80 protein-coding genes, 2 pseudogenes and 1 riboswitch are annotated in these 84,336 nt (G+C 62.3%); of the genes and pseudogenes, 52 read left to right on the top strand and 30 right to left on the bottom strand.

Features of this window, described 5'->3' with window-relative positions:
* Both GGD57_RS26550 and GGD57_RS26545 read right to left on the bottom strand, forming a co-directional pair.
* The coding region (locus GGD57_RS26550) for an adenylosuccinate synthetase (RefSeq protein WP_246713744.1) at window positions 1-953 on the bottom strand (953 nt) is incomplete at its 3' end.
* A gap of 124 nt (window positions 954-1,077) precedes the next feature.
* Complete coding sequence (locus GGD57_RS26545) at window positions 1,078-1,980, bottom strand: VWA domain-containing protein (protein ID WP_184473158.1); 903 nt, start codon at window positions 1,978-1,980, stop codon at window positions 1,078-1,080.
* Between the two features lie 184 nt (window positions 1,981-2,164).
* Here GGD57_RS26545 and GGD57_RS26540 point away from each other — a divergent pair, with 184 nt between their 5' ends.
* Together GGD57_RS26540 and GGD57_RS26535 are read left to right on the top strand one after the other, a co-directional pair.
* The gene (locus GGD57_RS26540; RefSeq protein WP_184473157.1) at window positions 2,165-2,833 is read left to right on the top strand and encodes an NUDIX hydrolase; all 669 of its coding nucleotides are present in this window, start codon (window positions 2,165-2,167) and stop codon (window positions 2,831-2,833) included.
* A 96-nt stretch (window positions 2,834-2,929) separates the two neighbouring features.
* On the top strand, window positions 2,930-3,571 hold the full coding sequence (locus GGD57_RS26535) for a LysE family translocator (RefSeq protein WP_184473156.1): 642 nt from the start codon (window positions 2,930-2,932) through the stop codon (window positions 3,569-3,571).
* Here GGD57_RS26535 and GGD57_RS26530 read toward each other — a convergent pair whose 3' ends face one another.
* Window positions 3,572-4,003, bottom strand: coding sequence for a hypothetical protein (locus GGD57_RS26530; protein ID WP_184473162.1), 432 nt, complete (start codon window positions 4,001-4,003; stop codon window positions 3,572-3,574).
* A 208-nt stretch (window positions 4,004-4,211) separates the two neighbouring features.
* Here GGD57_RS26530 and GGD57_RS26525 point away from each other — a divergent pair, with 208 nt between their 5' ends.
* The 4 genes from GGD57_RS26525 (at window position 4,212) to ppa (ending at window position 9,664) form a co-directional block, all read left to right on the top strand.
* On the top strand, window positions 4,212-6,299 hold the full coding sequence (locus tag GGD57_RS26525; RefSeq protein ID WP_184473155.1) for a M3 family metallopeptidase: 2,088 nt from the start codon (window positions 4,212-4,214) through the stop codon (window positions 6,297-6,299).
* A 157-nt stretch (window positions 6,300-6,456) separates the two neighbouring features.
* The gene (gene typA, locus GGD57_RS26520) at window positions 6,457-8,277 is read left to right on the top strand and encodes a translational GTPase TypA (protein ID WP_097610300.1); all 1,821 of its coding nucleotides are present in this window, start codon (window positions 6,457-6,459) and stop codon (window positions 8,275-8,277) included.
* A 198-nt stretch (window positions 8,278-8,475) separates the two neighbouring features.
* A complete protein-coding gene (locus GGD57_RS26515; protein WP_184473154.1) occupies window positions 8,476-8,982 on the top strand; it encodes a GNAT family N-acetyltransferase in 507 nt (168 codons plus the stop codon).
* Between the two features lie 148 nt (window positions 8,983-9,130).
* A complete protein-coding gene (gene ppa / locus GGD57_RS26510) occupies window positions 9,131-9,664 on the top strand; it encodes an inorganic diphosphatase (RefSeq protein ID WP_184473153.1) in 534 nt (177 codons plus the stop codon).
* A gap of 4 nt (window positions 9,665-9,668) precedes the next feature.
* Here ppa and GGD57_RS26505 read toward each other — a convergent pair whose 3' ends face one another.
* Window positions 9,669-9,980 carry a DUF167 domain-containing protein gene (locus GGD57_RS26505; protein ID WP_184473152.1) on the bottom strand — a complete coding sequence of 104 codons (312 nt, stop codon included), beginning with the start codon at window positions 9,978-9,980 and terminating at the stop codon, window positions 9,669-9,671.
* Window positions 9,977-10,267, bottom strand: a complete 291-nt coding sequence (locus GGD57_RS26500; RefSeq protein ID WP_028757791.1) for a YggT family protein — start codon at window positions 10,265-10,267, stop codon at window positions 9,977-9,979. The genes GGD57_RS26505 and GGD57_RS26500 overlap by 4 nt, the downstream gene beginning before the upstream one ends.
* A 139-nt stretch (window positions 10,268-10,406) precedes the next feature.
* Between GGD57_RS26500 and GGD57_RS26495 the strand changes: the two genes are divergently transcribed.
* A complete protein-coding gene (locus GGD57_RS26495; protein WP_184473151.1) occupies window positions 10,407-11,642 on the top strand; it encodes an MFS transporter in 1,236 nt (411 codons plus the stop codon).
* A gap of 21 nt (window positions 11,643-11,663) precedes the next feature.
* Here GGD57_RS26495 and GGD57_RS26490 read toward each other — a convergent pair whose 3' ends face one another.
* From GGD57_RS26490 to hemC, 6 genes are all read right to left on the bottom strand, one after another.
* Window positions 11,664-12,467: a glutamine amidotransferase gene (locus GGD57_RS26490; protein ID WP_432443403.1), complete on the bottom strand. Its 804-nt coding sequence runs from the start codon at window positions 12,465-12,467 to the stop codon at window positions 11,664-11,666.
* On the bottom strand, window positions 12,436-12,921 hold the full coding sequence (locus tag GGD57_RS26485) for a TerB family tellurite resistance protein (RefSeq protein WP_010066424.1): 486 nt from the start codon (window positions 12,919-12,921) through the stop codon (window positions 12,436-12,438). Before GGD57_RS26485 ends, GGD57_RS26490 begins: the two co-directional genes overlap by 32 nt.
* 17 nt (window positions 12,922-12,938) lie before the next feature.
* Complete coding sequence (locus tag GGD57_RS26480) at window positions 12,939-14,543, bottom strand: heme biosynthesis protein HemY (protein ID WP_184473149.1); 1,605 nt, start codon at window positions 14,541-14,543, stop codon at window positions 12,939-12,941.
* 4 nt (window positions 14,544-14,547) lie between these two features.
* Window positions 14,548-15,834 carry a COG4223 family protein gene (locus GGD57_RS26475; RefSeq protein ID WP_184473148.1) on the bottom strand — a complete coding sequence of 429 codons (1,287 nt, stop codon included), beginning with the start codon at window positions 15,832-15,834 and terminating at the stop codon, window positions 14,548-14,550.
* Between the two features lie 68 nt (window positions 15,835-15,902).
* Window positions 15,903-16,610: a uroporphyrinogen-III synthase gene (locus tag GGD57_RS26470; RefSeq protein WP_184473147.1), complete on the bottom strand. Its 708-nt coding sequence runs from the start codon at window positions 16,608-16,610 to the stop codon at window positions 15,903-15,905.
* 7 nt (window positions 16,611-16,617) lie between these two features.
* The gene (gene hemC / locus GGD57_RS26465; RefSeq protein ID WP_184473146.1) at window positions 16,618-17,547 is read right to left on the bottom strand and encodes a hydroxymethylbilane synthase; all 930 of its coding nucleotides are present in this window, start codon (window positions 17,545-17,547) and stop codon (window positions 16,618-16,620) included.
* Between the two features lie 72 nt (window positions 17,548-17,619).
* Between hemC and tsaD the strand changes: the two genes are divergently transcribed.
* The 5 genes from tsaD to GGD57_RS26440 are packed head-to-tail and all read left to right on the top strand — an operon-like array spanning window position 17,620 to window position 21,099.
* Window positions 17,620-18,732: a tRNA (adenosine(37)-N6)-threonylcarbamoyltransferase complex transferase subunit TsaD gene (gene tsaD / locus GGD57_RS26460; protein WP_184473145.1), complete on the top strand. Its 1,113-nt coding sequence runs from the start codon at window positions 17,620-17,622 to the stop codon at window positions 18,730-18,732.
* On the top strand, window positions 18,729-19,712 hold the full coding sequence (locus GGD57_RS26455) for an NAD(P)H-dependent glycerol-3-phosphate dehydrogenase (protein WP_184473144.1): 984 nt from the start codon (window positions 18,729-18,731) through the stop codon (window positions 19,710-19,712). The genes tsaD and GGD57_RS26455 overlap by 4 nt, the downstream gene beginning before the upstream one ends.
* A 9-nt stretch (window positions 19,713-19,721) precedes the next feature.
* Window positions 19,722-20,015, top strand: coding sequence for a YciI-like protein (locus tag GGD57_RS26450; protein ID WP_184473143.1), 294 nt, complete (start codon window positions 19,722-19,724; stop codon window positions 20,013-20,015).
* Window positions 20,016-20,017: 2 nt separating this feature from the next.
* Entirely contained in the window at window positions 20,018-20,449 is a 432-nt protein-coding gene (locus tag GGD57_RS26445) for an EVE domain-containing protein (protein ID WP_184473142.1), read from the top strand.
* A complete protein-coding gene (locus GGD57_RS26440; protein WP_184473141.1) occupies window positions 20,446-21,099 on the top strand; it encodes a class I SAM-dependent methyltransferase in 654 nt (217 codons plus the stop codon). Before GGD57_RS26445 ends, GGD57_RS26440 begins: the two co-directional genes overlap by 4 nt.
* A gap of 3 nt (window positions 21,100-21,102) precedes the next feature.
* Here GGD57_RS26440 and GGD57_RS26435 read toward each other — a convergent pair whose 3' ends face one another.
* The gene (locus GGD57_RS26435; RefSeq protein WP_184473140.1) at window positions 21,103-21,597 is read right to left on the bottom strand and encodes a hypothetical protein; all 495 of its coding nucleotides are present in this window, start codon (window positions 21,595-21,597) and stop codon (window positions 21,103-21,105) included.
* A 438-nt stretch (window positions 21,598-22,035) separates the two neighbouring features.
* On the opposite strand from GGD57_RS26435, the gene sdhC reads away from it, so the two are divergent.
* From sdhC to GGD57_RS26335, 20 genes and pseudogenes are all read left to right on the top strand, one after another.
* Window positions 22,036-22,431 (top strand): succinate dehydrogenase, cytochrome b556 subunit, encoded by a 396-nt coding sequence (sdhC, locus tag GGD57_RS26430; protein WP_184473139.1) that lies wholly within the window; start codon window positions 22,036-22,038, stop codon window positions 22,429-22,431.
* Between the two features lie 10 nt (window positions 22,432-22,441).
* Window positions 22,442-22,822, top strand: a complete 381-nt coding sequence (gene sdhD / locus GGD57_RS26425) for a succinate dehydrogenase, hydrophobic membrane anchor protein (protein ID WP_065281503.1) — start codon at window positions 22,442-22,444, stop codon at window positions 22,820-22,822.
* 7 nt (window positions 22,823-22,829) lie between these two features.
* A complete protein-coding gene (gene sdhA, locus GGD57_RS26420) occupies window positions 22,830-24,671 on the top strand; it encodes a succinate dehydrogenase flavoprotein subunit (protein ID WP_184473138.1) in 1,842 nt (613 codons plus the stop codon).
* A 350-nt stretch (window positions 24,672-25,021) separates the two neighbouring features.
* On the top strand, window positions 25,022-25,801 hold the full coding sequence (locus tag GGD57_RS26415; protein WP_003567268.1) for a succinate dehydrogenase iron-sulfur subunit: 780 nt from the start codon (window positions 25,022-25,024) through the stop codon (window positions 25,799-25,801).
* 5 nt (window positions 25,802-25,806) lie between these two features.
* On the top strand, window positions 25,807-26,625 hold the full coding sequence (locus GGD57_RS26410; protein WP_210304050.1) for a nucleotidyltransferase domain-containing protein: 819 nt from the start codon (window positions 25,807-25,809) through the stop codon (window positions 26,623-26,625).
* Between the two features lie 136 nt (window positions 26,626-26,761).
* Window positions 26,762-27,277, top strand: a complete 516-nt coding sequence (locus GGD57_RS26405) for a protease inhibitor Inh/omp19 family protein (protein ID WP_184473137.1) — start codon at window positions 26,762-26,764, stop codon at window positions 27,275-27,277.
* Between the two features lie 82 nt (window positions 27,278-27,359).
* A complete protein-coding gene (gene zapE / locus GGD57_RS26400) occupies window positions 27,360-28,523 on the top strand; it encodes a cell division protein ZapE (RefSeq protein WP_184473136.1) in 1,164 nt (387 codons plus the stop codon).
* A gap of 178 nt (window positions 28,524-28,701) precedes the next feature.
* On the top strand, window positions 28,702-29,664 hold the full coding sequence (gene mdh / locus GGD57_RS26395; protein WP_003543522.1) for a malate dehydrogenase: 963 nt from the start codon (window positions 28,702-28,704) through the stop codon (window positions 29,662-29,664).
* A 36-nt stretch (window positions 29,665-29,700) separates the two neighbouring features.
* The gene (sucC, locus tag GGD57_RS26390; protein WP_184473135.1) at window positions 29,701-30,894 is read left to right on the top strand and encodes an ADP-forming succinate--CoA ligase subunit beta; all 1,194 of its coding nucleotides are present in this window, start codon (window positions 29,701-29,703) and stop codon (window positions 30,892-30,894) included.
* 8 nt (window positions 30,895-30,902) lie between these two features.
* Complete coding sequence (locus GGD57_RS26385) at window positions 30,903-31,394, top strand: DUF1579 family protein (RefSeq protein ID WP_184473134.1); 492 nt, start codon at window positions 30,903-30,905, stop codon at window positions 31,392-31,394.
* Between the two features lie 13 nt (window positions 31,395-31,407).
* Entirely contained in the window at window positions 31,408-32,310 is a 903-nt protein-coding gene (gene sucD, locus GGD57_RS26380) for a succinate--CoA ligase subunit alpha (RefSeq protein WP_184473133.1), read from the top strand.
* Between the two features lie 168 nt (window positions 32,311-32,478).
* Window positions 32,479-35,463 (top strand): 2-oxoglutarate dehydrogenase E1 component, encoded by a 2,985-nt coding sequence (locus tag GGD57_RS26375; RefSeq protein WP_184473132.1) that lies wholly within the window; start codon window positions 32,479-32,481, stop codon window positions 35,461-35,463.
* A 15-nt stretch (window positions 35,464-35,478) separates the two neighbouring features.
* Window positions 35,479-35,787, top strand: coding sequence for a YciI family protein (locus GGD57_RS26370; RefSeq protein ID WP_184473131.1), 309 nt, complete (start codon window positions 35,479-35,481; stop codon window positions 35,785-35,787).
* A gap of 39 nt (window positions 35,788-35,826) precedes the next feature.
* Window positions 35,827-37,086: a 2-oxoglutarate dehydrogenase complex dihydrolipoyllysine-residue succinyltransferase gene (odhB, locus tag GGD57_RS26365; RefSeq protein ID WP_184473130.1), complete on the top strand. Its 1,260-nt coding sequence runs from the start codon at window positions 35,827-35,829 to the stop codon at window positions 37,084-37,086.
* A 12-nt stretch (window positions 37,087-37,098) separates the two neighbouring features.
* Window positions 37,099-37,836: a DUF4241 domain-containing protein gene (locus GGD57_RS26360; RefSeq protein ID WP_184473129.1), complete on the top strand. Its 738-nt coding sequence runs from the start codon at window positions 37,099-37,101 to the stop codon at window positions 37,834-37,836.
* The gene (locus tag GGD57_RS26355; RefSeq protein WP_184473128.1) at window positions 37,833-38,363 is read left to right on the top strand and encodes a hypothetical protein; all 531 of its coding nucleotides are present in this window, start codon (window positions 37,833-37,835) and stop codon (window positions 38,361-38,363) included. Before GGD57_RS26360 ends, GGD57_RS26355 begins: the two co-directional genes overlap by 4 nt.
* Window positions 38,360-39,112, top strand: a complete 753-nt coding sequence (locus tag GGD57_RS26350; protein ID WP_184473127.1) for an SDR family oxidoreductase — start codon at window positions 38,360-38,362, stop codon at window positions 39,110-39,112. Before GGD57_RS26355 ends, GGD57_RS26350 begins: the two co-directional genes overlap by 4 nt.
* Window positions 39,113-39,166: 54 nt before the next feature.
* Window positions 39,167-39,289 (top strand): annotated as a pseudogene (locus tag GGD57_RS26345) (LysE family translocator); the annotation flags it as partial.
* A gap of 25 nt (window positions 39,290-39,314) precedes the next feature.
* Window positions 39,315-40,721 carry a dihydrolipoyl dehydrogenase gene (lpdA, locus tag GGD57_RS26340; protein ID WP_184473126.1) on the top strand — a complete coding sequence of 469 codons (1,407 nt, stop codon included), beginning with the start codon at window positions 39,315-39,317 and terminating at the stop codon, window positions 40,719-40,721.
* A 102-nt stretch (window positions 40,722-40,823) separates the two neighbouring features.
* Window positions 40,824-41,324: a cytochrome b gene (locus GGD57_RS26335; protein WP_184473125.1), complete on the top strand. Its 501-nt coding sequence runs from the start codon at window positions 40,824-40,826 to the stop codon at window positions 41,322-41,324.
* 12 nt (window positions 41,325-41,336) lie between these two features.
* Here GGD57_RS26335 and GGD57_RS26330 read toward each other — a convergent pair whose 3' ends face one another.
* Together GGD57_RS26330 and GGD57_RS26325 are read right to left on the bottom strand one after the other, a co-directional pair.
* Window positions 41,337-42,413, bottom strand: coding sequence for a TraB/GumN family protein (locus tag GGD57_RS26330; protein ID WP_184473124.1), 1,077 nt, complete (start codon window positions 42,411-42,413; stop codon window positions 41,337-41,339).
* An 88-nt stretch (window positions 42,414-42,501) separates the two neighbouring features.
* On the bottom strand, window positions 42,502-43,437 hold the full coding sequence (locus tag GGD57_RS26325; protein ID WP_184473123.1) for a tyrosine-type recombinase/integrase: 936 nt from the start codon (window positions 43,435-43,437) through the stop codon (window positions 42,502-42,504).
* Between the two features lie 140 nt (window positions 43,438-43,577).
* Between GGD57_RS26325 and GGD57_RS26320 the strand changes: the two genes are divergently transcribed.
* Both GGD57_RS26320 and GGD57_RS26315 read left to right on the top strand, forming a co-directional pair.
* A complete protein-coding gene (locus GGD57_RS26320; RefSeq protein WP_184473122.1) occupies window positions 43,578-44,528 on the top strand; it encodes a GNAT family N-acetyltransferase in 951 nt (316 codons plus the stop codon).
* Window positions 44,529-44,544: 16 nt separating this feature from the next.
* The gene (locus GGD57_RS26315) at window positions 44,545-45,027 is read left to right on the top strand and encodes a GNAT family N-acetyltransferase (RefSeq protein ID WP_184473121.1); all 483 of its coding nucleotides are present in this window, start codon (window positions 44,545-44,547) and stop codon (window positions 45,025-45,027) included.
* 45 nt (window positions 45,028-45,072) lie between these two features.
* Here GGD57_RS26315 and GGD57_RS26310 read toward each other — a convergent pair whose 3' ends face one another.
* Window positions 45,073-46,005 carry a dihydrodipicolinate synthase family protein gene (locus tag GGD57_RS26310; RefSeq protein WP_184473120.1) on the bottom strand — a complete coding sequence of 311 codons (933 nt, stop codon included), beginning with the start codon at window positions 46,003-46,005 and terminating at the stop codon, window positions 45,073-45,075.
* A gap of 189 nt (window positions 46,006-46,194) precedes the next feature.
* Between GGD57_RS26310 and GGD57_RS26305 the strand changes: the two genes are divergently transcribed.
* The 8 genes from GGD57_RS26305 (at window position 46,195) to GGD57_RS26270 (ending at window position 54,251) form a co-directional block, all read left to right on the top strand.
* The gene (locus GGD57_RS26305; protein WP_184473119.1) at window positions 46,195-48,411 is read left to right on the top strand and encodes a primosomal protein N'; all 2,217 of its coding nucleotides are present in this window, start codon (window positions 46,195-46,197) and stop codon (window positions 48,409-48,411) included.
* A 77-nt stretch (window positions 48,412-48,488) separates the two neighbouring features.
* The gene (locus GGD57_RS26300; protein WP_184473118.1) at window positions 48,489-48,878 is read left to right on the top strand and encodes a DUF4345 domain-containing protein; all 390 of its coding nucleotides are present in this window, start codon (window positions 48,489-48,491) and stop codon (window positions 48,876-48,878) included.
* A 255-nt stretch (window positions 48,879-49,133) separates the two neighbouring features.
* Window positions 49,134-49,700: a F0F1 ATP synthase subunit delta gene (locus tag GGD57_RS26295; RefSeq protein ID WP_184473160.1), complete on the top strand. Its 567-nt coding sequence runs from the start codon at window positions 49,134-49,136 to the stop codon at window positions 49,698-49,700.
* A complete protein-coding gene (gene atpA / locus GGD57_RS26290) occupies window positions 49,700-51,229 on the top strand; it encodes a F0F1 ATP synthase subunit alpha (RefSeq protein WP_184473117.1) in 1,530 nt (509 codons plus the stop codon). Before GGD57_RS26295 ends, atpA begins: the two co-directional genes overlap by 1 nt.
* A 28-nt stretch (window positions 51,230-51,257) precedes the next feature.
* Window positions 51,258-52,142: a F0F1 ATP synthase subunit gamma gene (locus tag GGD57_RS26285; RefSeq protein WP_184473116.1), complete on the top strand. Its 885-nt coding sequence runs from the start codon at window positions 51,258-51,260 to the stop codon at window positions 52,140-52,142.
* Window positions 52,143-52,165: 23 nt separating this feature from the next.
* Window positions 52,166-53,605, top strand: coding sequence for a F0F1 ATP synthase subunit beta (gene atpD, locus GGD57_RS26280; protein ID WP_184473115.1), 1,440 nt, complete (start codon window positions 52,166-52,168; stop codon window positions 53,603-53,605).
* Window positions 53,605-53,844, top strand: a complete 240-nt coding sequence (locus GGD57_RS26275) for a hypothetical protein (RefSeq protein ID WP_184473114.1) — start codon at window positions 53,605-53,607, stop codon at window positions 53,842-53,844. Before atpD ends, GGD57_RS26275 begins: the two co-directional genes overlap by 1 nt.
* Window positions 53,844-54,251 (top strand): F0F1 ATP synthase subunit epsilon, encoded by a 408-nt coding sequence (locus GGD57_RS26270; RefSeq protein ID WP_097610255.1) that lies wholly within the window; start codon window positions 53,844-53,846, stop codon window positions 54,249-54,251. The genes GGD57_RS26275 and GGD57_RS26270 overlap by 1 nt, the downstream gene beginning before the upstream one ends.
* Before the next feature lie 150 nt (window positions 54,252-54,401).
* On the opposite strand, the gene GGD57_RS26265 is transcribed toward GGD57_RS26270, so the two are convergent.
* The 7 genes and pseudogenes from GGD57_RS26265 to GGD57_RS26235 all read right to left on the bottom strand — a co-directional run bounded on the left by GGD57_RS26265 (window position 54,402) and on the right by GGD57_RS26235 (window position 60,361).
* Window positions 54,402-55,139 carry a sugar transferase gene (locus tag GGD57_RS26265; RefSeq protein WP_184473113.1) on the bottom strand — a complete coding sequence of 246 codons (738 nt, stop codon included), beginning with the start codon at window positions 55,137-55,139 and terminating at the stop codon, window positions 54,402-54,404.
* Window positions 55,140-55,306: 167 nt separating this feature from the next.
* Window positions 55,307-56,527, bottom strand: a complete 1,221-nt coding sequence (locus tag GGD57_RS26260) for an acyltransferase family protein (protein ID WP_184473112.1) — start codon at window positions 56,525-56,527, stop codon at window positions 55,307-55,309.
* A 162-nt stretch (window positions 56,528-56,689) separates the two neighbouring features.
* On the bottom strand, window positions 56,690-57,700 hold the full coding sequence (locus GGD57_RS26255) for an ABC transporter substrate-binding protein (protein WP_184473111.1): 1,011 nt from the start codon (window positions 57,698-57,700) through the stop codon (window positions 56,690-56,692).
* A 67-nt stretch (window positions 57,701-57,767) separates the two neighbouring features.
* Window positions 57,768-58,580 carry an ABC transporter ATP-binding protein gene (locus tag GGD57_RS26250; protein WP_184473110.1) on the bottom strand — a complete coding sequence of 271 codons (813 nt, stop codon included), beginning with the start codon at window positions 58,578-58,580 and terminating at the stop codon, window positions 57,768-57,770.
* Window positions 58,577-59,383, bottom strand: coding sequence for an ABC transporter permease (locus tag GGD57_RS26245; protein ID WP_184473109.1), 807 nt, complete (start codon window positions 59,381-59,383; stop codon window positions 58,577-58,579). The genes GGD57_RS26250 and GGD57_RS26245 overlap by 4 nt, the downstream gene beginning before the upstream one ends.
* A gap of 17 nt (window positions 59,384-59,400) precedes the next feature.
* Window positions 59,401-59,517 (bottom strand): annotated as a pseudogene (locus tag GGD57_RS26240) (YkoF family thiamine/hydroxymethylpyrimidine-binding protein); the annotation flags it as partial.
* Window positions 59,508-59,621: riboswitch (TPP riboswitch) on the bottom strand. (Overlaps the previous pseudogene by 10 nt.)
* 164 nt (window positions 59,622-59,785) lie before the next feature.
* Window positions 59,786-60,361: an NADPH-dependent FMN reductase gene (locus GGD57_RS26235; RefSeq protein WP_184473108.1), complete on the bottom strand. Its 576-nt coding sequence runs from the start codon at window positions 60,359-60,361 to the stop codon at window positions 59,786-59,788.
* An 82-nt stretch (window positions 60,362-60,443) separates the two neighbouring features.
* Here GGD57_RS26235 and soxR point away from each other — a divergent pair, with 82 nt between their 5' ends.
* The 9 genes from soxR to GGD57_RS26190 all read left to right on the top strand — a co-directional run bounded on the left by soxR (window position 60,444) and on the right by GGD57_RS26190 (window position 69,507).
* Window positions 60,444-60,908, top strand: a complete 465-nt coding sequence (soxR, locus tag GGD57_RS26230) for a redox-sensitive transcriptional activator SoxR (RefSeq protein WP_184473107.1) — start codon at window positions 60,444-60,446, stop codon at window positions 60,906-60,908.
* Window positions 60,909-61,110: 202 nt separating this feature from the next.
* On the top strand, window positions 61,111-61,881 hold the full coding sequence (locus GGD57_RS26225; protein WP_184473106.1) for an SDR family oxidoreductase: 771 nt from the start codon (window positions 61,111-61,113) through the stop codon (window positions 61,879-61,881).
* A 103-nt stretch (window positions 61,882-61,984) separates the two neighbouring features.
* Window positions 61,985-62,326, top strand: a complete 342-nt coding sequence (locus tag GGD57_RS26220; RefSeq protein ID WP_085739070.1) for an ArsR/SmtB family transcription factor — start codon at window positions 61,985-61,987, stop codon at window positions 62,324-62,326.
* Between the two features lie 77 nt (window positions 62,327-62,403).
* Window positions 62,404-63,297, top strand: a complete 894-nt coding sequence (locus GGD57_RS26215) for a LysR family transcriptional regulator (protein WP_085738598.1) — start codon at window positions 62,404-62,406, stop codon at window positions 63,295-63,297.
* 134 nt (window positions 63,298-63,431) lie between these two features.
* Entirely contained in the window at window positions 63,432-63,911 is a 480-nt protein-coding gene (locus tag GGD57_RS26210) for a formate dehydrogenase subunit gamma (protein WP_184473105.1), read from the top strand.
* On the top strand, window positions 63,908-65,464 hold the full coding sequence (locus tag GGD57_RS26205; protein WP_184473104.1) for a formate dehydrogenase beta subunit: 1,557 nt from the start codon (window positions 63,908-63,910) through the stop codon (window positions 65,462-65,464). The genes GGD57_RS26210 and GGD57_RS26205 overlap by 4 nt, the downstream gene beginning before the upstream one ends.
* 60 nt (window positions 65,465-65,524) lie before the next feature.
* A complete protein-coding gene (gene fdhF / locus GGD57_RS26200) occupies window positions 65,525-68,404 on the top strand; it encodes a formate dehydrogenase subunit alpha (RefSeq protein ID WP_184473103.1) in 2,880 nt (959 codons plus the stop codon).
* A gap of 43 nt (window positions 68,405-68,447) precedes the next feature.
* Window positions 68,448-69,272, top strand: coding sequence for a formate dehydrogenase accessory sulfurtransferase FdhD (gene fdhD, locus GGD57_RS26195; protein ID WP_184473102.1), 825 nt, complete (start codon window positions 68,448-68,450; stop codon window positions 69,270-69,272).
* Window positions 69,262-69,507 carry a formate dehydrogenase subunit delta gene (locus GGD57_RS26190; protein ID WP_184473101.1) on the top strand — a complete coding sequence of 82 codons (246 nt, stop codon included), beginning with the start codon at window positions 69,262-69,264 and terminating at the stop codon, window positions 69,505-69,507. Before fdhD ends, GGD57_RS26190 begins: the two co-directional genes overlap by 11 nt.
* A gap of 197 nt (window positions 69,508-69,704) precedes the next feature.
* Here the strand turns inward: GGD57_RS26190 and GGD57_RS26185 are convergent, their stop codons facing one another.
* From GGD57_RS26185 to rocF, 4 genes are all read right to left on the bottom strand, one after another.
* Window positions 69,705-71,465, bottom strand: coding sequence for a methyl-accepting chemotaxis protein (locus GGD57_RS26185; protein ID WP_184473100.1), 1,761 nt, complete (start codon window positions 71,463-71,465; stop codon window positions 69,705-69,707).
* 293 nt (window positions 71,466-71,758) lie between these two features.
* Window positions 71,759-72,235: a chemotaxis protein CheW gene (locus GGD57_RS26180; protein WP_029868938.1), complete on the bottom strand. Its 477-nt coding sequence runs from the start codon at window positions 72,233-72,235 to the stop codon at window positions 71,759-71,761.
* Window positions 72,236-72,431: 196 nt separating this feature from the next.
* A complete protein-coding gene (gene rocD, locus GGD57_RS26175) occupies window positions 72,432-73,631 on the bottom strand; it encodes an ornithine--oxo-acid transaminase (protein ID WP_184473099.1) in 1,200 nt (399 codons plus the stop codon).
* A gap of 38 nt (window positions 73,632-73,669) precedes the next feature.
* Window positions 73,670-74,605, bottom strand: coding sequence for an arginase (gene rocF, locus GGD57_RS26170; protein WP_184473098.1), 936 nt, complete (start codon window positions 74,603-74,605; stop codon window positions 73,670-73,672).
* 123 nt (window positions 74,606-74,728) lie between these two features.
* Here rocF and GGD57_RS26165 point away from each other — a divergent pair, with 123 nt between their 5' ends.
* Window positions 74,729-75,166 (top strand): Lrp/AsnC family transcriptional regulator, encoded by a 438-nt coding sequence (locus GGD57_RS26165; protein WP_184473097.1) that lies wholly within the window; start codon window positions 74,729-74,731, stop codon window positions 75,164-75,166.
* A gap of 217 nt (window positions 75,167-75,383) precedes the next feature.
* Here the strand turns inward: GGD57_RS26165 and GGD57_RS26160 are convergent, their stop codons facing one another.
* From GGD57_RS26160 to GGD57_RS26145, 4 genes are all read right to left on the bottom strand, one after another.
* On the bottom strand, window positions 75,384-81,485 hold the full coding sequence (locus tag GGD57_RS26160; RefSeq protein ID WP_184473159.1) for a translocation/assembly module TamB domain-containing protein: 6,102 nt from the start codon (window positions 81,483-81,485) through the stop codon (window positions 75,384-75,386).
* A 63-nt stretch (window positions 81,486-81,548) separates the two neighbouring features.
* Entirely contained in the window at window positions 81,549-83,477 is a 1,929-nt protein-coding gene (locus tag GGD57_RS26155) for an autotransporter assembly complex protein TamA (RefSeq protein ID WP_184473096.1), read from the bottom strand.
* Between the two features lie 165 nt (window positions 83,478-83,642).
* Window positions 83,643-83,900, bottom strand: a complete 258-nt coding sequence (locus GGD57_RS26150; RefSeq protein WP_003567150.1) for a YMGG-like glycine zipper-containing protein — start codon at window positions 83,898-83,900, stop codon at window positions 83,643-83,645.
* Window positions 83,901-84,121: 221 nt separating this feature from the next.
* Window positions 84,122-84,336 (bottom strand): hypothetical protein (locus GGD57_RS26145; RefSeq protein WP_184473163.1); only part of this gene is annotated, 215 nt, incomplete at its 5' end.

The raw sequence follows: 84,336 nt of genomic DNA, 5'->3' as shown, positions 1-84,336 counted from the left end.
TCGATCCATCGCAACCTCCAAATCAACGGAGAGTCCTTGAATCTATTTGACGCAATAAAACAACTGCTTACTCGCCATATGCGATTCCCCTGCCCCTTGAGGGGGCCTGCGCCATGCCGGGTGGTGTAGCAGCGCGTCGCATATGTCGCGTCCAGCTCTGCGATGCCGGCCTCGGCCGAGATTGCGAGCATGTTGGCGAGCCCGGTATTCGAACGGGTGACGTGGGGAAACGCGCCGCGGTCTTGATCAAGCTCCAGGCCCTGCGCTGCTTCGAAGATGACAGGGCCGCGTTCGCACAGACGCCGGTCTGGCCAGAGCGCGACGCGGTCGAGATAGGCGGCGCAATCGGCCTCGAAGCGGGCGATGGTGATGTCGTCAGCCAGTGCGGCGGCCAATTCTGCGGGCAAGGCAGTGATCCCGAGCGCGGCCAGCCGGACAGGCACCCAGGCATCGCGGATGGAAACAAGCCGGGCATGCAGATCGGGACGAAACAGGTCCTTCATCGAGAGGGCGAATTCCGGGCGCAGATTGCGCTCGATGGTCTCGCCGAAGCCGAGGCCGCAACTGCCGTGACGGGCAGTGCCGCGCGCCAGCTCCAAGGCCTGGTTGATGATGACGTCGAAGGGCGTGGTGACCGGGGCACGCGGATCGCTGCTGATCTCGGGCTTCACACCCAGCTGGCCGAGGGCGGCCAATTCATCGAGCAGCAGCATCGGATGGGCGACGAAGAAACGGCTGAAATGGGTGGCAGCTCCGGCAAAGCTGCCGGCGCCGACATGGTGAAAGACATGGCGGGTGCCGGCCTCGCCAAGCACGGTATGGCCGGCCTGAGCACCACCATTGCTGCGAACCACTACGGCCCCCGGCGTGGCTGCGGCGAGGCGATCGACCATCAGTCCCTTGCCTTCGTCGCCATAAAGCGCGCCGATCACGGCCTGTGCCTGGGTGCTCATGTTCTGTTCCTCAAAATGGCGCCCGGAGCGCGCCGGGCTTTGTTCTGGAAGGTATGGGCCGGAGCGGTTCAGAACCGCTCCAACCCCTTGTCTTAAATCGGAAAGCGCCTGGCGCTTTCCCGGATTAGAAGAACGGCAGCAGGTGCCGCTTCGGGCGGTCGCCGATGGCTTTGGCGACGACCGCAGCTGCCGCACCTGGCCAACTGGCGGCCACGTCGGCGGGGTCGCGACCCTCGGTGATTTCGATGATCGAGACCACCAGCTCGGCAATGCGCCTGTAATCATCGAGCACGAAGGTGCGGCCGGGCAGTAGCGGCTGCCAGCTTTCGAGCACCCGGCCGAGCCTGCTGGCTGCATAGCCCTCGCGAATGACGATGTGGAAGACCTCGTAAGATCTCTCAGCCATCGCCAGGCATTCCCGGGCGCTCAGACCGCGCGGCGGTTGGATGCCGAAGATGCGGGCAATCTGAGGGGCGGTCAGGCCATTGTGAATCGGCTCGTCGCCGATGGTGAAGAGATAGCCCTTGCGGCCGCGTCTTTCGAAGGCATCGGTCGAGGTCTTGAGGGCTGCCAAAAGATGGGCGGCGCTGTAGCTCTCGCCGTCATTGCCGCCACCATTGCCTTCCAGCCACAAGGCGCGGATCTGGCTGGCAAGCGAGATGTCGGCCTCGAACTGGGTGGCCTGCAGCGGTGCCACATCGGTATCCGCATCTCCCACCGCCGCCACCATGATATGCGGGTCAGACACCGGACGGCGGTCGTAGATCTCCGATGTCAGGGTAATGAGCCCGCCGCGCATCAGTTCGTGGGCGATCATGCCCATCGAACCGGTCACATCCGAGGCCAGAATGATCGGGGTCGATTGCGGATTATAGGCGCTATCGCGGCTCTCGCGGGTGGCAAAGCGCGATGGATCGAACCGCGGGTCGATGCCGGTGGCGCCGAATACTTCCGACCGGCTGCGGCCATCTACATGACGTGCGTTGTAGGCTGCCCAGTCGGCCGTGCTGAAACGTCCCATACCCATGGCATCACTCCTTTGCTGTTGCCCTGGCGATCGGCTCGGGCATCTACCCGCCGCCGCTTCGATGCCAATGATATAAACTTGCAAAATGCAATTTGCAAGTAGCTATTTGCAAATTGTCATTTTCACGGTTGGCGGCTATGAGAGCGAGGAGAATGCCGGTCGAATAATTGGCGGGGAGATGCTGATGGCAGAGGCTCAATTCGCGCGACCAATCGTGACGGTCGATATCGTCTTGCTGACGTTGCACGAAGGACGGCTGTGCGTGGCGCTGCTGCCGCGGTCCGCCGAACCGTTTGCCGGCGTGCCGGCGCTGATCGGCGGTTATCTGCACATCGACGAGGACGCCGATGCGGAGGCGGCGGTGCGGCGTATCCTCAAGGCCAAGGCGGGGCTTGAGGGCTTATTCTTCGAACAGCTCGGGACCTTCGCTTCGGCTAGCCGCGACCCCCGCGACTGGTCGGTGTCGATCGCCTATTTTGCATTGGTGCCGCAGGGAGCGCTTGCAGGCGGCACAAGCCCTCTGGAATTGCGGCCGGCCGAGGCTGCCGGCAAGCTGCCTTTCGACCACAATGAGATCGTCGCCGCGGCGCTGGAGCGGTTGCGCGGCAAGGGCGCCTATTCGACCATTCCGGCGAGACTGCTTCCGGAGATTTTCACCATGTCGGAACTGCAGGCAATCTATGAGACGGTGATGAGCGAACGGCTCGATCAAAGCGCCTTTCGCCGCAAGATCAACGATCTCGATCTGCTCGAAGTGGTCGAGGGCGAAAAACGACAGACCGAGCGGGCCCGGCGACCGACGACACTCTATCGGTTGAAGGCGCCGCTTGCCGTGTTCGACCGAAGGATTTGAACGGATCGGCTGCCCCATCTCATCGGATGGTGGAAGCCACCCTTGACGGATGTCCGCGATCGCTTAGTCTGCCAAATCATCCTCCGGAGTATTTCCATGACCCAGTCCCTGGTCTTCGGCGCCTTTCTGGCGGCACTCTTCTACGTGCTCATTCCCGGACCCGCCTTCCTGCAGCTGCTCGGCATCGGCGCCGGGCAGGGCCGCAGGGCGGGCGCCTTGTTCATGATGGGGCATCTGGTCGGGGACATCATCTGGTCGTCGCTGGCGCTGATCGCGATCGTCGGGGCCAAGACGATCGGAACCTTCGTCTTCGATCTGCTCGGCCTTGCCTGCGGTTTCTATCTCGCCTGGATCGGCTGGAGCGCCGTCAACGCCAAGCCGAAAGCCGAAGGGCAGGCTCTGGTCATGGTCGAGCGGCCGTTTCGTCGTGGGCTGATCTTCGGCGTCACCAATCCGAAGGGTTATCCGGTGGCGCTCGCCACCTTCACCGCACTGGTTGCAGGCTCGGCCGGGGCGCTCGATTTCGAGGCGCTGCCGCTGCTCGTCGGCGTCTCCTTCGTCGGTTTCGTGACGGCCGACATCATCCTGATCGGCGTCATCGGCGCGGGCGCGGTGCGCCGCTTCTATCGCGCCCATGAACGCTTGATCGTGCGTTGCTCCGGCGTGCTCTTCATGGGTTTTGCCGCCCAGGCGCTATGGCACGCCACACCCGGCCTGCTCGGCTGGCGCAAGGCCTGATCAGCCATCCAGAAAGTTGACGATCGATTTCAGCGTCTGAACCTCATCGGGATCACCGATCGACGTGGCGATCTGGAGCTGGCTCTTGTAATAATCGAGGAAATTGAAGCTGGTGCCGTCGGTGACGCTGGAGAGGTCGATGACGTTGCCGAGCGGATCGATCGCATGCATCGGCAAGGGTTCTGAGATCGCAGCGTAGGTATTCTGATCGATCAGGCCGCTGTCGAAGCTCTGGCGTGCGTAATTGCGCAGCTCTCCAGGGCTGACCGCGGTGAAATCCGGACCTTCGTCGGGATTGTCTTCGATCTGGAATGAGGCCGGGGCCGGAGCTTTGGTCTCGATTTCAATATCAGAGGTCTTCGAAGTTTTTGCGTTATTAGGATTGTTTTTAAATAGCAAACTCTGAGAAGACCGCACAGAAAAAATTTCCATGGCGCATGTCCCCTTACAGGAAGAATATCGGGAAACTAGCGCCTGCGCGTGATTCGCGTCAATCGTTAACAAATGGTTAATTTGCACGCGCCAATTTTTGTCCACCAGATTTGGCAGGCGAGACGAAAGGCGCTTGCTGCAACATACCAATTCCGCGGCGGCTCTCCTATATGACGATCCACCTGCATGCCAAAAAGGAATTTCTCCGATGTCTTCTCCCCGTGCTTTCAATCCGGCGCTGGTCAACTGGGACGGTCTTCACGGCCTGCCGCGTTTCGATGCCGTCGACGATGGCGATTTTGCCGCCGCCTTCGACGCGGCGCTTGCCGCCCATGAAGCGGAGATCGATGAAATCGCCGCCAATGGCGATGCCCCGACATTCGACAATACGGTCGTGGCGCTGGAGATTGCCGGCGATGCGTTGTCGCGTGTTTCCGCACTTTTCTGGAACAAGGCGGGCGCCCATACCAATGACGTGATCCAGGCGCTGGAGCGGGAGATCTCGCCGAAGATGTCGCGTCACTATTCGAAGATCGGGATGAATGCGGCACTTTTTTCCCGCATCGACATGCTCTGGGAAAAACGTGAGAGCCTTGGCCTGACGCTCGAACAGGCGCGTGTGCTGGAGCGCCACTGGAAAGGCTTCGTCAAATCGGGCGCCAAGCTCGAGAAGGCCGAGCAGGAGAAACTGGCGGCGATCAACGAAAAGCTTGCCGGTCTCGGGACGCAATTCGGGCAGAACGTGCTGGCCGACGAGACGGCCTGGGCACTGGTGCTTTCCGATGGAGCCGAGCTCGACGGGCTGCCGGAATTCCTTCGCGACGCAATGGCCGCGGCAGCGCGCGAACGCGGCGAAGAAGGCAAATATGCGGTGACGCTGTCACGCTCGATCATCGAGCCGTTCCTGACCTTCTCGGAGCGCCGCGATCTGCGCGAGCAGGCTTTCAAGGCATGGGTGGCGCGCGGCGAAAATGATGGCGCGACGGACAATCGCGCCGTCATCAGGCAGACCCTGGCCCTGCGTCATCAGGTGGCGACGCTGCTCGGTTACGGCAATTTCGCCGAGCTGAAGCTCGACAACACCATGGCGAAGACGGCGGGTGCGGTTAACGAGCTGCTGAAAGCCGTCTGGGCGCGGGCGGTGAAACGCGCCGGCGAGGAGGAGGCCGATATATCGGCGCTGATTACCGAGGAGGGACGTAATCACGAGGTGATGCCGTGGGACTGGCGCCACTATGCCGAAAAGATCCGGGCGCGGAAGTTCGATTTCTCCGAGGCCGAGCTTAAGCCCTATCTGCAGCTCGAGAAGATCATCGAGGCCTGCTTCGATGTGGCCGGCCGGCTGTTCGGTATCCGCGCCGTCGAGAAGAAGGATGTGGCCGCCTATCACCCGGATGTCCGGGTCTTTGAGATCAGGGATCGCGAAGACCGGCTGGTCGCGCTGTTCCTCGGCGATTATTTCGCCCGCGGCTCGAAACGATCGGGCGCCTGGATGAGCTCGCTGCAATCGCAGCACAGGCTGGAACTGAAGAACGGCCGCCACGGCGAGCTGCCGATCATCTATAATGTCTGCAACTTCGCCAAGCCGGCGCAAGGCAAGCCGGCGCTGCTGTCGCTCGACGATGCGCGCACGCTGTTCCACGAATTCGGCCATGCGCTGCACGGCATGCTTTCCAACGTCACCTACCCCTCCGTCTCCGGCACCGGCGTTTCACGCGATTTCGTCGAGCTGCCGTCGCAGCTCTATGAGCACTGGCTGACGGTGCCCGATATTCTGAAGCGTTATGCCGTGCATGTCGAAACCGGCGAACCGATGCCGCAGGTGCTGCTCGACAAGGTGCTGGCCGCCCGCACCTTCAATGCCGGCTTCAACACCGTCGAGTTCACCTCGTCGGCGCTCGTCGACATGGCGTTTCACACGAGAACGGCCGTCGAGGATCCGATGGCGGTGCAGGCGGAGGTTCTGGCCGAGATCGGCATGCCGAAATCGATCGTCATGCGCCATGCGACGCCGCACTTCCAGCACATTTTCTCCGGCGGTTATTCGGCCGGTTATTACTCCTACATGTGGTCTGAGGTGCTCGACGCCGACGCCTTCGCCGCCTTCGAGGAGACGGGAGACGCCTTCAACGGCGAGATGGCGCGCAAGCTCAAGGAAAACATCTATTCCGTCGGCGGCTCGGTCGATCCGGAGGATGCCTACAAGGCCTTCCGCGGCAAGCTGCCGAGCCCGAATGCGATGCTTCTGAAAAAAGGACTTTCGACCTTCGAGGAATTGACAGGCAGCGACGCCTAAGACAATTTGATGACACGCTTCGATGCGGCATGGCGGTAGCCATGCCGCAGCTTTCGCGCGTTGCCCCCTTTCGCAAACGCAAAAAAAACTGTATGGACGCCCCAAACTAATAGGCGCGTCCTTACGAGCGTGCGCCCCAGCCTCAGAGATTTGACATATGGCACTTCGCAATATCGCGATCATCGCGCACGTTGACCATGGCAAGACGACCCTGGTGGACGAGCTTCTGAAACAGTCCGGCTCGTTCCGCGAAAATCAGCGTGTCGCCGAACGCGTGATGGACTCGAACGATCTCGAAAAAGAACGCGGCATCACCATTCTCGCCAAGGCAACCTCGGTCGAGTGGAAGGGTGTCCGCATCAACATCGTCGACACCCCCGGCCACGCCGACTTCGGCGGTGAGGTCGAGCGCATTCTCTCGATGGTGGACGGCGCGATCGTCCTCGTCGATGCGTCGGAAGGCCCGATGCCGCAGACCAAGTTCGTCGTCGGCAAGGCGCTGAAGGTCGGTCTTCGCCCGATCGTCGCGATCAACAAGATCGACCGTCCGGACGGCCGCCACGAAGAAGTCATCAACGAAGTCTTCGATCTTTTCGCCAATCTCGACGCGACCGACGAGCAGCTCGACTTCCCGATCCTCTACGGTTCCGGTCGCGACGGCTGGATGAACGTCAATCCGGAAGGCCCGAAGGATGAGGGTCTTGCACCGCTCCTCGACCTGGTGCTGAAGCACGTTCCGGAGCCGACGGTCGAAGAAGGCCCGTTCCGCATGATCGGCACGATCCTCGAAGCCAACCCCTTTCTCGGCCGTATCATCACCGGCCGCATCGCATCGGGCTCGATCAAGCCGAACCAGGCCGTCAAGGTTCTCGGCCAGGATGGCAAGCTGATCGAAACCGGTCGTATCTCCAAGATCCTCGCTTTCCGCGGCATCGAACGCACGGCGATCGAAGAAGCACACGCAGGTGACATCGTCGCGATCGCCGGCCTCTCCAAGGGCACCGTCGCCGACACCTTCTGCGATCCGGCCGTCTCGGAAGCCATGAAGGCGCAGCCGATCGACCCGCCGACCGTGACCATGTCCTTCATCGTCAACGACAGCCCGCTGGCCGGCACCGAAGGCGACAAGGTGACCTCGCGTGTCATTCGCGACCGTCTCTTCAAGGAAGCCGAAGGCAACGTCGCGCTGAAGATCGAAGAAGCCGAAGGCAAGGATTCGTTCTACGTGTCCGGCCGCGGCGAACTTCAGCTCGCCGTTCTCATCGAGACCATGCGTCGCGAAGGCTTCGAACTTGCCGTGTCGCGTCCGCGCGTCGTCATGCACAAGGATGAAAGCGGCCAGCTTCTGGAGCCGATCGAAGAAGTCGTCGTCGACGTCGACGAAGAACATTCCGGTGTCGTCGTGCAGAAAATGTCCGAGCGCAAGGCCGAAATGGTCGAGCTGCGTCCGTCGGGCGGCAACCGTCTTCGCCTGCGTTTCTACGCACCGACCCGTGGCCTGATCGGCTACCAGTCGGAACTGCTGACGGACACGCGCGGCACGGCGATCATGAACCGCCTGTTCCACGACTACCAGCCCTACAAGGGCGTGATTGGTGGCCGCGTCAACGGCGTGCTTCTCGCCAACGCTTCCGGCGAAGCCGTCGCCTATGCGATGTTCAACCTGGAAGATCGCGGCCCGATGATCATCGAGCCGGGCGAAAAGGTCTATGCCGGCATGATCATCGGCATCCATTCGCGCGACAACGACCTTGAAGTCAACGTGCTGAAGGGCAAGCAGCTCACCAACATCCGCGCCGCCGGCAAGGACGAAGCGGTGAAGCTGACGCCGCCGATCCGCATGACGCTCGATCGCGCGCTCTCCTGGATCCAGGATGACGAGCTGATGGAAGTGACGCCGAAGAACATTCGCCTGCGCAAGATGTATCTCGACGCCAACGATCGCAAGCGTTTCGAAAAGTCCAAAGCCGCTCTCTGAGTCCTTGGAAACAGCATTTGAAACCCCGGCCTTGGTGCCGGGGTTTTTTATTGTGCGCTGCGCTGATTCCGACTTGTGACAATCGTTAAAAAAGCGTTAAATTTTCTCTGTCGTCCACATATCAAGTCTGTGGGCAATCGATCACGATGCGCTGGCCGCATATGGTTAATTGCCTTTGGCAGGACCAGAGTAAACGTTATGAAGACGTTGTCGATCGATGTCCGGCGGGCCGAACCGCACGATGCCCGGGCCATATCGGAAACACACAGGCTCGCCTGGCAGCACACCTATGCGGGCATCATTCCGCATCGGGCGCTGACGCAGATGATCGAGCGGCGCGGGGAAAACTGGTGGCGCAAGGCGACACGCGGACCGGCAACGCTGCTGGTTCTCGATGTTGCCGGAACGGTTGCCGGTTACGCCACGCTTGGCCTCAATCGCGCCCGCGCCCTGCCGCAGGAAGGCGAGATTTACGAGCTTTACCTCCGCCCCGAATATCAGGGCATCGGCCTCGGCAGAATGCTGTTCGGCGAGGCGCGACGGCTGTTGAAGTCGCTCGGCTGCAAGGGGCTGGTCGTCTGGTGCCTCGAGGATAACGAGACCGCCAGCCGCTTCTACCGCAATCACGGCGGTGTCGATTTCTGCGAAGGCATGGAAAATTTCGACCACAAGCAGTTGAAGAAGATCGGCTTCATCTGGAACTGACCGGATTGGTCAGCCTTGGCCACTCGCCCATTCCAAAGTTTTGACCTCTTTGCACGGGTGCCATCACGCATTGGTGATCTCCAATGTTGCGTTGCCACATGAAACTGATTATCTGGCTGCGAGCAATTCAACTTCGCAGGAGTTTCCTATGCGCATCGATGCCATTTCAATCGGTAAGAATCCACCTGAGGACGTCAACGTTATCGTCGAGGTCCCAGTTGGCGGCCATCCCATCAAGTATGAGATGGACAAGGAAGCCGGTACGCTGGTGGTCGATCGTTTCCTCTATACGCCGATGACCTATCCGGGCAATTATGGTTTCGTGCCGCACACGCTGTCGGAAGACGGCGACCCGATCGACGTGCTGATCGCCAGCACCCGCCCGCTGGTTCCCGGCTGCGTCATCAATGTGCGCCCGATCGGCGTCCTGAAGATGGAAGACAATTCCGGCAAGGACGAGAAGATCATCGCCGTGCCGTCGCCGAAGCTGACGCTGCGCTACGAGAAGGTGAAGGATTACACCGATCTTCCGGAAATCACGCTGAAGCAGATCGAGCACTTCTTCGAGCACTACAAGGATCTGGAGCCCGGCAAGTGGGTGAAGATCTACGGCTGGGGCGATTCCAAGGAAGCCGGCCAGCTCATCCTCGAAGCCGTCGAGCGCGCCAAGACGAAGGGCTGATTGTTCAGCCGAAAAGCGTTTCGAGCTTTTTTGCCAAATCCTCCGGATCGCCGTCGATCCGGAGGATTTTTTTGCGTGCGGTCTCACCGGAGACGAGGCTGATGCTGGATTTGGGGATGCGCAGCGATTGGGCGACGAGAAGGATCAGGGCCTTGTTGGCCTTGCCCTTTTCCGGGACGGATGTGACGCGCGCCTTCAGGTGGGTTTCGCCTTCGCCATCCGCCTCGATGCCATCGATTGCGTCACGCCCGCCATTCGGCGTCAGCCGGACGGCGAGGCGCAGATGATCACTGAAAAGGCTCCAGGGATGGTTCAAGCGACCAGCGGGTACAGCGTGGTCCAAAGCAAGGTGCGCAGGAAGAAGATGATCAAGAGCAGGATGATCGGCGAAATGTCGATGCCGCCGAGGTTCGGCAAAAAGCGGCGGATCGGCTTCAGCGCCGGTTCGGTAACATTATAGAGGAAGGTGCCGACCGAATTGACGAACTGATTGCTGGAGTTGATGACGTTAAAGGCATAGAGCCAAGAAAAAATGGCACTGCCAATCAGGATCCAGGTGTAAATATTCAAAGCCAAATCAATGGTTTGAAACAGCGCAAACATCGTCATCTCCAAATTCGTTGTTGACAGACATGTAGACATTGGCGACTAAACGAGCAAGTGCCGTGTGCAGACGCATGGCAAATCATGTTTAACGGGCGGCCCGCAGCCATTCCGGCCTCCGCTTCCTCGGACAACGCCCATGTCGTTCTCGCCCACCGGAGACCGTTTTGCCGCGTTCCGGCATTCCTCCTACACGCGATTCTTCTTCGCGCGCTTCCTGCTGTCCTTTTCGCAGCAGATCGTCAGCGTCGCCGTCGGCTGGCAGATGTACGACCAGACGGGCAAGGCGATCTATCTCGGCCTGATCGGGCTGGTGCAGTTCCTGCCGTCGCTGCTGCTCATCCTCGTCACCGGTTCGGTGGCCGACCGGCACAATCGCCGGGCGATCGCCGCGCTCTGCTCGCTGGTGAGCGCGCTCTGCACGCTGGCGCTGCTTGTCATGACTCTTATGGGGACCTTCACGCCCCTGCCTGTTTTCGCCGTGCTTCTGATCTTCGGCATCGAACGCGCCTTCATGTCGCCGGCGGTGCAGTCGCTGGCGCCCAACCTCGTGCCGGAGCACGCTCTTTCCAATGCGATCGCCTGGAACTCGTCGTCCTGGCAGCTCGCGGCGATCACCGGGCCGGTGATCGGCGGTCTGCTCTACGGCTTCAGCGCCGCGACGGCCTATACGGTGGCAGTGATCTTTTCCGTGCTCGGTGCGGCTCTTCTCTACATGATCCCGAAGCCGGAGCAGAAGACGGTGGGTGAGACCAAGAGCTGGGCGATGATCCTCGGCGGCTTCAGCTTCATCCGCGCCGAAAGGGTGGTGCTCGGGGCGATCTCCCTCGATCTCTTCGCCGTGCTGCTCGGCGGCGCCACCGCACTGATGCCGATCTTCGCTCGCGATATCCTGACGCTTGGTCCCTGGGGGCTGGGGCTGCTGCGCGCGGCCCCGGGGCTCGGCGCCATCGTTATGGCGATCTTCCTTGCCGCCTATCCGCTGAAACACCGCGCCGGCCTCTATATGTTCATCGGCGTCGCCCTGTTCGGCGTCGGAACCATCATCTTCGGCGTTTCGACCAATACCGAAGTCTCGATCGCGGCGCTGGCGCTGATGGGGGCGGCCGACATGGTGTCGGTCTATGTGCGGGAGAGCCTAATCGCGCTCTGGACGCCCGATCAGCTGCGCGGCCGCGTCAATGCGGTCAACATGGTCTTCGTCGGCGCTTCGAACGAACTCGGGGAATTCAGGGCGGGCACGATGGCATCGATCTTCGGTGCGGTGCCGGCGGTTGTTATCGGCGGGATCGGAACGCTTGCCGTGGCGGCGATCTGGGCTTCGAGTTTCCCGAAATTGCGGCAGATCGATACGCTCGACGCGCCCGGCACATAGAGGCTCCTGCCGAACGGCGCTTTATGCGGGAAGCGTGATCGGGGATGCGGCTTTCGCCGTCTTGCCTTCGAAGACGATATCGAGGAATTCGCTCAGCCAGGCTTTCAGCGGCGCGTCGAACAGCATGCGGCCTTCGAGATGTTCGCGGCCCTGCTGGGCGTTCGGCAGAATGAAGCGATGCGCGCCATGCACGACCCAGCGGTGCATCATCACCCGGGTGAGTTCGGCATGGAACTGCAGGCCCCAGGCGTTGCCGTCATAGCGGAAAGCCTGGTTGGGATAGGCATCGCCTTCGGCCAGAAGATCGGCGCCGTGCGGCAGCTCGAAGCCCTCGCGATGGAAATGATAGACCATCCTTGGCCAGTGCATCAGCAGCCGGCCCTTCTCGGTCGGGTGCAGCGGATACCAGCCGATCTCCGTCGAGCCGTCGGCATTCGACTGCACCTTGCCGCCGAGTTGACGCACCAGCATCTGCGCGCCGAGGCAGATGCCGAGATAGGGGCGTTTTTCCCGCAAGGGAATGTCGATCCAGTCGATCTCCTTCTTGACGAAGTCCTCGGGATCATTGGCGCTCATCGGCCCGCCGAAGACGACGGCGCCGGCATGATCTTTCAGCGTCACCGGCAGCGGCTCGCCGAGAACCGGGCGGCGAATATCGAGGCGGTAGCCCTTTTCGACGAGCAATTGGCCGACACGGCCGGGGCTCGACCGCTCCTGATGCAGGACGATGAGGATCGGGCGCCCGTCGCGGATCGGATTGTCGCGGATCGGGTTGTCGCGGTTGGGGTCTTGCTCAGTCGCTGTCATCTTGCGCAACCTGGACATCTGTCACCCTGGCGGCGGCCTCCTGCCGCTTCTGGATGCGCTCACGTGAGGAGACGCCGAGCAGGTCGGCGATACGCCAGATCACATGGTCTTCCATCTCGCTGCGTTCGCCATCGGCATAGACGATGTCCCAGAGAATGCCGATCAACTCCAGCCGCTGTTCGGTGTTGAGATGGCGTTTCAGGTCGGCGGTGAAGCGATAATAGTCGACGGCGGAGCTTTCGGCCTCGAGGCCGGCGGCGATCAGGGCGTCCAGCTGCTTGCCGTCGAGCGCATACTGCTCCTTCAACAGCTTGCGCAGCCGCTTCTTCTCGCTGGCCTTGATCTGACCATCGGCCTCCATCACCTGCATGCAGAGGGCTGCTACCGCGATGCGCGGATCGTCAGGGGCAAAACCCTTTTTCGGGTGGTCGGCGGTAAGCTTCTGGAAGAATGCCTGAAAGCGTTCGAACATGCGGTTTTCGTTCCATTTCAGAAAAGGCGGAGCCGTGTCCTGGGTTCCTGTTCCGCCTTGGGATCGCGAACGCCGGGATCATCCGGCAGCCCGCCAAAGAAAGGTTTTGCGTCGTTCGGTGCGCGTGCCTTATCGCCGACGGCCGGTTCGGCAGGCTTCTGCTTTGCCGGCGCCGGGCGCACAGCCTCGGCAATCGTCGCGGCGCGCTCCAGCTCGATGATGCGATGATCGTTGACCGGGCTTTCCGGCCTGACGTCGCGCAGCGGCGGCAGGGTCTTCAGGGCGGTTTCGATTGCGGCGGGCGCCGCACCGTCTTCGAGCGGACCCTCGATCTGGCCGAAGGGCGCCTTCCATTCGAAGGCGTCGAGGCGGCCGGTCACCGGCGACACCGGCAGCCATTTGTCGGAGACGAAACCATCAGCCACCCAGGCCGGATCGCGCGGGGCTTTCAGCGCCTGGGCGAGCCAATGGCGCACGCGGCCCTGGTCTCCGGTTTCGGCTTCCTCGATGTCGGCCAAGAGCAGGAAGGCGGCTTCACGCGGCTGCATGCGCGCTGCCGCTTCCGCCTTGGCGCGGGCCTTGGCAAATTCCTGTGCGTCGAGTGCAGCCTGGGCGACGACCAGAAGGGATTCGACATTGTTCGGACGCAGCCCCTCCAGCCGCTCGGCCCGCTTCAGCCGGTCGAGGGTGGAATCGCCGCTGCGCGCCCTGACATAGGCCTGGCCGATCTCGGGATGGGGTGCCGACTTCCAGGCCTGCTCGAGGATCGAGGCAGCCTTTCGCAGGCCGCCTTCGCGGAACAGCGCCTTTGCGGCAATGAGGGCTGCCGGAATGAAATCGGCGGCGAGTTTCAACGCCTGCAGGGCATCGTCGCGGGCGCCGGCCGGATTGCCTTCCAGCTTCTCGCCGGCGCGCGCCGTCAGAAGGACGGCGTGCAGGCGGTTGGCTTCGGCCTTTTCCACGACACGGGCGGCTTTCTGCTGCTCGAGCAGGCGGATCGCATCGTCCCAGCGGCCGGCCTGGCTGCGATATTCGAGTGTCGCCTGTGCGGCCCAGGGCAGATAGGGCGCATTGTCGGCAGCCTTCTCGGCATATTGGCGGGCGGCCTCATTGGCGCCGAGCCGGCGGGCCTCGAGATAAAGGCCGCGCAGGCCGAGTTCGCGGGTCTCGGGATCGTTGGCCATGGCCTCGAATTTGGCGCGGGCCTCGTCATTGCGGCCTTCGATCAGGGCGGCCTGGGCCTCGAGCAGGTTGATCAGCGGCTCCTGATCGGCGCGGATGAGGCCGCGCGAGCGGGCGGCCATCTTGCGGGCGAGGAGCGCATTACCGGCGCCGGCGGCGATCAAGCCGGTCGACAGCGCCTGATAACCGCGATCACGCTTGCGGGCGCGGAAATAACGCGTCACCGAATGCGGCGAGGTCCAGATCAGGCGGATGAACCACCAGACGAGCATGACGGCGGCGATCAGAGCGATGATCGCGCTGGCGGCGACGATCAGTTTGGTCTGATAGATCTGGCCCTCCCAGATCAGCGACAGGTCACCGGGGCGATCGGCAAGCCAGGAGAAGCCATAGGCGAGAGCCAGCACGAAAAGGGCGAAGGCGACAAGACGGATCAGCATGGTCTTATCCTTCCTTGCCGGTGCCGGAAACCGCTTTCGACAGCGCCCCGCCGACGAGTTCCTCGACGCGGATACGTGCTTCGAGCGACTGTTTGAACGCGGCGGATGCCTGCTTGCCCACGGCCGGCAGAGCGTTCCATTCGGCAGAAGCGCCTGGCAGATCGCCGTTCTTCACCTTGTCCTCCATGCGGGCGGCGATTGCTTCGACGCTTTCGCCCTCGATATTGCCGACGGGACGGACCGTGACCAGCGACTTGGCGCTCGACATCAGCCTGTCCGACCAGCTCTGGTTCGGATCCGGCTGGTTGACGGCTTCGACGATCGCAGTTGCAACGTCGGGAGCCTGCCGCACGAGTTCGGCGCGCGAGGGAATGCCGGTCTCGGCAAAGCTGCGCAGGTCGGCAACTGCGGGATCGTCGGGCGCGACGCCGGCGAAAGTATCGAGCTCGGCCAGGAACGGGCCGCCGCGATCGATCGCCGCCTTGAGGGCAGCGGCCGCAATCGCCTTGGCGACGGCGACATCCTGGCGCGGCTCGTTCAGCTTCTTTTCGGCCTCGTCCAGCCGCTTGGTGATATCGGCGCCGCTGGTCGTCTGCTGTTCGGAGGATTGGGCGAGCGTGGCGCGCAACTGGTCGAGCTGACCACTCAGCTCGGCAATCTTCTGGTTGAGTGCCTCGACATTTGCCGAATCGGCGGGCGCGCCGGCCGAGCGTGCCCCGGCAGCGGTTTCCAGCGCCGCGATACGCTTTTCAAGCGCGCCGTCCTTTGCGCTCGGCGGGTTGGCGGCGAGATTGGCGACGGTCTGTTTCAGGCCGTCGATCTCGCCGGAAAGATCGGCGGTGTCAGGCGAGCTCGTCTGCGGCGTGGAGGAACCCGGGAGATAACCGGCATATTGAATAGCGCCTGCGCCCAGCAGCGCCACGAGGCCGCCGAAAATGCCGGCGGCGATGAGGCCGGAAGTGCCGGCGCCGCGCGGCGCCGGCTGTTCGGGAGGGGGCGTGAAGGACGGTTCCGGGGCTGCCGACTCCTCCGCCTGCCCATCCATTCCAGACTGGTCCTGGTGTTCGGCCGGTTCGAGCTCGGCACGTTCATGTTCGCTCAGCGGTGCGGCTTCGGGCGGCATGCCGGCTTCGGTGCGGTCGACGTCGCCGACATCATTCTCCACCGGCTTTTCGGTATCGGCTGCAGCGGCGAAATCCTGTGCTTCGAGGTCGATCGTGACCGGCTTGTCGGCGCTCTTGGAATGGCGTGGCGGGTTTCCCGATACCATGAGGTCCTCTTTATCCTGCATTGCAACGAAACTAGACAGTGATGCCAATTAAGGGAAGAGGTTAGATCAAATTTGGGCGGCTGGAGCACTCAAAGCAGCGACAAAAGACTTATCTCATCCGGCATCGGTGCAATCGTCACGGTTTTTTTCAGGGTTGGCGGAACGGCTTGCGCCACCGCTTCGCTGAGGCAGAGGAGGCGGATTGCCGCCCCTTCCGGCAAGGCCGAGCGGAGTTGCTCCAGACCAAAGAAATCCTCGGCCGTCTGCCGGGAATAGAAGAGAACCGCGTCCGGCCAACCGCCCGCAAAAATCGCTTCGATCTCGGCCGGGCCGGGGGCAACCGGCTGCATGCGGTAACATTCAGCGACGGAAAAGCCGATGCCAAGTTCGCGCAACCTTCCTTCGAAAGTTTCCGCACGTGGGATGCCGGTGAGATAGAGCAGTCCGTGCGCCCCTCGCGCGGCGACGAGATCGGCGAGATCGCCGCCATTGCCCGACGACGAGAAAACCGATCGGAAGCCGAGGCGCCTGGCTGCTTGCGCTGTCGCCTCTCCGACCGCGAAAAGCGGGCGGGCGAGATGCGGGTCAAGGGTCTCACCGAGCGCCGAAACGACCCTGATGGCTTCGGCGCTGGTCACCGCGATCGCCCCGCTGGTGGCTGCAAGCGCGGCTGCTGCTGCAGCACTGTCATGCACGGGCCGACGCAGCGGCAGCAGCAAGGGTTCATGACCCATATTGCGCAACCGTTGTGCGGTTCTCGCCGCCGAATGCGCCGGGCGGGTGACGAGCACGCGCATGGTGGCCTCAGTGCCAGTCGTCGAAGAAAGCGCTGCCGGCCCTTGCGCGCACCTCCTGGCCGGCGCGGGTGCCGAGTGCGGCGGCATCGCGGCGGTGTCCATCGGTTGTCACTGCATGCTGGCTGCGGCCGTCGGGAGTGATGATCAGACCGGAGAAGCGGATCAGGTCGCCTTCGCAGACGGCATAACCGCCGATCGGCGTGCGGCAGGAGCCGTCGAGGGCGGCGAGAAAGGCGCGCTCGCAGGAGACGGTGTCGAAGGTCGCGGCATCGTTGATCGGCGCCAGCAGATCGTCGATCCTGTTATCGCCGATGCGGCTTTCGATGCAGATCGCGCCCTGCGCCGGCGCCGGCGGGAAGGTGTCGGGGTCGAGGATATCGGTAATCACCTCGACCTTGCCGAGGCGTTTCAGGCCGGCCAGCGCCAAAAGGGTCGCGTCGACCTGGCCCTCTTCGAGCTTGCGCAGGCGCGTTTCGACAAGGCCGCGGAAGGTGATGACGTTGATATCGGGCCGCATGCGGCGGATCAGCGCCTGGCGGCGCAGCGACGAGGAGCCGACGGTGGCGCCATGCGGCAGGTCGATCAGCTTGGGCGCGGTGCGGCCGATGACGGCGTCGCGGATATCCTCGCGCGGCAGATAGGCGGAAAGATGAAGGCCGTCCGGCAGATTCGTCGGCATGTCCTTGGCGGAGTGCACGGCGAAATCCAGTTCGCCGGCGACAAGCTTCTGTTCGAGTTCCTCGGTGAACAGGCCCTTGCCGCCGATTTCGGAGAGCGACCGGTCGGTGATGCGGTCGCCCTTGGTCGTCAGCACGACGATCTCGAACATTTCCTCGGGCAGGTGATGGGCCGCCATCAGCCTGTCGCGGGCCTCGTGCGCCTGGGCGAGCGCCAGCGGGCTGCCGCGCGTGCCGATCCGGAAAGGTTTTGTTTGCATCCGCTCTATTCCGTTGTTACCGGAGTTCTCGTAAACGGGTTTCCATCCCATCGCAATCAACGAACAGGCCTCATGGTTCCCTTTCTGCGCATCCTTGGCATCGAAACGAGCTGCGACGAGACCGCCGCCGCCGTCGTCGAGCGCGATGCGGACGGGCATTCCAGGGTGCTGTCGGATGTAGTGCTCTCCCAGCTCGACGAGCACAGCGGCTATGGCGGCGTGGTGCCGGAGATTGCCGCGCGCGCCCATGTCGAGGCGCTGGACGAGCTGATCGAGGAGGCGCTGACGCGCGCCAATGTGTCGCTCGCCGAGGTCGATGCCATTGCCGCCACCTCGGGGCCGGGGTTGATCGGCGGGCTGCTGGTGGGGTTGATGACCGGCAAGGCGATCGCCAGGGCTGCCGGCAAGCCGCTCTATGCGGTCAACCATCTCGAAGGCCACGCGCTGACGGCGCGGCTGACGGACGGGCTTTCGTTTCCCTATCTGATGCTGCTCGTCTCCGGCGGCCATACCCAGCTTATCCTGGTGCGTGGCGTCGGAGATTACCAGCGCTGGGGCACGACGATCGACGATGCGCTCGGCGAGGCCTTCGACAAGACGGCAAAGCTGCTCGGCCTGCCCTATCCCGGCGGCCCGGCGGTGGAGCGGATGGCGCGGGAGGGCAATCCCGATCGTTTCGCGTTTCCACGGCCGCTGGTCGGCGAGGCAAGGCTCGACTTCTCCTTCTCCGGCCTGAAGACCGCGGTGCGGCAGGCGGCACAGGATATTGCGCCGCTCAGCGATCAGGACGTGGCGGATATCTGCGCCTCGTTCCAGATGGCGATTTCGCGCACGCTGAAGGACCGCATCGGCCGCGGCCTGCAACGGTTCAAGATGGAATTTCCAGCGGCGACCGGCCCATCGACCGATGAGAAGCCGGCGCTGGTCGTTGCCGGCGGTGTCGCCGCCAATCTCGAATTGCGCGCCACATTGCAGGCGCTTTGCGACAAGAACGGCTTCCGCTTCATCGCGCCGCCGCTCAGCCTCTGCACCGACAACGCGGTGATGATCGCCTGGGCGGGGCTGGAGCGGATGGCGACAGGTGCGGCGCCTGATCCGCTCGACGTCCAGCCGCGTTCGCGCTGGCCGCTCGATTCCAATGCGGAAACGCTGATCGGATTCGGAAAACGAGGGGCCAAGGCATGAGCGAAAACATCGCCGTCGTCGGATCTGGGGCTTTCGGCACGGCGCTTGCCGCCGTCATCGCCCTTGCCGGCCGCAGCGCGGTGACGCTTGTCGGTCGCGATCCGTCGCTAATTGCAGATCTGAAGGCCGAACGCCTGCATGACGCGGTGCTGCCGGGCATTCTCCTGCCCGATACGCTCAAATTTTCCGCCGAGGCGGATGCGATTGCCGACGCCTCCATCGTGCTCTTTGCGATGCCGTCGCAGGCGCAGGCCGATGCGGCGCGGCAATACGGCCCCTATCTTGCCAAAGACGCTGTGGTCGTCACCTGCGCCAAGGGCATCGAGCGGGCGACCGGCAATCTTCTGACCGATATGCTGGAACGGGAACTGCCGGACCATTCCATCGCGGTGCTGTCCGGCCCGGGTTTTGCCGCCGATATCGCCAAGGGCCTGCCGACGGCGATGGCGATCGCGGCTGAAGACATGGAGACGGCGGAGCGGCTTGCGCAGGCGATATCCGGCCGGACTTTTCGGCTCTACGCCTCTAATGACCGGATCGGCGTTCAGCTCGGCGGCGCGCTGAAGAACGTACTGGCGATCGCCTGCGGCATTGTCGAAGGCCGCGGCATCGGCGATTCCGCCCGCGCAGCACTGATTGCCCGCGGCCTTGCGGAAATGTCGCGTTTCGTCGTCGCCAAGGGCGGCCAGGCCGATACGGTGCGCGGGCTTTCCGGCCTCGGCGATCTGGTGCTGACGGCGACCAGCCATCAATCGCGAAACTTGCGCTTCGGCATCGCGCTCGGGCGCGGCGAAAAGGTCGATCCGCTGCAGGGCGCGCTGGTCGAAGGCGCGCTTGCCGCCTCCGTCGCCGCGCGGCTTGCGGCAGAGCTTGCGATCAGCATGCCGATCACCGATGCCGTGTCCGCCATCATCGACGGCAGGCTCGATATATCAGAGGCGATAGAACAGCTGATGACGCGCCCGATCACCACCGAATAGGAGACAGACATGCTTTTCGCCCTTCTCTGCAAGGACAAGCCCGGACATCTGAATGTGCGCATGGAGACGCGCCCGACGCATCTCGAGTATCTGAACGGGCTGAATGCCGAGGGCATATTGAAGATCGCCGGCCCGTTTCTGGATGACGAGGGCAAAGCCTGCGGCAGCCTGATCATCGTCGAAGCTGCGACAAAGGAGGCGGCGCGTGCGCTTGCCGATGCCGATCCTTACACCAAGGCCGGTCTGTTCGAAAGCGTCGACGTCAAGGCCTACAACTGGGTCTTCAACAAACCGGAAGCATAAGCATGGCGCACTGGCTCTATAAATCCGAACCCGCTGCCTGGTCCTGGGAGCAGCAGAAGGCTGCCGGCGCCAAGGGCACGGAATGGACCGGCGTGCGCAACTATCTGGCGCGCAACAACATGCGGGCGATGCAGATCGGCGACAAGGGGTTCTTCTATCACTCCAATGACGGGTTGGAGATCGTCGGCATTGTCGAAGTCTGCACGCTGTCGCATCCCGATTCCACCGCCAAGGACGATCCGAAGTGGGATTGCGTCGATATCCGCGCGGTCATGGATATGCCGAAGCCGGTGACGCTGAAGGATGTGAAGGCGAGCGAGAAGCTGGCCAAGATGGCGCTCGTCACCTCGATGCGGCTTTCGGTGCAGCCGGTGACCGAGGAGGAATATCTCGAAGTCTGCCGCATGGGCGGGCTGGACAATCCGCCGCGTTGAAAACCGATCCCGAAGCCTTCATCCGCGCCAATACCAGCGTGATGGCGCCGCCGCATGTGCCGGAGATTTCGCTGCATCTGGCAAGCGAAGCGCATGAGCTGTGGCTGAAGACGGAGGAGGAACTGGAAGCGATCGGCCTGCCGCCGCCTTTCTGGGCTTTTGCCTGGGCGGGCGGACAGGGGCTGGCGCGCTACATCCTCGATAACACGGAGATGGTGCAGGGCAAGACCGTGCTGGATTTCGCCAGCGGGTCCGGTCTCGTCGGCATTGCGGCCGTCATCGCCGGCGCCCTTGAGGTCACGGCCTGCGATATCGATCCCTGGGCGGAGGCCGCAGTCCGGCTGAATGCGCAGGCCAACCACGTTTCGCTCGGATTTACCGGCGCCGACCTGATCGGCAAGGCCGTCGATGCGGATATCGTGCTTGCCGGCGACGTCTTCTACGACAGCGCTTTTGCCGCGGCACTCGTTCCCTGGCTCGCGAGCCTGGCGGCCGACGGCAAACTGGTGCTGGTCGGCGACCCCGGCCGCAGCTACCTGCCGAGAGATCGGCTGGAATTCTGCGCGGTCTATGAAGTGCCGGTAACGCGGGCGCTGGAGGATAGCGAAATCAAGAAGACGACGGTGTGGCGCTTCGGCGCCGGTTCCTGAAGATCAAGGCCGGATGACGCAGACATTGGCTTCGTAGGCGCAAGGGTCGTCCTGGACGGCGACGTCGATGACCTTCGCCTTCGGGGCCTGCGGCTCGAGCCGCACCGCGGGACCATATCCATAGCCGTTGCCGCCGACATAAGTTCCGCCGTCGACCTGAAAGGCATAGGAGGAGCCGGAATAGGTGCCGCCGCTGTCGCCGCCCGGCGCCTGGGGTGCGATGATGACCAGAGGGCCGCGGGCGATGCGATTTGTCGCCGGGGATGAAAACCGCTTCAGGAACGGCATCCGGTCCCTGACGTATCGGGGGCCGAAAGCATGATCGAAACGGAGGCCGCGATTGCGCCAGCCCGCACGTTCGCCAAGAAACAATCCGTTGTGGAAATTGTGGCGATGGCCGAAAAAGCGCTCCCCGTGGCGGCGCTCGCCGGCCGTAGCCGGAAGCGCGACGAGCGCGGACAGGGCAAGCAGGGTGACGACGGACAGACTGCGAAACATGGACGCCGGCCTCCGAAAATCCAATCGTTAACAAATCGTTAACGCCAGATTGCGCCAAAAGCCGTGGCTTGTCCATGTGCAGGGGAAGAACGCGATAAATATTGAGCGCAAAAGGCCAGTTTTGTGAGAAGGCCTCAGTTTCCCGTCGAGGCGCAGACCCCCTCCAATCATTGGTTTTTGCTCTCTCGCCGGCAAAATCGCGTCGCGTCTTGCCCGGGAAAGCCGCTTCGGATTTTCCTGGAGTTGCTCACGCCGGCAAACTTCCCGGTAACCCGAATCGATTAAATTAAAAGCAGACAGCGATTGTGCTTGTCGTCGGCGTTTTCGGTGATTAAACGTCGCAATTGATGCAACGCACACAGAGAATTTTGTCATTCGTGTGGTTGACTGAGCATGCTCCGAAATCCGGGAGCGCAGAGAAGCCGCCGCGAGGTTCTGATGGCGAACGTGACAAATAATCGGCCCCTGTCGCCGCATTTGCAAATCTACAAACCTATTCCCACCATGGTCATGTCGATCGTCCACCGCATTACCGGTGGCGCGCTCTACGTCGGCACGCTGCTGGTCGCCTGGTGGCTGATCGCAGCGGCAAGCGGCCAGGGCTCCTATGACTGGGCCAACTGGGTGCTCGGCAGCCTCCTCGGCAAGTTCGTGCTGCTCGGTTATACCTGGGCGCTGCTGCATCACATGCTCGGCGGTTTCCGCCACTTCATGTGGGATCTCGGTTATGGCTTCGAGAAGGAGTTCTCGACCAAGCTCGCCATCGCCAACGTCATCGGGTCGCTCAGTCTGACCGTGCTGGTCTGGGTGATCGGCTTCCTCATTCGCTTCTGAAGGTCCTATCATGGATATGCGCACCCCCCTCGGCAAGGTTCGCGGGCTCGGCTCCGCCAAGGACGGCACGGACCATTTCTGGCGCCAGCGGCTGACAGCCGTCGCCAATGTTCCGCTCATCCTGTTCTTCGTCATCTTCATGCTCGCCTATGCCGGCGCGCCTTATGCGGATGTGGTTCGCGCGCTGTCGAACCCCTTCGTCGCGGTCGTCATGGGGCTGATGGTGATATCGGGCGTCATCCACATGAAGCTCGGCATGCAGGTCATCATCGAGGATTACGTGCATGGCGAGTTCGGCAAGATCGCGCTGCTGATGCTGAACACCTTCTTTGCGATCCTGATCGCCGGCCTCTGTCTTTTCGCCATTCTGAAAATCGCATTCGTAGGATAAGCTCGATATGGCACCGACTTCACCCGCCCAGAACGGCAAGGCCTACAAATATATCGATCACTCCTATGACGTGATCGTCGTCGGCGCCGGCGGCGCGGGCCTGCGCGCCACGCTCGGCATGGCCGAGCAGGGGTTCCGCACGGCCTGCATCACCAAGGTATTCCCGACCCGCTCGCACACGGTCGCGGCCCAGGGCGGGATCGCCGCCTCGCTGCGCAACATGACGCCGGACAGCTGGCAGTGGCACCTCTACGACACCGTCAAGGGTTCCGACTGGCTCGGCGACGTCGACGCCATGCAGTATCTGACCATGGAAGCGCCGAAGGCGGTCTATGAGCTCGAGCATTACGGCGTGCCGTTCTCGCGCAACGAGGAAGGCAAGATCTATCAGCGTCCGTTCGGCGGCCACATGCAGAATTACGGCGAAGGCCCGCCGGTGCAGCGCACCTGCGCCGTCGCCGACCGCACCGGCCACGCCATCCTGCACACGCTCTATGGCCAGTCGTTGCGCAACAACGCCGAATTCTTCATCGAGTATTTCGCGCTCGACCTGATCATGTCGGAAGACGGCAGCCGCTGCACCGGCGTTGTCGCCTGGTGCCTCGATGACGGCACGATCCATCGCTTCGCCGCCAAGATGGTGGTGCTGGCGACCGGCGGCTACGGCCGCGCCTATTTCTCGGCAACGTCTGCCCATACCTGCACCGGCGACGGCGGCGGCATGGTGGCGCGTGCCGGCCTGCCGCTGCAGGACATGGAATTCGTGCAGTTCCACCCGACCGGCATCTATGGTTCGGGCTGTCTGATCACCGAAGGCGCACGCGGCGAAGGCGGTTACCTCGTCAATTCCGAGGGCGAACGCTTCATGGAGCGTTATGCGCCTTCGGCCAAGGACCTAGCCTCGCGCGACGTCGTTTCGCGCTGCATGACGCTGGAGATCCGCGAAGGCCGCGGCGTCGGCAAGAACAAGGATCACATCTTCCTGCATCTCGACCATCTCGATCCGGCCGTTCTGCATGAGCGTCTGCCGGGGATTTCCGAGAGCGCCAAGATCTTTGCCGGCGTCGACGTCACCCGCGAGCCGATCCCGGTTCTGCCGACCGTTCACTACAATATGGGCGGCATTCCCACCAATTATTGGGGCGAAGTGCTGAACGCCGACAGCGCCAATCCGGAGCGGATCATCCCCGGCCTGATGGCTGTCGGCGAGGCCGGCTGCGCCTCGGTGCACGGTGCCAACCGCCTCGGCTCCAACTCGCTGATCGACCTCGTGGTCTTCGGCCGCGCCGCTGCGATCCGCGCCGGCGAAGTCATCGACCGCGCAGCGCCCACCCCGCATCTCAACGTCGCTGCCTGCGACAGGATCATGGACCGCTTCGACGGTCTGCGTCACGCCAGCGGCGGCACGCCGACGGCTGTGCTGCGCGAGAAGATGCAGCGCGCCATGCAGGAAGACGCTGCCGTGTTCCGCACGCAGGACTCGCTGGAATCCGGCTGCCGGCGCATTTCGGCGATCTGGGGCGAGATGCAGGATATCAAGGTCACCGACCGTTCGATGGTCTGGAACTCCGACCTGGTGGAAACGCTCGAACTGCAGAACCTGATGGCCAATGCCATCACGACGATCTACGGCGCCGAGGCCCGCAAGGAGAGCCGCGGTTCGCATGCCCGCGAGGATTATACCGAAGGTGCATTCGCCGGCCGCGACGACCTCAACTGGCGCAAGCACACGCTTGCCTGGGTGAACGAGGCGGGCAATGTGAAGCTCGATTATCGGCCGGTTCACACCGAGCTCATCGCCGAAGGCATCGATCCGCACAAGATCGAGCCGAAGGCGCGAGTGTACTGATCATGAAACGACATTTGGGATACGTTGTCCTTGCCGCAGCCATGCTCGCCGCCTCGCCGACAGTTGCGGGGGAGCGGTACAAGCTCCGCGCGCCAGGGGGATTAAGTGCTCAGCTGGGCAATGACGTTGGCGTTTGGAAGACAGCCGATGCTGCTCGCAAGGCGCGCGCGTCGATTGGGGCTGAGAATGTCACGTCGCCGAATTTAGAATGCATCGTTCCGCCGGGAATCAAGGCCGAAGTCATTAGGCGTGAGAAATCGGTTGCGTATGTGCGGGCAAGCAATGCTGCCTTCGGTGGTTGCAGGGGGTACGTGAAAACGGACTTCCTGTCGGCAAACTAGGATCTTACCATGGTTGAACTCGCTCTCCCCAAGAATTCTCAGATGCGCGAAGGCAAGGTCTGGCCGAAGCCGGCGGGTGCCAAGAACACCCGTGAGTTCCGCGTCTACCGCTGGAGCCCGGATGATGGACAGAACCCATCGATCGACACTTTCTACATCGATGTCGACGATTGCGGCCCGATGGTGCTCGACGGCCTGCTCTACATCAAGAACAAGATCGACCCGACGCTGACCTTGCGCCGCTCCTGTCGCGAGGGCATCTGCGGCTCCTGCGCGATGAACATCGACGGCACCAATACGCTGGCCTGCACCAAGGGCCTCGACGATATCAAAGGCGCGGTGAAGATCTATCCGCTGCCGCATCTGCCCGTCGTCAAGGATCTGGTGCCCGACCTCACCAACTTCTACGCCCAGCATCGTTCGATCGAGCCGTGGCTGAAGACGGTGTCGCCGGCGCCCGCCAAGGAATGGAAGCAGAGCCATGAGGACCGTCAGAAGCTCGACGGCCTCTATGAATGCATCCTCTGCGCCTGCTGCTCGACCTCCTGTCCGAGCTACTGGTGGAACGGCGACCGCTATCTCGGCCCGGCGGTCCTGCTGCAGGCCTATCGCTGGCTGATCGATTCCAGGGATGAGGCGACCGGCGAACGTCTCGACAATCTCGAAGATCCGTTCCGCCTCTATCGCTGCCACACGATCATGAACTGCGCGCAGACCTGCCCGAAGGGCCTCAATCCGGCCAAGGCGATCGCCGAAATCAAGAAAATGATGGTCGAACGCCGGGTCTGATCAGCATGCATGCCGATGGCGGAATAGACGGCTTCGATCCCGAAGCCGTCAAGGAGATCAGGTCGCGGCTTGCCTCGGTGCGCGAACAGGGCATTCACATCGGTTTTGCGATCGAAAGCGGCAGCCGCGCCTGGGGATTTCCATCTCCCGACAGTGATTATGACTGCCGCTTCGTCTATATCCGTCCCGTCACGCATCATCTCGCGCTTGCTGCGGCGCGCGATGTCATCGAATTTCCGATCATTGGTGATATCGATACCGGTGGCTGGGATTTGCGAAAGGCGCTACTGCTTGCCCTCAAGGGCAACGCGGTGGTGGTCGAATGGCTGAAATCGCCGATCGTCTATGAAGAGGAAGCCGGTTTTCGCTCACGCCTGGGCGAGCTGCTCGATCTGATCATGGTTCCGGAAAAGGTCGCTGCCCACTATGTGGGGCTTATGCGGCAGCATTTTCAGAGCCAGGGCGAGGGGGCGATCAAGCTGAAGAAGCTCCTTTATACCGTCCGCCCGGCCATCGCGCTCGAATGGATGCGGCAGCGTTCGTTTCATGTGCTGCCGCCGATGAATATGCTGGAATGCCTCGAAGCGATCTCGATCGCGCCCGATCTTCGAACGGCGATCCTCGACCTCGTGCATGTCAAGAAACAGACGCGCGAAATGGGGGAAGGTCTGCCGCCGACGCTGGTGCAATCCTTTCTGCAGAACTCGTTCGAGCGTTATTCCCAGATATTGCGGGAGTTCGACAGGGATCCGGACAGAGATCAACGCGCGCAACACCTTGCTGACAAATTCTATGTGCAGGAAGTTTTGCAGCGGGACAGTTGAACTGTATCGTTTTTCGGTTAGTTGTTGTCACGGGCAATTTATGCAGCCTGACTTGATTAACCAAAGCGAATTACGATAATCGGACTTGTCTCACGCCCGTTTCTCTACGGTGATGGCCGAATTCAGGAGTATGATGATGCAGTTGCGATATGCGATGACAGGTCTGGTGGTGGCTCTCGCGCTAGCCGGTTGTCAGCGTACGGCATATGATTACAGCTCCAGCCCGAATGCCGGACCGGCGCCGCTGACGGCACAGCCGGTTCCCTCGGTGCAGGGCGGGCAGCTTCCGCCGGTCAATAACTCGCAGTTTCCGGCGGCACCGACGGCGACGACGGCATCGATGCCGGGGGCTCAGCCCGGCGCAATGGCCGCGAATGCGCTAGATGTCACCAAGGAATCGATGGTCGGAAGCTGGCGTGTCAACGGCAGCTGCGACATGTTCCTGACGCTGACCAATCTCGGCAGCGGTTCGCGTGGCGGAACACGCGGCTGTGTCGGCGAGCTGACGGCAATGGGCTCCTGGGAGGTTTCCGGCAAGCAGGTGCTGCTCAAGGATCGCTCGGGCAACCAGCTCGGCAGCGTCTACAAGACGGCCGATAACCGCTTCGACGGACAGACGAGCACAGGCCAGCAGATCAGCCTGAGCCGGTAAGCAAACCGGCGCGGCAAACGAACCCGGCGTGGTAAACGATCCGGCGGACCTGCGCCGTTGACTGACAGGCGGACATGCCCTCATGCAACCAATGCCGGATTATGCGCTCAGCGTCTGCGAACAGCTTAAAGCGCTGACCGCATCGGGCGCGCTTCAGGTCGATTCCGCCCAGATGGACGTGGCAAAGAGCCTTGACCGGGTACTTGCCGGGCTGAAACAGCGGCGGCCGGCGGCAAAATCGAGTGCGCTCGGCTGGCTGTTTGCCGCCAAGAAGAAATCCGCCGACGGCGCCAAGGGGCTTTACATCCATGGCAGCGTCGGCCGCGGCAAGACCATGCTGATGGACATGTTCTTCTCGATGGCGCCGTGCAAGAAAAAACGCCGGGCGCACTTCCACGAATTCATGGCGGATGTGCACAACCGCATCGCGGCGCACCGGCTGAAGCTCAAGAACGGCGAGACGAAGCAGGCCGATCCGATGCCTCCGGTTGCCGCAGCGCTTTACGAGGAAGCGGAACTGCTCTGCTTCGACGAGTTCACGGTCACCGACATCGCCGATGCGATGATCCTGTCGCGGCTGTTCTCCGAACTTTTCGCGCGTGGATGCGTGCTGGTCGCGACCTCGAACGTCGAACCCGACAATCTCTACAGGGATGGCCTTAATCGCGGCCTCTTCCTGCCCTTCGTCGCCCTGCTCAAACAGCATGTCGATATCGTCACCCTGGATTCGCCGACCGATTACCGGATGGAGAAGCTGAACAGTCAGCCGGTCTATCTGGTGCCGATCAACGAGCACAACGACATGGCGATGGATGCGTCGTGGACGCAGGCGCTGCACGGGCGCAAGGCGCAGCCGCTGGATATTCCGATGAAGGGGCGCCACATCCACGTGCCGCTCGCCGTCGACCGCATGGCGCGGTTCTCCTTTACCGATCTTTGTGACAAGCCGCTCGGGGCGACCGATTTTCTCGCGATCGCCGAACGTTTCGACATGGTCTTCGTCGATCACATCCCCTTGCTCGGACCGGAAAAACGGAACCAGATCAAGCGGTTCATCATTCTGGTCGATACGTTCTACGATCATGCCGTGCGGCTCTACATTTCCGCAGCCGCCATGCCGGAGGAGCTGCTGGTGCAGCGCCGGGGCACTGAGGGGTTCGAATTCGACCGCACGGCCTCGCGCCTTTTCGAGATGCGCAGTGCCGAATATCTTGCGCTGCACCATGAGAAGCGGGCCGCCGAGTAACAATCCAGTGACAAGCTATCTTACGTTTACGTAAGAATTTTTGTATCTAAACGATTGAAAACGCTGCATCAAAATTAATGGATTGCCATTTTTTGGCTTTGGGTCTATGCGATTGCGGCATTGGGTGGTGCCTTGCTGCGTGCTGCTCGACGAATTTGATCGCAAAGGAAACAGCGAAATGGCGCGTAACAAGATCGCACTCATTGGTTCTGGCATGATTGGTGGCACGCTGGCGCACCTCGCCGGCCTGAAGGAACTGGGCGACATCGTCCTCTTCGATATTGCGGACGGCATTCCCCAGGGCAAGGGTCTCGACATCTCCCAGTCCTCGCCGGTTGAAGGCTTCGACGTCAATCTGACGGGCGCCAGCGACTATTCTGCGATCGAAGGCGCCGACGTCTGCATCGTCACCGCCGGCGTCGCCCGCAAGCCGGGCATGAGCCGCGACGATCTTCTCGGCATCAACCTCAAGGTCATGGAACAGGTCGGCGCCGGCATCAAGAAATATGCCCCGAACGCCTTCGTGATCTGCATCACCAACCCGCTCGACGCCATGGTCTGGGCGCTGCAGAAGTTCTCCGGCCTTCCGGCCAACAAGGTCGTCGGCATGGCCGGCGTTCTCGACTCTTCGCGCTTCCGGCTTTTCCTCGCCAAGGAATTCAACGTCTCCGTCCAGGACGTGACGGCCTTCGTGCTCGGCGGCCACGGCGATACGATGGTGCCGCTCGCCCGTTACTCCACCGTCGGCGGCATTCCGCTCACCGACCTCGTCACCATGGGCTGGGTCACCAAGGAACGTCTCGAAGAGATCATTCAGCGCACCCGTGACGGCGGCGCCGAAATCGTCGGCCTGTTGAAGACCGGCTCGGCCTATTACGCGCCGGCCGCCTCGGCGATCGAAATGGCCGAATCCTACCTCAAGGACAAGAAGCGCGTGCTGCCCTGCGCGGCCCATCTGAGCGGTCAGTACGGCGTCAAGGACATGTATGTCGGCGTTCCCACCGTCATCGGTGCCGGCGGCGTCGAGCGCATCATCGAGATCGACCTCAACAAGACCGAGAAGGAAGCCTTCGACAAGTCCGTCGGCGCCGTCGCCGGTCTCTGCGAAGCCTGCATCAACATCGCGCCTGCCCTCAAGTAGGCGATGGGCTGAACCAATCGAAATAGGGATAGACCCATGAACATTCATGAATATCAAGCCAAGGCTCTGCTGAAGGGCTATGGCGCGCCGGTTGCCGAGGGTGTGGCTATTCTCAAGGTCGAGGAAGCCGAGGCTGCCGCCAAGTCGCTTCCCGGCCCGCTTTACGTGGTCAAGAGCCAGATCCATGCCGGCGGCCGCGGCAAGGGCAAGTTCAAGGAACTGTCGCCGGAAGCCAAGGGCGGCGTGCGTCTCGCCAAGTCGATCGACGAAGTGGTCGCCCATGCCAAGGAAATGCTTGGTCATACGCTGGTGACGGCCCAGACCGGCGAAGCCGGCAAGCAGGTCAATCGCCTTTACATCGAAGACGGCGCCGACATTGCCCGCGAGCTCTATTGCTCGCTGCTGGTCGACCGCTCGGTCGGCCGTGTGGCTTTCGTGGTTTCCACCGAAGGCGGCATGGATATCGAAGCTGTCGCCCACGACACGCCCGAGAAGATCCAGACGATCGCCATCGATCCGGAAGCCGGCGTGACGGCTGCCGACGTTGCAGCGATCTCCAAGGCTCTGCAGCTCGACGGCGCTGCCGCCGAAGATGCCAAGTCGCTCTTCCCGGCGCTCTACAAGGCCTTCAACGAGAAGGACATGGCGCTGCTCGAGGTCAATCCGCTGATCGTCATGAAGGATGGCCACCTGCGCGTTCTCGACGCCAAGATGTCCTTCGACGGCAATGCGCTCTTCCGTCACGACGACGTCAAGCTGCTGCGCGACGAGACCGAAGAAGACGCCAAGGAAATCGAGGCCTCGAAGTGGGACCTCGCCTATGTCGCCCTCGACGGCAATATCGGCTGCATGGTCAATGGCGCCGGCCTTGCCATGGCGACGATGGATATCATCAAGCTCTACGGTAAAGAGCCGGCTAACTTCTGCGATGTCGGCGGCGGCGCCGGCAAGGAGAAGGTTGCTGCGGCTTTCAAGATCATCACCGCGGACCCCAAGGTCGAAGGCATCCTCGTCAACATCTTCGGCGGCATCATGAAGTGCGATGTCATTGCCGAGGGCGTGATTGCCGCGGTCAAGGAAGTCGGCCTCAAGGTTCCGCTCGTCGTGCGCCTTGAAGGCACCAATGTCGAGCTCGGCAAGAAGATCCTGAACGAGTCGGGTCTCGCCATCACGGCGGCTGACGACTTGGACGATGCGGCCAAGAAGATCGTCGCGGCGATCAACGGCTGAGAACGATCATGGCCTTCCATTCCACGCCCTCCGCAGCGCATTTTCGCCTCAACGCCTTCGCCGGCGTATGGGACGGGGAAGAGCGTATTGCGGCGTCGGCGTGGACGAGTGAAGGCAAGGCCAGTGCCGCGCTCTCCGGCGAGACGCTGTTCGGCGGGTTCTTCCTCGAACAGCGCTATCGTCAGACGCGTGACGGTGCCGTTTCCTTCGAGGCCCGAAATGTTTTCGGCTTCGATGCTTCGGACCAGTCCTACAAGCTCTACCAGTTCGACAGCGCGGGTTTTGCGCCTCCCTCCCCGGCTTCCGGGGAGTGGAACGGCAATGAGCTGGTGCTGATGAAGACTTCGCCGCGCGGCAGACAGCGCGCCGCATTCGCATTTGACAATGAAGACTGCTACCGGATGGGCGTCAGCTTTTCGCCTGCAGGCAGCGATACTTGGCAGGAGGTCGTCAGCGGCATCTATCGTCGTGCGCCCTCCACGTCTTCCAACCTCTCCTAAATAAAGGCCTCGCATGTCCATTCTCGTCAACAAAGACACCAAGGTTCTCGTGCAGGGCCTGACCGGCAAGACCGGCACGTTCCACACCGAACAGGCGCTCGCCTATTACGGCACGCAGATGGTCGGCGGCATCCACCCGAAGAAGGGCGGCGAAAACTGGACCGGCTCGAAGGGCGAAAGCCTGCCGATCTTCGCAACCGTTGCCGAAGGCAAGGAAAAGACCGGCGCCAACGCATCGGTCATCTATGTTCCGCCGGCCGGTGCTGCCGATGCGATCATCGAGGCGATCGACGCCGAGATCCCGTTCATCACCTGCATCACCGAAGGCATCCCGGTCATGGACATGGTGCGCGTCAAGGCTCGCCTCGACCGTTCCAAGTCGCGACTGCTTGGGCCCAACTGCCCGGGCATCATGACCCCGGAAGAGTGCAAGATCGGCATCATGCCGGGCTCGATCTTCCGCAAAGGCTCGGTCGGCATCGTGTCCCGTTCGGGCACGCTGACCTATGAAGCCGTGTTCCAGACCTCCAACGAAGGCCTCGGCCAGACGACGGCCGTCGGCATCGGCGGCGACCCGGTCAAGGGCACCGAGTTCATCGACGTGCTGGAAATGTTCCTGGCCGACGAAGCCACGACCTCGATCATCATGATCGGCGAAATCGGCGGCTCGGCTGAAGAAGACGCGGCCCAGTTCCTCATCGATGAGGCCAAGAAGGGCCGCAAGAAGCCGATGGCCGGCTTCATCGCCGGCCGTACGGCGCCGAAGGGCCGCACCATGGGCCATGCCGGCGCCGTGGTATCCGGCGGCAAGGGCGATGCGGAATCGAAGATCGCGGCGATGGAAGCGGCAGGCATCAAGGTGTCGCCGTCTCCGGCCCGCCTCGGCAAGACGCTGGTTGAAGTCCTCAAGGGCTAATCCAACTTATACCCGGGCGGAGGAGCGGCATCTCAGCCTTCCGCCCGGCCTTGACGGCACGAGACATGCAGATGCGCCGCGGACAGGCGGCAATCGGAATGCGGCAGCCGGCGATAGCCGGCAAATTCATCAAAGTCGGGAGGCGGACGGAAGCGTCCGCATAACACCATGGCACGGCAAGAAGCCAACGAGCAGTTTCAGATCACCTCGTTTTTGGATGGCGCCAACGCGGCCTATATCGAGCAGCTCTATGCGCGATACGAAGAGGATCCGGCGTCGGTCGACGATCAGTGGCGCACCTTCTTCAAGGCGCTGGAAGACGATCCCAGCGATGTGAAGAGAGCGGCCAAGGGGGCTTCCTGGCGCAAGAAGAACTGGCCGCTGGCGGCCGGCGGCGATCTGGTGTCGGCGCTCGACGGCGACTGGGGCATCGTCGAGAAGGTCATCGAGACCAAGGTCAAGGCCAAGGCCGAAGCGCAGGGCAAGCCTGTCGACAGCACCGACGTTCTGCAGGCGACGCGCGATTCCGTGCGCGCCATCATGATGATCCGCGCCTACCGCATGCGCGGCCACCTGCATGCCAAGCTCGACCCGCTCGGCATCGCCGCATCGGTCGACGATTATCGCGAGCTGTCGCCGGAGAATTACGGCTTCACATCAGCCGATTACGACCGCAGGATCTTCATCGATAACGTGCTCGGCCTGGAATACGCGACCATCCGCGAGATGATCGATATTCTCGAGCGCACCTATTGCTCGACGCTCGGCGTCGAATTCATGCACATCTCCAATCCGGAAGAGAAGGCCTGGATCCAGGAGCGTATCGAAGGACCGGACAAGGGCGTGGCTTTCACGGCCGAAGGCAAGAAGGCGATCCTTGCCAAGCTCATCGAAGCCGAAGGCTACGAACAGTTCCTCGACGTCAAGTTCAAGGGCACCAAGCGCTTCGGCCTCGACGGCGGCGAATCGCTGATCCCGGCGCTAGAGCAGATCTTGAAGCGCGGCGGTCATCTCGGCCTCAAGGAAGCCGTCTTCGGCATGGCCCATCGCGGCCGCCTGAACGTGCTGTCCCAGGTCATGGGCAAACCGCACCGGGCGATCTTCCACGAGTTCAAGGGCGGCTCCTACGCACCCGACGAAGTCGAAGGTTCGGGCGACGTCAAGTACCATCTCGGCGCCTCCTCCGACCGTGAATTCGACGGCAACAAGGTGCATGTCTCGCTGACGGCAAACCCCTCGCATCTTGAAATCGTCGACCCGGTGGTCATGGGCAAGGCCCGCGCCAAGCAGGACATGAATGCGGCCGTCTGGGACGGCGACATCATTCCGCTTTCCGAACGCGCCAAGGTTCTGCCGCTGCTGATTCATGGCGACGCGGCCTTCGCCGGCCAGGGCGTCATCGCCGAAATCCTCGGCCTTTCCGGTCTGCGCGGCCATCGCGTCGCCGGCACCATGCACGTCATCATCAACAACCAGATCGGCTTCACCACGAACCCGGCCTTCTCGCGTTCGTCGCCCTATCCGTCCGACGTCGCCAAGATGATCGAGGCGCCGATCTTCCACGTCAACGGCGACGATCCGGAAGCGGTCGTTTATGGCGCCAAGATCGCCACCGAATTCCGCATGAAGTTCCACAAGCCTGTGGTGCTCGACATGTTCTGCTATCGCCGCTACGGCCACAATGAAGGCGATGAACCGTCCTTCACGCAGCCGAAGATGTACAAGGTCATCCGCGGCCACAAGACCGTGCTGCAGATCTATGCGGCGCGTCTCGTCGCCGAAGGCCTGCTCACCGAAGGTGAAGTCGAGAAACTGAAGGCCGACTGGCGCGCCCATCTCGAACAGGAGTTCGAGGCCGGCCAGCACTATAAGCCGAATAAGGCCGACTGGCTTGATGGCGAGTGGTCGGGCCTGCGCGCGGCCGACAATGCCGACGAGCAGCGCCGCGGCAAAACGGCCGTGCCGATGAAGACGCTGAAGGAGATCGGCCGCAAGCTGTCGGAGATCCCGGCAGGCTTCAATGCCCATCGCACGATCCAGCGCTTCATGGAAAACCGCGCCAACATGATCGCCACCGGCGAGGGCATCGACTGGGCGATGGCCGAAGCGCTCTCCTTCGGCGCGCTTTGCGTCGAAGGCAGCAAGATCCGTCTGTCCGGCCAGGATTGCGAACGCGGCACCTTCTCGCAGCGCCATTCGGTTCTCTACGATCAGGAAACCGAGGAACGCTACATCCCGCTCGCCAACCTCTCGCCGACGCAGGGTCGCTACGAAGTCATCAATTCGATGCTTTCGGAAGAGGCGGTGCTCGGTTTCGAATACGGCTACTCGCTTGCCCGCCCGAATGCGCTGACGCTCTGGGAAGCCCAGTTCGGCGATTTCGCCAACGGCGCGCAGGTGGTTTTCGACCAGTTCATCTCGTCGGGCGAACGCAAATGGCTGCGCATGTCGGGCCTCGTCTGCCTGCTGCCGCATGGTTATGAAGGTCAGGGCCCGGAACATTCCTCGGCCCGCCTCGAGCGTTTCCTGCAGCTTTGCGCAGAAGACAATATGCAGGTCGCCAACGTCACGACGCCGGCGAACTACTTCCATATCCTGCGCCGGCAGCTGAAGCGCGACTTCCGCAAGCCGCTGATCCTGATGACGCCGAAATCGCTGCTGCGCCACAAGCGGGCGGTCTCGACGCTTGCCGAAATGGCCGGCGAATCCGCCTTCCATCGCCTGCTCTGGGACGATGCCGAAGTGATCAAGGACGGCCCGATCAAGCTGCAGAAGGACAACAAGATCCGTCGTGTCGTCATGTGCTCCGGCAAGGTCTATTACGATCTTCTCGAAGAACGCGAAAAGCGCGGCATCGACGACATCTATCTCCTGCGTGTCGAACAGCTCTATCCGTTCCCGGCAAAGGCGCTGATCAACGAGCTGTCGCGCTTCCGCAATGCCGAGATGGTCTGGTGCCAGGAAGAGCCGAAGAACATGGGCGCATGGTCGTTCATCGACCCCTTCCTCGAATGGGTGCTCGCCCATATCGATGCAAAGTACCAGCGCGTCCGTTATACCGGCCGTCCGGCCGCCGCCTCACCGGCGACGGGCCTGATGTCCAAGCATCTGTCGCAGCTCGCCGCATTCCTCGAGGATGCATTGGGCGGCTAAAACAAGGAGGGCGCAATGGCTTATTTCTTTCTGAGACTGCAGCCGCCGCGCCCGACTTTCCCGCATGACGGAACGGGCGAGGAAATGGCGGCGATGAAACGCCATGTCGAATACTGGCACCGCCATGCTCTTGCGGGATCGGCGATCGTCGTCGGTCCCGTCTTCGAGGGTGAAGGCGCCTTCGGCATGGCAGTCGTCGAAGTCGAGGATCGGGCGGCGGCACAAGCTCTTGCCGACGGCGATCCGATCATCGCTTCCGGCTTCGGTTTCCGTTTCGATATTCTGCCGATGCCTTCGATCATTTTGCGGCCGCCCGCCGTCTGAAACGCATAAACGAAAACACACGAAATCAGGATTTGAACAATGGCCACAGAAATCCGCGTTCCAACTCTCGGTGAATCCGTCAGCGAGGCAACCGTCGGCACCTGGTTCAAGAAGGTCGGCGACGCCATCAAGGCCGATGAGCCGATTCTCGAGCTTGAAACCGACAAGGTGACCATCGAAGTTCCAGCACCCGCCTCCGGTACGCTTTCGGAAATCGTCGCTGCCGCCGGCGAGACCGTCGGCCTCGGCGCGCTGCTCGGCCAGATCTCCGCAGGTGCCGGCGCCGCTGCCGCACCGGCTGCGGCTGCACCGGCCGCCGCCCCCGCTCAGCCAGCCCCGGCCGCTGCTGCCCAGCCGGCGCCGGTCGCCGCTGCTGCATCGTCGTCGAGCGCCTCGGTCTCCACCATGCCGCCGGCACCGGCGGCTTCGAAGATGCTTGCCGAAAACAACCTTTCCGCCGATCAGATCGACGGTAGCGGCAAGCGCGGCCAGGTGCTGAAGGGCGATGTCATCGCCGCCGTCGCCAAGGGCATTTCCGCTCCGGCAGCAGCGCCCGCCGCTCCGGTCGCCGCGCGCGGCCCGTCGACGGTCGAGGATGCCTCGCGCGAAGAGCGCGTGAAGATGACGCGCCTGCGCCAGACGATTGCCAAGCGCCTCAAGGACGCGCAGAACACCGCCGCCATGCTGACCACCTACAATGAGGTGGACATGAAGGCGGTCATGGATCTGCGCAACAAGTACAAGGACATTTTCGAGAAGAAGCACGGCGTCAAGCTCGGCTTCATGGGCTTCTTCACCAAGGCGGTGACGCATGCGCTGAAGGAACTGCCGGCCGTCAACGCCGAGATCGACGGCACCGACGTCATCTACAAGAACTACTGCCATGTCGGCATGGCCGTCGGCACCGATAAGGGCCTCGTCGTTCCCGTTATCCGCGACGCCGACCAGATGTCGATCGCCGAAATCGAGAAGGAACTCGGCCGTCTTGCCAAGGCAGCCCGTGACGGCTCGCTCTCCATGGCCGACATGCAGGGCGGCACCTTCACCATCACCAATGGCGGCGTCTACGGTTCGCTGATGTCCTCGCCGATCCTCAACGCGCCGCAGTCCGGCATTCTCGGCATGCACAAGATCCAGGAACGGCCGGTTGCGATCGGCGGCCAGGTGGTCATCCGTCCGATGATGTATCTGGCGCTGTCCTACGATCACCGCATCGTCGACGGCAAGGAAGCGGTCACCTTCCTCGTGCGCGTGAAGGAGAGCCTCGAAGATCCGGAGCGTCTGGTTCTCGATCTCTAAGGAGCATTTTCGATGCGGAACCGGATCATGCGAGCGGCGCGCCTTCTTCTTTGCGCTGCCGCCGCGCATCTTCCGGTCTCCGCGTCGGCCGCCGGCTGGACGAGCAGCAATTTCGAGCTGGTGGTGCTCAGCGACGCCGAACTTTCCGGGCGGTCGATCAACGTGATCCACATGGGCAATGTCGAGCTGACCTCGGGACGCATCGTCGCGGCCGACCCGCTCGCCCAGCCCGATCGTCCGGCGCTTGCAAGAACGGTTGCGCCGGGTGCCTATCCGGTGACGCTCTACCAGGCCTTCGGGCGCATTGCCGTCGCCGGCATGCGGTTTGCCGAGGGCAAGCCGGATCATTGGGAGCTTGCGGTTCTGCCCGGGCAGGACCCGGCGACGCTGAAGGATGACGAGATTTTCGGCTATCCGGTCGATGCCGGCGTCGGCTGCTATATGGACGCAGAGACGCTCGCTCTGATCGACGAGCGTGAAGCGCAGGTGCAGGCCCAGAAGCCTGACGCCGACATCAATTATTACGACGACGTGCTGGCCGCCGATCTCGATGCCAACAAGGGCACCTATGCGCTGCACCGGCCGGTCGCCGGCAAGAAGGGCAATGTCGCGGTGTTCTGGAGCGGCTGGGGCGACGGTTTCTATCCGGTTTTCTGGGGTCTCGACAAAGACGGCCGCGCGCTGGTGCTGCTGACGGATTTCGGCGTGATCGAGAATGCCGACGGGAAAAGGGAGCCGAAGCTGCAATGAGCGCTGGGACCGGCATCACGGCGGGGCGGAAGGGGGTGGCTGCAATCGCAGCCGCTGCCTTCTTCGGTGTTCCGGTGACCGCCTTCGGCGCCGACTGCAAGCAGGAACAGGCGGTCTATGTCGATCGCGACGCGGCGTATGAATTGCGATTTACGCCGCTGAATTCTCCATCCGCTGCCGCCAGCAATCAGTTCAAGGTCAGCGCGCTCAGGACATCAGTCGTGATGGAAGGTTATGTCATGCCATCGGAAGATCCGGTGCGTACCATCGGCATCCTGATGTTCAATTGTCCCGAAGGCGACGCCACCGGCGCCGATCTCGATGCCTGCACGGTCTGGCAGGGCGCTGTCTACGGCATGAATGCCGAGGGCGAACTCGACAATCTGCAGCCGGAAGGTGCTGCGGCGGCCGAAAAGCTCGTGCTTCCGGGTCTCGGTCCTGCCATTCGCGAATCCAGCGCCTGGGGCGAGGGCAAGGCGTCCGTGGCGCCCTGGGACGTGCTTGTTTTCAAGGAGTGTGCGACATGAGCGATGCCCCTGTTGTTCTCGTGACCGGCGGAAGCCGGGGCATCGGCGCTGCGGTCTGCCGCCTTGCTGCGCACCAGGGCTGGCGTGTCGCGGTGAATTACGCCTCCAACCGCAAGGCGGCGGACGCCGTCGTCGCGGCGATCGTCGAAGGTGGCGGCGAGGCCGTGGCGATTGAAGGCGATGTCGGCAAGGCTCAGGATATCGTCTCGATGTTTGCGGCCGTCGACCGGCATTTCGGCCGGCTCGACGGGCTCGTCAACAATGCCGGCATCGTCGACTATCCGCAGCGGGTCGACGAGATGTCGGCCGAGCGGATCGAGCGCATGCTGCGTGTCAATGTGGCCGGTTCCATGCTCTGCGCCGCGCAGGCTATACGGCGTATGTCGAGCCGGCACGGCGGGCAGGGTGGGGCGATCGTCAACGTCTCGTCGATGGCGGCGATCCTCGGTTCGGCGACGCAATATGTCGATTATGCCGCCTCGAAGGCGGCGGTCGACACGTTCACCATCGGGCTGGCGCGCGAGGTTGCCGCCGAGGGCATCCGGGTGAATGCGATAAGACCCGGCATCATCGAAACCGAGCTCCATGCTTCGGGCGGGCTGCCGGACCGGGCGCGCGAAATGGCGCCGTCGGTCCCGATGCAGCGCGCGGGTTCGCCCGAGGAGGTGGCGGATGCGATCCTCTATCTCCTTTCTCCTTCGGCTTCCTATGTAACCGGCGCGATCCTCAATGTAAGCGGCGGCCGCTAGAGCGACAGGGCGAAAAACAGCATGCAGTCTATTCTCGAATTCCTCGGCCTGATGGCCGTCTTCACGGTCAAAGCAATCCGTGACCGCTTCATCGCCGGCGGCAAATGGTTCAACCGCATCACCGAAGCGGCACTCGTCGGCTTCGGTTTCCGCCTCGCGCTGTCGCGCGCGGACTAAACGATAATCCAAAAGGAAAAAACAAATGTCTTATGATGTGATCATTATCGGAACCGGCCCTGGCGGCTATGTCTGCGCCGTCAAGGCAGCCCAGCTCGGCCTCAAGGTCGCCGTCGTCGAAAAGCGCGCGACTTACGGCGGCACCTGCCTGAATGTCGGCTGCATCCCGTCGAAGGCGCTGCTGCATGCCTCCGAAATGTTCCATCAGGCCGGCCACGGCATGAGCGCGCTCGGCATCGACATTCCGGCACCGACGCTCAACCTCGGCAATATGATGGCCCACAAGGATGCGACGGTGAAGGCGAATGTCGACGGTGTCGCCTTCCTTTTCAAGAAGAACAAGATCGATACCTTCCAGGGCACCGGCAAGATCGTTTCGGCCGGCAAGGTTTCCGTCACCGCCGCCGATGGCGCGGTGCAGGAGATCGAGGGCAAGAACATCGTCATCGCCACGGGTTCCGAGGTTGCCGGCATTCCCGGGGTACAGGTCGAGATCGATGAAAAGACCATCATCTCGTCCACCGGCGGCATCGCGCTCGAAAAGGTGCCGGAAACGCTGATCGTCGTCGGCGGCGGCGTCATCGGCCTCGAACTCGGTTCGGTCTGGTCGCGCCTCGGCGCCAAGGTCACCGTCGTCGAATATCTCGACACCATCCTCGGCGGCATGGACGGCGAAGTCTCCAAGCAGTTCCAGCGCATGCTCGCCAAGCAGGGCATCGATTTCAATCTTAGCGCCAAGGTCACCGGCGTCGAAAAGGGCGACAAGGGCGCCAAGGTCACGTTCGAGCCGGTCAAGGGCGGCGACAAGGTGACGCTCGACGCCGAAGTCGTGCTGATCGCTACCGGCCGCAAGCCTTACACATCGGGTCTCGGCCTGGAAGAGGCAGGTGTGGTGCTCGACAATCGTGGCCGTGTCGAGATCGACGGTCACTTCAAGACCAATGTCGCCGGCATCTATGCGATCGGCGATGTGGTCAAGGGTCCGATGCTGGCGCACAAGGCCGAAGACGAGGGTGTGGCGCTTGCCGAAATCCTCGCCGGCCAGCACGGCCACGTCAATTACGAGGTCATTCCGAGCGTCGTCTACACCCAGCCGGAAATCGCTTCGGTCGGCAAGACCGAGGAAGAGCTGAAGGCGGCAGGCGTTACCTATAAGGTCGGCAAGTTTCCGTTCACCGCAAACGGCCGTGCCCGCGCGATGCTGGCCACCGACGGCTTCGTCAAGATCCTTGCCGACAAGGAAACCGATCGGGTGCTCGGCGGCCATATCGTCGGCTTCGGCGCCGGCGAGATGATCCACGAAATCGCCGTGCTGATGGAATTCGGCGGGTCGTCGGAAGATCTCGGCCGCACCTGCCACGCGCATCCGACAATGTCGGAAGCGGTCAAGGAGGCTGCGCTCGCGACCTTCTTCAAGCCGATCCATATGTAAGCTTACATCTTCGTAACAAAGCCTGGAGCCGCTTGCCGCAAGGCAGGCGGCTGCTTTATTTGTGACGTATCGCAGAGTCCGGCATTTGATGAAGGTGAAGAAATGCAGCAGCCATCCGCCAAGGGTTACAGCCTAAGCCAGCGTCTTCTTCACTGGGCGGTGGCTCTGCTGATCTTCTTCAACCTGCTGTTTCCCGACGGCATGAACATCTGGCATCGGCTGATGCGCAGAGGCGAGGTGTCGACGCCGGAGCAGATTGCGTCGGCGAATATCCATGCCTATGTCGGCATTGCCATCCTGCTGCTCGCGGCCGCCAGGCTCGGGCTGCGTTTTATCAAGGGGGCGCCCGCCGAGGTCGCGGAGGAACCAGCGCTCTTTCGCCTTGCGGCGAAGCTTGCCCATGCCGGGCTCTACATCCTGATCTTCGCCATGCCGCTTTCGGGCATCGCGGCCTATTATTTCGGCATCAATGCCGCCGGGTCGTTCCACGCGGATATCCTGAAAATCATTCTTTGGGCGCTGATCGCGGCGCATGTCGCCGGCGCGCTCGTCCATCAGTTCTATTGGAAAACCAATGTCCTTCGCCGGATGACGCTCGGCTGAGCGCCGGCGGGTTCAGTTCACCGCCGTCACCGTAAAGCCCTGCTGGCGCAGCAGTTCGATGACGCCGTCCTTGCCGGGCAGGTGCAGGGCGCCGACCGCCATGAAGACATTGCCGCTCTCGAGAATGGGGGCGGCGCGCTCGGCCATGACCTTGTTGCGGTCGAGGATGACGCGCTGTTCGAAGGCGGCGTAGTCGTTGCTTTCATCCTTGTCCTCCGGCGTCACGGTCTTCAGCATCGGCATCGTCATGCCGATATCGCCGGAGAGATAAAGGTCGGTCATCGTCTCCACCACATCGCTCATCTTGTCGCCGAGCTCCAGCGTCTCGATCAGCGACTTCAGATGGAATTCGATCGGCAGGTCGGCCATGGCCTGGATCTGTTCGGCCAGCGTTTCCAGCCCCTTGACCTGTTTGCCCTCGGCAACGGCGTCGGTGGCGATCTTCTGGTCTAGGAATTGTACGCCTTTCGCCTTGCGGGCGATTTCGCAGGCCGGCAGGGCTACGGCGCTGGAGATCATCCATGGCCGCATGCGGGAGACGGCGCTGAGCGGGATACCACGCTGCTTGAGGCCTGCTTCGAGGCGCTTGTAGTCCTCGGGAGAAAGCAGCTTGTCGATCGTCGTGCCGTCGGTGAACATGGTCAGCTCCGGCCTTGCGAGCAGGGCGGCGGTCGCTTTGCGCTCATCGAGAATCTCGTCGGATTCGATAATGATCGTATTCGCTGCGTCGTGGGCGGCCTGGGCGCGCGGCGGCAGGGCCAGCACACGCGGATCGGTGACATGCATGCTGCCGAGCAGCCACGAGGGTGCAAGTCCGGGCTTTTCGATTTTCCAGAAGATGCCCTTGCCGTTCGGCGTTGCCTCGGCTTCCTTCACCGCTTCGGCATAGCGGGCCGGATCGTTCTGCTGCAGTTCGACCATCAGGTTGCGACCGGTGCAGGCTGCGTCTTCGGCCGCTGCCGGCCTTGCCACGAGGAAGGCGACAAACAAGGCCGCGAGCAGCAGCATATGAAAGGCTGCGATCAACCAGAGAAGCAGATTGGCCGACACTGCAAGGTAAGACGTCCGGCGGCCGATTGATATCGTCATGATGGTGTTTCCGATCACATGCCTTGTGCCTGCCATGCTCTACGCCCGGCTTGCGCATATTCCCTTAAGAGAATGCGTTAACGAAAGCTTAGGCGCGCGGATGGGCGCGATCATACACTTCCAGGAGCCGCGAGGCATCCACCCCGGTATAGACCTGCGTTGTCGAAAGGCTGGCATGGCCGAGCAGTTCCTGAATGGTGCGCAGATCGCCGCCGCCGGCAAGCAGGTGGGTGGCGAAGGAGTGACGGAGCGCATGGGGCGTGGCCGTCTCCGGCAGGCCGAAGGCGCTGCGCAGTTTCTGCATGGCGCGCTGGATGATTGCCGGCTGCAGCTTGCCGCCGCGCGCACCGCGAAACAGCGGCTCTGCTGCCTCCAGATCGTATGGGCAGAGTGTGCGATATTTCTCGACCGCGTCGAAAACCACGGAGAGCAGCGGTACCAGCCGCGTCTTGTTGCCCTTGCCGGTGATGCGCAGTGTCGTGGCACCCTTTTGCAGATCGGTGGGAACAAGATCCAGCGCCTCGGAGATACGCAGGCCGCAGCCGTAGAGCAGGGTCATGACGGCCGCGTCGCGCGCGGCGATCCAGGGTTCGTCGTGAAGTTGGGCTTCGTTGCTGACGACGGTGATCGCCTGGGTATCGGACAGCGGCTTGGGCAGCGATTTCGGCTGCTTCGGCGAGCGGATCGCGCTGGCGCCGGCGGCATTGACCAGGCCCTTCTTTTCGAGATGGCGCAGCAGCGAGCGAAGGCCGGCGAGATTGCGGCCGAGCGAGCGGGCGCCGGAGCCCTGCTTGCGCCGGGCCGCCAGGAAGGCGCGGAAATCGGCGGGGCGCAATTCCCTGATATCGCCAAGCGTCGTCGGGCCGGCGAGATGGCCGGTCAGGAAGGTCAGGAACTGGCGGGTGTCGCGCTCATAGGCATCGAGCGTATGCTCGGAAAGACGGCGTTCGCGGGCGAGATTTTCGAGCCATGCGGCCCGTTCCGCCATCAGGCCGGGATCGGCGATGATCAAGAGTTCGTTCACGTCACTGGCCTTGAATTTGCCTTCAAGTCCGCCAATTTGAAGCAGGAACGGTTATGGAATTGCTAATGCCGGCCAAACCTTTGTCATCCCCAGATCATATTCTACTGCGATAGCTTTATACCCCATAGACAGGATCTTTCATGGCACGGCGCGATTCCATGACGGCTTTCGGACAGCTCGCGGAAGCGATCGCTCTCGTTTCACAGGGAAAGCCCGGTCATATCGTCGACACGCTGATTGCCGAACGCGGCCAGAGGATCGTGAAACATCCGCTCTGGCCGGTCATGCGGCCGTTCCTCTACACGCTGCTGCGCTACAACAAGGCGATCGAATTCGCCAATGCGGTTGCCAAAATGCCGGGTTTCCAGTCGTTCGAATATCTGAGCGGCGTGCTGAAACTCGACATCGGCATCACCAATGGCGAACGCATTCCGAGTAGCGGCGGCTTTATCCTCGTCAGCAATCATCCCACGGGCATTGCCGACGGCGTTGCCGTGTTCGATCTCCTGAAGGCACGCCGCCCGGATATGATGTTCTTCGCCAATCGCGATGCGATCCGCGTCAATCCTCGCTTTGCCGAGATGATCATCCCGGTCGAATGGCGGGAGGAGCACAAGAGCAAGCTGAAGGCGCGCGAGACGCTGCAATTGACCAACCACGCGGTGCGGGAAGGCAAGGCGACGGTGCTCTTTCCCTCCGGCCGCATCGCCTACTGGGCGAACGGCCGGCTGAACGAACGCCCATGGAAGACTTCGGCCGTCGGGCTGGCGCGCAAATACAACCTGCCGATCCTTCCCGTCCACATGACGGCGCGCAATTCCGGCCTGTTCTATTGGCTGGCGAAGTGGTCGACGGAACTTCGCGACATGACGGTGTTTCACGAATTGCTGAACAAACGCGGCGACCGCTTCGATTTCGTGATCGGCAATCTCATTCCGGCCGAACATCTGGATGGCGATCTCAACGAGGTGACGAAGGCGCTGGAGAAACATACGGTGCACGATATGGCAGCCGATGGTGACGCGACCTTCGCGCCGGTCGGCCCGCCGGCCGCGGCGATCCCTCGCGAGCTTCCGGTTCCCGCCATTTAAATCGATCGGCGCTGCCATGACGATCGATATCCGCATGATCCGCGATCGATTGCCCGATGACATCGCCGATCTCGAAAGCGAGGCTCGGCGGGAAGGATATTCCCATATCGCCCGGCTGATCGATGACTGGTCGGCCGGCGCCGTCAGGTTCGAGCGTGACGGCGAAAGGTTGCTGGGCGCCTATGTCGATGAGGCGATCGTCGGCGTCGGAGGCGTGACCATTGAAGCCGCCATGCCGGGCGCGTTGCGGATGCGGCGGTTCTACATCAGCCCGACAATGCGCGGACGCGGTATTGGCCGGATGCTGGCCTTGGCGCTGCTCGACCATGCGCGATCCTGCTGCAGCATCGTCACCGTTCATGCGGGAAATGCCGATGCGGCGAAATTCTGGGAGTCGCTCGGATTTCAGGCCACCGGGCCGGACGGGCACACACATCGCCTCGATCTGCCTAGGCCGGGTGAGCGCGACGATCCAGCGGTCAAGGATTCGCGCCGCTGATGGAGGGCAACGTACTGCGGTGCGATCCGCAGGCGGGGTCGAGATTTACGCTCCGATCTCGCGGAGGCGGATGGCCTGGCGCGCCAGCAACCGCTCGACATCGGCAATATCGAGTGCCGAGAGGCTCGCGCCCGGTTTGCGCAGGGTGGCGGATTTGATCACGCCGCGTTTGGCAAGCACATATTTGCGGCAGGCAAGGCCGATGCCCTGCTGCTGTTCATAGCGGGCGAGCGGCAGATAGGCGTCGAAGATCGCATGGGCGCGATCGGGATGTCCGGCCGCATAGGCCTCGACGACGCCGACCATCATCTCGGGATAACAAAAGCCGGTCATGGCGCCATCGGCGCCGCGGCTCATCTCTTCCGGCAGGAAAAGCCCGCCATTGCCGCAAAGGATGGAGATGCGCCGCATGCCGCCCTTGTCGCTGGCGGCGCGAAGTGCCGATATCTTCGCAAGGCCCGGCCAGTCCTCGTGTTTGAGCATGACGCAGTTCGGCACCTCGTTGACGATGCGCTCGATCACCTTGGGCGCGATCGTCACATTGGTGGTGAGCGGATAATCCTGCAGCACGAAGGGCGTATCGCCCAGGGTTTCGCCGACCGACTGGTAGAAGGCGAAGGCCTGGTCGTCGGTCTTGACCGTCCAGGGCGGTGCAACCATGACGCCGGCAGCACCCGCTGCCATGACCGCTTCGGAAAGTTCGCGCATCGGAGCAAGCCCCGGCGCCGAGACGCCGACGACGACGGGCAGACGCCCGTCGAGGCGCTTCAGCACACGCTCGACCACGGTCCGCGATTCCTCGGCGGTCAGCTTCGGCGCCTCGCCGAGTTGGCCAAGCACCGTCAGGCCGGTGACGCCGGCGCCTTCGTAGAAATCGACCATGCTGTCGATGCTTGCAAGATCGAGCGCGCCGTCATCGGTGAAGGGGGTTACGGCGATCACATAGACGCCCTTGGCATCTTCGGTCAGTCTGGCCATCGGTGCTCTCCAATTCAGCGGCCGAAGAGCGGTACTTCGGCATTTCGAACAAGATCGTCCGGCAATCTATGCAGCCAATCGCTTGCCCGGCAAGCTTTTCGTTCAGGCTGCAGGCGACCACGGATGCAAGAGACGCCGCCTCGTCTTTGCGGTTCCAATTGCATCGATTTGCGGGCATGGTCTCGCCCGATGAGCACAGATTCGTCCGATCTCTTTGGCGCGCTTTTCGAGGCACCGCCCGCGAACCGAACGGTTCCCGTGCTGGTGCCGATGCCGGCGCCGAAACCCTATTCCTATTCGGTGCCGGATGGCATGGCGGTCGAGCCCGGCTCGGTCGTGCAGGTGCCGCTCGGGCCGCGGCAGGTGATCGGCGTCGTCTGGGACGGCGGCGAGGATGGTGTCGATCCGAAGAAACTGCGGCCGATCAGCCATGTGTTCGACTGCCCGCCGCTTTCCCGGGAGATGCGCGATTTCATCGATTGGGTGGCGACCTATACGCTCTCGCCGCCGGGCCTCGTCGCGCGCATGGCGCTGAGGGCGCCGAATGCCTTCGAGCCGGAGCCGATGGTGGAGGGGCTGAAATTCGTCGGCGGCGAACCGGAGCGGATGACGCCGGCGCGCGCCCGGGTGCTCGATACGGCCTCCGACGGGCTTTCCTGGACGCGCAGCGGCCTGGCGCATGCGGCGGGGGTTTCGACGAGCGTCGTCGACGGGCTGATCACGCTCGGCATTTTCGAAACGATATTCCTGCCGCCGCCGCCGGTGGTGGCGATGCCCGATCCGGATTTCGCCGCCGCACGCCTCGAAGGGCCGCAGAAGGCGGCGGCCGAAGAGATCGTGTCCGACATCCGCAAGGGTGAGTTTTCGGTGTCGCTGATCGACGGGGTGACCGGCTCCGGCAAGACCGAGGTTTATTTCGAGGCGATTGCCGAGACGCTGAAACGCGGCAGGCAGGTGCTGATCCTGCTGCCGGAGATCGCGCTGACGGCGAGTTTCATGGAGCGCTTCCAGGATCGCTTCGGGGCGAAGCCGGCCGAATGGCATTCCGATCTGGCGCCGCGCATGCGCGAAAAGGTCTGGCGCCAGGCGGTGACCGGCGAGGTGCGGGTCGTGGCCGGCGCCCGCTCGGCACTCTTCCTGCCCTTCGAGGATCTCGGTCTGATCATCGTCGACGAGGAGCACGATCCCGCCTACAAGCAGGAGGATCGCGTTTTCTACAATGCCCGCGATATGGCCGTGGTGCGCGGCCGCATCGGTGATTTTCCCGTCATTCTGGTGTCGGCGACACCGTCTGTCGAAAGCCAGGTCAACGGGCAGAGCGGGCGCTACAGCACCGTCCACCTGCCGACGCGTTTCGGCGACGCGGCGCTGCCGGACCTGCATCTCATCGATATGCGCCGGCACGCGCCGGAGCGCGGCGGCTTCCTGTCGCCGGTGCTGATCCGGGCGATCGGCAAGACGGTTGAAAAGCGCCAGCAGGCGCTGCTTTTTCTCAACCGTCGCGGCTATGCGCCGCTGACGCTCTGCCGGGTCTGCGGCCACCGGTTCCAATGCCCGCAATGTTCGAGCTGGCTGGTCGAGCATCGCTTCCGCAAGCAGCTGCAATGCCATCAATGCGGCTATGCCGAGCGCACGCCGGAAGCATGCCCGGAATGCGGCACGCTCGACCATCTCGTCGCCTGCGGGCCGGGCGTCGAGCGAATTGCCGAGGAGGTGGAACGGCATTTCCCCGAGGCGCGGACGATCGTTCTCTCCTCCGATATCATGGGCGGGGTGAAGCGGCTGCGGCTGGAGCTCGATGCAATCGCCAAGGGCGAGGCCGATATCGTCATCGGCACCCAGCTGGTCGCCAAGGGGCATAATTTTCCGCTGATGACGCTGGTCGGCATCGTCGATGCCGATCTCGGCCTTGCCAATGGCGACCCGCGCGCTGCCGAGCGCACCTTTCAGCTCCTGTCGCAGGTGACCGGCCGGGCCGGGCGCACCGGCCTCAAGAGTCATGGGCTGCTGCAGACCTACCAGCCGCAGCATCCCGTGATGCAGGCGATCGTGTCGGGCGATTCCGACGCCTTCTACGAGCGCGAGATCACCGAACGCGAACGCGCCATATTGCCGCCGTTCGGCCGGCTCGCCTCGATCATCGTTTCGGCCGAAACCCGCCATGACGCGGAAAACCATGCGCGCGGCATGCGCAATGCGGCGCCGCAGGTGTCGGGCATTGCGGTGCTCGGCCCTGCCGAAGCGCCGCTGGCGCTGGTGCGCGGCCGCCACCGCTTCCGCCTGCTGGTGCACGGCCGGCGGAACTCCGACATGCAGGGCTTCCTGCGGGCGATGCTGTCGCAATCGCCCAAGGAACGCGGATCGGTACAGGTGCAGCTCGACATCGATCCGCAGAGTTTTCTCTAAAACATACCCCCGCCATTTCCTCCTTTTCGCGCCCATGCCATAAACACCGAATCATCCGGGCGATTTGGGGCTGACGCATGGAATTTTACTTTCCGACCGAGCTTGGCGAGCAGCTTGCCTTTTGTTCCGCCGCTTTCACGGCGTTCGCCGGTTTCATCATGATGTTTGCGCCGGGCCACGCCCTGCGTCTTCTCGGCTTGCAGGCGCGGGAGGGACGGCCGGAAGGTTTCGGCGAAGCGCGCTCGATGGGCGGTTTCTATCTCGGCTTCGGAGCCTCGGCGATCATGCTCGCCCAGAGCTGGATCTACATGGCGCTCGGCGCCTCCTTTGTGATGGCCGCCTTTGCCCGCATCGTCTCGATCCTGTCCGATAAGGGGAGTAATCTCGTCAACTATTTACTTCTGGTTGTGCAGATTGCTTTGGCCGCCCTGCCGCTGCTCTATGTTTTCGGCTTCATCCAAACGTGAATCTTCTGGCCGGCAGACGGTCTCCCTGGCCGTCTTTCAGGCCGTTGCGCAATTTTGCGAACAGAAATTCATGTGAAAGGCGTATTCGGGCATTACGCGTGTTGCGAGTCCGAACATCCTATGTTAGACGGACCCCGAATTTCGGAAGAAGCAAGAGGCTTCTCTTGTGATTTCTGGGGGAAATCAAAACGAATTCAAGATCATAGGTTCGGCGCCCGCCGAGAGCCGGATTTTGAGTTGAAATCAGGGAAATTTGTGCCAGTGGCAGACACGTCCCAGCTTACATCTGGTGTTGCCGAGCGCTATGCCTCGTCGCTTTTCGAGCTGGCGCTCGAGCAGGGCGCCGTCGATAGCGTAACCGCCGATCTTGACCGTTTCCAGGCGATGCTGGATGAGAGCGCCGATCTGAAGCGCTTCGTCGCAAGCCCGGTTTTCTCTGCCGAGGATCAGCTGAAGGCGATCGTCGCCATCAGCGAGAAGGCCGGCGTCAGCGGCTTCTTCGCCAATTTCCTGAAGGTCGTGGCGAACAACCGCCGCCTGTTTGCCCTGCCGGGCATGATCAAGGCCTTCCGCATCATCGCCGCGAACCATCGCGGTGAAACCTCCGCCGAGGTCACCTCGGCGCATGCGCTTTCTGAAGCGCAGGAAACCGAATTGAAGGCGGCACTCAAGAGCGTCACCGGCAAAGACGTGACGATTGCCGTCACGGTTGATCCGTCAATTCTTGGTGGTCTGATCGTTAAGGTCGGGTCCCGTCAGATTGATACGTCTCTTCGTACCAAACTCTCTACCCTTAAGCTCGCATTGAAAGAGGTTGGCTGATGGATATCCGCGCCGCGGAAATTTCCGCAATTCTCAAAGACCAGATCAAAAATTTCGGCAAAGAGGCAGAAGTCTCGGAAGTCGGCCAGGTTCTCTCCGTCGGTGACGGCATCGCTCGTGTCTATGGTCTGGACAATGTCCAGGCCGGCGAGATGGTCGAGTTCCCGGGCGGCATCCGCGGCATGGCGCTGAACCTCGAATCCGACAATGTCGGCGTCGTCATCTTCGGCTCCGACCGTGACATCAAGGAAGGCGACACCGTCAAGCGGACCGGCGCCATCGTTGACGTTCCTGTCGGTCCGGAACTGCTCGGCCGCGTCGTCGACGCGCTCGGCAATCCGATCGACGGCAAGGGCCCGATCAACGCGACGCGCCGTTCGCGCGTCGACGTCAAGGCTCCGGGCATCATTCCGCGCAAGTCGGTTCATGAGCCGATGTCGACCGGCCTCAAGGCCATCGATGCGCTGATCCCGGTTGGCCGCGGCCAGCGCGAGCTTGTCATCGGCGACCGCCAGACCGGCAAGACCGCCATTCTTCTCGACGCCTTCCTCAACCAGAAGGCCATTCACGACAACGGTCCGGAAGGCGAAAAGCTTTACTGCGTCTACGTCGCCATCGGCCAGAAGCGTTCGACCGTTGCCCAGTTCGTCAAGGTGCTCGAAGAGCGCGGCGCACTGAAGTATTCGATCATCGTTGCCGCCACGGCTTCCGATCCGGCCCCGATGCAGTACCTGGCACCGTTTGCCGGCTGCGCCATGGGCGAATATTTCCGCGACAACGGCATGCATGCGCTGATCGGCTACGACGACCTGTCCAAGCAGGCCGTGTCCTACCGCCAGATGTCGCTGCTGCTGCGCCGCCCGCCGGGCCGCGAAGCCTATCCGGGCGACGTTTTCTACCTGCATTCGCGCCTCCTCGAGCGCGCTGCGAAGATGAACGACGACAAGGGCGCCGGCTCGCTGACCGCTCTGCCCGTCATCGAAACGCAGGGCAACGACGTTTCGGCCTTCATTCCGACCAACGTGATCTCGATCACCGACGGCCAGATCTTCCTTGAAACCGACCTGTTCTACCAGGGCATCCGCCCGGCCGTGAACGTCGGTCTGTCGGTTTCCCGCGTCGGTTCGTCGGCGCAGATCAAGGCGATGAAGCAGGTTGCCGGCTCGATCAAGGGCGAACTCGCCCAGTATCGCGAAATGGCCGCCTTCGCCCAGTTCGGTTCGGACCTCGACGCTGCGACGCAGCGCCTGCTGAACCGTGGCGCACGTCTGACCGAACTCCTGAAGCAGCCGCAGTTCTCGCCGCTGAAGACGGAAGAGCAGGTTGCCGTGATCTTCGCCGGCGTCAACGGCTATCTCGACAAGCTGCCGGTCGCATCGGTCGGCAAGTTCGAGCAGGGCTTGCTTTCGTACCTGCGTTCGGAAGGCTCCGCCATCCTCGACGCAATCCGCACGGAAAAGGCAATCAGCGACGATACCAAGGGCAAGCTCAATGCTGCTCTCGATAGCTTCGCAAAGTCTTTCTCGTAATCGGGCCCTAAGTTAGGACGGATAACGGATGCCTTCACTCAAGGATCTGAAAAACCGGATCGCCTCCGTCAAGGCGACGCAGAAGATCACCAAGGCGATGAAAATGGTCGCTGCGGCGAAGCTTCGGCGCGCGCAGGAGGCGGCCGAGGCCGCCAGGCCCTATTCGGAACGCATGGGTGCGGTTCTGGCGAACATCGCCAAGGCCGTCACCGATGCCGATGGCGCGCCGGCGCTGATGACCGGCACCGGCAAGGACCAGGTCCATCTGCTCGTCGTCTGCACCGCCGAACGCGGTCTTTGCGGCGGCTTCAATTCGCAGATTGCGCGTTTTGCCCGCGATCACGTCCGCAAGCTGATTGCCGAGGGCAAGACGGTGAAGATTTTCACCGTCGGCAAGAAGGGTTACGACATCCTTCGCCGCGAATATGCTTCGCTGATCGTCGAGCGCAAGGAACTGCGCGAAGTCAAGAAGATCGGCTTCGAGAATGCCGACCAGATCGGCAAGCGTCTCATCGAGATGTACGAGGCCGGCGAGTTCGACGTCTGCACGTTGTTCTACTCCGAGTTCAAATCGGTCATCTCGCAGATCCCGACGGCGCAGCAGCTTATCCCTGCCCAGGCTCCCGACGTTGTTGCCGAGGATGCAGAACATGCCGGCGCCGTCTACGAATATGAGCCGGATCCGGCAGCGATCCTCGACGATCTGATCCCGCGCAATATCTCAGTCCAGGTCTTCCGCGCGCTCCTTGAGAACGTCGCCGGCGAAATGGGCGCCAAGATGAGCGCGATGGACAATGCGACGCGTAATGCTGGTGAGATGATCAATAAGCTGACGCTGAGCTACAACCGCCAGCGTCAGGCGCAGATCACCAAGGAACTCATTGAAATCATTTCGGGCGCGGAAGCGCTCTGAAGCTAGGAAAAGAGGGTCAGAAAATGGCTGAGGCAGCTACCCCCAAGACCGGCTCTGTCGGCAGAGTCACCCAGGTTATCGGCGCCGTCGTCGACGTTGCTTTCGAAGGCGAACTGCCGAAGATCCTGAACGCGCTGGAAACGACCAACAACGGCAACCGTCTGGTTCTCGAAGTCGCGCAGCACCTGGGCGAAAACGAAGTCCGCACCATCGCGATGGACTCGAGCGAAGGTCTCGTTCGCGGCCAGGAAGTCACCGATACCGGTGAGCCGATCCTGGTTCCGGTCGGCAACGAGACGCTCGGCCGCATCATGAACGTCATCGGTGAGCCGGTCGACGAAGCCGGTCCGCTGGTCACCGCCCACAAGCGCGCCATCCACCAGGACGCACCGGCTTACGTCGATCAGTCGACGGAAGCGCAGATCCTCGTCACAGGCATCAAGGTCGTCGACCTGCTCGCGCCTTATGCACGCGGCGGCAAGATTGGCCTGTTCGGCGGCGCCGGCGTCGGCAAGACCGTTCTGATCATGGAACTGATCAACAACGTCGCCAAGGCGCATGGTGGTTATTCGGTTTTTGCGGGCGTCGGTGAACGCACCCGCGAAGGCAACGACCTTTACCATGAAATGATCGAATCGAACGTCAACAAGCATGGCGGCGGCGAAGGCTCCAAGGCTGCGCTCGTTTACGGCCAGATGAACGAACCGCCGGGTGCGCGCGCTCGCGTCGCTCTGACCGGCCTGACGGTCGCCGAACACTTCCGCGACCAGGGCCAGGACGTTCTGTTCTTCGTCGATAACATCTTCCGCTTCACGCAGGCAGGTTCTGAAGTGTCGGCTCTGCTCGGCCGCATCCCGTCGGCCGTCGGCTACCAGCCGACGCTCGCAACCGACATGGGCCAGATGCAGGAACGCATTACGACGACGACGACGGGCTCGATCACCTCGGTCCAGGCCATTTACGTTCCGGCCGACGACTTGACCGACCCGGCGCCGGCAACCTCGTTCGCCCACTTGGACGCAACGACGGTTCTGTCGCGTTCGATCGCTGAAAAGGGCATCTACCCGGCCGTCGACCCGCTCGACTCCACCTCGCGCATGCTCGACCCGATGGTCGTCGGCGAAGAACATTACGAAGTCGCCCGTAAGGTTCAGTCGACGCTGCAGCGCTACAAGGCCCTGCAGGACATCATCGCCATCCTGGGCATGGACGAACTGTCCGAAGAAGACAAGATCGCGGTCGCCCGCGCCCGCAAGATCGAGCGCTTCCTGTCGCAGCCGTTCTTCGTCGCCGAAGTCTTCACCGGCTCGCCGGGCAAGCTGGTTGCTCTCGAAGACACGATCAAGGGCTTCAAGGGCCTCGTCAACGGCGAGTACGACAGCCTGCCGGAAGCTGCCTTCTACATGGTCGGCTCGATCGACGAAGCCATCGAAAAGGCCAAGAAGCTCTCTGCAGCTGCTTGATGACCGATGCCTTGGACGAGATATTCTGCTGCGACTCCCTGAAAGGGGTCGTGGCGGATCTTCCGGAGCCGGCAGCGCCGACCATCTATCGCGCCGATAACGGCGTGATGATGATGGTGGTGGGTCTGGTCCAGAGCGAGGAAGGCCTCGGTTACCTCGACCAGGCAATAATGCACTGCCCGTTCTGCGGGACTAAATTGCAAGATGCGAAAGCCATAGCCGAGAAGGTAAGTCACTGATGGCTGACAATTTCAACTTTGAGCTCGTTTCGCCGGAGCGTCTGCTGCTGTCGGAGATGGTGACCGAGGTCGTCATTCCTGCGACTGAAGGCGAAATGACCGTCATGGCCCACCACGCGCCGACGATGACGACGATCAAGCCCGGTGTCGTGAGCGTGCGTTCGGCTTCCGGCAGGAAGCAGGACTATGTCGTGTTCGGCGGTTTTGCCGATATCCTGCCGACCGGCTGCACCCTGCTTGCCGAATCCGCGGTTCCGGTCGAGGAACTCCACAAGGATGAGCTGACCCGTCGCATCGAAGCCGCCCGCCTGGAGCTCGAACATGCCGAGTTGCACGAGCACAAGTCGAAGCTCGAGCACTTCATCATGGAACTGACGCATCTGAGCGGCATCGTTCAACAGGACTGATCGCAATCAACTGCGATGACGAAAGGCGGCTGCAAGAGCCGCCTTTTTTGTGTCCGTCGATCTGTCGGCTGACGAAAGACAGGCCTGTCGGGCGGATTGATAAGTGAAAAGGTAGGACCACGTGCGGCTTTGCCGATGCAGTGAACCGTCTCAGAAGCCGGTGCCGCCACGCAGTTCGATGACCAGCGTCTTCAACAGAATCTTTAAGTCGAGCAGCAGGCTGAAATTCCTGACATAATATATATCGCAGGCGATGCGGGCCCGGGCTTGCAGCGGCCGCGCGGTCGGACCGCGCCATCCGCGCGTCTGCGCAAGGCCGGTAATGCCGGGACGCATGATGTGTCGGTGATGGTAGTCGGGCACGAGTTCTTCGTAGAGCCGGCCGGCAGCCCGCATGTTGATGGCGTGGCAGCGCGGGCCGACCAGCGACATGTCGCCCTTGAGGACGTTCAGAAGCTGCGGCAGTTCATCGATATTGGTCTTGCGGAGCACCGCGCCGATGCCTGTCACCCGGCTGTCGCCCTTGACCGTCTGTTGCACGCCGCTCGGATCGCAAGCTTCGGCGCGCATCGTTCGGAACTTGAAGACGGTAATCTTGTGGCCGTTCAGTCCCCAGCGGATCTGGCGGAAAAATACCGGCCCGCCGTCGTCGAACTTGATGAAGAGCGCGATCGCCAGAAAAAACGGCGCCAGAACGATGAGGGCGCTGAGCGAGGCGACAATGTCGATCAAACGCTTCACGCCGAGCCGCACAGCGCTCTTTCTTTCAACATGAGAAAAGCTGTCCGGCTGGCGAATGTTGGAATTCGCGATAACCAGGGACCCGATTTTGTCCTGACGCTGAGACGGATCGAAGCGTGAATTCGTCTTCGAAGTATAAGCATTCATTACGCAAGGCCCACAAGTTTAGATGCGATACTGAACTGCAGGGAGACAGATACATCCTCACGTATCGTTTGTCATCGGTTTAAATAAGAAATCAGTAACCCCAAAGAAGCCAAAAATGGGAGTAATTCTCGTTAACCTTAATGCCTGTAGTTGAGGTGACGGAGAATTTATACTTTGAAAGGAGTAGCCCGATTGGGCTGGCGCGATGTCAGGCGGTTGCCGATGTCGATCACCGGCTTTTCCAGCAGTGTGTAGCTGAGGCTTGCGACCAGAAAGACAGATGCTGCCGCCAGTCCACAGGACTGCAGCCAGCCGGTGACGACGTTTTCCGAGGAAACGCCGAACGAACCCTGGTCGAGCCTCTGGATCGATATCAGGATGATCTCCTGCCAGATATAGATGCCGAAGGAGATCTTTGCGATGTAGCGGACGGGAGCGTTGTCGAGCAATCTGCCCAGATATTGCGAATGGCAGAGCGAGACGAGCGCCGTTGCGATTGCCAGCGGAAAGACCGGGAAGCCATAGGGGATTTCGAGCCAGCCATAAGCTTCGGGGGTGCCGCCCGGCGATATGCCAAGGCGGTAGCCGGCAATGGCAAGGGCCAGCAGCGCTGCGGTATCGAACCAGGGGGAGGGTCTTCTGGGGAGCATGACCTCGACGCCGGCAGCAAGCGCGCCGAGTGCGAAGACGGCGAAGAAGCCGATCGGATTATATCTCGGCATCCACTCCTTCGCCCCACCCTGGAGGCCGTATTGCCAGCCGCGTCCGATGTCGTCGAGCGCAAAGACGGTGAGGATCAGCACATGGGCGAGGAGCACGCCTGACATCGCGCAAAGCCAGGCGAAGCGGGCGAGGAGCGGCCGCTGCCTCAAGGCCGGCAAACGGAACAGCAGGAAGAAGCAGGCCGGCAGCAGCACATAGCTGGTGACCTCGAAGGGGATCGACCAGAGCGGCCCGTCTGTCTCGACAGGAAAAAACGTGCGCCAATGCCACTGGCTCATGAACAGCAGCCCGGAGAGGTAGCGCAGCGCAAGCTCTGGCGTCAGCGGCAGGGCAAGCAGCGTCAGGCTGAGAACGAAGCCGACGGTTGCGGCGAACCAGAAGCCCGGGGCGATGCGCGCCGCCCTGCGGATCGTGTAGTGGCGGAGGCTCGGCATGTTGCTGCCATTGTCGAGCGCCCGCCAGAAGGGATGGGCAAGAAGGAAGCCGCTGAGCACGAAGAAGATGGCGACGCCGAAATTGCCGAAGCGGAGGATGTTTGCGGCCGGCCCCAATTCGTCGGGGATTCTGCGCATATCCAGCCGGATCGCCAGATGATGGATAAACACCAGCAGACAGGCCGTCGCGCGCAGAAAGTCCGCTCCGACCAGTCTTTCCTGTTGTCGCATCCTGTTCCCCGCCTTACGGCGCCGCGTCTTCACCCGTGCGGCGCTGTAACACTTTGAAGTGCTGCATCCTTTTTTCTTATATCGCTTCCGATTTAAGAAATCATGCAGTGCCAGATGGCCTTTGCCGCGGAAAACCGCGGCCGGCAAGGCCGAAGCTCGAGGTCAGACGAGCAGTTCGTTGGTGAAATAGCTGGAAAAATCCGGCTTCTCCTTGAGGGTGGCGCCGTTGGCATCGACCAGAATGCCGTTCTCGAGCAGGAAGCCGCCGATGCCTTCGGCCTTTGCCGGGTCGAGCGTGCCGATCACCCCGGTCTCGGACCTCAGGAAGTGCCCCTCGATCAACGCCTTCTGGGAAGCCTTGACCAGTTCAGTGTTCATCAGCGCGCCGTTGCTTCCCGATATCAGCAGCTCGCAGGCTTCGTCGGGATGGTCGACGGAATAGGCATAACCCTGGCGCGTCGCCTGGATGAAGGCGCGGGCATGTTCGCGGCTTGCCGAGAGATAGGCGTCGCTGGAGACGATGACCGTCGTCTGCTCGTCGGGAATGCCGTAATCGGAATAGTGGAAGCGGTCGATCTTGCGCTTTTCCAGCTCGGCGGCGATGCCTTCCCAGGTGTAGATTTCGAGGGTGAAATCGATCGAGCCATTGTCCAGCGCCTCGTAGGCGGAGGTGCCGAGGGTGACGGTGTTGACCTCGCCCTTGCCGCCGTCATTGCGGATCATCGCCGAGACCAGCGCGCTTTCCCAGGTGCCGCCAAAGCCGCCATAGGTCTTGCCGTCGAGATCTTTGGGGCTCTTGATGTCGTCGCGTCCGCCCTTGAAGATCAGCCGTGCGGTTTCGGTCTGGACGACGCCGTAGACCATCTTCACGTCGCCGCCGCCGGCGCGCTGGGTGATGGCCTCGATCTCGCTGCTGATGCCGAAATCGGCGACGCCGTTGGAAACAAGCGTTCCGGCGCTGGCATCGGCAAAGGGAAGGATCTCGACATCGAGGCCGGCGGCCTCATAGAAGCCCTTCGCCTTGGCGACATAGATGCCGATATGGTTGGTGTTGGGCGTCCAGTCGAGCGCGATGCGGACCTTTGCGGGCGCCGCTTGGGCGAAGGCCGAGCGGCCGGCGAGGCTTGCCGCGATGGCGGCGAAGATCGTCTGGCGACGGGTGAGAAGCAGCATGGTGACCTCCTTAGGTCTCTAAAGCATGGCGCCGAAAAATCTGAGCGGTTTCGGACGACATCATGCTCTAACTCTTTAAATTGGAACAGGATTCAGATTTTAGGCCGGCCGGCCTGAAATCATCCTGTTCTTGCGGATGAAGCAGGGTTTGCAGGATTTCGGTCTCGATCGCCTGGGCCGCCGCCGAGCCGAGATCGGCAAGGCTTCTCGGGCGGGGCAGGGGAACGTGGAATTCGCGTATGATACGCGCCGGACGGGCCGAAAGCACGTAGATGCGGTCGGAGAGGAACACGGCTTCGCGGACGTCATGGGTGATCAGCAGCGCCGTCCAGCGGTGCTCGGTCCACATGCCCTGCAGCCATTCCTGGATCTGCGTGCGCGTCAGCGCGTCGAGCGCGCCGAAAGGCTCGTCGAGCAGCAGCATGTCCTGGGTCTGGACGACGGTACGCAGCAGGGCGGCGCGCTGGCGCATGCCGCCCGATAGTTCGGAGGGGTAATGGCGTTCGAAGCCGGCAAGGCCGAAGCTTTCGAACAGCGGCGCCACGGCGGCGCGGGCGGCCTGGCGGCTCATGCCCCGCACCTCGAGGCCGAGTGCCGCATTGTCGATGATCCGGCGCCAGGGCATCAGTGCATCGCGCTGCGGCATGAAGGCGAAGGAATGCGGCGCCTGTTCCAGCGGCGCGCCGTTGAAAAGCAAGGCGCCGGAATCGGCACGCAGCGCCTGCGTCAGCAATCGCAATATCGTCGATTTTCCGGAGCCGGACGGGCCGACAATCGAAACGAACTCGCCGTTTGCGACGGCGAGCGAAATATCGCCCAGCACCTGCATGCCGTCGAAGGACTTCGAAATCTTGCGCAGTTCAACCATTGCATCGCTCATCGGCGTCGCTCCCCGGATGGCTGCCAGGGCATGACGAGGCGCTCGATCAACAGCGTCAGCCCGAAGAGGCAGAGTGTCAGCACGGCGCTGACGAGGACGGCGGCAAGCACGAGATCGGGACGGAAATTGTTCTTGGCGTTGAGAATATAAATGCCGAGGCCGCGGGCGGCGCCGGCATATTCGGCAAAGATCGCGCCGACGACGGCATAGGTGATCGAGATCCTCAGGCCGGCGAAGAAATAGGGCAGCGCCGAGGGAAGGCGCGCCAGGCGGAAAATCCGCCAGCGGCCTGCCTTCATCGAGTTCAGCAATTCGGCGATGTCACGGTCGGTCGATTCATAACCCTGCAGCAGGGCGACGAGCAGCGGAAAGAAGGTGACGAGCGCCACCAGCAGGATCTTCGGCACGAGACCGAAACCGAACCAGAGGACGACGAGAGGGGCGATTGCCACCAGCGGCAGGGTCTGGCTGGCGATGAAGACCGGCAGCAATGCCCGGCGCATGAAGGGCATGAAATCCATGAGGATCGACGCGGCGAAGGCGAAGGCAAGCGACAGCGCGAAGCCGCCGAGTGTCGCCCCAAGCGTCGGCCAGGTGTTTGCTATCAGCGCCTCGCGGTTCAGCCAGCCCTGGATGACGATGCGCGAAGGCGCCGGCAGGATGGACGGTTTGATGCCGGAGAGATCGACATAGACTTCCCATGCCGCCAGGAAGGCGCAGCCGGCGAGAAAGGCGGGCATGCCCCGGGTGAGAGCGGCGAGGAGCGCGGCAAGGCGGGAATCCGATGGTTGCGACGGTGTCATCAGCGTTCGATTTCGGCGTCGGTCTCGATGCGCAGCCGGTCGCGATAGGGATCGGGCGCCCTGACGGCGTCGAGAATGATACCGACGAAACTGCCGGACATCGGATAGAGTGATACTTGTGCGCCTGAAAACATCCGAACCTCGCTCCGCTGGCATTACCCAGATCAGCTTTGAAGGGTCCGGACGCTCGCGCCTCACATCTCAGCCCCGGCGATACGGAGCTCCCCTGTTAATCGGCGCGGAAATTATCACCGGGGTTTTCTTCCCGCAACCGCAAAATTGCCAACCCGTCCGCATGGCCGGGATGAGGCCGGCATGATGGGAAAACACCCGGACGGAGGTCCTGTCCGGGTGTCCCCAGAGGTTCCGTACCTGCCGGGAACGGAACCGCAGCCTTCTGCCTCAGGCGGCAATATCGGCATAGGGACGATCGCTGCGCGCGGCAATCAGCGCCCGGGTCCACCATTCCAGCCGCGCCATCATCCGGTCGAGCGCGTGCAGGGCGTCGCTCGGATCATGAAGCCGTCCGGCCGCGTCGAAGCGGCTCCATGGCGTGGAAAAGCTGACCGAATCGCGGATGGTGACGGCGTGGAGTTCGGCAAAGACGAGGCGCAGCTGCTCGACCGCGCGCAGGCCGCCCGAGATGCCGCCGTAACAAACGAAGGCGACCGGCTTGCCCTGCCAGGGCTCGAAAAACAGATCGATGGTCGATTTCAATGCGGCGGTGAAGCTGTGATTATATTCCGGCGTGACGATGATGAAGGCGTCGGCCATGCCGAGCCGCCCGGCGAGCCTGTCGATTTCGGGATGCGCCGTTTCGCGGCTGGGCGGCAGCGCGAATTCGAGCGGGTCGATGATGTCGATATCGAATTGCGGGAAGCGGGCGATTTCCCCGGTCAGCCATTTGACCACCCTCTCGCAGATGCGGCCCTTTCTCGTGCTTCCGTAGATTACCGCTAGCCTGATGGATGTTTTCATGCGTCGCTCCTCTCGCGATTGGGCTTTACGACTGCTGGAGCAAGGCTTATAAAACCTCAACTAATCTTGAGGTCAAGAGGCGATGGAGACAATTCCCACGGTGCCGCTCGGCAAGCTCCTGACGGTCGGCGAGGTGGCGGAACGCAGCGGCCTTGCCGTCTCGGCGCTGCATTTTTACGAAACCAAGGGACTGATCTCGAGCATTCGCAGCCGCGGCAACCAGCGCCGCTACGGGCGCGACGTGCTTCGCCGGCTCGGGATCATCAAGGTGGCCCAGCGTGTCGGCATTCCGCTTGCGGAAATCCAGGCCGCGTTCGAATCGCTGCCGCAGGGACGCACGCCGACGGCCGCCGACTGGCAGACGCTGTCGGCCCGCTGGAAAGATGATCTCGACGCGCGAATCAGCCAGCTCAGCCTGCTGCGCGACCGCCTGACCGGCTGCATCGGCTGCGGCTGCCTGTCGGTCGATAGCTGTCCGCTGCGCAATCCCGGCGACCGGCTCGGCAGGGAGGGGCCGGGCGCCCGGCTGCTGGAGGCCGAAAGCTAAGCCTGGCCTTGCCGGAACCAAACCCCGCGGAAAGATCGATCCGCGCCTTTCTTTCGGCCGGCGCCCTCATATGTTAAGGGCGCATGGCGCAACCGGTGGCATTGTTCACTAGAACAGGATGATTTTACGCCGGGTCGGCTTAAAATCTGAATCCTGCTCTAAATTCTAGAGTTTCGGCGTCACGCTCCAGGAGGACGGCTTCGTGTTTCATCCCAGACTGTTTGAAAATCGCAATGTCGTCGTAACCGGCGCTGGCCGCGGCATCGGGCTCGAAGTCGCCCGGCAGTTTCTCGACTGCGGCGCCAAGGTGATCGTCCATACCGGGCGCAAGCCCGGGCGCGACCTGCCGGATTTCCTGCTGACGGCTGAAACCGAAAGACGGGCGCTGCTGCTGCATGCCGATTTTGCCGCCGTCGGCGGAGCGGCGCAATTTGCAGACGATGTTCTCGGCTTCTTCGACAGGGTGCATGTGCTCGTCAACAATGCCGGCACCATGCTTGGCCGGTTTCCCGCCGCCACCCTGACCGACGCCGAATATGAGGCGGTCATACGGCTCAACCAGACATCGGTGGTGGCGCTGACGCGCGCCCTGCTGCCGGCATTGAAGGCTGCCGAGGGCGCTGCCATCGTCAACACCGTCTCGATTTCGGCGCTGACCGGCGGCAGCCCCGGCTCGTCGATCTATTCGGCCTCGAAAGCCTTCGTTGCGACCTATTCCAAGGCGCTCGCCCGCGAGCTCGCCCCGGATGCAATCCGCGTCAACTGCGTCTCTCCGGGAACGATCGAGACGGATTTCCACGAGCGCTATTCCTCCCGCGAAAAGCTGGAGCAGACCAGAAAATCCATCCCGCTGCAGCGGCTCGGCACGGCGGAGGATTGCGCTCCCGCCTATCTGTTCCTGGCGGCTCCCTCGCTCTCGGGATACATTACCGGCCAGGTGGTCGAGATCAATGGCGGACAGCTTATCTGCTGATTTACTGAGACCTTTTTTGGTATTTCATCATTATTGGCGAATTCGCTTCTACGAATATGCTACTGTGCTGAACTATTTCACCGCCGCCCTTCCGAGATATCGAATGCCGTTGCCTAAACCGGAGCCGGGGATGACCGGCCAGGAATTGCACAAACTCGCTGGAAAAGCCCATGAGGCGAGCGATCTGCTGAAAGCTTTGGCGCATCACACCCGACTTCTGATCCTCTGCATCCTGGCGAAAGAGGAGCGGACGGTCGGCGAGATCGAAAATATTCTCGGCATACAGCAGGCGATGGTCTCGCAGCAGCTTGCGCGTTTGCGGCTCGAAGGCCTGGTCAATACGCGCCGCCAGGGCAGGCTGGTCTATTACAGCATCGGCAATGTCAGCGTGCTTGCCTTCCTCGAATCGCTGTTCGATCTTTTTCCGATTGCAGAAAATCTTTAAAGCCCGTCGGGCAAAACTGTGCGGTGGTCTTGAGAACCGCCCTTGCGGAGCACGGCTGCTGCGTCGAAGATAAGGGGATGATCGACAAGCTGGAATTCTTTATCGCCCTTGCCAATGAAAAGCATTTCGGCCGTGCCGCCGAGGAGTGCGGGATTTCGCAGCCGACGCTTTCGGCCGCCATCCGCCAGCTCGAGGATCAATTGGGCGTCATGCTGGTACAGCGCGGTTCGCGGTTCCAGGGGCTGACGCCGGAGGGGCAGCGGGTACTCGAATGGGCCCGGCGCATCGTCGGCGACGCCCGCACCATGCGCGAGGAGATGCGCGCCGCCCGTCGCGGCCTTTCCGGTCATATCCGCCTCGCCGCCATCCCGACAGCGCTCGCCATGCTTTCGCGCATCACCACGCCCTTTCAGGAACGGCATCCCGGCGTGACCTTCTCGATCGTCTCGCGCAATTCGCTGCAGGTGCTGAGCATGCTCGAAAACCTCGAAATCGATGCCGGCATCACCTATCTCGAAAACGAGCCGCTCGGCCGTGTCACGAGCGTTCCGCTCTATGCCGAGCGTTATCATCTGATCACAGCCGCAGGCAGCCCGCTGTCCGATCGCGACAATGTGACCTGGAAGGAGGTCGGCGATCTTCGGCTTTGTCTATTGACCGCCGACATGCAGAACCGCCGAATCATCAATCGGCACCTGACGGAGGCAGGCGCGAGCGTGCATCCGACGCTCGAATCCAATTCGATGATCGTGCTGTTCTCGCATGTCAGGACCGGGCGCTGGGCCAGCATCATGCCGCGCAATGTTGCCATATCTTTTGGTTTTCCGGTGGAAATCCGCATGATTCCGATCGTCGAGCCGGAGGCGCATCATCTTGTCGGCCTTGTCGCGCCTTATCGCGAACCCTTCACGCCACTTGTATCGGCCTTGCTGCACGAAGCCCGAGTGCTCGTGCAGGATGAGGAACTTTGATAGAAAAAATCTATCGACCGACAAGATAGCGTTATTGATCGCCGGCGGCTTCCTTGCGATGCTGGTCGAGGAATAGCACTTGGGCTGGGGAGGCCGCCATTCCGCAACGAGCAAGCCGTCGGGAGGGCTGCCTTATGACCATTCATATCGCCGAAGGCGATATTGCCGCGCGCACTCGGGCCATCGTCGCCGATCTTCGTTTCCTCGAAGGGCCGCTGCTTCCCATTCTGCACGGGGTTCAGGAAGAATTCGGTTATGTGCCGCAGGAAGCGGTGCCTGTGATTGCCGAGGAACTGAACCTTTCGCGCGCCGAGGTCCATGGCGTGGTGACTTTCTATCATGATTATCGCGATCATGCGGCCGGCCGGCATGTGCTGAAGCTCTGTCGTGCCGAGGCCTGCCAGTCGATGGGCGGCGATGCAGTGGCCGAGCGCGTCAAGACGCTGCTCGGCATCGATTTTCACCAGACGACACTCGACGGCAGCGTGACGCTGGAGCCGGTCTACTGTCTCGGTCTCTGCGCCTGCGCCCCGTCGGCGATGCTCGACGGCGAGGTCTATGGCCGGATCGACGATCAGCTGGCGGCCGAACTCGTTGCGGAGGCACGCCGATGACAGTCAGGATTTATGTTCCGCGCGATGCCGCTGCGCTGGCGCTCGGGGCCGAAAAGGTGGCAAAGGCGATTGTCCAGGAGATCGCCGCCCGCGGCCTTGATGCCGAGATCGTGCGCAACGGCTCGCGCGGAATGTTCTGGCTGGAGCCGCTGGTCGAGGTCGAGCTTGCCGGCAAGCGAATCGGCTATGGGCCGGTGAAAGCACGGGATGTGCCGGCTCTGTTCGAGGCCGGAATGATGAACGGCGGCGATCACCCACTCTGTCTCGGGGAGGTTGAAGACCTCCCGTTCCTGAAGGAACAGACCCGCCTGACCTTCGCCCGCTGCGGCGTCATCGATCCGCTTTCGCTGGCCGATTACGAGGCGCATGGCGGCCTTGCCGGCCTTCGCCGCGCTGTCGCGATGGTGTCGGCCGAAATCGTCAAGGAAGTCACCGATTCCGGCCTGCGCGGACGCGGCGGCGCGGGTTTCCCGACAGGCATCAAATGGAAGACCGTCCTCGATGCGGCCGGCGACCGCAAATATATCGTCTGCAATGCCGATGAGGGCGACAGCGGCACTTTCGCCGACCGGATGATCATGGAGGGCGATCCCTTCGTCTTGATCGAGGGCATGGCGATCGCGGGACTTGCCACGGGCGCCACCAAGGGCTTCGTCTATACGCGTTCGGAATATCCGCATGCGATCGCTGTGATGAGCGAGGCCATCGGTATCGCCCGGCAGGCAGGGATTCTCGGCCCGTCGGTGCTCGGCTCGGGCCGCGCCTTCGATATCGAGGTGCGCACCGGCGCCGGCGCCTATGTCTGCGGCGAGGAGACGGCCCTGTTGAACAGCCTCGAAGGCAAGCGCGGCGTCGTGCGCGCCAAGCCGCCGCTGCCGGCGCATAAGGGGTTGTTCGACTGTCCGACCGTCATCAACAACGTGATCTCGCTCGCCTCCGTGCCTGTGATCATGGAGAAGGGTGCTGCCTTCTATCGCGATTTCGGCATGGGTCGCTCGCGCGGCACCATTCCGCTGCAGATCGCCGGCAATGTCAGATATGGTGGTCTTTACGAAACCGCCTTCGGCCTGTCGCTCGGCGATATTATCGACGGGATCGGCGGCGGCACGGCGACGGGACGACCGGTCAAGGCGGTGCAGGTCGGCGGACCGCTCGGGGCTTATTTCCCGCGGGCACTGTTCGACACGCCGTTCGATTACGAATCCTTTGCCGCCAAAGACGGGCTGATCGGCCATGCCGGCATCGTCGTCTTCGACGATACCGCCGATATGCTGAAGCAGGCGCGTTTCGCCATGGAATTCTGCGCCGTCGAAAGCTGCGGCAAGTGCACGCCCTGCCGCATCGGCTCGACGCGCGGCGTCGAGACGGCCGACAAGATCGCGCGCGGCATCGAGCCGGAGAAGAACCGGGCGCTGCTCACCGATCTCTGCAACACGATGAAATTCGGCTCGCTTTGCGCGCTCGGTGGTTTCACGCCTTATCCGGTGATGAGCGCCATGACGCATTTCCCGGAGGATTTTTCGCCGGCGCCGATCGCGGAGGCGGCCGAGTGATGATCTTCCAAGCCCCATGCTGTGACCTGCTCAATTCCATTTTCGTACAGGAGGCCGACCATGTCTCTCATCCATGAAATCGACTACGGCACTCCCGCTTCGACATCCGAGGTGATGGTAACGCTGACCATCGACGGACAGCAGATCAGCGTGCCGGAGGGCACTTCGATCATGCGCGCCTCGATGGAGGCCGGCATCACCGTGCCGAAGCTCTGCGCCAGCGACATGATCGATGCCTTCGGCTCCTGCCGGCTCTGTCTCGTCGAGATCGAGGGCCGGGCCGGCACGCCGGCTTCCTGCACGACGCCAGTGGCAGCCAACATGGTGGTGCACACCCAGACCGGACGGCTGAAGGATATCCGCCGCGGCGTGATGGAGCTTTATATCTCCGACCACCCGCTCGACTGTCTGACCTGTGCTGCCAACGGCGATTGCGAATTGCAGGACATGGCGGGCGCCGTCGGCCTGCGCGACGTACGCTACGGCTATGACGGCGACAACCATGTCAGGGCGCGCAACAACGGTGAGATCAATCTGCAATGGACGCCGAAGGACGAGTCCAATCCCTATTTCACCTATGATCCTTCCAAGTGCATCGTCTGTTCGCGCTGCGTGCGCGCCTGCGAGGAAGTGCAGGGCACCTTCGCGCTGACGATCGAGGGACGTGGTTTCGGCTCGCGCGTTTCGTCAGGCGCGCACGAAAGTTTCATCGAATCCGAGTGCGTCTCCTGCGGCGCCTGTGTCCAGGCCTGCCCGACGGCGACGCTGACGGAGAAGTCGGTGATCGAGATCGGCCAGCCCGAGCATTCGGCCGTCACCACCTGCGCCTATTGCGGAGTCGGCTGTTCCTTCAAGGCGGAGATGCGCGGCGAGGAATTGGTGCGCATGGTGCCGTGGAAAGACGGCCAGGCCAATCGCGGCCATTCCTGCGTCAAGGGCCGCTTCGCCTACGGTTATTCCACCCACAAGGACCGCATCCTCAACCCGATGATCCGCGAAAAGGTCAGCGACCCCTGGCGGGAGGTGAGCTGGGACGAGGCCTTCGCGCATGTGGCCTCGGAGTTCCGCCGTATCCAGTATCAATACGGCCGCGAGGCGATCGGCGGCATCACCTCGTCGCGCTGCACCAATGAGGAAACCTACCTGGTGCAGAAGCTGATCCGCGCCGGCTTCGGCAACAACAATGTCGATACCTGCGCCCGCGTCTGCCATTCGCCGACCGGCTACGGCCTCGGCCAGACGTTCGGCACCTCGGCCGGCACGCAGAATTTCGACAGCGTCGAGCAGTCGGACGTGGTCGTCATCATCGGCGCCAATCCGACCGACGGGCATCCGGTGTTCGCCTCGCGGCTGAAGAAGCGGCTGCGCCAGGGCGCCAAGCTGATCGTCATCGATCCGCGCCGCACCGATATCGTCCGCTCGCCGCATATCGAGGCCTCCTATCACCTGCCGCTGAAGCCCGGCACCAACGTCGCGGTCATGACGGCGCTGGCGCATGTGATCGTCACCGAAGGTCTCTATGACGAACGCTTCATCCGAGAACGCTGCGACTGGTCGGAATTCGAGGACTGGGCCGCCTTCGTCTCCGAACCGGCGCACAGCCCGGAGCAGACCGAGATCTTCACCGGCGTGCCGGCGGCGGATCTGCGTGGTGCGGCACGGCTCTATGCCAAGGGCGGCAACGGCGCGATCTATTACGGTCTCGGCGTCACCGAACACAGCCAGGGCTCGACCACGGTCATTGCGATCGCCAACCTGGCGATGGCGACCGGCAATATCGGTCGTCCCGGCGTCGGCGTGAACCCGCTGCGCGGCCAGAACAACGTGCAGGGCTCGTGCGACATGGGCTCCTTCCCGCACGAACTGCCGGGCTACCGGCATATTTCCGACGATGCGACCCGCGATATTTTCGAAAAGCTCTGGGGCGTGAAGCTCAATAATGAGCCGGGCCTGCGCATTCCGAACATGCTGGATGCGGCCGTCGACGGCTCCTTCAAGGGCCTCTACGTCCAGGGCGAGGATATTCTCCAGTCCGATCCCGATACGAAACATGTCGCCGCCGGTCTTGCGGCGATGGAATGCGTCGTCGTGCAGGACCTGTTCCTCAACGAGACCGCCAATTATGCCCATGTCTTCCTGCCGGGTTCGACCTTCCTCGAGAAGGATGGCACCTTCACCAATGCCGAGCGCCGCATCAACCGCGTGCGCAAGGTCATGTCGCCGCGCAACGGCTACGGCGACTGGGAGGTGACGCAGAAGCTTGCCCAGGCGATGGGGCTCGACTGGAACTATAGTCATCCGTCCGAAATCATGGACGAGATCGCCGCGACGACGCCGAGTTTTGCGCTTGTTTCCTACGATTATCTCGAAAAGATGGGCTCGGTGCAGTGGCCCTGCGATGAAAAGAACCCGCTCGGCTCGCCGATCATGCATATCGATGGCTTCGTGCGCGGCAAGGGCAAGTTCATCCGCACCGAATACGTGGCGACCGACGAGCGCACCGGTCCGCGCTTCCCGCTGCTGCTCACCACCGGCCGCATCCTCAGCCAGTACAATGTCGGGGCGCAGACGCGCCGGACCGAAAATGTCGTCTGGCACGGGGAAGACCGGCTGGAAATCCATGCGCATGACGCCGAACAACGCGGCATTCGTGACGGCGACTGGGTGAAGCTTGTCAGCCGCTCCGGCGATACGACGCTTCGGGCACTGATCACCGATCGTGTGGCGCCAGGCGTCGTCTATACCACCTTCCATCACCCCGACACGCAGGCGAACGTCATCACCACCGATTTCTCCGATTGGGCGACGAACTGCCCGGAATACAAGGTGACGGCGGTGCAGGTCTCGCCCTCCAACGGGCCGAGCGACTGGCAGATGGAATATGACGAACAGGCACGGCAATCGCGCCGCATTGCCGGCAAGCTCGAAGCGGCGGAGTGACGATGCAGGGCGGGCAACTATTGCCGAAGAGGGGGCGTGCAGCATGATTTTCCCGACCACCGCCCGCGCCCCCGAAACCGCCCGCCGCAACGGCCTCATGCACAGCGGTTCGCGTATCGTGCCGGAAGAAGTGCCGATCGCTTTTTCCTATGGCGGCAGTTCGCATGCGGTGATGATGGCCACACCCGCCGATCTTGAGGATTTTGCCGTCGGTTTCAGCCTGGCCGAAGGGATCATCGCCAGCCGAGCCGAAATATCCGGCATCGAAATCGTCGCGGGTGAGCAGGGGATCGATGTGCAGGTGAGCCTCGTCGACGATGTCGCCGATCGGCTGCGGGCACGACGCCGCAGCATGGCGGGGCCGGTCGGCTGCGGGCTCTGCGGCATCGAATCGATCGAACAGGCGGTGCGGCCGGTGCCGGATGTCTCGGCATCGTCACTCTCGTTGTCGCATGCCGATATCGTCAGCGCCGTTTCGCTTCTGAACGAGGCGCAGCCGCTGCATCGCGAGACGCGGGCAGTGCATGGCGCCGCCTTCTATCGTCCCGGCAGGGGCCTTGCTGCCGTGCGCGAAGATGTCGGCCGCCACAATGCGCTGGATAAGCTTTGCGGCGCCGCCATCGGCGCCGGCGAAAGAGGCGGCGACGGCGCCGTCGTCGTTACCAGCCGGCTTTCGGTCGAGATGGTGCAGAAGGCGGCGATCCTCGGCAGCCCCGTGCTCATCGCCATTTCAGCGCCGACGGCTCTGGCCATCCGCACGGCCGAAGAGGCCGGCATGACGCTCGTCGCGCTGGTGCGCGGCGAGGATTTCGAGATTTTCACCCACCCGCACCGCATCTCGCCCGGAAGCATCGCCGATGTCGCATGATACCAAGTCCAAGCTCGTCTACATGGCAAACCAGATCGCCACCTTCTTCAAGAGCCAGCCGGCAAGCGAGGCCGTGGAGGGGGTCGCCAATCATATCAATAAATTCTGGGAGCCGCGCATGCGGCGGCAATTGTTCGAAATTCTGGAGATGGAGGAAAACGGCCTGGATGCGCTCGTACTCCAGGCCGCTCCGATGATCCGCAAACCGGCGGCGGAGGTCAACCAGGCCCGGTAATCACGATCGGCGCGCGGGAGGACTACGCCAATGCGATGCTTGCCTGGGCTGTCGTCGGCATTCCGCTGCTCTGGGATGTCTGAGTAGTGCTGAAGGCGACCTTGGCGCTGTTCGGCCGAGATATCAAAACGCGCCGCATGGATCTCGTGCGGCGCGTTCGTCTTATACTGCTCAGATGATCAAGAAGTGGGGATGGATCAGAACTCTTCCCAACTCTGCGCGGCTGCCACGGCCGCGCCGTGCGCCTTGGCGACACGTGAGACGAGATGCAACGCCGGTGAGGCCATCTGTCTGGTCTCGGGCCGGCCGGCGGTCTGAGCCTGGCCCGGTAGACGGAACCTTGCCAGCAGCACACGCAGCGTTTCGGCTTCCCTGGCAAGGCTGTGGCTGGCGGCGGTGCTCTCCTCGACCATGGCGGCATTCTGCTGGGTTGCCTGATCCAGCGTATTGACGGCCTGGTTGATTTCCTTGAGGCCCGTTGCCTGTTCCCTGGAGGCTTCGACGATGGCGGTGATGTTGCCGTCGATATCGCCGACCTGTGCGACGATTTCCTCGAGCGCCTTGCCGGTCTGGCCGACGAGGCCGACACCGTTTTTGACGAGATCGCTCGACGTATTGATCAGTGCCTTGATTTCCTTGGCCGCCTTGGCGGAGCGCTGGGCGAGTTCTCTGACCTCCTGGGCCACCACCGCGAAGCCCTTGCCGGCTTCGCCGGCACGGGCCGCCTCGACGCCGGCATTCAGCGCCAGAAGGTTGGTCTGGAAAGCGATTTCGTCGATGACGCCGATAATGTTGGTGATCTCGCGCGAGGATTGCTCGATCTGATCCATGGCGACGACGGCGTTGCGGACCACGACGCCGGACTGTTCGGCGCCCTGCCTTGTCACGGCGACGAGGCGGCCCGCCTCATCGGCCCGGCGGCTGGAATCATTGACGGTAGTGGTGATTTCCTCCAGCGCGGCCGCAGTCTCCTCGATCGACGCGGCCTGCTGTTCGGTCCGCTTGGAGAAAGAATCGGCCGATCCGCCGATCTCGCTCGACCCGGCGGCGATCGCGCTGGCGTTCTCGCCGATCGTCTTCATCGTCTCGGCGAGATCTTTGACTGCTGTATTGAAATCGTGGCGCAACTGCTCCATCGAGGGGACGAAGGATGTATCCACCGTCCGCGTCAGATCACCTTCGGAAAGCTGCCGCAGTGCACCGCCGAGCTGGGAAATCGCGCTCATGCGCTGGGTGACGTCGGTTGCGAACTTCACGACCTTGTAGACCTTGCCGTCAGCATCGACGATCGGGTTGTAGGCCGCCTGGATCCAGATTTCGCGGCCGCCCTTGCCGAAACGGACGAATTCGTTGGCGATGAATTCGCCATCGGCAAGACGCCGCCAGAAGTTACGGTAGTCCTCGGTGCTGATATAGGAGGGATCGCAGAAGATGCTGTGATGCTTGCCGGTGATCTCGGCGAGCGAATATCCCATGGCCTGACAGAAATTCTCATTCGCCGTCAGGATTTCGCCCTTCGGGGTGAATTCGATCACCGCCTGCGAGCGCGAGATTGCCTCGAGCTTGCCGGAATCCTCGACCGCCTGCTTTTTCGCGGCGGTGATGTCGGCGGCGAATTTCACCACCTTGAACGGCTTTCCGCCTTTCGAAACAGGATTATAGGACGCCTGGATCCATATCTCCCGGTTGCCTTTGCCAAGGCGTTTATAAGTGCCGGCGTCGTATTCGCCGCGTCCAAGGCGGGCCCAGAAGGCGCGATATTCCGGGGTCGCCGTATAGGCCGGCTCGCAGAACATGCTGTGATGTTTACCGACGATCTCGTTCAGGCGATAACCGAGCGCGTTACAGAAATTCTCGTTCGCCGTTAGGATATTTCCCTTGAGATCGAATTCGATGATCGCCTGAGATTTGGAGATGGCGTCCAGAATATACTTCGAATCGGAGGTGAGACCAAACATTTCTGTCCCTTTGAGATACACAGCTTCTGCTGTTCCGGCTGAAGAAGCGAGAGGGCGGGCGAGGTATGCCGGTGCCGGGAAGTAATGATATTCGGTTACCGTTCCCGTTGCGCCGGATTTGTCATCCGTTTGCTTTCCAACCATGCTGAGGGAACGTGGTTAATATTACGTATAAAAGAGATCGCTTATATTATAAAAAGTTGAAGATAGACGGTCGATCCAGATATACGTGTGTTTCCGTAACAAAAAACCGCCCGGAGCGGGCGGTTTTCGAATTCGAAATACTGGTCGGATCACGCCGCCAATTCATCGGTCTCGTTTTCCTTGAACATCTTGGCGAGGTTCAGGAAGCAGATCATGCCATTTTCGGAAGCAATGATGCCTTCGCAGAATGCGCGGTCGAAGGAGGCGGTCACCTCAGGCACCGGCTGGACCTGGCTGGACGAGATGGTGAGAATATCCGAGACGCGGTCGACGAGCATGCCGATGACCATGTTGTGAACTTCGGCGACGACAATGGCGCTGCGCTCGTTGGCGACGGTGCTCTTCATGCCGAGCTTATAGGCGAGGTCGATGATCGGGATCACCGAGCCGCGCAGGTTCATGACGCCGATGACGTCGGCCGGCGAATGCGGGATCGGCGTCGAGGGCGCCCAGCCGCGGATTTCGCGGATGGTCGTGGTCTTGACGCAAAATTCCTGATCATGCAGGCGGAAGGCAATGATTTCGAGCGTATCGCCGCTGAAGCTAGTGGAATTGATCGTGGCCATTAGAATTCTTCCCAACTGTCGTAAGCCAAAGCAGAAGCGGCTGCGCCACCATTGGCGCTGACAAGCCTTGCCTTCACACCACGCGATGCTTTGCGCTCGGCGAAGCATCGTTACGGTTACGACGACATTAGCGAAAGAGTGTTGCCCAAATCTAAATCGGGAGCTGCTTTGTGAAGGTTTTCAGTCCCGATTTACCTCAGCCTATGGTCTTTTCGATCTCAGAGACTGCCCAATCCACCTGTTCTCTGGTGATGACCAATGGCGGGGCGAGGCGAATCGTATGGTCGTGGGTATCCTTGGCGAGAAGGCCGCGCTCCTTCAGCGCATGACAATATTGCCGGGCGCCGCCGGCTTCGGGTTCCAGCTCGATCGCCATCATCAGCCCGCGGCCGCGCACCTCCCTGACGATGTTCGAGCGAATAGACCCGAGGCCTTCGAGGAAATAGTCGCCCATGACAGCGGCGTTTTCGATCATGCCCTCTTCCGTCAGCACCTTGAGGGCGGTGCGCGCCACCGCGCAGGCGAGCGGGTTGCCGCCGAAGGTCGAGCCGTGCTGGCCGGGCTTCAAGACGCCGAGAACCTCGGTATTCGACAGCACGGCCGACACCGGATAGAAGCCGCCGGACAGCGCCTTGCCGATCAGCGTCACATCGGCCTCGATGCCTTCGTGTTCCTCGGCGAGCAGCTTGCCGGTGCGGCCGAGACCGGTCTGGATCTCGTCGAGGATGAGGGTGACGTTGTTATCGGTGCAAAGCTCGCGGATGCGGGTGAAATAACCGGCCGGCGGGATGATGACGCCGGCTTCCCCCTGGATCGGCTCGATCAGGGCGGCGACCGTATTGCCGTTGATCGCGGCCTCGAATGCCTCGGCATCGCCGAAGGGAATGGTGCGGAAGCCCGGTGTATAAGGGCCGAAGCCGGTGCGGGCGTCGGGATCGGTGGAGAAACTGATGATGCTCAGCGTCCGGCCGTGGAAATTATCGGCGCAGACGATGATCTCCGCTTGGCCTTCCGGCACCCCCTTGACCTCGTATCCCCATTTGCGCACCGCCTTGATGGCGGTCTCCACGGCTTCGGCGCCGGAATTCATCGGCAGGATCTTGTGCGAGCCGGTCAGCGCAGCAAGCTCTTCGTAGAGATGAGCGAGTTGGTCGTTGCGGAAGGCGCGGGAGGTGAGCGTCAACCTGCCGGCCTGCTCGACCATGGCGGCGAGGATTTTCGGGTGGCAATGGCCCTGGTTGACGGCGGAATAGGCCGAGAGGCAATCGAGATAACGATTGCCGTCGGTATCCCAGACATAAACACCTTCACCGCGCGTCAGCACCACATCGAGCGGCTTGTAATTGTGGGCGCCGAGCCGCTGTTCCGTGGCTATCAGTTTTTCCGATGTGTTCATGGCCGTTTTCCCTCCAGAGTATAGTGCCGAAACCCGTCTTATGCGGCGCGGGTTGGTCGATCGAAGATGCGGCGGCCGAAGAGGCTTGCCGTCAGTTCCACCAGGATGCGGGCGCTTTTGCCGCGATCGTCGAGAAACGGGTTGAGCTCGACGAGATCGAGCGACGAGACGAGGCCGCTGTCCGAAAGCATCTCCATGACCAGATGCGCCTCGCGGAAGGTCGCGCCGCCGGGCACCGTCGTGCCGACGCCGGGGGCAATCTCGGGATCGAGGAAGTCGAGGTCGAGGCTGACATGCAGCAGCCCGTTCGCCTTGGTCACGACGTCGAGGATATCCCGCATGATGGCGCCGATGCCTTGCTCGTCGATGGCGCGCATATCGAAGACATTGACGCCGTGTTCGTGGATTTCCTCGCGCTCGCGTGCATCGACCGAACGAATGCCGACCTGGAAAACATTCTTCGGATCGACGAAGGGGCGGTCCTTCGGCAGGATCTCGGCGAACTCCGCCTCGCCGCAGAAAAAGGCGACGGGCATGCCGTGAATATTGCCCGAAGGGGAGGTCGCCGGAGAATTGAAATCGGCATGGGCATCGAGCCAGAGCACGAAGAGCGGCCGGCCTTTGCTGGCGGCATATCGCGCCATGCCGGAGACGCTGCCCATGGACAGGCTGTGGTCGCCGCCGAGAATCAGCGGAAAACGGCCGGAGGCGGCCACGTCATGGACGCTGCTTTCGAGCGCGCGGGTGAAGGCGCCGACAATCCTCAGATTGTGGGCCTTCGGATGGTTCGGTAGGTCCATTGCCGGCACGATCCTGAGATCGCCGAGATCGGCGACGTCATGGCCAAGCTCGATCAGCGTCTGATCGACGCCTGCGATCCGCAGCGCCGCCGGTCCCATGCCAGCGCCCCTTCGGCCGGAGCCTTCTTCCAGCGGCGCGCCGATAAGGGTGACAGATCGCGATTGAGCATTCATTTCGAGGGCTCCGTGTTGAGGCCTGTTTTGGCCGATAGTGGGATAAAGGGCTGGCGGCAAAAAGATGGAAAAATGTCAGAAATGGACTATGATTGCGCAAATTGATAAACCTATTTTGACAAAGTGATCGGCGTGGATGATCTCGATACCGAACTTTTGAGTGCGCTTCGCCACAATGCCCGGATTTCCGTCTCGTCGCTTGCGGCGATGACGGGTGCATCGCGGGCCACGGTCGCCGCCCGGATCGACCGGCTGGTCGCCAGCGGCACCATCGTCGGCTTTACCATCCGCACCGGCCATGAGACACGGTCGGCCGGCGTGCGCGCCATCGTCATGATCGAAGTGCTTGGCAAGCTCGCCGACCGGGTGGCCGATCAGTTGCGGGGCCTGCCGCAGGTGCGCGCGCTGCACAGCACCAACGGCAAATGGGATTTCGTCGCCGAACTCGAGGACCGCGATCTCGCCTCCTTCGACGAAACGCTGCGCCGCATCCGGCTGATCAACGGCATCAATTCGACCGAGACGAATATTCTCTTGAAGACGAGCAAGACCGGGTTCTAGGGCATGATCTGCGGAACTAGCCCCTTGCATCCGCCTGCCGGCACCTTTTCCCGGTAAACGGGGCGAAGGGGATATGCCGCACCCTCTCGGTCCCCCGCAAGCGCCTCGTGTGGCACGTCCCCTCGCCCCGTCAAAATGGGGAGAGGGTTAGGGTGAGGGGCAATTCGCAGGTTCGAATCAGACAAGCCAGCTACATGCTTCCCCTGAATTAGCCGGCTTAATATTCCCGCTCGTAGACGACGCCCGCTTCGCCCTCACCGTTACCTCCCGCCGCGCCGCGCAGTTTGACGCCGCGGCCGACGTCGAGGTTGATGATCGCCTTGGCGCCGGCAGAGCCGCCCTGCTGCAATTCGAAATAGGTGCGGTCGTTGAGATAGCGGCCGACGCTGACGCTCGTCTGGCCCTTGGAATCGGTACTGATGTCGAGATCGTCGACGCCGAGCTGGTTTCGCAGGCCTTCGAAAAGCGAGGTGGAGCGGTTGCCCGCCAGCTGGCTGACGGCGTCGGCGAGCTGGGCGATCTGCACCGGCGAGAGCTTCGACATCGACTGGCCGAAGATCAACTGCGCCAGCACCTCGTCCTGCGGCAGCTGCGGCGAGGAGGAGAAAGTGATGGCCGGGTCGGTGGCGAGACCGGCGACATCGACGGTCAGCGTCGTCGAGCCGGAGGTCGAGGTCGCTTCCATATCGAGCGCCGGCGTCAGGTCTCCGGCAAAGGTGATCCGGCTCTTGTCGGTGAAATCCATACGGCGGTTGAGAATGGTCAGGCGCCCGCGGCGCATGGTGAAACCGCCGGTCACGACGGGTGCAGCCGCCGTTCCGCGGATCGTCACACTGCCGCCGAGCTCGGCATCGATGCCGCGGCCGCGCACGAAGATCTGCGAGGGCGCGTCGATTTCGAGATCGAGTGTGATTGTCGAGGATTTCTCGCCGGGTTTCCGCTCGCCGTCTTCCCTCAGTTGCGCAAGCACCGCCCGCGGCGCGTTCTTATGCCGGATGTCGATTTCACGGAGCGAGGTCGGCAATTTTTCCGGAACGGTGATCGAGGTCTTGTCCAGCCGAAGCTTGCCGTTCAGCGTCGCGCTCATGATCGGTCCGCGCAGGCCCAGCGTTCCGCTGACGGTGGAGACGACAAGGGTGCCGTCGACATAGACCGCCTTGTCGAGCTTGATCGAAATATCGGCGGGAAAACCGCCGGCCGGCTGGATACCGATGGTGCCGCTTGCTGAGACCGTGCCGCCGCCGCCGAGATTGCCGCTGAGGCGCGATATCACGGCCTGGTTGCCGTTGAAGGTCACTGCCGCCGTCAGATTGTTGACGGCAAGATTGCGCCGGACGTCGACGAGCTTGGCGCCATTGGTCGCAACGGTGCCGTTGATGACGGGTGCTGCGGCCGTCCCGCCGACCTGCAGATTGACGGTGGCGACGCCGTCGGCGACGAGGCCCTGCTGCGCCAGCGGGGCACCGAGCACGGCGAAGGGAAGATTGCCGCTGAAGCGCATGTCGATGGCGCGATTGCCCGTGATCACAACGCTGCCGCCGCCCTTCAGCGACATGCCGGCGTCGCCGGCAAGGCTGGTATCGACGGTCAGTCTGTCGCCGGCAAGCTTGCCTGAGGCGCCGATGGTGAATGGCGAAAGTCCGGCGTCTTTCGTCTGGCTGGTCGCCGCGTTCTTCCAGTCGACCTTGAAGTCGACTGAAGGCGCCGATAGCGCACCGGTCGCCTTGGCGGTCGCCGAGACCGCACCCTCGGCGCCAAGACCGGGCACGAAACCGTTGGCGAGGCTCGCCGGGACGTTGGTGGCATTCGCCGTGACGTCGACCGAGCGGATCGACGTGCCGGCGATCGAAAGATTGCCGGCGGTTTTCAGCGCAATGCCGCCGCTGCCGCTGAGGTCGGCATCGAAATCGAGCCTGTCGCCTGTGTATTTTCCCGTCGCCGCCAGTGCAAGCCGGGAAAGACCGGCAGCCTTGGTGTGACTGGTCGCGGCATCCTTCCAGTTGAGCTTGAAATCGACGATCGGATCGGCTGGCGTTCCCGATGTGACGGCGCTTGCCGAAAGCATGCCCTCGGCGCCGAGACCGGGAACGAAAGCATTGGCGATATTGGCCGGCAGGGCCGGAATATCGGCATTGACCGAAAGATCCCGAATGGCGGTGCCGGCGATGGTGACGCCGCCGGTTGCCCTCGCCAGCACGCCGTCCTTGCCGGCGAGGTTGGCGTCGAAATCGACCCTGTCATCGGCGAATTTGCCGGATGCTGCAGCATTCAGGCCCGAAAGGCCGCTGCTCCTGGTCTGGGCGGTTGCGGCATTCTTCCAGTCGAGCTTGAAATCGATTGCGGGCTTCGGAAACGCGCCGGATGCGGATGCCGTTCCCGAGATGGTGCCCTCTGCGGCAAGACCGGGGACGAAGCCGTTGGCGAGGCCGGCAGGCAAGTTGGCAAGATCGGCCTTGACGTCGAGGGTTTTAACCGCGGTGCCCGATATCGCAACGTTGCCCGCGGCCTTCAGTGACAGGCCGTCCTTGCCGCTGAGATTGCTATCGAAGTCGAGCCGGCTGTCGGAAAAGCGGCCGGATGCAGTCAGCGCCAGGCCGGAGAGATGGGCGCTTCTGGTCTGGCGGGTCGCGGCATCCGTCCAATCGAGCTTGAAGTCGGCTTTCGGGGCCGCCGGTGTCCCGGCGGCGGACAGGGTGCCTGATATCGTGCCGCCGGCGCCCAGATCGGGAACGAAGGCGTTGGCGAGAGCGGCCGGGATCCTGGCGATCTCGGCATCGACCTTGATGTTTTCGACCGTCGTGCCGGCGAGGACGACATTGCCCGTGCTCTTCAGCAAGAGGCCTTGATCGCCGCTGGCCGCTGCGTTGAAATCAAGCTTGTTGTCGGCAAATTTTCCCGATGCGCTCAGGCCGAGTGCGGCAAGGCCGGCCCGTTTCGTATGGCTGGTCGCAGCGTTTTTCCAATCGAGGTCGAAATTGGCGGTCGGAGCGGCAAGCGAGCCCGCGGCCGAGATCGTTCCGGAGATCGCGCCTTCGGCAGCGAGATCGGTCACGAAGCTGTCTGCGATGCTTGCCGGGATATTCGCCAGCGTTGCATCGACCTTGACGTTGCCGATCGTCGTGCCGGTGACGGCGACATTGCCGTTTGCCTTCAGCGCGAGCTTGTCGGCGCCTGATATCGCCGTGTCGAAATCGAGTTTGCTGCCTTCGAATTTTCCGGATGCCTTTATTGCGAGGGCGTCGAGGCCAGCACGTTTGGTGTGGCTGGTCGCGGCGCCATTCCAATCGAGATCGAAATTGGCGACGGGAGCGGAAAGGGGGCCGGTCGCCGAGATCGTTCCGGAGACCGCGCCTTCGGCGGCGAGATCGGCAACGAAACCATTGGCGATGCGGGCGGGCAGACTGAGGATATCGGCGTCGACATCCAGGACCGGGTTCTTCGGATCGGCGAGCGCGACATTGCCGGCGGCCTTCAGCGACAGGCCGTCGTCATTGCCGATCGTCGTGTCGAAATCGAGCTTGTTGTCAGCGAATTTGCCGCCGGCGGTAATGCCGAGCGGCGCCAGTCCGGCGCCCTTGGTCTGGCCTGTTGTCGCATCCTTCCAGTCGAGCTTGAAATCGGCGACGGGTGCCGCCGGCGTGCCGGTCACGGCGATCGTTCCGGAGATCGTGCCACCGGCTGAAAGGTTCGGCACGAAACCATTGGCAAGGGCTGCCGGCAATTCGTGGATGTCGGCTTTCAGCTTCAGCGTCTCGCCGGCGGAACCGGTGACGCTCACCGAGCCGGTGCCTGTTTTCAGCGTCAGTCCGTTCAGACTGGCGGTGCCGCCGATAATCGTGACCGCAGTCGGTGCGGCAAGCTCGACCGGGATGTTGCGGGGGCTGGCGGAGAAGCGGTCAAGATTTACCGCGATCGTGCCGCCTGGCGCCTGGATATTGCCGGCGGCCCGCACCGGATTGCCGTCATAGGCGGCGTTAAGGTCGAAATCGGTCTGGTTCTGCTGTTTGGTGAAACCGAGCGAAAGACCGGCGAGCCTGTTCGCGCCGGCATTCAGTTCCTCGGCCTTGACTGTGCCGTTTGCCGCAAGCGCGCTGAGATCGCTGATCGTGACGTCGATATCGGGTTTGACGATCGCGAGCGTATCGCGGCGGATCGAGCCGCCTGATGCCAGCAGCTTCAACGCAATCTTGCCGCTGTTGCTCTCGATGCCGAGCGACCCCTTGAGATCGCCTTCGGCCTTCTGTCCGCCGAGTGCTGCGAGCAGGCCGATATTGGGGAAGTCGAAGGTCAGTGCGCCCGTCGGCTCAAGGGTGGGTGAGAATTCCAGATTGCCGGTCAACCGGTTGCCGCCGATATCGGCGGTCAGCGCCGGAATGCCGGTCTTGCCGTCTTGGGAGCGGATGTCGCCGTTGATGCCGATCGGCTGGCCGTCGATCGTACCGGTGGCGGTGATCTTGCCCTGCGGCGCCTTGGGGTCGGTAATACCCGACAGGTCGATATTGAGGTTGGCAAGCACGCGGTCGGCCATCTCAAGGCTGGCGGCCTTGAGATTGGCCGATACCGAGAGTGCCGGGAGCTCGCCGCCGCCTCTCACCGCATAGCCTACCGAACCTTTCGCGCCGGCGACGAGTTTGCTGATGTCGGGCAGCCGACCGGAGAGGTCGGCATTCAACATCGAGCCCTCAAGCGCGACGTTGCCGGCGGCTTCCAGTGTGCCGGATTTCAGGACGAGGTTGGAAAGTGCGAATTTCGACGGGATGGTACCGACCACCTGGCTTTCGAGCGAGATCAGCCCGTCGAACTTGCCCGCCACCGCAACCGGCAACGCTGCAGGTGCGATGGTGAGCTTGACGTTGCCGGTCAGCGTTTGATCGGCCGGCCTATAGGAGCCGTTGAGGCTGCCATTGATATTGGTGCTTTCGACCGTGGTGCCGTTGAAGCCGATGCCGGCGGGCGAGATCTGCAGCGGCGCGGCGATCGTCACGGGGCCCTGGACCGCGCGGTTGAGGTTCGGCTCGGCAAAACTCGCGTCGCCGGCTGCCAGACGCAGCTGAACGCTGCCGGAACGAGCGGCGAGATTGAAGGCGTCGCTCTTTGCCGTCAGCTTGACGTTGCCGATATCGGCCTGTGGAAGGGTTGCGCTGTCGAGCGAGCCGCTGACGCTCAGTCGGGCGGTCTGGGCGTCGCCTGTCAGAGCCAGGTTGAGGCCCGAAATCAGGAAGCGCGCTTCGCCTTCGGCGAGGGGCCAGCGGAAATCGACAGGGCCTGACGTGCCGAGCAGATTGGCGTTCAGGCTGTTGTTGCCGGCCGGATCGAGCGTGCCCGATGCGGCGATGACGACGCTGCCGGTGGCGATATTGCCGGTCTGGATATCGATCTTGCCACGATTGTCGAAGGTGGTGGCGACATCGATATTGGTCTGGCCGGCGAAAAGCGGCCGGAATGCCGATGGAAGCAGTGAGCTGAGATCGCCGCCGCCCTTGAGGTCGAGGTGGTGCAGTCCGTCTGCACTGATCTGATGCCGGGCCTCGATTGCGGCGCGCTGCTGGCCGTCGAGGGCGGCCTGCACTTTGCCTTTCCAATCGGATATCGGCCCCTGGCCGTCGAGATCGATGTTGACGGCGGGGCTGTCCGGCAGGCCGAGGAAGCCGGCGACCAGCCCGCCCTTCGGCTCGGAAAGCTGTGCCTTCAGCCGCAGCCGGTTTTCGGCCGGCGCAAAGGCGATGTCGGCGGCAAGCCGCGCATCCGGAACCGCGTGACGGCTGACATTGACGACGGCTTCGCCGCCATCGCCGTTCGCCGAAAGGCTGCCCTCGGCGGCGAGCGCGAAGGCGCGCCCGGCAAAGGCTTCGGCAAGCTTGATATCGGGCAGCGCGATGCGATCGATATCGAGCTTGATCGGAAGGCTGAAGCCGCCGGAATTTTCTGCGCCGGGCCGCGATGGCAGGGTGCGCACCGGCTTGCGCAGCACGTTGATCGCTTCGATCTCGAAGCGTTTGGCGTGGAAGGTTCCGGTCAGCAGCGCCAGCGGATTCCAGTCGATCGCGAGCCCATGAACTTCCGCAAAGACGCCCCTGGTATCGGAGACGGTGATGTCGGCAGCGCGCAGCCCGCCGGTCAGAAGACCTTCCGGTTCACGCACCGTGATCGTCATGTCGCGGTTGGAAAGCGTCGAGGCTATCTTTTCGGTGACGATGCGGGCGCCGAAGGCAGTGAAGCCGAAGATCGCAAGGGCTATGACCGTAAGAATCAACGCGGCGCCGGCGACATAGCCGGTGAGCCGTATGATCCAGGTGACGATTTTTGCCAGCATTTGCATCGGCGCGGACACTACCCCGTTTTCATGACGGCCACAGATCGAAAAACGCAGTTAACGGCAAATCTAGAAGGATTGACCGATGCCCGCATAGATTCCGTAATCTGTGCCACCTTCGTACTTGTTCAGCGGCATGGCAAAATCAAGCCGCAGCGGGCCGAAAGGCGTCGCATATCGTATTCCCGCACCGGCGCCGGCGCGGATATCGGAAAACCCCGGAAAGGTGCTGTCGGAGACGGTGCCGACATCGATGAAGGGCACGACGCCGATCGTATCGGTGATCTTGATGCGGGCCTCCAGCGAACCGGTCACGTAGGAGCGGCCACCTGTGGGATCGCCATTGTCGTTATAGGGCGAGATTTCCTGAAAGCTGTATCCGCGCACCGAGCCGCCGCCGCCGGCAAAGAAGCGCTGCGTGGCGGGAATGTTTTCGATGCCGCCGCCGCCGATCAGGACGCCGGCGGCCACCTTGCCGGCCAGCACCAAGCCGTCTTCCTGGCCAAACGGCAGATAGCCTGAAATCGAGCCCTCGAACGCCGCATAGGGGGTGGCGTTGAAGATTTCGTAGCCGGGCTTGGCCGAGAATGTCGCGCGGTAGCCTTCCGTCGGGTTGAACTTGTCGTCGCGGGCGTCGCGGTCATATTGAAGCGGCAGGGTGAAGGTCAGATAGTCATTGGTGCCGAAGGCGTCGTCGTCGCGTTCCCAGCTGAGCTCGCCGCTTGCCGAGACCGTGTCCCGGTCTGTCAGTTCGTAGGAAAGGCCGAGCGAGGCGGTAACGAGCGTCGCATTATAGGCATCCGGATTTTCGGTCTTGGCGATGATGCCGGCCTTCAGGGTGGCGGCGGGGAAGAAGGCGCCGGGCTTGGTGAAGAGGATGCCGGCGGAATAGTCGAGGCTGCCGAGATCGGTGGTTTCGCCAAGCCGCGAAACGGAGCCCTCGATCCGCAGCGTTTCGGCTTCGCCAAACAGGTTGCGGTGGCCCCAATAGCCCTGCACGCCGAAGCCGTCGGTGGTGGAATATTGCGCCCCGACACCGAAATAGCGCTGCTTGCCTTCGGACACCTCGATCGTCATCGGCAAGGTGCCGTCCGGGGCCAGCGCATCGCCTTCGTGAATGGTGACGCTCGAGAAGACGCCGAGAGCGCGAAGCCGCTCGCCGGCTTTCTTCAGCGCTTCCGGGGAATAGGCCTCGCCTTTGTTCAGCCGGGAATAACGCTGAATGAAAGCCGGCTTGACGGTCTTTTCGCCGGAAACGCCGACATCGCCGATCGGAGCGACCGGACCGCCCTCGGCGGCAAGGACGATATCGACGGTGTCGCTTCTGTGATCGGCGACGACCTTGCGTTCGGTCAGCTTGGCGAAGGGCCGGCCCTCGCTCTTCAACTGCTCGACGATCTTGTCGCCGGCCCTGATGATGGCAAGCGAGCCGGCCTCAGCGCCTGGGGCAAGATCATAATCGGCGGGATTGTGGTTTGCGGCATCGCCGCCGAACTGGACTTCCCTGACCTTGAAAACCGGGCCGGGCGCAATGTCGACGGTGACGGGGACCGGCCCCGTCCGGTCGAAGGTCGGATTGGGCGGCAGCTCATCGATATTCTTGCCGTCGACGGTGATCGTCACCACGCCGCCATATCGGGCCTTTTCATAGAGGGTGGCGATCAGCCGTTCGCGGTCGTCACGGGCCTTGACGACGATGCCGAGATCGCCGGAAACCGGCTGCTTCTGGTCGCTCACGAGGCGGGAGCTGTTTTCCAGCGCTTCCTTCAGGTCGGGATCGGCGGTATCGGCTTTGAGATCGACGTGGTAGCGCACCGGATCGGGCACCTGTTCGCCTTCGTCCTTTTCCTTGCCGAAGATGGTGATGCCGAAAAGCTTGAAGGCGTAAGCGTCGCCGATCAGGACCGGTGAGAACGCAGCTGTCGCTGCGACCACCATCATGGTGCCTGTTCGCCGATACGCAGTACCTGTTTTCGGGCCTGTCCCTCTAATCCGCATCCGCCGCTTTTTAAGTCTACAATGAAGCTTCGTTGCCCAGCCGTGAACAGCTTAGCGGCAAAATCGCGCCGGGTGTACCATTTTAAATTGCCGGCGCGCTATTTCAGCACAAAAAATCCCGGATGTGTGTCCGGGATTTCCTGAATTTTTCGGTCTGCGGGCGTCTCAGCGCGGGCAGGCATCGATGTAGCGGCGGCCATAGCGGTCGCGATAGTAGCACTGGCCGGGCTGTTCGGCGACGCTGCCGATCAGGGCGCCGGAGACGCCGCCGATAGCGGCGCCGACTGCTGCGCCACGAACATCGCCGGTGACGACGCCGCCGATGACCGCACCGGATGCAGCGCCGATGCCGGCCCCCTGCTGAGTCGGGGTGCAGCTTGCGATCGACAGGCCGATCAATGCGAGTATGACAGCTTTTTTCATCTTTTTCTCCTGGGTTGTCGCCCAATGGGCATAGGCCGTCCCTATTGTTTTTTTGGCACGCTAGCCCGAAAACTATGTCGGAAGAAAGGGTTGTCCACCATTGTCCTGATTTTTTTGCTGCAGGAGCAGTGTCGGCGACCGCGTAAGCGCGGCGAATTGCCGTCGCGTTTGCCGCATCGATCTCATCAATCGCGGCGCCTATATTTTTTATCTGGAATCATTCAAAAAACTGGGCCTTTTGCCGCAGTTGATGGTAAAGCAAAGCGTAAGCATTGACGCGCGGACGTCCGGTCGGCAAGAACGGCCGCGCGATACTGGAGCATATGATGGATTTCGAAGCATTTTTCAAAAACGAACTGGGCGGGCTTCATGCCGAGGGCCGTTACCGCGTTTTTGCCGATCTCGAACGTCACCGCGGCAATTTTCCCCGCGCGAC

It is taken from the genome of Rhizobium esperanzae (genome assembly GCF_014197615.1).
Classification (GTDB): domain Bacteria; phylum Pseudomonadota; class Alphaproteobacteria; order Rhizobiales; family Rhizobiaceae; genus Rhizobium; species Rhizobium esperanzae_A.
Note: the sequence above shows the minus strand (reverse complement) of the source record. Positions and strands in the feature narration are given on the sequence as shown.

Excerpts from the sequence above, each read along its gene's own strand:
- GGD57_RS26545 (WP_184473158.1), bottom strand. The coding sequence starts at position 1,980 with ATGGGTATGGGACGTTTCAGCACGGCCGACTGGGCAGCCTACAACGCA.
- GGD57_RS26540 (WP_184473157.1), top strand. The coding sequence starts at position 2,165 with ATGGCAGAGGCTCAATTCGCGCGACCAATCGTGACGGTCGATATCGTC.
- GGD57_RS26535 (WP_184473156.1), top strand. The coding sequence starts at position 2,930 with ATGACCCAGTCCCTGGTCTTCGGCGCCTTTCTGGCGGCACTCTTCTAC.
- GGD57_RS26530 (WP_184473162.1), bottom strand. The coding sequence starts at position 4,003 with ATGGAAATTTTTTCTGTGCGGTCTTCTCAGAGTTTGCTATTTAAAAAC.
- GGD57_RS26525 (WP_184473155.1), top strand. The coding sequence starts at position 4,212 with ATGTCTTCTCCCCGTGCTTTCAATCCGGCGCTGGTCAACTGGGACGGT.
- typA (WP_097610300.1), top strand. The coding sequence starts at position 6,457 with ATGGCACTTCGCAATATCGCGATCATCGCGCACGTTGACCATGGCAAG.
- GGD57_RS26515 (WP_184473154.1), top strand. The coding sequence starts at position 8,476 with ATGAAGACGTTGTCGATCGATGTCCGGCGGGCCGAACCGCACGATGCC.
- ppa (WP_184473153.1), top strand. The coding sequence starts at position 9,131 with ATGCGCATCGATGCCATTTCAATCGGTAAGAATCCACCTGAGGACGTC.
- GGD57_RS26500 (WP_028757791.1), bottom strand. The coding sequence starts at position 10,267 with ATGTTTGCGCTGTTTCAAACCATTGATTTGGCTTTGAATATTTACACC.
- GGD57_RS26495 (WP_184473151.1), top strand. The coding sequence starts at position 10,407 with ATGTCGTTCTCGCCCACCGGAGACCGTTTTGCCGCGTTCCGGCATTCC.
- GGD57_RS26490 (WP_432443403.1), bottom strand. The coding sequence starts at position 12,467 with ATGTCCAGGTTGCGCAAGATGACAGCGACTGAGCAAGACCCCAACCGC.
- GGD57_RS26485 (WP_010066424.1), bottom strand. The coding sequence starts at position 12,921 with ATGTTCGAACGCTTTCAGGCATTCTTCCAGAAGCTTACCGCCGACCAC.
- GGD57_RS26480 (WP_184473149.1), bottom strand. The coding sequence starts at position 14,543 with ATGCTGATCCGTCTTGTCGCCTTCGCCCTTTTCGTGCTGGCTCTCGCC.
- GGD57_RS26475 (WP_184473148.1), bottom strand. The coding sequence starts at position 15,834 with ATGCAGGATAAAGAGGACCTCATGGTATCGGGAAACCCGCCACGCCAT.
- GGD57_RS26470 (WP_184473147.1), bottom strand. The coding sequence starts at position 16,610 with ATGCGCGTGCTCGTCACCCGCCCGGCGCATTCGGCGGCGAGAACCGCA.
- hemC (WP_184473146.1), bottom strand. The coding sequence starts at position 17,547 with ATGCAAACAAAACCTTTCCGGATCGGCACGCGCGGCAGCCCGCTGGCG.
- tsaD (WP_184473145.1), top strand. The coding sequence starts at position 17,620 with ATGGTTCCCTTTCTGCGCATCCTTGGCATCGAAACGAGCTGCGACGAG.
- GGD57_RS26455 (WP_184473144.1), top strand. The coding sequence starts at position 18,729 with ATGAGCGAAAACATCGCCGTCGTCGGATCTGGGGCTTTCGGCACGGCG.
- GGD57_RS26450 (WP_184473143.1), top strand. The coding sequence starts at position 19,722 with ATGCTTTTCGCCCTTCTCTGCAAGGACAAGCCCGGACATCTGAATGTG.
- GGD57_RS26445 (WP_184473142.1), top strand. The coding sequence starts at position 20,018 with ATGGCGCACTGGCTCTATAAATCCGAACCCGCTGCCTGGTCCTGGGAG.
- GGD57_RS26435 (WP_184473140.1), bottom strand. The coding sequence starts at position 21,597 with ATGTTTCGCAGTCTGTCCGTCGTCACCCTGCTTGCCCTGTCCGCGCTC.
- sdhC (WP_184473139.1), top strand. The coding sequence starts at position 22,036 with ATGGCGAACGTGACAAATAATCGGCCCCTGTCGCCGCATTTGCAAATC.
- sdhD (WP_065281503.1), top strand. The coding sequence starts at position 22,442 with ATGGATATGCGCACCCCCCTCGGCAAGGTTCGCGGGCTCGGCTCCGCC.
- sdhA (WP_184473138.1), top strand. The coding sequence starts at position 22,830 with ATGGCACCGACTTCACCCGCCCAGAACGGCAAGGCCTACAAATATATC.
- GGD57_RS26415 (WP_003567268.1), top strand. The coding sequence starts at position 25,022 with ATGGTTGAACTCGCTCTCCCCAAGAATTCTCAGATGCGCGAAGGCAAG.
- GGD57_RS26410 (WP_210304050.1), top strand. The coding sequence starts at position 25,807 with ATGCATGCCGATGGCGGAATAGACGGCTTCGATCCCGAAGCCGTCAAG.
- GGD57_RS26405 (WP_184473137.1), top strand. The coding sequence starts at position 26,762 with ATGCAGTTGCGATATGCGATGACAGGTCTGGTGGTGGCTCTCGCGCTA.
- zapE (WP_184473136.1), top strand. The coding sequence starts at position 27,360 with ATGCAACCAATGCCGGATTATGCGCTCAGCGTCTGCGAACAGCTTAAA.
- mdh (WP_003543522.1), top strand. The coding sequence starts at position 28,702 with ATGGCGCGTAACAAGATCGCACTCATTGGTTCTGGCATGATTGGTGGC.
- sucC (WP_184473135.1), top strand. The coding sequence starts at position 29,701 with ATGAACATTCATGAATATCAAGCCAAGGCTCTGCTGAAGGGCTATGGC.
- GGD57_RS26385 (WP_184473134.1), top strand. The coding sequence starts at position 30,903 with ATGGCCTTCCATTCCACGCCCTCCGCAGCGCATTTTCGCCTCAACGCC.
- sucD (WP_184473133.1), top strand. The coding sequence starts at position 31,408 with ATGTCCATTCTCGTCAACAAAGACACCAAGGTTCTCGTGCAGGGCCTG.
- GGD57_RS26375 (WP_184473132.1), top strand. The coding sequence starts at position 32,479 with ATGGCACGGCAAGAAGCCAACGAGCAGTTTCAGATCACCTCGTTTTTG.
- GGD57_RS26370 (WP_184473131.1), top strand. The coding sequence starts at position 35,479 with ATGGCTTATTTCTTTCTGAGACTGCAGCCGCCGCGCCCGACTTTCCCG.
- odhB (WP_184473130.1), top strand. The coding sequence starts at position 35,827 with ATGGCCACAGAAATCCGCGTTCCAACTCTCGGTGAATCCGTCAGCGAG.
- GGD57_RS26360 (WP_184473129.1), top strand. The coding sequence starts at position 37,099 with ATGCGGAACCGGATCATGCGAGCGGCGCGCCTTCTTCTTTGCGCTGCC.
- GGD57_RS26355 (WP_184473128.1), top strand. The coding sequence starts at position 37,833 with ATGAGCGCTGGGACCGGCATCACGGCGGGGCGGAAGGGGGTGGCTGCA.
- GGD57_RS26350 (WP_184473127.1), top strand. The coding sequence starts at position 38,360 with ATGAGCGATGCCCCTGTTGTTCTCGTGACCGGCGGAAGCCGGGGCATC.
- lpdA (WP_184473126.1), top strand. The coding sequence starts at position 39,315 with ATGTCTTATGATGTGATCATTATCGGAACCGGCCCTGGCGGCTATGTC.
- GGD57_RS26335 (WP_184473125.1), top strand. The coding sequence starts at position 40,824 with ATGCAGCAGCCATCCGCCAAGGGTTACAGCCTAAGCCAGCGTCTTCTT.
- GGD57_RS26330 (WP_184473124.1), bottom strand. The coding sequence starts at position 42,413 with ATGACGATATCAATCGGCCGCCGGACGTCTTACCTTGCAGTGTCGGCC.
- GGD57_RS26320 (WP_184473122.1), top strand. The coding sequence starts at position 43,578 with ATGGCACGGCGCGATTCCATGACGGCTTTCGGACAGCTCGCGGAAGCG.
- GGD57_RS26315 (WP_184473121.1), top strand. The coding sequence starts at position 44,545 with ATGACGATCGATATCCGCATGATCCGCGATCGATTGCCCGATGACATC.
- GGD57_RS26310 (WP_184473120.1), bottom strand. The coding sequence starts at position 46,005 with ATGGCCAGACTGACCGAAGATGCCAAGGGCGTCTATGTGATCGCCGTA.
- GGD57_RS26305 (WP_184473119.1), top strand. The coding sequence starts at position 46,195 with ATGAGCACAGATTCGTCCGATCTCTTTGGCGCGCTTTTCGAGGCACCG.
- GGD57_RS26300 (WP_184473118.1), top strand. The coding sequence starts at position 48,489 with ATGGAATTTTACTTTCCGACCGAGCTTGGCGAGCAGCTTGCCTTTTGT.
- atpA (WP_184473117.1), top strand. The coding sequence starts at position 49,700 with ATGGATATCCGCGCCGCGGAAATTTCCGCAATTCTCAAAGACCAGATC.
- GGD57_RS26285 (WP_184473116.1), top strand. The coding sequence starts at position 51,258 with ATGCCTTCACTCAAGGATCTGAAAAACCGGATCGCCTCCGTCAAGGCG.
- atpD (WP_184473115.1), top strand. The coding sequence starts at position 52,166 with ATGGCTGAGGCAGCTACCCCCAAGACCGGCTCTGTCGGCAGAGTCACC.
- GGD57_RS26275 (WP_184473114.1), top strand. The coding sequence starts at position 53,605 with ATGACCGATGCCTTGGACGAGATATTCTGCTGCGACTCCCTGAAAGGG.
- GGD57_RS26270 (WP_097610255.1), top strand. The coding sequence starts at position 53,844 with ATGGCTGACAATTTCAACTTTGAGCTCGTTTCGCCGGAGCGTCTGCTG.
- GGD57_RS26265 (WP_184473113.1), bottom strand. The coding sequence starts at position 55,139 with ATGAATGCTTATACTTCGAAGACGAATTCACGCTTCGATCCGTCTCAG.
- GGD57_RS26260 (WP_184473112.1), bottom strand. The coding sequence starts at position 56,527 with ATGCGACAACAGGAAAGACTGGTCGGAGCGGACTTTCTGCGCGCGACG.
- GGD57_RS26255 (WP_184473111.1), bottom strand. The coding sequence starts at position 57,700 with ATGCTGCTTCTCACCCGTCGCCAGACGATCTTCGCCGCCATCGCGGCA.
- GGD57_RS26250 (WP_184473110.1), bottom strand. The coding sequence starts at position 58,580 with ATGAGCGATGCAATGGTTGAACTGCGCAAGATTTCGAAGTCCTTCGAC.
- GGD57_RS26245 (WP_184473109.1), bottom strand. The coding sequence starts at position 59,383 with ATGACACCGTCGCAACCATCGGATTCCCGCCTTGCCGCGCTCCTCGCC.
- GGD57_RS26235 (WP_184473108.1), bottom strand. The coding sequence starts at position 60,361 with ATGAAAACATCCATCAGGCTAGCGGTAATCTACGGAAGCACGAGAAAG.
- soxR (WP_184473107.1), top strand. The coding sequence starts at position 60,444 with ATGGAGACAATTCCCACGGTGCCGCTCGGCAAGCTCCTGACGGTCGGC.
- GGD57_RS26220 (WP_085739070.1), top strand. The coding sequence starts at position 61,985 with ATGCCGTTGCCTAAACCGGAGCCGGGGATGACCGGCCAGGAATTGCAC.
- GGD57_RS26215 (WP_085738598.1), top strand. The coding sequence starts at position 62,404 with ATGATCGACAAGCTGGAATTCTTTATCGCCCTTGCCAATGAAAAGCAT.
- GGD57_RS26210 (WP_184473105.1), top strand. The coding sequence starts at position 63,432 with ATGACCATTCATATCGCCGAAGGCGATATTGCCGCGCGCACTCGGGCC.
- GGD57_RS26205 (WP_184473104.1), top strand. The coding sequence starts at position 63,908 with ATGACAGTCAGGATTTATGTTCCGCGCGATGCCGCTGCGCTGGCGCTC.
- fdhF (WP_184473103.1), top strand. The coding sequence starts at position 65,525 with ATGTCTCTCATCCATGAAATCGACTACGGCACTCCCGCTTCGACATCC.
- fdhD (WP_184473102.1), top strand. The coding sequence starts at position 68,448 with ATGATTTTCCCGACCACCGCCCGCGCCCCCGAAACCGCCCGCCGCAAC.
- GGD57_RS26190 (WP_184473101.1), top strand. The coding sequence starts at position 69,262 with ATGTCGCATGATACCAAGTCCAAGCTCGTCTACATGGCAAACCAGATC.
- GGD57_RS26185 (WP_184473100.1), bottom strand. The coding sequence starts at position 71,465 with ATGTTTGGTCTCACCTCCGATTCGAAGTATATTCTGGACGCCATCTCC.
- GGD57_RS26180 (WP_029868938.1), bottom strand. The coding sequence starts at position 72,235 with ATGGCCACGATCAATTCCACTAGCTTCAGCGGCGATACGCTCGAAATC.
- rocD (WP_184473099.1), bottom strand. The coding sequence starts at position 73,631 with ATGAACACATCGGAAAAACTGATAGCCACGGAACAGCGGCTCGGCGCC.
- rocF (WP_184473098.1), bottom strand. The coding sequence starts at position 74,605 with ATGAATGCTCAATCGCGATCTGTCACCCTTATCGGCGCGCCGCTGGAA.
- GGD57_RS26160 (WP_184473159.1), bottom strand. The coding sequence starts at position 81,485 with ATGCAAATGCTGGCAAAAATCGTCACCTGGATCATACGGCTCACCGGC.
- GGD57_RS26155 (WP_184473096.1), bottom strand. The coding sequence starts at position 83,477 with ATGCGGATTAGAGGGACAGGCCCGAAAACAGGTACTGCGTATCGGCGA.
- GGD57_RS26150 (WP_003567150.1), bottom strand. The coding sequence starts at position 83,900 with ATGAAAAAAGCTGTCATACTCGCATTGATCGGCCTGTCGATCGCAAGC.